General features: G+C 45.1%; 95 protein-coding genes and 2 tRNA genes (1 of these 97 cut by a window edge). 45 read left to right on the plus strand and 52 right to left on the minus strand.

Going from position 1 to position 115,343, the window contains the following annotated elements; all coding sequences use genetic code 11:
* The first annotated feature begins 28 nt into the window (after nucleotides 1-28).
* Entirely contained in the window at nucleotides 29-247 is a 219-nt protein-coding gene (locus CLV31_RS07075) for a PspC family transcriptional regulator (protein WP_111392180.1), read from the plus strand.
* Here the strand turns inward: CLV31_RS07075 and CLV31_RS07080 are convergent.
* Both CLV31_RS07080 and CLV31_RS07085 read right to left on the minus strand, forming a co-directional pair.
* Nucleotides 244-1,245, minus strand: a complete 1,002-nt coding sequence (locus tag CLV31_RS07080) for a glycosyltransferase family 2 protein (RefSeq protein WP_111392181.1) — start codon at nucleotides 1,243-1,245, stop codon at nucleotides 244-246. The two genes, CLV31_RS07075 and CLV31_RS07080, sit on opposite strands and share 4 nt — an antisense overlap.
* A gap of 242 nt (nucleotides 1,246-1,487) precedes the next feature.
* Nucleotides 1,488-1,823 (minus strand): YbaB/EbfC family nucleoid-associated protein, encoded by a 336-nt coding sequence (locus CLV31_RS07085; protein WP_111392182.1) that lies wholly within the window; start codon nucleotides 1,821-1,823, stop codon nucleotides 1,488-1,490.
* Between the two features lie 200 nt (nucleotides 1,824-2,023).
* On the opposite strand from CLV31_RS07085, the gene CLV31_RS07090 reads away from it, so the two are divergent.
* Nucleotides 2,024-2,305 carry a hypothetical protein gene (locus tag CLV31_RS07090; RefSeq protein ID WP_111392183.1) on the plus strand — a complete coding sequence of 94 codons (282 nt, stop codon included), beginning with the start codon at nucleotides 2,024-2,026 and terminating at the stop codon, nucleotides 2,303-2,305.
* On the opposite strand, the gene hisS is transcribed toward CLV31_RS07090, so the two are convergent.
* Entirely contained in the window at nucleotides 2,302-3,663 is a 1,362-nt protein-coding gene (hisS, locus tag CLV31_RS07095) for a histidine--tRNA ligase (RefSeq protein ID WP_111392184.1), read from the minus strand. The genes CLV31_RS07090 and hisS overlap by 4 nt on opposite strands.
* A 165-nt stretch (nucleotides 3,664-3,828) precedes the next feature.
* Between hisS and CLV31_RS21810 the strand changes: the two genes are divergently transcribed.
* Nucleotides 3,829-3,972, plus strand: a complete 144-nt coding sequence (locus CLV31_RS21810) for a hypothetical protein (RefSeq protein ID WP_181452588.1) — start codon at nucleotides 3,829-3,831, stop codon at nucleotides 3,970-3,972.
* A 60-nt stretch (nucleotides 3,973-4,032) separates the two neighbouring features.
* On the opposite strand, the gene CLV31_RS07100 is transcribed toward CLV31_RS21810, so the two are convergent.
* Entirely contained in the window at nucleotides 4,033-4,539 is a 507-nt protein-coding gene (locus CLV31_RS07100) for a metallophosphoesterase family protein (protein WP_111392185.1), read from the minus strand.
* Nucleotides 4,540-4,606: 67 nt separating this feature from the next.
* On the opposite strand from CLV31_RS07100, the gene CLV31_RS07105 reads away from it, so the two are divergent.
* The 3 genes from CLV31_RS07105 (at nucleotide 4,607) to CLV31_RS07115 (ending at nucleotide 7,436) form a co-directional block, all read left to right on the plus strand.
* Nucleotides 4,607-5,002, plus strand: coding sequence for a rhodanese-like domain-containing protein (locus CLV31_RS07105; protein WP_111392186.1), 396 nt, complete (start codon nucleotides 4,607-4,609; stop codon nucleotides 5,000-5,002).
* A complete protein-coding gene (locus CLV31_RS07110) occupies nucleotides 4,999-6,369 on the plus strand; it encodes an NAD-dependent succinate-semialdehyde dehydrogenase (RefSeq protein WP_111392187.1) in 1,371 nt (456 codons plus the stop codon). The genes CLV31_RS07105 and CLV31_RS07110 overlap by 4 nt, the downstream gene beginning before the upstream one ends.
* 86 nt (nucleotides 6,370-6,455) lie before the next feature.
* Nucleotides 6,456-7,436: a pyruvate dehydrogenase complex E1 component subunit beta gene (locus tag CLV31_RS07115; protein WP_111392188.1), complete on the plus strand. Its 981-nt coding sequence runs from the start codon at nucleotides 6,456-6,458 to the stop codon at nucleotides 7,434-7,436.
* Between the two features lie 343 nt (nucleotides 7,437-7,779).
* Here CLV31_RS07115 and CLV31_RS07120 read toward each other — a convergent pair whose 3' ends face one another.
* On the minus strand, nucleotides 7,780-10,311 hold the full coding sequence (locus CLV31_RS07120) for an outer membrane beta-barrel family protein (protein ID WP_111392189.1): 2,532 nt from the start codon (nucleotides 10,309-10,311) through the stop codon (nucleotides 7,780-7,782).
* 259 nt (nucleotides 10,312-10,570) lie between these two features.
* On the opposite strand from CLV31_RS07120, the gene CLV31_RS07125 reads away from it, so the two are divergent.
* The 3 genes from CLV31_RS07125 to CLV31_RS07135 all read left to right on the plus strand — a co-directional run bounded on the left by CLV31_RS07125 (nucleotide 10,571) and on the right by CLV31_RS07135 (nucleotide 13,441).
* Entirely contained in the window at nucleotides 10,571-11,653 is a 1,083-nt protein-coding gene (locus tag CLV31_RS07125) for a sensor histidine kinase (RefSeq protein ID WP_245943343.1), read from the plus strand.
* The gene (locus CLV31_RS07130; RefSeq protein WP_111392190.1) at nucleotides 11,650-12,396 is read left to right on the plus strand and encodes a LytR/AlgR family response regulator transcription factor; all 747 of its coding nucleotides are present in this window, start codon (nucleotides 11,650-11,652) and stop codon (nucleotides 12,394-12,396) included. Before CLV31_RS07125 ends, CLV31_RS07130 begins: the two co-directional genes overlap by 4 nt.
* A 568-nt stretch (nucleotides 12,397-12,964) precedes the next feature.
* Nucleotides 12,965-13,441, plus strand: coding sequence for a nucleoside deaminase (locus CLV31_RS07135; protein WP_111392191.1), 477 nt, complete (start codon nucleotides 12,965-12,967; stop codon nucleotides 13,439-13,441).
* 171 nt (nucleotides 13,442-13,612) lie between these two features.
* Here CLV31_RS07135 and CLV31_RS07140 read toward each other — a convergent pair whose 3' ends face one another.
* Together CLV31_RS07140 and ffh are read right to left on the minus strand one after the other, a co-directional pair.
* On the minus strand, nucleotides 13,613-14,740 hold the full coding sequence (locus CLV31_RS07140; protein WP_111392192.1) for a 6-bladed beta-propeller: 1,128 nt from the start codon (nucleotides 14,738-14,740) through the stop codon (nucleotides 13,613-13,615).
* A gap of 141 nt (nucleotides 14,741-14,881) precedes the next feature.
* Nucleotides 14,882-16,222 (minus strand): signal recognition particle protein, encoded by a 1,341-nt coding sequence (gene ffh, locus CLV31_RS07145; protein ID WP_111392193.1) that lies wholly within the window; start codon nucleotides 16,220-16,222, stop codon nucleotides 14,882-14,884.
* Between the two features lie 284 nt (nucleotides 16,223-16,506).
* Here ffh and CLV31_RS07150 point away from each other — a divergent pair, with 284 nt between their 5' ends.
* The 3 genes from CLV31_RS07150 to CLV31_RS07160 are packed head-to-tail and all read left to right on the plus strand — an operon-like array spanning nucleotide 16,507 to nucleotide 20,172.
* A complete protein-coding gene (locus CLV31_RS07150) occupies nucleotides 16,507-18,921 on the plus strand; it encodes a YfhO family protein (RefSeq protein WP_111392194.1) in 2,415 nt (804 codons plus the stop codon).
* Nucleotides 18,908-19,633 (plus strand): class I SAM-dependent methyltransferase, encoded by a 726-nt coding sequence (locus tag CLV31_RS07155; protein ID WP_111392195.1) that lies wholly within the window; start codon nucleotides 18,908-18,910, stop codon nucleotides 19,631-19,633. Before CLV31_RS07150 ends, CLV31_RS07155 begins: the two co-directional genes overlap by 14 nt.
* Nucleotides 19,634-19,647: 14 nt before the next feature.
* Nucleotides 19,648-20,172: an FKBP-type peptidyl-prolyl cis-trans isomerase gene (locus CLV31_RS07160; protein ID WP_111392196.1), complete on the plus strand. Its 525-nt coding sequence runs from the start codon at nucleotides 19,648-19,650 to the stop codon at nucleotides 20,170-20,172.
* Nucleotides 20,173-20,460: 288 nt separating this feature from the next.
* Here CLV31_RS07160 and CLV31_RS07165 read toward each other — a convergent pair whose 3' ends face one another.
* Nucleotides 20,461-21,420, minus strand: coding sequence for an ABC transporter ATP-binding protein (locus tag CLV31_RS07165; protein ID WP_111392197.1), 960 nt, complete (start codon nucleotides 21,418-21,420; stop codon nucleotides 20,461-20,463).
* A 133-nt stretch (nucleotides 21,421-21,553) separates the two neighbouring features.
* Here CLV31_RS07165 and parS point away from each other — a divergent pair, with 133 nt between their 5' ends.
* Both parS and CLV31_RS07175 read left to right on the plus strand, forming a co-directional pair.
* Nucleotides 21,554-22,033, plus strand: coding sequence for a type II RES/Xre toxin-antitoxin system antitoxin (parS, locus tag CLV31_RS07170; RefSeq protein ID WP_111392198.1), 480 nt, complete (start codon nucleotides 21,554-21,556; stop codon nucleotides 22,031-22,033).
* Nucleotides 22,033-22,500: an RES family NAD+ phosphorylase gene (locus tag CLV31_RS07175; RefSeq protein WP_111392199.1), complete on the plus strand. Its 468-nt coding sequence runs from the start codon at nucleotides 22,033-22,035 to the stop codon at nucleotides 22,498-22,500. The genes parS and CLV31_RS07175 overlap by 1 nt, the downstream gene beginning before the upstream one ends.
* 8 nt (nucleotides 22,501-22,508) lie before the next feature.
* On the opposite strand, the gene CLV31_RS07180 is transcribed toward CLV31_RS07175, so the two are convergent.
* The 3 genes from CLV31_RS07180 to ppsA all read right to left on the minus strand — a co-directional run bounded on the left by CLV31_RS07180 (nucleotide 22,509) and on the right by ppsA (nucleotide 26,161).
* On the minus strand, nucleotides 22,509-22,859 hold the full coding sequence (locus tag CLV31_RS07180; RefSeq protein WP_111392200.1) for an MmcQ/YjbR family DNA-binding protein: 351 nt from the start codon (nucleotides 22,857-22,859) through the stop codon (nucleotides 22,509-22,511).
* A gap of 54 nt (nucleotides 22,860-22,913) precedes the next feature.
* Nucleotides 22,914-23,672 (minus strand): glucose 1-dehydrogenase, encoded by a 759-nt coding sequence (locus CLV31_RS07185; protein ID WP_111392201.1) that lies wholly within the window; start codon nucleotides 23,670-23,672, stop codon nucleotides 22,914-22,916.
* Nucleotides 23,673-23,773: 101 nt separating this feature from the next.
* Nucleotides 23,774-26,161, minus strand: a complete 2,388-nt coding sequence (ppsA, locus tag CLV31_RS07190) for a phosphoenolpyruvate synthase (protein WP_245943344.1) — start codon at nucleotides 26,159-26,161, stop codon at nucleotides 23,774-23,776.
* Between the two features lie 124 nt (nucleotides 26,162-26,285).
* On the opposite strand from ppsA, the gene CLV31_RS07195 reads away from it, so the two are divergent.
* The 3 genes from CLV31_RS07195 (at nucleotide 26,286) to CLV31_RS07205 (ending at nucleotide 28,874) form a co-directional block, all read left to right on the plus strand.
* The gene (locus tag CLV31_RS07195) at nucleotides 26,286-26,882 is read left to right on the plus strand and encodes a DUF2911 domain-containing protein (protein ID WP_111392385.1); all 597 of its coding nucleotides are present in this window, start codon (nucleotides 26,286-26,288) and stop codon (nucleotides 26,880-26,882) included.
* Between the two features lie 103 nt (nucleotides 26,883-26,985).
* On the plus strand, nucleotides 26,986-27,642 hold the full coding sequence (gene trhA / locus CLV31_RS07200; RefSeq protein ID WP_111392202.1) for a PAQR family membrane homeostasis protein TrhA: 657 nt from the start codon (nucleotides 26,986-26,988) through the stop codon (nucleotides 27,640-27,642).
* 128 nt (nucleotides 27,643-27,770) lie between these two features.
* Nucleotides 27,771-28,874 (plus strand): acyltransferase family protein, encoded by a 1,104-nt coding sequence (locus CLV31_RS07205; RefSeq protein ID WP_111392203.1) that lies wholly within the window; start codon nucleotides 27,771-27,773, stop codon nucleotides 28,872-28,874.
* Here the strand turns inward: CLV31_RS07205 and CLV31_RS07210 are convergent.
* The 12 genes from CLV31_RS07210 to CLV31_RS07265 all read right to left on the minus strand — a co-directional run bounded on the left by CLV31_RS07210 (nucleotide 28,864) and on the right by CLV31_RS07265 (nucleotide 45,778).
* Nucleotides 28,864-30,183 carry an ATP-binding protein gene (locus CLV31_RS07210; RefSeq protein WP_111392204.1) on the minus strand — a complete coding sequence of 440 codons (1,320 nt, stop codon included), beginning with the start codon at nucleotides 30,181-30,183 and terminating at the stop codon, nucleotides 28,864-28,866. The genes CLV31_RS07205 and CLV31_RS07210 overlap by 11 nt on opposite strands.
* 169 nt (nucleotides 30,184-30,352) lie before the next feature.
* Nucleotides 30,353-31,384: a proline iminopeptidase-family hydrolase gene (locus CLV31_RS07215; protein WP_111392205.1), complete on the minus strand. Its 1,032-nt coding sequence runs from the start codon at nucleotides 31,382-31,384 to the stop codon at nucleotides 30,353-30,355.
* Nucleotides 31,385-31,545: 161 nt separating this feature from the next.
* Nucleotides 31,546-31,665, minus strand: a complete 120-nt coding sequence (locus CLV31_RS22035) for a type II toxin-antitoxin system YoeB family toxin (RefSeq protein WP_245943345.1) — start codon at nucleotides 31,663-31,665, stop codon at nucleotides 31,546-31,548.
* Between the two features lie 146 nt (nucleotides 31,666-31,811).
* Nucleotides 31,812-32,072 (minus strand): hypothetical protein, encoded by a 261-nt coding sequence (locus CLV31_RS07225; protein WP_111392206.1) that lies wholly within the window; start codon nucleotides 32,070-32,072, stop codon nucleotides 31,812-31,814.
* Nucleotides 32,073-32,298: 226 nt separating this feature from the next.
* Nucleotides 32,299-33,465: a Gfo/Idh/MocA family protein gene (locus CLV31_RS07230; RefSeq protein ID WP_111392386.1), complete on the minus strand. Its 1,167-nt coding sequence runs from the start codon at nucleotides 33,463-33,465 to the stop codon at nucleotides 32,299-32,301.
* 171 nt (nucleotides 33,466-33,636) lie between these two features.
* Complete coding sequence (locus tag CLV31_RS07235; RefSeq protein ID WP_111392207.1) at nucleotides 33,637-34,659, minus strand: sugar phosphate isomerase/epimerase family protein; 1,023 nt, start codon at nucleotides 34,657-34,659, stop codon at nucleotides 33,637-33,639.
* A 185-nt stretch (nucleotides 34,660-34,844) separates the two neighbouring features.
* Nucleotides 34,845-36,053, minus strand: coding sequence for a cupin domain-containing protein (locus CLV31_RS07240; RefSeq protein ID WP_111392208.1), 1,209 nt, complete (start codon nucleotides 36,051-36,053; stop codon nucleotides 34,845-34,847).
* A 162-nt stretch (nucleotides 36,054-36,215) separates the two neighbouring features.
* Nucleotides 36,216-37,277: an aldose 1-epimerase family protein gene (locus CLV31_RS07245; protein WP_111392209.1), complete on the minus strand. Its 1,062-nt coding sequence runs from the start codon at nucleotides 37,275-37,277 to the stop codon at nucleotides 36,216-36,218.
* 207 nt (nucleotides 37,278-37,484) lie between these two features.
* Nucleotides 37,485-38,276 (minus strand): 3-keto-disaccharide hydrolase, encoded by a 792-nt coding sequence (locus CLV31_RS07250; RefSeq protein WP_111392210.1) that lies wholly within the window; start codon nucleotides 38,274-38,276, stop codon nucleotides 37,485-37,487.
* A complete protein-coding gene (locus CLV31_RS07255) occupies nucleotides 38,273-40,954 on the minus strand; it encodes a c-type cytochrome (protein WP_111392211.1) in 2,682 nt (893 codons plus the stop codon). Before CLV31_RS07255 ends, CLV31_RS07250 begins: the two co-directional genes overlap by 4 nt.
* 233 nt (nucleotides 40,955-41,187) lie before the next feature.
* Nucleotides 41,188-42,699, minus strand: a complete 1,512-nt coding sequence (locus CLV31_RS07260; protein ID WP_111392212.1) for a RagB/SusD family nutrient uptake outer membrane protein — start codon at nucleotides 42,697-42,699, stop codon at nucleotides 41,188-41,190.
* 43 nt (nucleotides 42,700-42,742) lie between these two features.
* Nucleotides 42,743-45,778: a SusC/RagA family TonB-linked outer membrane protein gene (locus CLV31_RS07265; RefSeq protein ID WP_245943356.1), complete on the minus strand. Its 3,036-nt coding sequence runs from the start codon at nucleotides 45,776-45,778 to the stop codon at nucleotides 42,743-42,745.
* A 400-nt stretch (nucleotides 45,779-46,178) separates the two neighbouring features.
* Between CLV31_RS07265 and CLV31_RS07270 the strand changes: the two genes are divergently transcribed.
* Both CLV31_RS07270 and CLV31_RS07275 read left to right on the plus strand, forming a co-directional pair.
* A complete protein-coding gene (locus CLV31_RS07270; protein WP_111392214.1) occupies nucleotides 46,179-49,358 on the plus strand; it encodes a PVC-type heme-binding CxxCH protein in 3,180 nt (1,059 codons plus the stop codon).
* A 189-nt stretch (nucleotides 49,359-49,547) separates the two neighbouring features.
* Nucleotides 49,548-50,666, plus strand: coding sequence for an FG-GAP repeat domain-containing protein (locus CLV31_RS07275; protein WP_317048777.1), 1,119 nt, complete (start codon nucleotides 49,548-49,550; stop codon nucleotides 50,664-50,666).
* 60 nt (nucleotides 50,667-50,726) lie between these two features.
* Here CLV31_RS07275 and CLV31_RS07280 read toward each other — a convergent pair whose 3' ends face one another.
* Nucleotides 50,727-51,941 (minus strand): ATP-binding protein, encoded by a 1,215-nt coding sequence (locus CLV31_RS07280; RefSeq protein WP_111392216.1) that lies wholly within the window; start codon nucleotides 51,939-51,941, stop codon nucleotides 50,727-50,729.
* Between the two features lie 214 nt (nucleotides 51,942-52,155).
* Here CLV31_RS07280 and CLV31_RS07285 point away from each other — a divergent pair, with 214 nt between their 5' ends.
* The 5 genes from CLV31_RS07285 (at nucleotide 52,156) to CLV31_RS07305 (ending at nucleotide 55,069) form a co-directional block, all read left to right on the plus strand.
* Nucleotides 52,156-52,719, plus strand: coding sequence for a DUF2975 domain-containing protein (locus CLV31_RS07285; protein WP_111392217.1), 564 nt, complete (start codon nucleotides 52,156-52,158; stop codon nucleotides 52,717-52,719).
* Nucleotides 52,720-52,731: 12 nt separating this feature from the next.
* On the plus strand, nucleotides 52,732-53,268 hold the full coding sequence (locus CLV31_RS07290) for a DUF2975 domain-containing protein (RefSeq protein WP_111392218.1): 537 nt from the start codon (nucleotides 52,732-52,734) through the stop codon (nucleotides 53,266-53,268).
* Between the two features lie 28 nt (nucleotides 53,269-53,296).
* The gene (locus tag CLV31_RS07295; protein ID WP_111392219.1) at nucleotides 53,297-54,052 is read left to right on the plus strand and encodes a DUF2975 domain-containing protein; all 756 of its coding nucleotides are present in this window, start codon (nucleotides 53,297-53,299) and stop codon (nucleotides 54,050-54,052) included.
* 3 nt (nucleotides 54,053-54,055) lie between these two features.
* On the plus strand, nucleotides 54,056-54,262 hold the full coding sequence (locus CLV31_RS07300; protein ID WP_111392220.1) for a helix-turn-helix domain-containing protein: 207 nt from the start codon (nucleotides 54,056-54,058) through the stop codon (nucleotides 54,260-54,262).
* Between the two features lie 162 nt (nucleotides 54,263-54,424).
* Nucleotides 54,425-55,069, plus strand: a complete 645-nt coding sequence (locus CLV31_RS07305) for a YdeI/OmpD-associated family protein (protein WP_317048778.1) — start codon at nucleotides 54,425-54,427, stop codon at nucleotides 55,067-55,069.
* A gap of 168 nt (nucleotides 55,070-55,237) precedes the next feature.
* Here the strand turns inward: CLV31_RS07305 and CLV31_RS07310 are convergent, their stop codons facing one another.
* Nucleotides 55,238-56,752, minus strand: coding sequence for a DUF1593 domain-containing protein (locus tag CLV31_RS07310; protein ID WP_111392221.1), 1,515 nt, complete (start codon nucleotides 56,750-56,752; stop codon nucleotides 55,238-55,240).
* A gap of 319 nt (nucleotides 56,753-57,071) precedes the next feature.
* Here CLV31_RS07310 and CLV31_RS07315 point away from each other — a divergent pair, with 319 nt between their 5' ends.
* From CLV31_RS07315 to CLV31_RS07370, 10 genes are all read left to right on the plus strand, one after another.
* On the plus strand, nucleotides 57,072-61,919 hold the full coding sequence (locus CLV31_RS07315) for a RecQ family ATP-dependent DNA helicase (RefSeq protein ID WP_245943346.1): 4,848 nt from the start codon (nucleotides 57,072-57,074) through the stop codon (nucleotides 61,917-61,919).
* 363 nt (nucleotides 61,920-62,282) lie between these two features.
* A complete protein-coding gene (locus tag CLV31_RS07325) occupies nucleotides 62,283-62,618 on the plus strand; it encodes a type II toxin-antitoxin system RelE/ParE family toxin (protein WP_111392224.1) in 336 nt (111 codons plus the stop codon).
* A 4-nt stretch (nucleotides 62,619-62,622) separates the two neighbouring features.
* A complete protein-coding gene (locus CLV31_RS07330) occupies nucleotides 62,623-62,922 on the plus strand; it encodes a helix-turn-helix domain-containing protein (protein WP_009033879.1) in 300 nt (99 codons plus the stop codon).
* Between the two features lie 700 nt (nucleotides 62,923-63,622).
* Nucleotides 63,623-65,032 carry a Gfo/Idh/MocA family protein gene (locus CLV31_RS07340; protein WP_111392226.1) on the plus strand — a complete coding sequence of 470 codons (1,410 nt, stop codon included), beginning with the start codon at nucleotides 63,623-63,625 and terminating at the stop codon, nucleotides 65,030-65,032.
* Nucleotides 65,033-65,239: 207 nt separating this feature from the next.
* Nucleotides 65,240-66,082 (plus strand): helix-turn-helix transcriptional regulator, encoded by an 843-nt coding sequence (locus CLV31_RS07345; protein ID WP_111392227.1) that lies wholly within the window; start codon nucleotides 65,240-65,242, stop codon nucleotides 66,080-66,082.
* A gap of 282 nt (nucleotides 66,083-66,364) precedes the next feature.
* Nucleotides 66,365-67,147, plus strand: a complete 783-nt coding sequence (locus tag CLV31_RS07350; protein WP_111392228.1) for a glucose 1-dehydrogenase — start codon at nucleotides 66,365-66,367, stop codon at nucleotides 67,145-67,147.
* 136 nt (nucleotides 67,148-67,283) lie between these two features.
* Nucleotides 67,284-68,204, plus strand: a complete 921-nt coding sequence (locus CLV31_RS07355) for a DsbA family protein (RefSeq protein ID WP_111392229.1) — start codon at nucleotides 67,284-67,286, stop codon at nucleotides 68,202-68,204.
* A gap of 75 nt (nucleotides 68,205-68,279) precedes the next feature.
* The gene (gene ygiD, locus CLV31_RS07360; protein WP_245943347.1) at nucleotides 68,280-69,104 is read left to right on the plus strand and encodes a 4,5-DOPA-extradiol-dioxygenase; all 825 of its coding nucleotides are present in this window, start codon (nucleotides 68,280-68,282) and stop codon (nucleotides 69,102-69,104) included.
* A 278-nt stretch (nucleotides 69,105-69,382) separates the two neighbouring features.
* Nucleotides 69,383-69,793: an SET domain-containing protein gene (locus tag CLV31_RS07365; RefSeq protein ID WP_111392231.1), complete on the plus strand. Its 411-nt coding sequence runs from the start codon at nucleotides 69,383-69,385 to the stop codon at nucleotides 69,791-69,793.
* Nucleotides 69,794-69,798: 5 nt separating this feature from the next.
* Nucleotides 69,799-70,092: a hypothetical protein gene (locus tag CLV31_RS07370; protein ID WP_111392232.1), complete on the plus strand. Its 294-nt coding sequence runs from the start codon at nucleotides 69,799-69,801 to the stop codon at nucleotides 70,090-70,092.
* 33 nt (nucleotides 70,093-70,125) lie between these two features.
* On the opposite strand, the gene CLV31_RS07375 is transcribed toward CLV31_RS07370, so the two are convergent.
* Complete coding sequence (locus CLV31_RS07375) at nucleotides 70,126-71,508, minus strand: sulfatase family protein (RefSeq protein WP_111392233.1); 1,383 nt, start codon at nucleotides 71,506-71,508, stop codon at nucleotides 70,126-70,128.
* A 135-nt stretch (nucleotides 71,509-71,643) separates the two neighbouring features.
* On the opposite strand from CLV31_RS07375, the gene CLV31_RS07380 reads away from it, so the two are divergent.
* Both CLV31_RS07380 and CLV31_RS07385 read left to right on the plus strand, forming a co-directional pair.
* Nucleotides 71,644-72,843, plus strand: coding sequence for an MFS transporter (locus CLV31_RS07380; protein ID WP_111392234.1), 1,200 nt, complete (start codon nucleotides 71,644-71,646; stop codon nucleotides 72,841-72,843).
* Nucleotides 72,844-72,870: 27 nt separating this feature from the next.
* Nucleotides 72,871-73,320, plus strand: coding sequence for a nuclear transport factor 2 family protein (locus CLV31_RS07385; protein WP_111392235.1), 450 nt, complete (start codon nucleotides 72,871-72,873; stop codon nucleotides 73,318-73,320).
* Between the two features lie 51 nt (nucleotides 73,321-73,371).
* Here the strand turns inward: CLV31_RS07385 and CLV31_RS07390 are convergent, their stop codons facing one another.
* The 5 genes from CLV31_RS07390 to CLV31_RS07410 form a co-directional block, all read right to left on the minus strand.
* Nucleotides 73,372-74,205 (minus strand): PAS domain-containing protein, encoded by an 834-nt coding sequence (locus CLV31_RS07390; protein ID WP_111392236.1) that lies wholly within the window; start codon nucleotides 74,203-74,205, stop codon nucleotides 73,372-73,374.
* Between the two features lie 303 nt (nucleotides 74,206-74,508).
* Nucleotides 74,509-75,360 (minus strand): sugar phosphate isomerase/epimerase family protein, encoded by an 852-nt coding sequence (locus CLV31_RS07395; RefSeq protein WP_111392237.1) that lies wholly within the window; start codon nucleotides 75,358-75,360, stop codon nucleotides 74,509-74,511.
* Between the two features lie 122 nt (nucleotides 75,361-75,482).
* Nucleotides 75,483-76,505: a ThuA domain-containing protein gene (locus tag CLV31_RS07400; RefSeq protein ID WP_111392238.1), complete on the minus strand. Its 1,023-nt coding sequence runs from the start codon at nucleotides 76,503-76,505 to the stop codon at nucleotides 75,483-75,485.
* Nucleotides 76,506-76,529: 24 nt separating this feature from the next.
* Entirely contained in the window at nucleotides 76,530-77,411 is an 882-nt protein-coding gene (locus CLV31_RS07405; RefSeq protein WP_111392239.1) for a DUF808 domain-containing protein, read from the minus strand.
* A 218-nt stretch (nucleotides 77,412-77,629) separates the two neighbouring features.
* Nucleotides 77,630-78,514 carry a phytanoyl-CoA dioxygenase family protein gene (locus tag CLV31_RS07410; protein ID WP_111392240.1) on the minus strand — a complete coding sequence of 295 codons (885 nt, stop codon included), beginning with the start codon at nucleotides 78,512-78,514 and terminating at the stop codon, nucleotides 77,630-77,632.
* Between the two features lie 189 nt (nucleotides 78,515-78,703).
* Here CLV31_RS07410 and CLV31_RS07415 point away from each other — a divergent pair, with 189 nt between their 5' ends.
* Nucleotides 78,704-80,128 carry a Gfo/Idh/MocA family oxidoreductase gene (locus CLV31_RS07415; RefSeq protein WP_111392241.1) on the plus strand — a complete coding sequence of 475 codons (1,425 nt, stop codon included), beginning with the start codon at nucleotides 78,704-78,706 and terminating at the stop codon, nucleotides 80,126-80,128.
* Between the two features lie 184 nt (nucleotides 80,129-80,312).
* Here the strand turns inward: CLV31_RS07415 and CLV31_RS07420 are convergent, their stop codons facing one another.
* Nucleotides 80,313-81,545 carry a M48 family metallopeptidase gene (locus CLV31_RS07420; RefSeq protein ID WP_111392242.1) on the minus strand — a complete coding sequence of 411 codons (1,233 nt, stop codon included), beginning with the start codon at nucleotides 81,543-81,545 and terminating at the stop codon, nucleotides 80,313-80,315.
* A gap of 9 nt (nucleotides 81,546-81,554) precedes the next feature.
* Nucleotides 81,555-82,601, minus strand: a complete 1,047-nt coding sequence (locus CLV31_RS07425) for a PorP/SprF family type IX secretion system membrane protein (RefSeq protein ID WP_111392243.1) — start codon at nucleotides 82,599-82,601, stop codon at nucleotides 81,555-81,557.
* 154 nt (nucleotides 82,602-82,755) lie between these two features.
* On the opposite strand from CLV31_RS07425, the gene CLV31_RS07430 reads away from it, so the two are divergent.
* From CLV31_RS07430 to CLV31_RS07450, 5 genes are all read left to right on the plus strand, one after another.
* Nucleotides 82,756-88,200 (plus strand): gliding motility-associated C-terminal domain-containing protein, encoded by a 5,445-nt coding sequence (locus tag CLV31_RS07430; RefSeq protein WP_245943348.1) that lies wholly within the window; start codon nucleotides 82,756-82,758, stop codon nucleotides 88,198-88,200.
* 2 nt (nucleotides 88,201-88,202) lie between these two features.
* Nucleotides 88,203-88,955 (plus strand): peroxide stress protein YaaA, encoded by a 753-nt coding sequence (yaaA, locus tag CLV31_RS07435; protein ID WP_111392245.1) that lies wholly within the window; start codon nucleotides 88,203-88,205, stop codon nucleotides 88,953-88,955.
* 120 nt (nucleotides 88,956-89,075) lie between these two features.
* Entirely contained in the window at nucleotides 89,076-92,528 is a 3,453-nt protein-coding gene (locus CLV31_RS07440; protein ID WP_146250878.1) for a T9SS type B sorting domain-containing protein, read from the plus strand.
* A 239-nt stretch (nucleotides 92,529-92,767) separates the two neighbouring features.
* Nucleotides 92,768-93,994, plus strand: a complete 1,227-nt coding sequence (locus CLV31_RS07445; protein WP_111392247.1) for an MFS transporter — start codon at nucleotides 92,768-92,770, stop codon at nucleotides 93,992-93,994.
* Nucleotides 93,995-94,178: 184 nt separating this feature from the next.
* Nucleotides 94,179-95,414 carry a glycoside hydrolase family 140 protein gene (locus CLV31_RS07450; protein ID WP_245943349.1) on the plus strand — a complete coding sequence of 412 codons (1,236 nt, stop codon included), beginning with the start codon at nucleotides 94,179-94,181 and terminating at the stop codon, nucleotides 95,412-95,414.
* A gap of 612 nt (nucleotides 95,415-96,026) precedes the next feature.
* Here the strand turns inward: CLV31_RS07450 and CLV31_RS07460 are convergent.
* Nucleotides 96,027-96,100: transfer RNA gene (locus tag CLV31_RS07460), tRNA-Arg, on the minus strand.
* A 179-nt stretch (nucleotides 96,101-96,279) separates the two neighbouring features.
* Here CLV31_RS07460 and CLV31_RS07465 point away from each other — a divergent pair.
* Nucleotides 96,280-97,023, plus strand: a complete 744-nt coding sequence (locus CLV31_RS07465; RefSeq protein ID WP_111392249.1) for an outer membrane beta-barrel protein — start codon at nucleotides 96,280-96,282, stop codon at nucleotides 97,021-97,023.
* 284 nt (nucleotides 97,024-97,307) lie between these two features.
* On the opposite strand, the gene CLV31_RS07470 is transcribed toward CLV31_RS07465, so the two are convergent.
* Nucleotides 97,308-97,877 carry a phosphatase PAP2 family protein gene (locus CLV31_RS07470; RefSeq protein ID WP_245943350.1) on the minus strand — a complete coding sequence of 190 codons (570 nt, stop codon included), beginning with the start codon at nucleotides 97,875-97,877 and terminating at the stop codon, nucleotides 97,308-97,310.
* Between the two features lie 50 nt (nucleotides 97,878-97,927).
* On the minus strand, nucleotides 97,928-99,385 hold the full coding sequence (gene rpoN / locus CLV31_RS07475; RefSeq protein ID WP_111392251.1) for an RNA polymerase factor sigma-54: 1,458 nt from the start codon (nucleotides 99,383-99,385) through the stop codon (nucleotides 97,928-97,930).
* A 174-nt stretch (nucleotides 99,386-99,559) separates the two neighbouring features.
* On the opposite strand from rpoN, the gene asnS reads away from it, so the two are divergent.
* Entirely contained in the window at nucleotides 99,560-101,011 is a 1,452-nt protein-coding gene (gene asnS / locus CLV31_RS07480; protein ID WP_111392252.1) for an asparagine--tRNA ligase, read from the plus strand.
* An 83-nt stretch (nucleotides 101,012-101,094) separates the two neighbouring features.
* Here the strand turns inward: asnS and CLV31_RS07485 are convergent, their stop codons facing one another.
* From CLV31_RS07485 to CLV31_RS07560, 16 genes are all read right to left on the minus strand, one after another.
* A complete protein-coding gene (locus CLV31_RS07485; protein WP_111392253.1) occupies nucleotides 101,095-101,421 on the minus strand; it encodes a DMT family transporter in 327 nt (108 codons plus the stop codon).
* Nucleotides 101,422-101,447: 26 nt separating this feature from the next.
* On the minus strand, nucleotides 101,448-102,635 hold the full coding sequence (locus tag CLV31_RS07490; RefSeq protein WP_111392254.1) for an MFS transporter: 1,188 nt from the start codon (nucleotides 102,633-102,635) through the stop codon (nucleotides 101,448-101,450).
* Between the two features lie 67 nt (nucleotides 102,636-102,702).
* The gene (locus CLV31_RS07495; RefSeq protein WP_111392255.1) at nucleotides 102,703-104,169 is read right to left on the minus strand and encodes an NAD(P)H-hydrate dehydratase; all 1,467 of its coding nucleotides are present in this window, start codon (nucleotides 104,167-104,169) and stop codon (nucleotides 102,703-102,705) included.
* A 2-nt stretch (nucleotides 104,170-104,171) separates the two neighbouring features.
* Nucleotides 104,172-105,485, minus strand: a complete 1,314-nt coding sequence (locus CLV31_RS07500) for an MFS transporter (protein WP_111392389.1) — start codon at nucleotides 105,483-105,485, stop codon at nucleotides 104,172-104,174.
* A 60-nt stretch (nucleotides 105,486-105,545) separates the two neighbouring features.
* A complete protein-coding gene (locus CLV31_RS07505) occupies nucleotides 105,546-106,010 on the minus strand; it encodes an ExbD/TolR family protein (protein ID WP_111392256.1) in 465 nt (154 codons plus the stop codon).
* A gap of 1 nt (nucleotide 106,011) precedes the next feature.
* Nucleotides 106,012-106,647, minus strand: coding sequence for an ExbD/TolR family protein (locus tag CLV31_RS07510; protein ID WP_111392257.1), 636 nt, complete (start codon nucleotides 106,645-106,647; stop codon nucleotides 106,012-106,014).
* A 1-nt stretch (nucleotide 106,648) separates the two neighbouring features.
* The gene (locus tag CLV31_RS07515) at nucleotides 106,649-106,978 is read right to left on the minus strand and encodes a hypothetical protein (RefSeq protein ID WP_111392258.1); all 330 of its coding nucleotides are present in this window, start codon (nucleotides 106,976-106,978) and stop codon (nucleotides 106,649-106,651) included.
* A 53-nt stretch (nucleotides 106,979-107,031) separates the two neighbouring features.
* On the minus strand, nucleotides 107,032-107,802 hold the full coding sequence (locus CLV31_RS07520) for a MotA/TolQ/ExbB proton channel family protein (protein ID WP_111392259.1): 771 nt from the start codon (nucleotides 107,800-107,802) through the stop codon (nucleotides 107,032-107,034).
* Nucleotides 107,803-108,408: 606 nt separating this feature from the next.
* Nucleotides 108,409-108,496, minus strand: a tRNA-Ser gene (locus CLV31_RS07525).
* A 94-nt stretch (nucleotides 108,497-108,590) separates the two neighbouring features.
* Entirely contained in the window at nucleotides 108,591-109,658 is a 1,068-nt protein-coding gene (locus CLV31_RS07530) for an asparaginase (protein ID WP_111392260.1), read from the minus strand.
* A complete protein-coding gene (locus CLV31_RS07535) occupies nucleotides 109,655-110,452 on the minus strand; it encodes a TatD family hydrolase (protein WP_245943351.1) in 798 nt (265 codons plus the stop codon). The genes CLV31_RS07530 and CLV31_RS07535 overlap by 4 nt, the downstream gene beginning before the upstream one ends.
* The gene (locus CLV31_RS07540) at nucleotides 110,428-111,534 is read right to left on the minus strand and encodes a glycosyltransferase family 2 protein (RefSeq protein ID WP_111392261.1); all 1,107 of its coding nucleotides are present in this window, start codon (nucleotides 111,532-111,534) and stop codon (nucleotides 110,428-110,430) included. Before CLV31_RS07540 ends, CLV31_RS07535 begins: the two co-directional genes overlap by 25 nt.
* Complete coding sequence (locus CLV31_RS07545) at nucleotides 111,531-112,160, minus strand: polysaccharide deacetylase family protein (RefSeq protein ID WP_317048779.1); 630 nt, start codon at nucleotides 112,158-112,160, stop codon at nucleotides 111,531-111,533. Before CLV31_RS07545 ends, CLV31_RS07540 begins: the two co-directional genes overlap by 4 nt.
* On the minus strand, nucleotides 112,161-113,372 hold the full coding sequence (locus CLV31_RS07550) for a PP2C family protein-serine/threonine phosphatase (RefSeq protein ID WP_111392262.1): 1,212 nt from the start codon (nucleotides 113,370-113,372) through the stop codon (nucleotides 112,161-112,163). It lies immediately after the preceding gene.
* 3 nt (nucleotides 113,373-113,375) lie between these two features.
* A complete protein-coding gene (locus tag CLV31_RS07555) occupies nucleotides 113,376-113,627 on the minus strand; it encodes a hypothetical protein (protein ID WP_111392263.1) in 252 nt (83 codons plus the stop codon).
* Between the two features lie 17 nt (nucleotides 113,628-113,644).
* Nucleotides 113,645-114,763, minus strand: a complete 1,119-nt coding sequence (locus CLV31_RS07560; protein ID WP_111392264.1) for a glycosyltransferase — start codon at nucleotides 114,761-114,763, stop codon at nucleotides 113,645-113,647.
* Nucleotides 114,764-114,784: 21 nt separating this feature from the next.
* On the opposite strand from CLV31_RS07560, the gene ruvC reads away from it, so the two are divergent.
* Nucleotides 114,785-115,343, plus strand: the 5' portion of a protein-coding gene (gene ruvC, locus CLV31_RS07565) for a crossover junction endodeoxyribonuclease RuvC (protein WP_111392265.1). The gene runs 17 nt beyond the window's last position; the window shows 559 of its 576 coding nt (coding positions 1-559); its start codon is at nucleotides 114,785-114,787; its stop codon lies beyond the right edge, outside the window.

The following is a 115,343-nucleotide window of genomic DNA, read 5'->3' on the forward strand; positions in this document are numbered from 1 at the left end:
TTTTGATTCACCTTAACCACCACAAACCATGGAAAAACTTAAGCTGTTTTTTGAAGAAAGGGCTTTTGGAGTATGTTCTCGACTTGGCGAAAAGCTCAACTTTCCCATAGACAGTATCCGATTATTCTTCATTTACACGTCTTTTATTACGCTTGGATCCCCTGTGATCGTGTATGTCTCGATGGCTATGATGATGAAAATTCGAAAATATTTCCGAAAAATGAACAATCCCGTCCTTTTTGATTAAAGGTCTGAAAACCTACGTACCCCCAAGAGCCATACGTTCCCCAAAAGAAAATTCACTGGACCTGATCTGGGAATCTCCCGGACGGGTTCTTTTTTTTGTTTTTGAATCAAGGATTTTCTTCTCCAAAAATCAGCATATCCTTTCATTATCGCTTGAGCATTTTCTCTTTTTCCGCTTAATAAAAATCCCAAAGCGCCCAGGGCTTCTAAAAATCCTTTGGCCATAAAAATCCACATGAACCGATACCCCGGTTCATTTTTATAGAGCATACTGAGACTATTCCGGATATTCAGATAAAGTTTTTGGGGACTGGCACGATCCAAGGTGGCTCCTCCCTGATGAAAAACCGGAACAGCACCCAAGTACCCTATTTTTCTACCCGCCTTTCTTAACCTCCAACACAGGTCTATCTCCTCCATGTGAGCAAAAAAATGGGCGTCAAATCCCTCCATGGCGAAAAAGTCCTTTCCACGAATGGCCAAACAGGCACCTGAAGCCCAATCTACCACAATGGTATCATCATACTGACCCAGGTCCTTTTCCAGATGATTCCACAACCTACCCCGACAATAGGGGTACCCCAAGGCATCCAGAAATCCTCCTCCCGCGCCTGCATAATCAAATACTCCTCTTTCTTTCCAGGATAAGATTTTGGGCTGAACAGCCGCATAATCTGGATTGCCTTCCAAAAACCCAACTAATCCCGCATCCCATCCAGAGGTCACCTCCACATCGGAATTAAGCAGAATCAGGAATTCGTACTCTCCTTTGATCGATTCAAGGCCCCAATTGTAGCCTCCGGCATAGCCGAAGTTGGCCTGGAGTCGGATCAGGGATATCTGGGGAAAAGTTTGTTCCAAAAAAACCAAAGACCCGTCTGTACTTGCATTGTCAATAACCCAAATATCATGGGTACTGAATTGCACCACCGAAGGAAGAAAAGTCTTTAGCACTTCTTCCCCATTATAATTCAGGATAACTATGGCGCAGGTTTTCAAGTATGGTCAGAGTCTAGTAGGGAGAAAGATGTACTGTGCCGAATTCAGTGAAGTACTTCCAGTTCTCAAAAGAGAATTTGTCAAGAATCTTCTCCCCTCATTTTTTTAGTTTGAGGGAACCCAAAAATCCGTACCGCAATATTCGGAATTGAACGAAGAAACGCTCTGAAGCGATGGATTCAATCAATTCGGAACCAGAAATAAAGCCTCAGGATGACAATCATTTTCTTTTGAAGACAGTTTTAGCCAAAAAGGTTGCCAATATCCATCCCCGGGATATTTGGGATCATGCCTTCTGTGGCAGACTTCATTTCTGCTTTGATCTTTAGCTCGATAGCTTCCATGGCTTTGTTGGTGGCAGCCACGATCAAGTCGGTCAGCATTTCTTTGTCTTGAGGGGTGATCAGGGTATCATCCAATTGAATTTTCAAAACTTTTCGCTCCCCATTTACCAAAACTTTCACCAAACCGGCCCCCGACTCTCCTTCGGCTGATAAATGAACCAACCTCGCCTGCACTTCCTTAATTTTCGCCTGGGCTTCTTTCACTTTGCCCATCATTCCCATTATATCAAACATCTTTTCAACCGGTTTTTATCTTTCAAATATATCAGTATTTACATTGTAATTTCCCCTCATTGACAGAACATTATTTCGATGAAAGCAGAATTAAAATCTTTTGATTTTTCAAAAAGTCCATTTATCAAAAACATTGAAATATTTTAGGTAACTTTTTGTAAGCTTATTCTGTATAAAAAACTAACCAAACCAAATTACCCGTGAAAACAATAACCCTAATCGAAAAAGAGCAGATTTCACAGTTAAATTTCGGAAAGAAGGAAGTCTTGAATAATCCCGAAGACCGAAAAAAGAGACTGGCTGATCTCTATCGATCCCAGACCTTGGGAAACCTACTACAAACCAAGGTAAAGATAATCTTCGAAACAGCCGACGAACAAGTATATCAGGTGAATACCACTGTTTGGGCCGTTGGATCTGATTTTATCTCCCTTAAAGGTGGGGTATATATCCCAATCAATGCAATTCTTGAAGTGAATTAGGACAATTTGGAAACGGCCGCTTCCAAACTCAAATTCTCCTGAATTCCGGTGATCAAGTTTTTGATCGAAATCGTACCTGTAGCAATTTCATCATCTCCACAAATCCCCACAAAGGGGATTTCTTTTTTGGTCGCAAACTCAAACTGCTTTTTGATTTTTGCTTGATCCGGATAGATCTCCACTTTTATCCCAGCTTTTCTAAAATGATTCAAGATGGAAAGCGCATACTCGAATCCTTTTGAATCAAAATAAGCCAACAGCAGCCTGGTACCATTGAGGCTATCGGAAGGGAAGAGCTGCAGCTCCTCCAGGACATCGTACAATCGATCCACCCCAAAAGAAAAACCTACACCAGAAACCCCCGGAAGGCCGAAAACCCCTGTCAGGTTATCATATCGACCTCCCCCACTCACTGAACCGATGGATACCCCATACACCTTCACTTCAAAAATCGCCCCGGTGTAATAGGACAATCCTCGGGCAAGCATGATGTCGAAATCCACGTGATCGAGGTTTTCACCCATCTTTTCGAGGATGCCAAAGACTTCCTCCAACTCTTCCACTCCTTTGAGCCCCGTAGGAGAATCCTTCAGAAAGGTTTTCAAAAATTCAACCTTTCCCTTCAAATCACTTTCCAAACTGACCAAAGGAGAAAGTTTTTGAATCGACTGCAGCCCAAAACCACGCTGAATCAACTCCTCCTGCACTTTTTCCCAGCCGATCTTATCCAACTTATCGATGGCCACACAAAGCGGCCCCTCTTTTCCGGCTTCTCCGATTGCTTCGGCTATTCCTGTCAGAATCTTTCGGTTGTTGATTTTGATCCCGTAATCAGCGAGACCAAGTCTGACAAATACTCTTCTGATCATCAGAACTATTTCCGCCTCACACACCAAGCTGTCGGTCCCCACGACATCGGCATCACATTGATAAAACTCTCTGTAACGGCCTTTTTGAGGCCTATCGGCTCTCCATACGGGCTGTATCTGATATCTTTTGAAAGGAAAAACCAGCTCATTTCGGTTCATGACCACATACCGGGCAAAGGGGACGGTGAGATCGTAGCGAAGCCCCTTTTCGGCCACTTTTGTCAAAACCCCTCCTGAACCTTTTTCCAAATCCGCGAAAGTAACGTCTTTTAAAAAGTCTCCGCTGTTTAAGATTTTGAATAAAAGCTGATCTCCTTCATCTCCGTACTTTCCGGTCAGGGTACTCAGATTTTCCATAGCCGGAGTCTCGATCTGCTGATATCCAAACAACTGGAACGTATCCTTGATGGTATCGAGGATAAAATTTCTTCGGGCCATCTGAATCGGGCCAAAATCTCGGGTTCCCTTGGGAAGACTTGGTTTTTGCATGGGGAATTAATCAATCAGAGGCCAAATTTATCCAAAAATCCCAAAACCATGGGATCCCGACTGGAATAGAACCAGAATAAAATCGAAAGATTAGTAGGCGAAAAAGAATTGTTTACTTACTTTTGCGACTCGTTTCGAATTTAAAAACTTTAAACATATAAGGCCATGGGCGTAACTACTCTTAAAAGAAAGCTGAAAAGAAAAAGACAAGGTCAAACTGAGCGCGTGATCAAAATCAAGCAGTTGAGCGCTAAGCCTGTGATCAAAAATGTAGATGTGGAAGCAATCAAAGCTTCTTTCGCAAAATAATCTGAGGTATCATTACCTGAAAATAGCGGCCCAACAGCCGCTATTTTTTTTGTCTTTTCACTAGACCAGACCTCTCCTTCCCAATTCGATTACTCTTAAATTTTGGATCTTCCCCAACTCCAGATCAAACATCAGCATGGTTCTCATAGGATGAAATCCCTGCTGACCGATTGCACCGGGATTCATGTAGAGACAGTTTGACTCTTGATCAAACTCGACCTTGCAGATATGAGAATGTCCGCAGATGAATACCTGAGGTTTGAATTTTTTGATCCGATCCTTCACTCCTTTTGCATATCGGGGCGGCTTGCCACCGATATGGGTCATCAAGACCTTGACCCCCTCCACTTCAAACTCCAACCATTCCGGAAATTTATCCTGCACAGCCTGATCGTCAATATTTCCAAATACGCCCCGGATCACTTTCCCGCCGGGCAAAGCCTCCATTACGCTCAAATCTCCAATATCTCCTGCATGCCAAATTTCATCCACTTCTTGAAGGTATTTGAGCACTGTGTGATCCATGTAGCTGTGAGAATCCGAAATCAATCCAATCTTTTGGGGCATTTTGAAACGAAACCTTGTAAATTTTCGGTTCAATTAGGCGGTACTTCAACCAATTTCCAAACATCTTATGAAAATCAAATTCCCGTTCCTGCTCGCCTTATTACTGTTCAGCATGAGCGCCTTCGCCCAAACTGTTGAAAAAGACTCCATTCAGGTAATTACCATAGCCCAGTTTGAAAAAATGGCTCAAAAGAAAAAAGCCATGGTCCTGGATGTAAGAACTCCCGAAGAGGTGGCCGAAGGGCACCTGGCCGGTTCTGTTAACATCAATTTTCTGGGAGACAATTTCGCCAACGAGATCCAAACCTTGGACAAAAAGAAAACATACCTGCTCTATTGCCGCTCCGGCAGCCGGACCAGACGTGCCGCAGATCTGATGCAAAAATCCGGCTTCAAACACGTTTATATGCTCGAAGGCGGAATTACAGCCTGGAATGCCGCAGGAAAACCAACCGAAAAATGAGTTTAATCCAATCGATCAATCCTTGGAATGGGGAGATCCTCAAAGAATTTTTACCCACCGGGCCGGAAGAAATTGAAGAAAGGACCGCACTAGCTCAAAAGGTATTTCAATCTTGGAAGAATTTCCCCTTAAAGGACAAATCCACTTTGTTGAAATCCGCTGCACGGGTACTTCGGGAAAGAAAAGAAGAATTTGCCCAAATTATTTCTTTGGAAATGGGAAAAGTCATCAAGGAATCCAGAGCAGAAGTCGAAAAATGCGCTTGGGCTTGTGATTTTTACGCAGAGAAATCTGCGGATTTCCTGACTCCCGAGCTGATTTCCCTGCCTGATGGAAAAAAAGCAAAAGTTATCTTCCAGCCTTTGGGGGTCATTTTAGCTGTAATGCCTTGGAACTTTCCTTTTTGGCAGGTCTTCCGATTTGCAGCTCCTACGCTCATGGCAGGCAATGTCGGAATTCTCAAACATGCCTCCAACGTTCCTCAGTGCGCTTTGGCAATTCAGTCCGTATTTGAAGAAGCCGGATTTCCACCCGGTGTATTTCAAAGTTTTTTAATGGATTCCAAAGCAACGCTAAGTCTTTTGGAAGATTCGAGAATCAAGGCTGTCTCGCTGACAGGCAGTGAAAAAGCCGGAGCAGCCGTGGCTTCTACAGCCGGAAAGCATATCAAAAAATCCCTCTTGGAGCTTGGAGGTAGTGATCCATTTGTCGTATTGAAAGATGCAGACATTGAACTGGCGGCTGAGACTGCAGCCAAGGCCCGAATGATCAATTTTGGACAAAGTTGTATAGCTGCCAAGCGGTTTATCGTAGAAGAATCCGTTTATGAAGAGTTTTTAGAAGTTTTTATCCAAAAAATAAAAGGACTGAAACAGGGGAATCCTTTGGACGAATCATCCGATTTTGCCTGCATGGCAAGACCTGATTTGGCCCAAGAGCTCTACGTGCAGGTAAAAAAATCAGTCGACCTGGGCGCGAAATTAATTTTGGGAGGAAGTGCTCCGATCAAGGAATCTGCAGCGTTTTCACCGACCATTTTAACGGACATTCCCAAGGATTCCCCCGCTTTTTCGGAGGAGTTGTTTGGGCCTGTTGCTACAATTTTCAAGGTAAAATCGGCAGAAGAAGCTATCCAAATCGCGAATTCCACCGAATTTGGGTTGGGTGCATCTCTCTGGACCAAAGATCTTGAACGAGGAGAACTGCTTGCCTCAAAAATTGAAAGCGGCGCAGTATTTCTCAACGCGATGGTGGCATCCCACCCTTGGCTGCCTTTCGGAGGAGTCAAAAAATCGGGGTATGGAAGAGAATTGAGCCGACAGGGAATCCTGGAGTTTGTCAATCAGAAAACCGTCTACCTAGGTTAAACACCACCTGGGACAAAGAACCGGGTAATCTTTGCAAATGCCCGATTCCTTTCTATTTTTACGAGCCAAAATTTTGTCGTTAAGCAATGAGAGAAATACAATTTCGGGAAGCCTTGAGAGAGGCCATGTCCGAGGAAATGAGACGAGATAAAAACGTCTTTTTGATGGGTGAGGAAGTGGCCGAATACAACGGTGCTTACAAGGTATCCCAAGGAATGTTGGATGAATTCGGTCCAGACCGCATTTATGACACTCCAATTGCAGAACTGGGTTTTGCAGGCTTGGGAGTAGGCGCGGCAATGAACGGGTTGAAACCCATCATTGAATTCATGACTTTCAATTTCTCATTGGTGGCTATAGATCAAATCATCAACTCCGCTGCCAAGATGTATGCCATGTCCGGTGGCGCGTATTCTGTTCCGATCGTTTTCAGAGGTCCTACAGGCAATGCCGGTCAACTAGGTGCTACTCACTCTTCCAACTTTGAGAATTGGTTTGCCAATACTCCAGGATTGAAAGTAATCGTTCCCTCCAATCCCTACGATGCAAAGGGCCTGCTTAAAGCAGCTATCCGCGACCCAGACCCGGTGATCTTCATGGAATCCGAACTGATGTATTCGGATAAAGGACCCGTGCCAGAAGGGGAATACCTGTTGCCTATCGGCGTAGCTGATGTGAAGCGTAAAGGTGCTGATGTCACCGTGATTTCTTTTGGGAAAATGATGAAAGTAGCACTTGAGGCAGCAGAAGAAATGGCTAAGCAAGGTGTGGAGTGCGAGGTAATCGATTTGAGAACTGTTCGTCCCATCGACTATGCGACCTGCGTGGAATCTGTGAAGAAAACCAACCGGGTTGTTGTGGTGGAAGAAGCAAATCCGGTGGCAGCTATTTCTTCAGAGCTAGCTTACCACTTCCAGCGGCATGCTTTTGATTATCTGGATGCACCGGTAATCCGGGTCAATTCCATGGATATTCCATTGAGCTATGCGCCGTCCTACATTGATGTGACCATTCCAAATGTGAAGCGTACCGTAGAGGCTATCAATAAAGTGATGTATAAATCCTGATTCAGTCTCTTTAATTCCATAATAAGCCGAGATAGTGTCAACTTATTTCAGGATGAGACAATGAAATAAAAAAAGCCCGACCAAAAGTCGGGCTTTTCCGATATAAATAACCCCTAAATTTTCCTTTTGACTGGTTTGACAGGCTAAAGTTTAATTGATCCGCCTGTGTTTTTTGTATTTTTAACTTTGGCCGGTAAGAATCTATTCCGCAGTGAAAAACCAATTTCAAACGCTATCATTATGGTAACAAAAAGCCCGGATTTAAAAAACCCGGGATTTTTGTTACCCAATCTATCTATCTGATTTTTTCAATGGATGGGCTCAAGTTTGAGGCAACCGAATCTTATCGGTTTCTCATAGGAGCTGCCCCTCCACCTTGTTGATTTTCCATTTGGCCTCCACCGCCTTCACCGTCTTTCAGATCATCGTTGTTGATCGATCTTCTTCTTCTCGGCTTTTGATCCATACTCATTTTTCCTATTCTGTAGGTGAAGTTGACCTTGAAATTCATATTCTGAATTCGGTTGGTGCTGTTTTGAAGAATGGTTGGCGTGATGATTTCGTTTCGGATCACAAATTCTTTCATCAGGAAGTTTTCGGCTCCAAAACCAACCGAACCTCTTTTCTCTTTCAACTGCTTATTGAAATTCAATCCATAGGCAGCAAAACCTCCCGAAGTTCCCTGAAGCTGTACCTGACGGCCTCTTGCAAAAGAGAATACCTGAACCTGCCAATCTTTAGGAAGCGTGTAGTTACCAAACATTCTTCCACTGACCACAAAACCTTCATTTTGAGCTGCAAATTGTGGATTGGTCAAGCCATTGTCCAGCATGGAATAATAAAGATCCATTCCACCGTTCAATGAAAGCTTGTTGTTGATGTTCACATTGAAGAACAAATTGGTTCCTATAGCCTGCTCACGACCGATATTTTCAAATGTGGTAAAGATCACACCATTGTCCTGAATCGTACGGATGGGCTGTATTGACCCGGTGGTATTCCGATAGAATCCGGTAAAATTCAAGGTAGTCCCTTTGATGAATGTACTGTATCCCAATTCGTAATTGTCTGTCAACTCAGGATCCAATTCAGGATTTCCCTGAGAAAGCTGTTGTGGGTTTGCCGCCTCCAAGTTTGGATTCAGGAATCTCAAAGAAGGACGCTGGATTCGACGGTTATAAGCCGCTTTGATCATATTTCCATTGGCCAATCTTCGACTTGCATTGAAGCTGGGAACCAAGGTTCCATAGGATGGGATTTCAGCCACAAACTCATTTTTAAAATCGGCATTGATGGTCGTGTACTCATATCTCAATCCCGGCTTCAGGGTATAGTTTTTCAAAAACTGCAAGGTGTAGGAAAGGTAACCTGCCGTTACATTTTGATCATAGCTAAACTCATTGCTCAAGGTAGGATCTTCCAATTGCTGATATTCTCCTGTAGGTCCTTCTGCCAAAAAGTAGGAGAAGTCAGAATAAGCCTTTCTTAAAATATTCTTGGCGCCGTATTCAATGATTTGAGTACCCTTCTCATCCATCGGAGTCACATAATCCACCTGAACCGTAAACTCTTCATTTCGGCTGGGGTTGTCGTTTCTCAAGCGGGACAAAATATCCTCTACATCTTCATCAAACAAAGTATTGGTAAAGGAGTTTTCCCGGTTATTTCGGGAGTAAAGGGTCAGAAAGCTCAACTCTTTCCCTCTCTTTTCATAAGTTTTGGTATAGTTTAGACTGACGTCCACCGAGTTGGAATTATCCAAGGTATTGGTTTCCCTGTTTTGGCTGCTTCTCAGCACATCATCAAGGAAATTCTGGGTCAAAAAATCATATTGCCAGTTTCTGGAATTTCGAATTCCAAAATTGACTGCGCCTGTAATGAAATTGAATTTATCGATCTCGTAGTCTACTCCGAAGTTGTATCGGCCAAACACATCTCTTCGCTCAGTATCCGCGGATTGAACGGACTTAGATATGCTTCCATTGGGATTATTGGTGATCTGCTGATTTTCAAAACTTCCCAGGATGTTGTATCCCGCTCTGCCAAATCCACCCAGCGTAAAACCCATTTTACCTTTTCGGGCACTTCCCTGAAGGCCCAGATTGGAACCTCTCAGACCTGCACCTGAATTGATATTCAAAGTCATTCCCTGAAGGTTGTTTTTCTTGGTCACGATATTGATCACACCTGAAGTTCCTTCCGCATCAAATCGCGCTGAAGGAGAAGTGATTACTTCCACTGCTTTGATTTCATCAGCAGGTATTTGTCTCAAAGCATCCGCAATGGAAGATGCCGCGATGGCAGAGGGTCTGTTGTCTATCAAAACCAAAATATTGGCACTTCCTCTCATCGACACATTTCCATCCAAATCCACGGAGAGCATAGGTACTCTTCTCAATACATCTGTAGCATCACCACCTGCGGTAGTTTTATCGTTTTCTGCTTTATAGATCGTACGATCTACTCGCTCCTCAATCAATTCTCTTTGTCCCTGAACTGTCACCTCCTGAAGCGCCACTCCTTCGTCAGACATGGCAATCTCTCCCAAATTGATATCACTATCCAAGGAATTGATATTGACTGTTCTTTTCACAGTCTCATATCCCAGGAAAGTCACATGCAATTCATAAGTACCAGTCGAAAATCCTGTAATGTAAAAGGCACCGTTCCCATCTGCCACAGCACCGGCAGTAGACACCTCACTACCGGTCTTATAGAGCGCAGCAGTAGCATATCCTACCGGTTCACCGGTTTTGAGGTCTTTGGCTATCCCGATGATTCGGGCAGGTTCTTTTTTGTCTGAGGCTTGCTGTGCCATCAACTGGCCGGAGGCAATCAATATCAGAAGTAATGCTAGATTGAGTAATTTTTTCATGGTTTCGTTTTCAAATAAGGGCACTCGCCTAATTGATACCCCAAAGTTGTGGGCATAGTTTCCGCATAAAAAATGTAATAGACCAGCCCTAGGCATTCATCGACAAATACCCCCAAAATGAAGACAAATCCAGCAAGATGTCCGTTATCCCTCTTGATGGAGTAATTCCCCCCTTTGGTGGGTATAATCCATCTATTGGTAGATTAGATTTGAGAGGAAAAGGGAAAATGCCTTAGTTTGGAGATTGAATATCAAGCGTATGCTTTCACTCACCCCCAAAAAAAATCTTTCTATCCTCGTGCATATCCTGGGATGGATCATGCTCTGCGTGGTATTATTGATTCTTTCTCCTCTTTCCTGGAGAATGGGAGAGGTTTCCTTACCTGTTCAGTTTTGGTGGAAACAGATCTTTCTTGTTTCCCTTTTGATCCTGATTTTTTATTCCAATTCAGGAATCATTGTACCCAAAATTCTACTACGAGGAAAAAACTACCTGTACTTGTTGATCATTGTGGTGGGAGCACTCTTGTTCTATGGTCTCATCATTTACTTCGAGCAGTTTTCCCTTTACAGTGAAAAAATGCACCAGGTATTCAATCCAGACCGGCCCTTCAATCCCAAAAAGCGTTGGCTTCCGGGGGATGTATTTCAATTGCTCCTTTACCTGATTTCCATCGGCTTGAGTACCTCGGTCTCTTTGGTCCAAAAGTGGCAAAAGGACGAAGCCATCCGGAGAGAACTTGATCGGCAGCGCATCAACACCGAACTATCCTATTTAAAAGCCCAAATCAATCCCCACTTTTTCTTCAATACACTCAATAACATCTACGCCCTTACCAATCTGGATGTAAGCAAAGCTCAGGAGGCCTTGCTCAAACTCTCCAGAATGATGCGCTATGTCCTGTATGAAAATCAGAAAAATGAAACCCTGCTAAGCAAAGAGGTGCGGTTTATCGAAGACTATATCGAACTGATGAAAATGAGGCTTTCCAGCAGGGTCAAACTGGACATTCAAATCGATGAGCCCAAAGAAGATTTGGTCATTGCTCCGATGCTGTTTTTGCCTTTTCTGGAAAATTGTTTCAAGCACGGGATCAGCTCCCAAAAAGACAGCGAGATCAAAATCAAGATGGAAATCATGGGAGAAACGGTCTTCTTTGAAACCAGAAATCACATCTTCCCTATCAATCCGGATAGTCCCGAAGCCAAAGAAAACGGGATCGGATTGGTCAATACCCAACGTAGGTTGAGCTTGCTCTATCCTGAAAAACACCGGCTTAAATTTGGTAAAGACGAAGCCAATGACCAGTATTGGGTAAATCTTACGATAAATCTGGCATGAAAATCAAATGCGTAGCCATCGATGATGAGCCCCTCGCGCTCGAATTGTTGACCAAATTTATTCAGCAAACCGCCTTTTTAGATTTGGTCGGCAAATTCTCCAATGCCATCGAGGCCTTGGGGTTTATCAATCAAAATGAAGTCCAGCTGGTCTTTATGGACATCCAAATGCCTGATCTCTCAGGGATGGAATTGGCAAGAATCCTAGACGGAAAAAAGAACTCGGATAAAACCCGAATCATCTTCTGCACGGCCTACCATCAATTTGCCATCGAAGGATACAAGGTGGACGCACTCGATTACCTGCTCAAGCCCTATAGCTATGAGGATTTTCTCAATGCAGCCACCAAAGCCTACCAGTACTTTGACCGGATTCTCAATCAGGAAAGCACCAAACCGGCACTCGAATCCAGCACCCAGCCGGAATATATTTTCCTAAAAGTCGAATACCAACTCGTCAAAGTGATGCTGCGGGATATCACCCACGTGGAAGCATATAAGGATTATGTAAAGGTTCACTTGAAATCCAAACCCAATCCGGTTTTGTCTTTGACCAGCATGAAAAACATGGAGGAATTGCTTCCTTCGGACAAATTTATGCGGGTACATCGCTCCTTTATCGTGGCGCTCGACCATATTGACTCCGTAACCAAAAACGTGATCCAAATCGGCAACCAGCAAATCGCCGTGGGAGACAACTACAAAGATCAGTTTTTGGAGTTTTTGAGTCGGTGGATAAGTTAGGAGATGGAGAGAATAGGAGATTGGGAGATAAGAGATTAGATACAAGACCCTAGACACAAGACAACCTTCCTTCACTTTTATTATTCTTGGTAAATTTTTCCTTCGAAAAAGTGGGGCTGAGTTCGTTTTAATGTCGTAAATCGTAATTCTTAAACTTGTATTGAGCTTTGTCGAAATATCGCAAAATGTATATCCGCAATCACACCATTCATAGAATTTAAACCATGCATTTGGAAAGGAGATATATTTTAGTTTGATCAAGATCCGAAGGATTTAAACAATTAATGACCCCCGGTGTAGCCGGGGGTTAAAGTAAAAAACTGTAAAGGGAAGCCCTGAAAGGGCGGAACTTTGATGTTTCACCCTTCCAGGGCTCAAGGACAATCAAGGCCTTTTTTCCCTGCACTTCGTACAGGGTCATGAATTGTTTGGCTCCTTTAGAGCCATTTCATAGGAATTACAAATTTTATATTGCTTTGAACTTCGGACAGGCGGGAAAGCGGATAATCATATATCGCAAAATCCACGATTTATAATCAAAAACAAGAGCTTATCACTTACTTTGACGATGACAGATACTCAGAAAAACTTCATGCGCCAAGCCATCGAATTGGCAAAAAATGGAATGGAAGCGGGAAATGGTGGACCTTTTGGCTGCGTGATCGTCAAAGACGAAGCGATCATCGGTCAAGGCTCCAACATGGTCCTAAAAACCAACGATCCCACTGCCCACGCCGAAGTTGTAGCCATCCGTGAGGCCTGTAAAAACCTGAATAACTTCCAACTTGAAGGCTGCGAAGTCTACACCTCTTGCGAACCTTGCCCCATGTGTTTGGGAGCAATTTTTTGGGCAAGACCTGCCAAAGTCTTCTACGCCTGCACCAAAGAGGACGCTGCTGATGCGGGATTTGACGATGAGTTTATCTATCAGGAAATTGAAATCACTCCTGAAAAGCGGCAGATTCCGATGATTGCTATGATGCGGGATGAAAGTTTAAAAGCTTTCGAGCTGTGGAAAGAAAAGGGGGATAAGACGCTGTATTGAAGTTGGGGAATTAGGAAGTTGGGGAGTGGATAAAAAAGTCAGAAGTCAGAAAGCTAAAATGCCAAAGGAGTCCTGCCAAAAGCCTTACACTTTGACTGCTTCGATGATAATAGAGAAACCCCAGCTATTTCTGACTGGTTTTTTTAGACAGGAACCCACAGCAAAATAGTCTTACTTCAGCGTGCAAAAAAGCAACAAAGGCGAATTTTGATCTATTGGGGTTTTAAGTTTTTTAGACAGGGCCTGGATTTGAGAATCCGACATCCGCTCCAGTTTTTCTTGGTTTATAGTGAAAATCAATTCATCTCCTCGCCCCTTTCCAATAAGAAAAAGATCTACCTCCACATCTCCGATTTTTACGATACGGAAGGTCTTGGTTTCCCCTGTGCTTTTTTCAATAATGGATTTCAAAAAATCCCCATTCCGAAATGAACCCAAAAAGTACGATAAAACATAGTGTTTAGTTGTTTCCTCCAAAAGGAAGGAATGAACCTTTTTATTCTCGTCATTCTGGATCAAATCAAACATTCGATTTTGATCGTTTGCAATTTGTTTTAACTCCGACTCGGTAATCGAAAACCCCTGAAAATCAACAAATAAATCCTCTTTTCTGGTTAAAAATCTGTCATATCGTTCTATTTTATTACCAAGAGGGTAAACCACAGAAATCTGCTCGTTCAAAACAGACATGGATCGATCATTCCCAAATCCAAGACCCTCAAACTCTTTTTCAATTGGGACTTTAAATTCAAATTCATTAGATAAAATATCATAGGTTAAAAACTTATACCCCGAGCTCCCACTAGTTTGAAAAAGTATTTCATTCCCATTTAAAAACGAAAAGGAAAGCAACGTAAACGCAACTTCTTTTTTAATTGGAATCTCCCTCGAAAAGGCAAAAGATTCGGAATACACGATCATCTTCCTTGATTTCCTATCCAAAATAAAAATCTCATTGCTTTCAGGGTTTACCTTGAAGTCCCAGATTTCCAGATACTCACCCGGACCTTCTCCCAGCGAATGAATTACAGGCTTAAAAACTCCTTTGGAACTTACCAATCCAACCTGCTGTCTTTTGCCATCCAAGATTAAGTAACCTTCTTCATATGGGATGACTCTGTAGACTGCCAATGGTAATTCTTCTCCGGAAAGATTCAAGGGCTTTGCCTTTGAAAAGACATCTTCAAATCTGATTGTTTGAGATTTGGGCAAAACTGTTATCGTATTGGCCTTTATGCTTGGGTCGATTGATTTGCATCCCAAAGAAAAAAGGAGGACAAAAAAGACTAAGTTTCTCATTTACGATCTAAAATAATTTCTTGCCAAAAACCATCACCTAAAGACTTCTCAAAATGTACAATTTATGGCAAAAAAACAACCCAGTCATTTCTGACTGGGCCCTTTAAATCCGAAATCGAAAATCCAAAATCGAAAATCGACTTACCTTCTTCCCATTCCCGGAGGCACCATACGGCCCAAAGCCTGCTTGGCGCCACCCATCTTGTTCATCTGTTTCATCAGCTTGCGCATGTCGTCAAACTGCTTCATGAGGTTGTTGACTTCGGTGATCGTCCTGCCCGAACCGTCGGCGATGCGCTTTCTTCGGCGGCCATCGATGATGTCCGGATTCTGACGCTCTTTAGGGGTCATGCTGCGGATAATCGCTTCGATCGGCTTGAAGGAATCGTCATCGATATCCAAGCCTTTCATCGCCTTACCCATTCCAGGAATCATCCCGATCAGGTCCTTGATGTTACCCATCTTTTTCACCTGCTCGAGCTGGGAAAGGAAATCGTCAAAGTTGAAATTGTTTTGACGGATTTTGGCATTGATCCGCTTCGCTTCGTCCTCATCAAAAGACTGCTGGGCACGCTCCACGAGGGAGATTACGTCACCCATGCCGAGGATTCGCTGTGCCATACGATCGGGATGGAAGACGTCCAGGTTTTCCATCTTTTCACCCGTGGAGATGAATTTGATCGGCTTGTTGACTACGTGACGGATCGAAATTGCCGCACCACCACGCGTATCACCGTCCAATTTGGTCAGGACCACTCCGTCAAAATCCAATCGCTCGTCAAAGGTCTTAGCCGTATTCACCGCATCCTGACCTGTCATCGAGTCTACGACGAAAAGTGTCTCTGAAGGATTGAGTGCTTTTTTCAACTCCTCAATCTCCTTCATCATCTGCTCATCCACCGCCAAACGACCCGCAGTATCGACTACAACGGTCTTTTTGCCGGTCTTCTTCGCATAGGCTATCGCATTGTTGGCGATCTGAAGCGCGTTTTTATTTTCCGGCTCGGCATAAACCTCCACACCAATCTGCTCCCCGAGCACTTTCAGCTGATCAATCGCCGCAGGTCGGTAGATATCACAGGCTACCAATAGCACCTGTCTGCCCTGTCTTTTCAAAAAGCTACCGAGCTTTCCGGTAAAAGTCGTCTTACCCGAACCCTGCAAACCCGAGATTAGAATCACGGAAGGATCGCCACTGAGTTTGATGTCGACTTTGGAACCGCCCATGAGTTTGGTCAGCTCCTCTTGGGTGATTTTTACCAGGAGTTGACCCGGGGAAACAGAGATCAAGACGTCCCGGCCCATGGCCTCGTCTTTGATCTTGTCGGTGACTTCCTTGGCTACTTTATAGTTGACGTCGGCATCGATCAGGGCTCTTCTGATCTCCTTTACGGTAGATGCGACGTTGATTTCGGTGATTTTTCCGGTTCCTTTCAGGGTTTTGAAAGCCCGGTCCAGCTTCAAACTTAAATTATCAAACATGCTGCTTTTCGGCTATTTGGTGCAAAAGTAATCAATTTGGGCGTTTGGGAAGGAAAATATATGGGAAATAAGAAAGGAAGACGGGAGACCCCACCACGGCGGGCAGGCGAAGACGGAAGTGATTGTCCGATGTCGGTTGACCGATGACCGATGCGGTAAAGCGGGAAGACGGGAGACCGAAGACCGAAGGAATGAAAAATCTGTGAGAACATCTTGAAATCTTATCTTCTCGCTCTTTCCCCCGAAATCCCTAATTTGCACCCTGAACGTATCTCACGGCCTGCATGAAACTCCAATTTCAGAAAGACATTCTTCCCCATCTGCTCGGGGTCATCCTCTTTTACCTCATCGTTGTCCTGTACTTTTCACCGATGGTATTCGATGGGAAAATCATCTTCCAAAGCGATATCCTCCAATGGGAAGGTTCGGCCAAAGAGGTCCTCGACTACCGGGCTGCCACCGGCGAACAAGCCCTCTGGACCAATCGCATGTTTGGCGGAATGCCTACCTACTTCATTTCTTTGGAGTTTGCAGGAGACATCACCAACCTGCTGATTTCAGTCCTGACTCTGGGCCTTCCCCACCCGATCAACGGACTCTTTTTCGGAATGCTAGGCATGTATGTGTTGCTTTTGAGCTTCCAGGTCAGACCCACTTTCTCTATCGCGGGGGCGATCGCATTTTCCTTCAATACTTACAACCTACTTTCTCTAGAGGCAGGTCACAACGCTAAAATCTGGGCAGTTTGCCTGATTCCTTTGATTCTGGCAGGTATCCATCTGGCTTTTGAGCGTAAACGGATCCTTGGAGCAGCCCTTCTGGCACTCGGACTTTTGCTCCAACTCAAATTCAACCACCTCCAAATCACCTACTACACGCTGATCATATCGGTGATTTATGTGCTAGTCCGATTGGTGTTTGACTGGAAAAAAGAAGGAATTGGCAGCCTGTCCAAGACCATTGGGTTTTTGGTTATTGGAGCTGTTTTGGCAGTGGGAGGAAATCTCGGAAGACTGGCCACAGCTCTTGAATACAGTCCCTACTCTACCCGGGGAAAAGCGACTTTGGAAAGCACCTCTTCCGGCTTGGACAAGGACTACGCATTTGGCTGGTCAAACGGAATTTTGGAAACCCTAACCTTGGTCGTACCAGACTTCTATGGAGGAGGAAGCAACACGCCTCTTCCCAAAGATTCCGCTTCCGAAAAGGCGCTCCGGGCTCAAGGACTCGACCCCGCCCAAATCAATGGATTTATCCAAGGTGCTCCGACCTATTGGGGGGATCAGCCTTTTACGGGCGGACCGATCTATGGCAGCGTGATCTTGGTTTTCTTGGCGGTTTTGGGGATTTGGGCTGCTCCAAAAGAAAGCCTGATCACCTTCGGCACCATCATCGTGCTCTCCCTGATGCTGAGTTGGGGAAAAAACCTGGCTTGGTTTAACTACCTGTTATTTGACATTTTGCCGGGATACAACAAGTTTCGGGCAGTATCCATGGCACTTGGTATGACGTTGTTTGCCGTGCCGGTATTGGGAATGATCGCTTTGGAAAGACTGACCCAAACCAAAGAACTCAAGCCTTTACTGATTTCCGGAGGAATTGTGGCCGGATTGACCTTGATTTTGGCGGTCGCGGCAGGTGCATTTTTCCGATTTGAAGGGGCAGCCGATGCTAATTTCCCGGATTGGTTGGTGACAGCTATGAAGGCTGACCGAAAGAGTATGCTTTCTTCCTCGGCTTGGAAAAGTTTTGCTTTTGTAGCACTCGCTATCGGATTGATTTATTTTTACCTGAAAGGCAAAATTTCAGAGCTGATTCTGGGTGCCGGCCTGATTGCCCTGATCACCATGGATGTGTGGACGATCAACCGTCGTTATTTGAATGCGGAGTCTTTCCAGGGAAATCCTTCGAGACAGTTTTTCGCAGAAACTCCTGCCGAGCAATCCCTTGCCCAAGATCAGGGCTATTTTCGAGTGTTGCCGCTCACGGAAGGACTGACCCAAGGCGCCCGAACCAGCTACCGATTCAATAGTTTGGGAGGCTATCATGGTGCAAAGCTTCGCCGCTACCAAGACTTAGTCGATAATCGCCTTCAATTTGAATTGCAGGAGTTTGTGAAAAAAGCTCAGGAAGGAAATTTTGACTGGGAATCCATTGGCACCATCAACATGCTCAATACCAAATACCTGATTGCCGGAAATGAGGCCAACGGGATATTTGAAAATCCTGAAGCCAATGGCCCGGCTTGGGTTCCGACAGTGATTGTTCCGGTCACTAGTAACCAAGCCGAAATGGATCAACTGGGACAGATCCATACCAAAACCCAAGCCACCCTGAATACCCAAGAATTTGGCGAAGTGAAGGCAGGTTCGGGAGTGGTCAATCTCACCAGCCACAGCCCTAACGAACTGAAATACCAAGCCGAAATGGCTCAGGGAGGATTGGTGGTATTTTCCGAAATCCACTATCCAGAGGGCTGGACGGCCACCATCGACGGGCAGGAAGCCAAGATCCTTCGGGTCAATTACCTGCTGAGAGGATTGGAAATTCCTCAGGGTTCCCATGAAATTGTCTTTACCTTTGCCCCATCTAGTTACTATGCGACCAAGACTCCCATGGTCATTTTCCAGTATTTGATCGTGTTGACTTTGATTGCAGGCGTTTTCTTCACTTACAAAAAATCCGATGCAGCAGCCTGAGGAAAAAGACAAAGTCGTCAGCTTTTATGATCAATTTGCCGAAAAGCAGGCAAAGACGGGCATCAATTCCCGGCATTTGAGCATTTTGGATAAAGTGAAGCAAGCCGGGCTTCAAAATAATCACCGGATTTTGGAGGTAGGCTGCGGGATCGGTACCGTTTCCCATCTGTTGGCTACGCAAGTTCCCCAAGGGAAGGTTTTGGCGGTAGACATTTCTCCTGAAAGCATCGAGAAAGCAAAAGTCCTCTGGAAAGATCAAAAAAACCTCAATTTTGAGGTTTCGGACATGTCGGACTTTGACAAAAAAGGAGAAACCTTCGACTTCTTCGTGTTTCCCGACGTGTTGGAGCACATTCCGGTCGACCAGCACCTCCGTCTTTTCCAGAATATCCAGAAGCATTCTCATACAGACTCTGTGATTTTCATTCACATTCCTGCCCCAAGATATTTGCAATGGATGATCGAAAACGAACCGGAAAAACTCCAAGTCATCGATCAGCCTTTGGACTCGGGGGACTTGATCAAAAGCATCACGTCAAACGGCTTTTTCCTGGAGAAAATGGAAACCTATAGTCTTTTCTTCGAAGAAAAAGACTATCAATATTTTGTCTTCCGATCAGCCAAACCTTTGCGCAGCTCCACTCCAAAAAGCAAATGGGCAGTGCTCAAAGAACGAATTCGAATCCGCCTGAAATACGGCCTCACCAAGTAATAAAATCGAAAAATATGAAAATCAACACTAATACGGTGGTCGGCTTGACCTACGAACTCAAGGTCAGCAAAGAAGAGGACGGCATCGAATCGGCACCTTTCAGCGTGGAAATCCGCGATGAAGAAGATCCTTTTTACTTTCTATTTGGCATGAGTGGCCTGCCTGAAAAGTTTGAAGAGCTTTTGGAAGGAAAAGAAGAAGGAGAAGACTTTTCATTTACCCTGACCATGGCAGATGCCTATGGAGAGCCCGATGAAGAATTGGTCATCACCCTGCCCAAAGAGCAGTTTTCAGGTGAAAGAGGATTTTCTCCGGAAATGCTGGAAGAAGGAAACTTCCTACCCTTGATGGATGAAAACGGCTACAGCATGCAGGCTAAAATCCTAAAAGATTTGGGAGAGCAGTTGCTCCTAGACTTCAATCATCCTTTGGTAGGTTTCGACCTACATTTTGAGGGGAATATCATGGAAGTGCGTGAAGCCACCAAAGAAGAAATCAAGCACGGTCATGTGCACGGAGAGCATGGAGCGCATGATTGATAACTTAGAAACAAGAGATTAGAGACAAGAAACCAGACCGTCGGGCAATCCCTGACGGTTTTTTTTCACCGCAGAGCCGCAGTGGCCGCAGAGAATTTGGAAAAGTATTCAGTCAAAGTGATCAGTTTCAAGCTTTACCACCTGGTTATTTTTAACCGAGGTCGAAAATGGAGATTTAGTCAAAACGATCAGTATCGAAATAAAGTGACTTCCTTAGTAATCACTTCCGACTAAGAGACTCTCGGAAAACTTAAAACCTCTGCGTTTTCTGCGTCTCAGCGGTGAATTTTAAGACTTCAACACCAATACTTTTTCCTCATCGAAGTGCAGGTACACCCGATCGCCTACTTGGTATTTACGGATCGGATCATCTACTTCCCAGATATGCCCCCCTTCCCGAAGCCGGATCAACAGCGAATTGTAATGCACCAAGTACCTCAAATCCACCACATGCCCCATTAATTCTCCTCGGGTACGAAGTCGTACATCAGCGGGACGCAGGTAGCTGTTGAATCGGTCGGGAATGAGGTTGATGGGAGAAAAAAGCCTCGCTACGTAGCGGGATTTGGGGTGCTCGCATAGGTCTTTGGAATTGCCTTTTTGCACTACTTTTCCCTTTTGCAAAATCAAAAGTGAGTCGGTCAGACGCAGGGCATCGTCCAAGTCATGCGTCACAAAGATGACCGTGGTGCCCATTTCTTTCAGCAATTCCTTCAGCTCAAAAATCAATTTCCGCTTTTGGATAGCATCCAAGTGACTGAAGGGCTCGTCCAAGAGCAAAACCTCGGGTTCCACGGCCAAAGCCTGCGCAATGGCTACCTTTTGCTGTTGACCTCCGCTGAGTTGCCTGGGTAAGCGATCCTTGTAATTTTCCAACCCAAACTGAATCAGCAAACGATTGACCCGCTGTTCCCGGTACTTGGTATCGAACTGAAGCAAGGGTCGGTTGATGTTTTCCTCCACCGTCGAGTTGGGAAAAAGCTGGTAATCCTGATGGATAAGTTTGATCTCGTCATAGCCCGGCACTAATTTTTGAGCAGGATTTTCGATGAGGTTTTCCCCTAAAAAGACTTCTCCTCCACTTTGTACCATCAAGCCTGCAATCATCCTCAGGAGGGTGCTTTTTCCCGATCCACTTTCTCCTACGATGGACAAAAACTCCCCTCGAGCCAATTCCAGTGAAAAGTCATGCAAAGCCACATGAAAATCATAGGATTTGGAAAGGTGGCGGATGGAGAGGAAGGTCATCGGAAAATCGAAATTGCGTGCATCCAAAAATGGTCAAAAAGAAGGGGAATTCTAGATACATTCTTTTTTCTTGCGTAAAAAATGAACTTCAACAGATTTGTTATATATTAATAGCATAATTGCTTCAAACAGTATGAGTTTAGCCAGAAAAAAATTCAATCCCAGCTCCCCGTCTGAAAAGAATAAAGCCTCCAAAAGTTGGATTCTGGAAACAGAGGGGAGAAATTATTCTTGGAAATCTAAACTGGAAAGGGTAGCGATAAGCCGTGAAGGGGTTCCTTTCAGTGCTTTAGAAGTGATCGGAAAAAAAATCAATTTACCGATCCGCGATGTGTTAACCCTTTTTGACATTCCTCAGACCACTTACAACAAAAAGCGCCGTGAAAATGCCCTTCTTGGGGGAAAGGAAACAGAGGCAGTTTTGATGATTACCGAAATTCTGGATTTTGGGATAGAGGTTTTTAATGGAGAAACTGAAAAATTCCTTCGCTGGCTTAAAAAGCCAAACCAGTCCTTGGGAGGGATGAGCCCTGAGAGTTTTTTTGATTCGATCACTGGAATTCAGGAGGTGAAAAACTGTCTGAATAGGCTGGAATACGGGAATTTAGCCTAATGTTCGTATTTAGAATCGAGCGGGAAAAATACCTCAATTCTACATTGAGCGGAATTGGGGCTTCACTTTCAGAAGGATTTCGATGGAACAGTCTTTCTACCCGCATGGTCTATACAGCCGAATCTCGGGCCTTGGCTATTCTGGAAGTTTCGGTTCATTTGGATATTCAAGAAGACTTACCTACTGATAGAAATCTTATCACCTTAGAAATCCCTGATGATGTGGAAATTCTAGAACTCGACCCACTGGATCTCCCCTTGAATTGGGATTCCAAACCGCCCATTCTTGAAACCCAGCTGATCGGAGATGAATTTGTCCAGCAACAAGAGGCTGCAGTTCTAAGAGTTCCGAGTGCGATTGTCCCCGAAGAATTTAATTACTTGATCAATCCCCTACATCCAGATGCTCAGAGGATCAGAATGACAGCTTCAAAGAGCCTGATTTTTGATTCACGTTTGAGAAAATAACCAATCCATTACTGAGCCAAATCATCTTTTATTTTCTTCGGTAAAGATGAAAAAATCAAGTCATAACTGTGTTTGGCCAACTCCAAAATCAACCGATCAGGCACATCTCCTCGAACGCTGACCGAGTTCCACCATTTTTTATTCATGTGGTACCCTGGAGTAATTCCGGGGTATTGCTCCCGAAGCTCGATGGAGCGCTCGGGATCGCATTTCAGATTGACATAATCAAAGGTTTCCATATCAAGGATGGCAAAGATTTTCCCACCAACCCGAAAACACAGCGTATTGACATCAAAGGGCGTATCCTCGGTCACATGGGGCAAGGCCAAGCAAAAATCACGAAAATATTCAAGCGTCATTGATCTTTAAGTTTGGAACCATTTTAATGGCTCCAAATTACCAAAATAAGCCCGTCAATACGCCAACCAACCTCCATCTGCTACTAAAACCTCTCCATTGACAAAGGAGGAATCATCAGAGGCTAGAAAGAGCGCCACTTTTGCGATTTCTTCAGGTTCACCCATACGGGACATGGAACCTGCCCCACTGCTGCAAAGGACGGCTCCATCCGGATCGGGCTGGGCATCTTTCATGATATTGGTATTCACTCCGCCGGGCGCAATAACATTACATCGGATACCTTTTTTAGCGTACATAAATCCGATGTTTTTGCTCATCCCTACCAAGGCATGCTTGGAAGTGGTGTAAGCCAAGCCCGCTCTTGCTCCTGAAACTCCACCCACCGAGGCAATATTGATGATCACTCCTTTGCCCTGTTTTAGCATTTGGGTGATGGCCAAACGGCTGGCGTAGAATGGGCCATTGACATTTACTGCCATGACCTTTTCCCAAAGCTTATCCGTGACTTTTTCCAATGGAGTAAAATTATCCATGATGCCGGCATTGTTGACCAAGATGTCGAGACCTCCAAACTCATGAATAGCTGCATGAACCATCCGTTTGACCTGTTCTTCATCGGACACATCACATTTAAGACCTAAGGCATGGCCGCCCGAATGACGAATCTGATCCGCCACTTCTTCCGCATCTGCCCCGGTTAAATCAGACACAATTACTTTTGCTCCTTCCTGAGCAAATAGCAAGGAAATGGCTTTTCCCATACCTGAAGCGGCTCCGGTGACAATGGCGACTTTATTTTCTAGCTTTTTCATTATTAGACTTTTAACCATTGATTTACAACAACTTATTTCAATCCAAGCTTACTTTTTACCATTTACCAATCACACTACTACAAACTGAGGCTGCCAACAAATCACTTCTTCTCCGCCTCCACCATATTCTCAATCCCTTTCAACAAGGCATCGGCATTAAAGGAAATGCTATCAATACCTTGAGCAATCAGAAACTTGGCAAACTCCGGTCGATCACTCGGCGCCTGACCGCAAAGTCCGATTTTTTTACCCCTTGCCTTTGCGACACGAATTACCTCAGTGATCATCCACTTGACAGAGGCATTATTTTCATCAAACAACTCTCCGAGCACTTCCGAATCCCGGTCCACTCCAAGGGTGAGTTGAGTCAAGTCATTGGAACCAATGGAGAAACCATCGAACAGCTCGGCGAATTCTTCTGCCTGAATCACATTGGAAGGAATCTCGGCCATGACGTAGATTTCGAGGCCATTTTCCTCTTTCATCAAACCCAGCGAAGCCATCAAATCAAGGACTTTTTTGCCTTCCTCGGGTGTGCGACAAAATGGAATCATCACTTTCAGATTTTCCAATCCCATTTCATCCCTCACCCGCTTCACCGCGGCACATTCCAACCCAAATCCTTCCCGATACCGCTCGTGGTAATAGCGCGAGGCGCCCCTGAAACCCAGCATGGGATTTTCTTCTTTTTCCTCAAACTGCCTTCCTCCGATCAGATTGGCGTATTCGTTGGACTTGAAATCACTCATCCGGAGGATGACATCTTTGGGATAAAATGCTGCCGCAATGGTCGCCACCGACTGAGCCAACTTGTCCACGAAATACTCCTTCTTGTCCGAATAATCCTGGCACAGCGACTCGATCAGCGCTTTTTCCTCCTGATTTTCCAACTGATCAAAATCGACCAAAGCCATGGGATGAATCCGAATTACTTTGTTGATCACAAACTCCATTCGCATCAGGCCGACACCCTGATTGGGGAAAAAGGAAAGGTCGAATGCCTTCTCGGGATCGGCCAAGATGAACATGGGTTTCGTTTTGGGAAGCTGCATTCCCCTGAAATTATGTTTGGTTTCTTTCCAGTTGAGTTTGCCTGAATAGACTTTCCCCATTTTGCCCGAAGCATTGTCTATCGTGACCAAATCACCTGTTTTAAGAGTTTCGAGCGCATTTTCTGCTCCCACGATCGCCAAGGCACCTACTTCCCTAGCTACTATGGCGGCGTGGCTGGTTCGACCACCTTTGGCGGTGATGATAGCCGCAGCCTTCTTCATGATCGGATCCCAATCGGGATTGGTGATTTCGGTCAGAAGAATTTCTCCTTGCTCCAAAAGGTCAGATTCGGCGGGAGAATGAAGAATTTTGATACGTCCTGAGGTAATTCCATTTCCGATGGCATAGCCTGAAGTGAGCAAATGACCGGACTCTACCAGGGTAAATTCTTTAAGTAAAAAAGGATCTTTTTCAGAGTGAATCGTCTCTGGTCGGGCTTGAACGATGTAAAGTTGGCCGTCAATACCATCCTTCGCCCACTCAATATCCATGGGCATTTGGTAATGTTTTTCAATTTCCACAGCCCATTGGCCCAAGGTTTCAATTTCCGAATCATTCAAAACCAATTCCCGCTGCTTAGCAGGATCTGTATCCAAATTGATCACGCCGCCTGATTCGGAGTAGACCATGGTCTTAGTCTTTGAGCCAGCCTTTTTGGAGAGGATGGCACTTTTTCCTTTTTCGAGGGAAGGCTTAAAAACCAAAAACTCATCGGGAATGACGGCTCCTTGGACGATATTTTCACCCAACCCCCAGCAACCGGTAATCAAAACGGCGTTTTCAAAACCGGTCTCAGGCTCGATGGTAAAAATCACTCCGCTACTCGCCAAGTCTGCCCTGACCATGGCCTGCACTCCCACTGAAAGCGCTATTTCGTGCTTATCAAATCCTTTGTCGTGTCGATATTTGATTGCCCGTGCATTGTAAAGCGAGGCAAAACAGAACTTGACCTTATCCAAAAGTGCCTTTTCCCCACGGATATTCAAAAAAGAATCATGCTGTCCCGCAAAACTCGCTCCCGGCAAATCCTCCGCTGTGGCGCTGCTTCGTACGGCCACATCAAGTTCTCTACCGGCCTCTAGACAAAGACTTCGATAAGCAGATCGGATCTCAAGTTCAAGCGACTCGGGAATTTTCCCCAATAGTATTCTTTCTTTGATGGTCTGGGACACTTCCCGGAGGTTGGAAAAATGCGCCCGATCCAATTCTCTTAAGCAATCCAAGATAAAATCCTCAAGCCCGTTTTCGAAAAGAAACAGTCGATATGCCTCTGCTGTCACCGCAAAGCCATTGGGAATATGAATTCCAAGGGGATTGAGTTGCTGGTACATCTCGCCGAGGGAGGCGTTTTTTCCGCCGACTTTCCCCACATCTTGGATTCTTAATCGGTCAAAGGAAATAATCAAGTCATGCATGGCCTTGGTATTGGTAGACATAAACCTAATCACAAGCCTTTTGAATAACGATGATAAAAGTCAGCTGCAAGCCTTATTTTAAACGGCAAACAACCATCTGTTTTTTTTGTTAGCTTCACAAACCGAAACCCAAATCCAACAAATCATGAAAAACACCAAACTCTTTTTAATGGCCTTCGCGCTGTTTATTACCTCCTCATTTGCCGCTTTTGCCCAGCTTCAGCAGCCTGCCTTGAGTCCTGCTGCGCATGTCTCTCAAACGGTAGGCTTCACCCAAATCAGCATTGACTACTCCTCTCCTGCGGTAAAGGGCCGCAAAATTTTCGGTGAAATCGAAAAATATGGAGTGACGTGGAGAGCAGGAGCCAACGCACAAACCGTGATCGAATTCAGCACAGGTGTAAGTGTTGGCGGAAAAAACCTAAGAGCCGGAAAATACTCCATCTTCATGACTCCAACCGAGTCGGGTGACTGGACTGTACATTTGAACAGCAAAGCAGCTTCCGTTTTTGCCTATATGAAAGACGGTAAAATCGACGAAGAAGCCGTAGCCAAAGACGATGCGGTATCCTTCAAAGCAACCACTGAAAGAGGCGGAAAAACCGAACGCTTGCAGTATCACATCTCTGCCAACGACAATAAGGTGGCTCACATCACCATGGCCTGGGAAGGCGTAAAGGTGACTTTCCCGGTAGACACGCAGGTCGACCAGAAAATGGAACAGTTTAAGACTCAGTTCTAAACTCCCTATTTAAGGAATTAAGGCCTATTCTGAAGAGGATAGGCCTTTTTCTTTGCATAACATTTAAATTTACTTCATAAAAAATCCTGCATTCTATCTGAAAATGCCTCCTAAAAACCCTACAAAACCTCCAAAAAGAGCTCAAACAACTGCAGAGGAATGGGCAAACTCGTGGTCGCATGGTGTTGGATTGATTTTGGGGGCGATAGGGATCCCCTTTCTTTTGGTCCATGCCTTGGAATCTCAAAATCCGGGAACTTGGGTAGGAGCAGCGACTTTCAGTTTAGGAATACTCATGGTGTATGGTTTTTCAACAGCCTATCACGCCTCAAAAAATCCCAAGAAAAAAGCGAGACTCCAAGTCATGGATCATGTGTCCATTTATTTCCTGATCGCCGGTTCGTACACGCCGATGATCTTGGCGATTTTGAAAATGGACACAGCCCTTATCTTTCTCAGCATCATTTGGGGCTCTGTGTTGGTTGGGACGTTTTTCAAACTCTTTTTCACCGGAAAATTCAAAACGCTATCGGTCATCATCTACCTGACTATGGGCTGGTTGGCGGTGTTTTTTATCCAGGATTTAGTGGAAAAAATCTCCTGGGAAACGCTGACTTGGATAGGTATTGGCGGCTTGAGTTACACCATTGGAGTGTACTTTTATGTGAAAAGTGAAAAGCTCTACTACCATACTATTTGGCACCTCTTTGTGATGGGAGGCACAGCGGCTCATTTTGTGGCAGTGTATCAATTGGCATAACTTGAGCTATCTAAAACCAACATTTCAAAATATTCTTTTGCAAAAAGGAATTTCACCATTCCGTTTATCACAATTTCGTCGAGGTTAGCGATCCATCTTTTATCTTCAAATCAACCAATAACCTCACTATGACTGCACTTTCACCCAACCCAACCCAGCGGCTGGTTTCGCTGGATGTCTATCGTGGACTGACCATGTTTTTGCTGGTGGCCGAAGCTGCCTTGGTTTATGATGCTTTTTTGGAGCTTTTTCCTGAGGGGCACAGCCTGCATCCGCTTTTCCTCCAATTCACCCATCACGAGTGGAATGGGCTGCGGTTTTGGGATTTGATCCAACCTTTTTTCATGTTTATCGTGGGTGTGGCGATGCCTTTTTCGCTCAATAAAAGGCTGACACTCTCGGAAGATCGAAGCAAAGTGACCCTGCATATTTTAAAGCGCTGTTTGATTTTGTTCCTGTTTGGAACAGGTCTCCATTGTGTCTATTCGGGGAAAATGGTCTTTGAACTTTGGAATGTACTGACCCAGCTTTCCTTCACCATTTTGGTCACTTACTTCCTACTGACCAAAGGGTGGAAAGTCCAGCTTGGGGTTTCATTGGGACTTTTGGCTTTGACCGAAATACTCTACCGGGCCTACAATCCCGAGGTTCCCTTTGAGCACGGCACCAACTTTGGCAACTATACGGATCAACTCCTGATGGGCAAAATCAATCGGGGCGGCTGGGTGGCCATCAATGCGATTCCGACAGCTGCCCATACGATCTGGGGAGCCATTTGCGGAAATCTGCTGCTTTCGGCCAAGCCCGCTTCTGAAAAAATCAAAACCATCGCCTTGGCCGGAGTTGCCGGATTGGTGATTGGATACGGGTTGGATTTGGCTGGAATCACCCCCATTATCAAGCGAATCAGCACGGTTTCCTTTGTATTTACCTCTGGGGGATGGGCCTTGGTGGCCTTGGCCTTTTTCTACTGGTGGGTGGATGTCAAGAATCGCAGAAAAGGCATTTTCGCGTTTTTGATCGTGGGCATGAACTCGATTTTCATCTACCTATTCGCAGAAATGCTGGGAAGATGGATGAATAAAACGGTCGGAATTTTCACCGGAGGAGTCTTTGGCTGGATGGGATTAGGCGAACACGGACTGTTCCTGATTGCTTCCTTGGGTGCCTTGACAGCCATGTGGGGACTATGCTATTTTCTGTACAGAAAAGGGATTTTCTTTAGGATTTAGGTCTTTCCAAATCAAGGTACTTGGCCAAATATGAAACCGCATACAGCGGGAAATTGGTCATCCAAGACTCTTTTCTGAAATCAGACATCGATGTTCGGACTGGAAAAGTATCCGGATAATTTTCTGCGACTACCTTTAAGCTTTTGGCCTTTAGATTTTCTTCTGCCTTCACCTCCAAAGGAACCACAGTCCCTTGATCCTGAAGGATAAAATCGAGCTCAGCCACACCTCGTTCTGCTGACCAATAATACAGGGTATGCCCCGCGGTGATTAATTCCTGTAGAACAAATTGCTCAGTCAGCGAGCCCTTGAATTCCGTAAAAAGTCGATTGCCCTCCAAAATGGATCGGGCATCCAAATCTACCATGGCTCCCAAAATCCCAACATCCAATAGGTAAACCTTAAAAGCTGAAAAATCCTCATACGCTTTCAAGGGCATTCCAGGCTTGCTTACTCGGGAAATTTTATGAATCAGTCCGCAGTCGCGAAGCCATTCCATGGCCAGTTCAAATTCTTTAGCACGGGCACCTTGCCTTAACTGACCAAAAATGAACTTCTTATTTTCCTTAGCCAACTGACTAGGAATTGAATTCCAAATCATTCGAATCCTGTGAACCACCTCAGCAGGAGCATATTTGGAAAAATCCTGTTCATATGCCTCCAAAATGCGCCTTTGAATAACCCTTACTTCAAAAAAATCCTGTTTTTCGGCATAGGTTTTAACTGCCTCAGGCATTCCTCCGATGAAATAGTAGGTCCTAAGGTGATAAATCAGTTTTTCACGAAATGGAGACAAAAGACTCCAATCCAAACTGGAAACCAGGCTTGCCAAGGATTTTTCACCTATCGCTTCCAAAAACTCGGAAAATGAAAGAGGATAAAGATCCAAGAACTCAACTTTTCCAACCGGAAATGAAGTGTTCTGGTGCAAAGCTACTCCGAGTAAAGAACCCGCTGCAATGATGTAATACTCTGGCAACTGCTCCTGAAAATACTTCAAAGAGGTCAAGGCATCCGGACATTCCTGAATCTCATCAAATATCAACAAGCAGTTTTTGGCATCGATAGATTTTCCGAGTTGAATCTCTAAACCCTGAATAATCCGGGCCAAATCCAATCCCTGTTCAAACAGAAGCTTGGCCGTACGATTCATCTCAAAGTTGATGTAGACCAAATCTGAAAAGTAAGTGGAGCCAAACTCTTTCATTAGCCAAGTTTTGCCCACTTGTCTAGCGCCTCGGATGATGAGTGGTTTTCTGCCCTCAGTATCCTTCCAAGTCAGTAGCTTATGTAAAAGTTTCCGTTCCATTTTCTTGATTTACAACACAAAGAAAGGGAGTATTTACATTTTTTCAAACGAATAAATGTGAGATATCACACTTTTTCAAATGAAAAAATGTAAATCACAACAATTTTTCAAACGAATAAATGCAATTACAAACCCTCCAAAGGATCAAATCCCTTAGAGGGTGGAAGACTTACTTTCCAAAACTGCCCGAATCCACATCTTTGATAAACTGGATCACACCGGGGAAAAAGTGCTCCGGATCATCGTATTGGCTAAAATGGCTGCCATTGGGACAGAGTAAAAATCGCCCATTGGCTACTTGGGTTGACATCCATTCCATGTGTTTGGGATCCATGGTGTCGTGGGTAGCACCAACGACCAAGGTAGGAACCGTGATATTTTTCAGTTGATTTTTGACGTCCCAGCCTTTCAGACTCGCTCCGGGTGTGATTCCAAATTCACTGTAGCCCTGCATAAAGACATACACATTGGGATTGACCTGCTCCATAGTTTGGTTGATTTCGGCAGGCCATTGATCCAAAGGCATTCGCAGCACATGCTGAGGATAGTGATGCTTCATCAGCAACTCCATGTAGCGGGGATTTTCAAAATCCATTTTTTTCTCGATTTCCATCACTTCAGCAAAGACTTCTCTGGGCATTTGTGGCCCGAGAACTTCCTTGGCATATTTCTCATATTCATCCAGGCTGGACATCATATTGCAGATGATCAGGCCTTTGAGTTTGTCCTGATGCTTCAGCGCATACTCCATGCTCAGCATCCCTCCCCATGACTGCCCCAAGAGGTAGAAGTTGTCTTTATTCAAACCTAAAGCGGTTCTTACCTGCTCTACTTCATCCACAAATCGCTCGATCGTCCAAAGCGTGGAATCCTCCGGCTGATCGGAATGAGCCGAGCCCAACTGATCATACCAAATAAATTCGATCCCTTGCTGAGGAAAGTGGTCCTTGAAATTGGCGTACTGCAAATGCGACATCCCCGGACCTCCGTGCAGAAGCAAGACCTTCATCGTCTGATTGTCTCCAACCTTCTTGGTAAACACCTTGAATTCACCTTTCGGAGTTTGGATCGGAATCATCTGCACACCTTCCTTCAGAACCACAGCTGTGGAGTCGGACTGAACCTCTTCCGTTTGGGTTTGGGATTGGCAGGAAAAAAGCATTCCAGCCGCTGCGATAAACAAGTAATACAGTTTGTTCATGGTCTCTTCGTTTTTAGGATCAGGTCAAATTAGGGGAAAGAAAGATGGGGTTCAAGCTTCTTTTTTTGAGTTGCCTTTTGCAAAATGAAAAAACCCAAACCTTTCGATTTGGGTCCATAAAGATTGGATGTTTGATGACGCTATCACTATCATTGAAGTACCTAATAATGCCCAAAAGCTGAAACCACAGTGACTATCACTCTATGTCCATCAATAGAATAAACCAGGCGATGCTCTTGATTTATCCTTCTAGACCATAGTCCCGAAAGATTGTTTTTCAAACGCTCTGGCTTACCTGTACCTATTTCTGGATGCTCTTAAAGTTTTTCGAGAAGTTTTTTCAACTTCCTTAATAAGGGTTTATTGCCGGATTGAATGATCTTCTCTATATCCTTAATAGCATCCGGCAAATAAACAATTGTGAACCTCATGTAGCACCAAAAAGCTTCTTGATGGCTTCTTGCGATAACTTTACCGATTCAACGGACCCAATTTCTATCTCCTTTTTTCTTCGAAGTATCTCCTTTACATTTTCAGGATTGTCAAAAAAAGGATCCCCACTCGGAGAAGGATTTTCACTTTTCGCCAATTTCCATTCCCGGTAGCTCAACTGATACTTGCGAGCCAGCTCCCTAAATTCATCCAATATCTCAGGACTATCAATCTCTATTTCAAACAGTTGCTTCATTTTATAAATTTACAATTTAAGTTTTCAACGATTTAAGTCCGGAGAATGGTTCGATAAATCTGAGATAGAAAGCTATAAAAACTACACTCAAGTTCCCCTAAAATGGAGGTTGATTTTTCCTGTATCACGAAAAGATGTCTCCTCATGAAACACAAAAGTCAATTTAGAAAAAGACCCAAACCTTTCGATTTGGGCCTTTAGCTTTCTTATTTCAAACTTTATCCTTTCACACCTTTTCTACCCACTCCACGCCGGTATCTTTCCAAGCCCGGTCTCGGGCTGAATCCAACACCGCTTCGCACACTTTTTGGGTTTCAAAAGCATCTCGGAACGTCGGATGGCAGGGTTCTCCGGATTGAAGGCTGTAGAAGAAGTCAGCTACCTGATGGATAAAGGAATGTTCATATCCGATCGAAGTTCCAGGAATCCACCAACGGTTCATATACGGATGATCTCCGTCGGTGATGTGAATCGATCTCCAGCCTCTTACTTTGCCTTCGTCGCTATGATCAAAGTATTCCAATCGGTTCATGTCATGCAAATCCCAACGGATCGAAGCATGCTCCCCGTTGATTTCTAAGGTATAAAGTGCCTTATGACCACGGGCATAGCGGGTGGCTTCGAAAAGTCCCAAAGAACCGTTGTCAAAATGGCAATGGAAAATACACGCATCGTCAATTCCGACTGCCTGCTTTTGTCCTGTACCTTGATGAACACGCTCCTTCACAAAGGTTTCGGTCACCGCCGACACATCTTTGATACCTCCATTGATCCACATCGCCGTATCCACGCAATGTGCCAGCAAATCACCGGTAACCCCCGAACCTGCCGCATCTACGTCCAACCTCCAAAGGGCATCTCCTCCTTGAGGAAGATCCGGATTGATGGTCCAGTCCTGAAGGAAATTGGCTCGGTAGTGAAAAATCTTACCCAACTTTCCGGAAGCCACAATGTTTTTAGCCAAAGTCACCGCCGGAATCCTTCTGTAGTTGTACCAAACGGTATTTTTCACGCCAGCTTCTTCGACGGCTTTGAGCATGCCTTCTGCCTCAGCTACCGTTCTAGCCAAAGGCTTTTCGCAGAGAATCATTTTACCTGCTTTCGCAGCTGCGATGGCGATTTCGGCATGGGTATCATTGGGTGTGCAGATGTCTACTGCATCGATATCGTCCCGCTCAATGATTCTTCTCCAGTCAGTTTCGTAAGAAGCGTAGCCCCAACGCTCTGCAAAAGCTTTTGCATTAGCCTCTCTTCTGGAGCAACAAGCCTGAAGTACAGGGACATATTCGTATTCCGGGAAAAAGTCTGCCAGACGCTTGTAGCCATTGGTATGAATTCGGCCCATCAGTCCCGTACCGATTAAGCCTACTCGGATTTGTTTTTTATTACTCATGATTGAATGATTTAAAGATTGGAAAATTGAAAGATTTGAAGATTGAAAGATCTTTAAGGTGGGAAAATTGGAAGGTTTTGAAGTTTCCGTTCCAAAAACGTCGATCTCCAAAACAAACCTCAACACTTTCCTGAAGCCCGTAAATCTTACTTCGTAACTCGTATATCAGCCTTACCATCCATGTGCTTCCCGCACCTTGACCATGGCGGCGAGGATGTCATTCCAAGTTTGTTGCTTTTCCATCACCGCATTGGGGAACATACAGCCATCCCAGCAGATGTGAGTCATAGCTTTGGTCAGGTTGCCATCACCATCTCTCAGCCAGTAGCCTGCATCATGGGCGATATCCAATAATCCATTTGGATCGGTTGCTTGGCAGTGACGGCCGGTCTTATCGTGTGAACCTGAACCAAAAACAGAACCATCATTCTGAGCCACATGGAAATCGATCGTCCAAGGCCGAAGGGCGTCGGTTACCGTTTTTAGGGCAGCTTTGATCACTTCACGATCTTTCAAATCTGCATCTGCAGGAAGAATACGATGCTCGGGAGCATTGTAGCCCATGGTGTAAAGGAAGGTATGGGACATATCTGCCTGGAAACCCACATTTTTCCGGTCAGTCATTTCCAAAAGCTCCACCATGTGCTTCCAGCTGTGCATCCCACCCCAGCAGATTTCTCCTTCGGCGGCAAGTCTTTCACCAAATCCTGCAGCCACATCAGCAGCTTCCTGGAAAGTCCGGGCAATCAGCTTGGAGTTTGCCAAAGGATCTTTGGCCCAGTCGGATACTCCGGCAGCGGAATCGATTCGAACTATCCCGTAGTCCCGCACACCCAATTCCTTCAGTTTTTGTCCGAATTCGCAGGATTTGCGAACCATCTCGACAAAGGTCTTGCGCTGATCGGCTGTACCCATAGCCGAACCTGCCCAGATTGGAGCCACCAGAGACCCTACTTTCAAATTGTGCTTGGCAACTTTATCGGCAAGTCTTTTGGGCTCGTCCGGATCATCCAGATTGAAGTGTGGCTCAAGTAAACCTACATCGATTCCATCAAATTTGACTCCGTTGACTTCGGCAGCGGCAGTCATGGAAAGAAGCGTATCAAAAGGAATGACCGGCTCAGAATCCGGCCCTTTTCCTACTAAGCCAGGCCAAGTGGCATTGTGGAGTTTCGGGAAATTGTTCATGGTTATGTTGAGTTTATTGTTGATTAGTTGAGTTAAAGTTTGTCCGATGTCCGTTGTCGGAGACCGATGATTTTAAGAAGGGAGACAGAAGATGGAAGACCGAAGCATCACAAAATGAACCATTCTATCTAAATCTTAGGTCTAGCGTCTTGTGTCTTACGTCTTATGTCTTATGTCTTATATTCTTCTTCTCATCCAACCACCAAATCCGGATTTCTCGGACCGAAGTGCTTCAGCATCACAATCGGGTCAGTTTTGGACAGATTGGTGATCTTCACACCGGCTTTGGCAGCATCTTCAGACACAAAATATTCGTCATGAGTCAATTGACCAAAGCGGATCAAAGCAGGGGTCTCGATATCCCACACGCCCATTTTGCCATAGCCCTGCATCATGATCATGCCATAAGCAGCCGCATCTTTGATGACCAGGGTTTGACCAGGAAATACAGTCAGCTCCTTGGCGCTGTAGTCATGTGAACGGTAGCAAATCCAGTTTTCATGATAGCCGGCAGCATTCATTTCTGCGACAGCATGGACTGGTTTTGGCTCCATGTAGTGATTATCCATTAAGTTCGGATTCACATTCAGATCCCAATCGATCATTTCTACCAGCAATTCATAGTCACCCCAGCGGTTTTTTGGTGTGGCATTCCAAAGCAATTCTTCCGGGATAATCGCTTCGTTGACCAATGACTGATACATCGCGAAAATATCAGAGGCCTTTTGAGGCTCGTAAGTACAAAGCGATCCCGGAGCATGAAGCATTCCCGGAGGCACATCCCAACCTGTACCCGGCTGAAGTCGGAAGGCTTGGGAGTAATTGGTGATTTTGTTATCGCCTTTGGTGAAGTTTTTAAGACAATCCAGGATCGTATCCTTGCTGGTGCCTGGAGCGATTCCAAAGAAGGTGTAAGGAAAGTCTCCTCCATGATTATTCACTTGAGGAGGAAAATAGTAGGCCTCTGGTTTTCCGTTTTGGTTGGTCAACTTGCCAAATTCATCCGATGGGTGAATGTGGTGAGGCAATGGGCCCATGTTGTCAAAAAACTTGGAATACATCGGCCAGGACTTGTACTGATCCCAAAGTCTGCTCCCGATAATGGAGGCGCCTAACTCATCGATGGCGTCCTTTAGCAGGAAAAGCTCCGTTTTGCTTCCATCCTGATAGGCAATATGGCTCAATCCTTCGTTTTTGGAAGTCAAAGGGCCGTTTTCAGCCGGAGTAGTAGACGAGAACCAACGCTCGTCGATTCCTCCACGCATACCCCCAAAGGAATAGTAATCATCGGGATGAAGCTTGATCCGTCTTCCGGGCACACAGAATGAGCGTGGAACCCAAGTTGGGGTCAATCTTAAAATACCTTCGCCCTGTTCCAGGGCCTTTTTTGCTAAACTCATGGTATAGGTTATTGGGTTATTGAGTTATTTTTTATTGTTCAGTGTTCATTATTCAGCGTTTTACATTCGATGTTCAGAAAGTTCAAAGTTCGAAGTTCGAAGTTCTTGGTTCAAGGTTTCCATTCTAGGAAGAGGTCGTAAATCGTAAATCTCCCCCGATAGCTATCGGGGCGTAAATCCCTTCGCTTTTTCTCCTGTCAGCACTTCCAAAAGCAAATCGTAGGTTCTGCTTTCTCCGGGTTCCAAAAGGATTAGGGTTCCATTTTCCCTTGCTGCTGCCTGACCAATCGGCGGATGTGTGGCCGGTTCAAGAGCCGTCACGTATTCATTTTTCCCCCAATGCTGCCAGTTGATCAGCCAAGGCATTTGGGTTTTGGAAAAGGTAATCTTGAGCGCCAGTCCAAGTTGGTCATTGGCATAGCCACAAACCACTTGATTATTCGCATCGGCTTTTGGATCGATAAAAGCCACATCCTCTCCAAAACCGGCATGCTCATCCATTGGAGGTGCGCATCGGGTAAACTCATATTCCTGATTGAACTCGGTATTGTTGGCGTCAGTTGGCTTTGGCTTTTTATCACCCTTCCAAACAATCCTCGTTCCGTCATCGATCAAAGGCCAGCCACAATTGATATGATACAGGATCATGTGAGGTGCGGGGGCATTTCCACAGTTTGTCACGGTGTCTTTGATTCGGATCTCGGGCGAACCGATGGTACCCGAAATGAATCTGAGCATCTCTAAGCTTGGTCCAAACGTAGTGGTTTCTCTTACTTTAGCCACAATCTCAAAGCTTAGATCTCCTGTAAAAATATCAGGCTGCTTGATCGAGATCAGTTCCGCTGGAGTATTGGAAAAGTTGCCATGCAGCCCTCTGGAACCACTTGCATCAGTATTTGGCGGACCTGCATTGGAAAGCCCACAGGTCGTCAGGAGCCCTCCGCCAAAGGTTCTCAGCCAGTCAATTCCCTGATTGGAAAAAGGCTGTGGAGCGGTAAGACCAGCATGAGAAATCCAAGCCAGGCTGCTTTCATTAAAGAAGGCATCCAAAATATCCATGCCTCTGTCCAGCACCAGTTTGTAGCGGAGACCAGTTCCTGTATTGACCCAAGCGATGCGAACTCCCCGACCGGGACCATTATCCACGATGGAGGTTTCGATTCCGCCGAGTTGATGGGAATTGGAGAGTTTATGTTTCCAGTTTGAAGGATTTGCTAGGGTCATTTGGGGTTGATCAAAGAATGGGTAACCTATAAAAAAGCCATTCGGAGACTATCCTGCCCTATGTGGGTGCTCCGACAAAGCTTGGGTTTAAATTAAAGAAAAGGGGAAACAGAATTTTGCCATTGGTAAAAAAGAGAAGAAAAAAGTGCCCTAAAAAAGAAAAGACGCCAAACTGAATCGGCGTCTTTATTCCTTTTTACCCAATTACTATAATTTCTTGAGTTGAATGTTTTTAAACATGACTTTCATCGGAGGCCCAACGTGCACTTGGAATCCCATCAAGCCTTTCAGCATCCGGTTTTTGGAGTCTTCGTCATGGACTTCGCTCATCAGGGTACCGTTGACATAATGCTTCATGACATTTCCTTTAGCCACAATGTGGATGGTATTCCAATCCCCTTTTTTGATCAGATTTCCCAACTCTGCACGATCTCCAAGTTCCTCCACGAGGTTCAGCCCTTTCCAGGCATTTCGTTCCACAAATCCACGAACTTCAGAAATCGAATCAGGCTGCGAAGTAATTTTTGTTTTCTGTCCTCGATAAGCCAATGTAGTGCGCTTTCGCTCTTCATAATTCTGCCCGGTATAGCGATTTCCCCCATCAATGTCTGCCTGATAGCCACGAAGGGCATAAGGAACCTCCGTAAATCGGTCACTGCGGTACTGAACCCCTGAATTTCCAGCTTCGGATATCCAATAATCCACTTTCAGTTCAAAATCTCCGAGTTCTCCACCTTTCCAGATGATGAAGGTATTGTTTTTTAAGACCGTCTCAGGTGTAATTTCTCCCACCATCGCTCCGTCTTTTACCGACCAATAGACAGGATCGTACTCCCAGCCTTCCAGACTTTTTCCGTCGAAAATTGATTTAAAATCGGCTTGGAGGCCCGAATTTTCCTCAACCTTTTCTGTCGGAGTCTGACAAGTCCAGTTGACCCAGGCAACCGTAGCCAAAGCAGCTACGGTTACCCAGGTTTTATTTGAAAAGAGCCCAATCATTTTTGTGCAGTAGGTTGTTTGTAAACCGCATGATCTGGATTTCCACCGGAGATCAAGTAAGCCATCAGGTCTTTGAGTTCTTCCTCATTCAGTCGATTAATCAAACCAGGCATCATGATGGATACATCCGCATTTTTCTTCAGTACCACGGTGTTTTTAGGCACTGTTTTGATATCATTTGGCGCAAAAGGATTCTGAGAGATGTAGTAGTTCTGCGCATCTTCATCATTGATTTTACCGACAATGGAGCCTCCGGCTTTAAGCTCCAAAACCGTAGCATGATACTGATCCGAGATGGTTTCGCTTGGATTGATCGTAGCCACCAAGATGTCTTTTGGAGAGAATCGGGTGCCCAATTGGGTCAAATCCGGACCGATAGCGCCGCCTTCACCCTGCATGGTATGGCAGGACTGACAAAGGACCGCGGCATACATGGCCTTACCTTTTACCAAATCACGACCAACCAAATTGGCCATCAAAGGTTCCGCTTCTTCTACAGTCCAGCGACGGCCTGGACCTTCTGGCTGCACTCCGGTATTTGCAATATCATTCCCACTGGCAGTAAGCAATTTACCACCGGACATTTCATCATATTTCTCGAAATCGGCTTTGTCTACAGATGCTAAAGCCATTTTTCGGGCACGATCCAGGAAGCCCACATAGCTTCTTCCTCCTTTGTAGGCGGTGAGCGCATGATTGATCCATTTGAAGTATTCCTCACGCTGAGCCGCAGTCCAGCCTTTGTCCGCTCCACCCAACACGGTAGCATAGAAAGTCGCCTGTGCAGGGGGTACATTGGCCAGCATATTGGCGATGTCCAATCCGTATTGTGGATTTCTGAAAATCAAATCTGAAGAAGAAGTAAAGGTCTTCTGGTAATCAGGATCATCTTTGGCATTTTTTAGAAGGGCCAAAGTTTTCTCAACCGCACTTGGCGCATCCAAATGAACCATCAAAATCGAAAGCGAGCGATCCAGCATGTTGTCATTAGCCGGATAATTTGGATCCAAATAGGCAATCAATTGCTGCTTAACCGGCTCCGCACCCTTATCATAGCGATACAAAATCACCTCCATGGTTCGTAGCAAATCCTGCTTGTCTTTGGCAGAAAGCGCCTTATAATCGATTTGCATCAAACTGTTGAGCATAGCTGCGGCATCAGCATCCGTGGCATGATGTGCCAAAGCCAAAATAGCGTGAATCTTTTTTGCAGGATCTGCCTCAGCAATAGCCTTGTCTTTCCAAGTTGCCACGGGCTGATGCTCCAATACGATTCGTGCGGCATATTGCACATAACGATCCGCATGCCCCAGCTGGGCCCAAGCTTTCTCCAAGCCATCTGCGGGCGCTCCTGCTTTGTGATATTGCTCAAGCTCTCTTCTTAGTTTGGCTTCCTGAGGAAGATCGGCCTCTGTCAAAGGCACATGGGTATCCAATTCGCCTTTGTAATAAACTCTATAGAGATCAGACTCCAATCTACGTCCACCGGTAGCAAAATACATGGCACCGTCAGGCCCGATGATTCCGTCCGTCAGGGGAAGTGGTGAGCCGGAAATAAACTCTTCCGCGGTGGCATCATATGTAGCACCGTTTGGAGTCAGGTGAATGGCATAAATAATCCCAAAACTCCAGTCAAATGCGTAGAGCGCTTTTTTGTATTTGCTTGGGAAATTGGCATTGAAAGCAAACATGGCGTTGGTCGGAGAACCTTGGCCGATATTGAGTACCGCGGGCAAATTGTCCGGATAGTTGGGTGCCCACTTGGAATTGCCTGTTCTCCAGCCAAATTCCGATCCGCTGGTAGCGTGATTGATACGGGTTGGGCGATACCAAGGCATCCCGAAGTCCCATTCCATATCGGCATCATAGGCGAAAATATCCCCCACTTCATTGTAATCGAAGTCAAACGCATTTCGGAAACCTGCTGAGATCAATTCCCACTCTTTTCCTTCCGGATCGATTCGTGCTATCCACCCCCCCGGTGCCATCCGATCATTGGCATGACCTCTTGGATCTTTGATCAGCGGAAAGAGATTATCCTCTTGCCATACTTTTGGAAGTCGATAATGGTTCATTTCCGGCACATCCACGTGGTTGCCCGCGATCAGGTAGATGCCTTTTCCGTCTGGAGTCACTTTCATGGAGTGTGGTCCATGCTCGCCCTGCTGCCCTTTGAGTTCACGAATCTGAGTAATGCTTTCAAACTGATCATCCCCGTCCAGATCCTGGATTCTATACAAGCCGGTTGGCTGGCTAAACCGTGCATTGGGATTGTGATTGACCATCACATACAGGGAATTGAATGCATAAAGCAAGCCTTGGGCATAGCCCATCCCAACGAGTGAATCAGGAACATTACCTACGATGAGTTTTTCCACTTTGGGCTTCACGGTGGAATCAGAGCCGATCGGAGGCAATTCCAATCGGTACAAAAATCCATATTGATCCGAGGTGATCATTCGGCCTTTGTCATCAAAGGTCATGGCTACCCAGGATCCTTGGTCATTTTCTCCAGGGCTGTAAAGCAATTCTGCGACAAAGCCATCGGGAAGCTTGAGTTTGTCAATTTTGGGGTTTCCGGTAAGCTGCCGGCCTTCTTCCTTTTTGCCGCAGGCGAAAACAAGCAACGCAGCTGCTCCGAGAAAAAGGAGATTTTTTAAAGTGCTTTTGAGGAACATATTATTTTGGATTTAAAGCTTTTCGAGTAATTCTATTGCATCGGATTCAAATTGGGAAATATTTTGAGGGATCAAAAGCCACTCACGAAGGCTATTTACTTTTTGTCAAGAAATTAACTGTCCTGCTATTTCGGGGTAGCGCTACTTTTTCCACCAATGGTAAAAAATAACCCAGCATCAGGGGCTTTTCGGGGAAAAGCAGATGCCGGGCTATTTGAATTTAGAAAACCAACTTAGAAAAACGGACTCAAATCAGATTCAGCTGCAGGATATGGATAAAACTTATCCAAGTTTGTAAACACGTTGTTTCTTGGTACTGCACCTGGGATTGGAGGGAAATAGTAATCGAGTGGATTCGCCACAATTCTTTGTCCGTAAGGGACGATGATTTCCTGGATACGGTCAGTTCTGATGATATCAAACCACCTTTTATTTTCAAAAGCAAGTTCTACCCGTCTTTCTTTGAAAATGGCTTCTCTCACTTGGGTTTGGCCAGCTGCTGTAGAGGCAGCCAATCCCGCACGGGATCTTACCTGGTTCAAAAGCCCCAAAGCTTCACCGGTTTTTCCCTGTTCATTTTGTGCCTCTGCCAAAAGGAGTAAAACCTCCGCATACCGATAGACTGGCCAGTTGACACCATGATTATTGTGCTGGGCATGATTATCCTGGAACTTCTTAATGATCGGAGTAGTCTTGTTCGGGCCTGGTCTGCCTGAGACCGTGATAAACATGATCGAAGCATCTTTTCTCAAATCCCCGGGTTCATAAGCGGCAATGATATCCGGCGTAGGAATATTATTTCCCTGACCATCGAGAGGCTGAGGATTGGATGTATTAAATAAGGACCTCACCTCGGCCACTGTCAGAGGATAAGGCAAATGCTGATATAAGAAATTGCCCTGAAGACCATCCGGTCCTTCTCGAAACTGAATTTCAAATACCGACTCTGCATTATTCTTATTGGTGGTATTTTTTGGAAAAGCCATGGCGTAGGAAGACATCAGCGAATATTGCCCAGAGGAAACTACCGGGGCTAATACTTGCTCGGCATCAGCCCATCTTTTCCGATAGATAAATACATCTCCGAGCAAGGTTCTAGCGGCTCCTTGGGTGACTCTTCCTGGAAGCTGAGCAGACTTCTGAGGAAGCAAAGGAATGGCATCTGTCAAGTCTTTGATAATCTGATCAAAAACCGCAGCTTCCTCTGACAAAGGAAGAGCCGCCCCTTCTCTACCCGGAACTGGGGTAAGGTGCAAAGGAACTTTTCCAAAATATCTAACCAAATGGAAGTAAGCAAAGGCCCGAAGGAACAGGGCTTGACCCTTTACATTATTCTTGGAATCCTGATTAAAATTCACCGCATCGATGGGTGCCAAAACCTGATTGGCTCTGGCAATGATCAGATAGAGCCCTCTCCAAGCGCCAAGCACGTTGGTATTTGGTGTGGTCCCATTGCTCACCGGAACTGAGAAATCAGCCAAATTTTCAGCGTTTTCAACCGCGCCAAAAAGGACATTTCGCATGTAGAAGGTATTATCCGAATGCAGCTCTCCCAAAAGCCAAGCTGGCCCATTGTAATAGGCTCGCAAAGGAGCATATGCCCCATTGACAGCCTGGACAAAATCATTTTCTGTTTTGAAGAAAGTTGCCGAACTCAGCTGAGTCTCGGGTACAATCGTCAGGAAATCGTCACAACTGGTGAAGGTCATCAGCAGGACAAGAAGTAGGATGCTATATTTTTTCATTTTTAGTTCAGTTTAGGAAGTAATCAACAACAAGATTGGTCGATTAGAAATTGATGTTAGCTCCAAAAGTGATGGTGCGTGGCACCGGATAAGGACCCAAATCAACTCCAGGACTTAGATTTCCTCCGTCTCCCTGACCATTACCCTGCATACTCACCTCTGGATTTTGCCCTCCCCAATAGTTGGTGAAAACGAGCACGTTCTGAGCAGATGCATACAAACGCGCCGAACGAATCGCTTTAGGAAGTTTGGTAAAAGTGTATCCTAAGGTGATGTTTCTTATGGTAAAGAAGGATGCATCCCAAACGAAGTTACTGTTGGGCCAGTCACGCTCGATACCGGTTACGTTCCCTCCACCTACAGTGGTTCCGAAAATTCCTTCCCCCGGATTATCAGGAGATCTAAACCGGTCCTTTGCTTTTCTGACCATATTGAATACCCCGTCAAGGTTAGCCAAAGAATATAAATGTCTCATGTAAAGGTCCTGTCCATGCGAACCAGAGCCCACAATACTCATATCCCAATTTTTCCAGTTGAAATTATTGGTGATACCATAGGTGAAATCAGGGAAAGGATTACCGATGATTTGACGGTCATCACGATCTCCACCGAAAGTGATCACACCATCTCCGTTAAAATCTTCCAGCTTAATACTGCCGACAGTAGATCTTCCGGGAATTTTTGGGGAATTGGCCAAATCCTCTGCATTCGCGTAATTTCCAAGTTTTTTAAGCCCATAAAACTGTGCGAAAGGCTTTCCCACCTGAGTAATGTGGAAGGAGCCATACACTCGATCAATCCCATCTGCTAATTCCAGAACTCTATTTCGGTTGAAAGAAAGGTTGGCATTGACCGTCCAACGGAAGGCACCGGTGGTAGGAACTGCATTGATTTGGAATTCATGACCCCAAAATTTGATCTCACCGATATTGTCATTGAAATTGGTGAAGCCTGACTCCTGTGGGATCTGAACTGCGTATAGGAGGTTGGTGGTGTTTTTGACGAAATAGTCATAGCCAAAAGAAATTCGATCATCTAAGAATCCAAGGTCAAAACCTACGTCCATCTGTGCCGTAGTTTCCCAACCCAAGTTTGGATTATCCAAGGAGGTAACCGCGGCTCCAGGGGTCAGGGTGTTCCCAAATGCCACGTTTACGGTATTGTTGACCAAGGCATATTGAGTATAGTTACCGATGTTGTTGTTACCGGTGATTCCGTAGCTGGATCTGATTTTTGCAAATGAAATGGTGCTATTGCCTTTCAAAAACTCCTCATCAGACAATACCCAACCTACTGAGGTGGAGGGGAAAATACCCCAACGATTGTTTGAACCAAAACGGGACGAACCATCTCCTCTGGCTGATGCGGTAAAGAGGTATTTACCTTTGTAGCTGTATGTAAATCTGGAGAATACCGAAGTAAGGCTCCACTCCTGCACGTTATTGAATGTGCCCCCTCGATTAATATTCACCGCCGCTTGGGTGGTTAAGATACGATCATCTGCATAGGTATCAGACTGAACTCGGTATATATCAAGTCTGAATCGCTGATTGGAGAAACCTGCCAACATTTCAAAATTATGATCACCTATTGTGTTCCTGTAGGTAGCGATATTTTCATTTAGCCAAGACATGTTGTTATTAGTCTCCCGGATAGAAGAAGCTACTGTTGGAATAGCCACGTTTATCGCAGAGGTGGCCGTCGAAGGATTGGAGAAGAAGAACCTTGAGTTATTCAACTCCACATTGAATGTGGACCGAAATGACAAATTCTTAATTGGCTTCCATTCCACATAGGAAGTGGTCAAAAGATTTAATCTGGTGGTTTCGTTGGTAAGTTCTTGAGCTGATCTTACCCAGTTTGGATAGGCGAAGATATTTCCTGTCTCTGCAGGAAAACGATTAAACAAAGTCAATTCTCCATTCTCATCTCGGATGGGCATCACAGGCCAAGTGTGCAGCGCATTGAAAATAATACCTGTTCCACGGTCACCATCAGATCTAGGCGTATTGTCAAACACATAGTTTGGTGCCACATTGACCCCAATGTTCACTTTATCAGAAAGCTGATAATCCGTATTTAATCTCAAGGAAAACCTTTTGAAATCAGTATTAACGACAACTCCTTTTTGATCAAAAACACCCACAACAGCGGAAGTATTTACCCGCTCCTTATTTGAGGTCAAAGTCAGATTGTAGCTTGAAATCGGAGCGGTCTGAAGCAAAGCATCATACCAATCGTTATTTTGTCCTCGGTAGATCGACGGATCACTGAAAACTTGTGGCACGGTCTGCCCCGCATCTTCATAATATTCCTTCTTGAACTGTGCAAATTCTTCTGCATTCATCATTTCAAGACGTCCTCTCATCGGTACTTTTTGGAAACCGGTAAATACGTTCAGGTTTACGTTGGTTTGCCCGGCTTTTCCCTTTTTGGTAGTGATCAATACTACCCCATTGGCTGCTCTTGAGCCATACAATGAAGTGGATGCCGCATCCTTCAAGACAGAAATATCGTCGATTTCGTCCGGGTTGATGGAGTTGATGTCCCCCGTGATCGGGAAACCATCCACCACATAAAGCGGCTCGCTACCACCTGAAACAGAAAGTTGCCCTCTGATTCTCACCTGCATGCCACGCCCGGGCTGTCCGGTTGTTTGGTTGATTTGAACCCCGGCTAGTCTTCCCTGGAGTTTTTGGGCGATCGTGGAGACAGGCATATCTCGAAGCTGTGCCCCGCCAATGGACTGGATCGCCCCGGTTACTTCTTTTTTGATTTGACTACCATAGCCCACTACCACTACTTCAGAAAGATCAGAAGTAGAAAGCGATAGAGAGATGTTGTAGGTAGTCTGCCCCCCTACTACTGGAACTTCTTTAGTGGTGTAGCCTACAAAACTTACTACCAGGACATTTCCCGCAGTAGCATCGATGGAGAAAGTACCATCGATGTCAGTCACAGTACCTTTTTGGGTGCCTTTGATAAGCACAAGAGCACCAGGAACAGGCTCTCCCTCGGAGGTGACTACCCCTGTTACTGTTTGGGCCTGTCCAAAACTCAGCAAGCTTGTGCAAAACATAAATAATAAAAACCCGACAAGCCGGATTTTTACCTTAGATAGATAGTGGTTATTCATATAGGTGGGTTTAAAGTATTGAACAATTACCGACTCAATTTCTTTATTCCCCACCCATACTCTATCCTGTCGAATCCTGCATAAAACACAGAAAATCAAGACATAATAAGCAGGACACTACAGGACACTACCACTTATCGGAGGCAAATATGGAATAACAAAATCCAAAAGGCCATTTGGATAATATCAAAATATATTCAGGATAGAGCAGGACACTTCTTGCTCTTATTTAGCATACAAATGATTTGTTTTCAATTCTTAAATAATCAAATAAGAATTAATCCAAATCATTGAATATTGCTCTCAAAGTATCTATTATTATTGCTGATTGTAACCTTTCACTATGAAACATATCCTAAAGGCAAAATGGCAATTTATTATTGTCCTTTTTCTATTCCTTTCCTTGGGATGCACCCCTGAAAAAACCTTAGACCTACAGAAAAATGCCAGCATCGCTCTTGTCGGAAACAACCTGGGTTCCCGTATGATGGAGTTTGGCCTATTCGAAACCGAAATACATCTCCGATATCCGGACAGCACGCTGTTTATCCGGAATCTTTGTGATCCCGGAGATACACCTGGCTTCCGCCCCCGATCAGCATCCAAGGATCCTTGGGCATTTCCGGGTGCAGAAGATTTTCAAGACGAATATGCCACCTATTCCGATTCCCAAGGCTTTTTGGAAAAGCCCGACCAATGGCTGACACGGCTCAAGGCAGACATCGTGGTGGGATTTTTTGGATTCAATGAATCCTTTCAGGGAAAAGATAAACTTCAAAACTTCAAAGAAGAGCTCGAAGCTTGGGTCATTCACTCCAAAGCCCAACAGTACAATGGCAAATCTGCCCCACAATTGGCTTTGGTTTCCCCGATTGCTTTCGAAGATCTGAGCGCAGTCAAAGACGTACCGGATGGAAAAAAGGAAAACGAAATCCTGAAACTCTACACCGAAGCTATGGCTGAAGTGGCCAAAAAGCATGAGTTGGTTTTTGTCAATGCTTTTGAACCGAGCCAAAAATGGTATTCAGGCAGGGAGGAACCGCTGACGATTGATGGCACACAGCTGAATGAAGCGGGCTACGCCAAACTTGCCGAACTCTTGGCTGACAAGCTTTTTGGTAAGTCCGAACGAAAAGCCGAAGCAAACCGTGAGCTGATTCATCAGGCCGTAATGGAGAAAAACTGGCTTTGGCACAATGACTATAAAATCCCCAATGGAGTCCACGTGTACGGACGGCGATATGACCCATTTGGACCCGATAATTACCCTTTTGAGATTGAGAAAATTCGTCAGATGACTGCTATCCGGGATACGGCCATCTGGGAAGCCAACCTTGGAAAAGTAAAAGATCTAACCGCTGCAGATGCCAAGACAAGATCATTGCCTGAGGTAAAAACGAACTACAACCCTCAAGCAAACGGAAGCCTGGAATACAAATACGGAGAGGAGGCCTTAAAAACTATCAAAGTACCTGAAGGATATAAATTGGAGCTTTTTGCTTCCGAAAAGGAATTTCCCGACCTGGCTAATCCGGTTCAACTCTCCTTTGATAATAAGGGACGCCTCTGGGTAGCCACCATGCCAAGCTATCCGCATTACAAGCCCGGTGATCCCAGACCTTCCGACAAACTCATCATTCTCGAAGATACCGATGGTGATGGCAAAGCCGATAAGCAAACCACTTTTGCTGACAACCTTCACCTTCCAGTTGGGTTCGAAATCGGTGCTGAAGGCGTCTATGTCTCCCAAAGCCCTAATCTGATCCTCTTGGAGGACACCAATGGAGATGATAAGGCTGACAAAAAAACGATCCTCCTTTCCGGGTTTGACGATCATGACACCCACCATGCCATTTCGGCTTTTACCACTGATGAAAGTGGGGCTATTTATATGGCCGAAGGAGTCTTTTTGCATACCAACGTAGAAACTTCTTATGGTCCGGTGAGAGGAACCAACGGAGGATTTTACCGCTACGAACCCAAACGCCACAAGCTGGAGCGGGTCAATCAGGTAAGTATTCCCAATCCTTGGGGGATCGCTTTTGATGACTGGGGGCAAAACTTCTATGCGGAAACCTCCGGGCCCAATGTCAACTGGATGCTTCCGGGTTCTACGTTGCCCCGCTATGGCAATTCCAACTTCAAAGGACCGAATCTGATCGAAAAAGACCACATGGTAAGACCGACATCAGGATTGGAATTTATTTCGAGCAGACATTTCCCGGATGATATCCAGGGAGATTTGATCATCAACAATACCATCGGCTTCCTGGGGACTAAGCAGCACCGTATGATCGAGGATACGGTTGGTTTTACATCCAAATGGAGACAGGATTTGATCGTTTCTTCCGACCGAAATTTCCGCCCCGTAGATATGGAGATCGCTCCGGATGGATCGCTCTACATCGTGGACTGGCACAATATCCTGATCGGCCACATGCAACACAATGCCCGCGATCCACTGAGAGACCATGTGCATGGCCGAATTTACCGATTGACCTATCCTTCCCGACCTTTGGTCACTCCGGCAAAAATCGACGGAGCCAGCATCCCCGAATTGTTGGAGAATTTGAAACTTCCTGAATACCGATCCAGATACCGTACCCGCCGCGAACTGAGAGGCAGAGATGCTGCCGAGGTAAGCACTGCGGTAGAAAAGTGGGTGGCTGGACTGGACAAAAACGATCCGAGATACGAGCATCACCGACTCGAAGCCCTTTGGGTGACCTGGGGTGCCAATAAGGTGAACCAAACCTTGCTGAAAGACTTGTTGAAATCAAGCGATTACCGAGTGCGGGCAGCTGCCACTCGGGTAGTCCGATATACGGGGCACCAAGTCAAGGATCAAACAGCATTACTGATGGCAGCGGCCAAAGATCAACATGGAAGAGTACGTATGGAAGCCATCGCAGCCGCATCTTGGCTGCCTAGAGAAATCGGCACGCCTATCTTGGCAGAGGCTGATAAGCAGGCTAAGGATGCTATTTGGATTCCTCGAACCCTGGAAACTGCCGTCGCACACATCAATGGGCTGTCCGTACAGCAGAAAAAAGAGGAAGATATCAAATCTTCATTGACGGGTTCGGATCGAGAACTGTTTGTATTGGGTAAAGAAATCTATGCCAGGGAAGGCTTCTGCGGCACCTGTCATCAGATGGACGGGGGTGGCTTGACTGCTTCCCAATTCCCTCCACTGCGCGGGACTCCTTGGGTGACCGGAAGTCCTGAGCGTTTGATCAAGATTGTGTTGAAGGGCGTTATGGGCCCAATGGAGGTTGCCGGAAGAGAATATCCCGGACAGGTTCCGATGACTCCCTACGAAGGCATGCTCAACGATACCGAAATAGCCGCCGTCTTGACCTATGTCAGGAATTCCTTTGGCAACCAAGCCTCACCTATTTCACCGGATCTGGTGAAAAAAGTAAGGGATGAGGTCAAAGACAAGGAAGGCTTCTGGAACCCGGCGGAACTGCTGAAGATGCATCCGATGGAACTGCTGAAGATGCATCCGATGGAGAAATAGTTGGAAGTCGGATGTCAGATGACCGATGTCCGATGAATGTTCGACGTTCGTTATTCGATATTCGTCTTTATTGAGTGATTGGTGGCATGGTTTTTTAGATCATTCCACCAATACTTGTTTAAGGAACCCATTATAAATTCAGATTTGAGGTTCCTATTTCGGTCGTATATCCAAAATCATAAATCGTAAATGATGAAACCCCTTCTAATTCTAGCCATATTCTCCATATCCTCGGTTTCATACGCTCAATCCAAAAACCTCCGTTTCGAAAAGCAGCAAATCGCTTACGAAAGCTATGAGTCTGTTGGGATCATGGATGTAGACAAGGATGGGCATCTGGATTTGGTATCGGGAAGCTACTGGTACAAAGGTCCAAAATTCCTGGAGCGGCAGCTGATTGGTCAAGTGAAGCGATTTGGGGAATATTATGAGGATTTTTCGACCATCCCAATGGATGTGAATGGGGACGGAAACATGGACTTCATCACTGGGGGCTGGTTTGAGGGGAAACTGATCTGGAAAGAAAATCCCGGAAAAGCTTCAGAATGGAAAGAGCACCTCATCGCCGAAACAGGAAACATTGAGACTGTCCGTGCTTGGGATTTGGATGGAGATGGCACTCTGGAGATCGTGCCCAATACCCCGAGAAAACCCTTAGCCTTTTACAAATGGGTCGGTCCAAACCAATTCGAAAAATACGAGGTCTTCGAAACCCAAGGCCATGGACTGGGTTTTGGTGATATCAATGGTGATGGTTGGGGGGATTTGGTCAGCAGCTATGGCTGGTATGAAGCACCCGCAGATTTGAGGTATGGGGAGTGGACTTTTCACCCGACCTTTGAACTCGGAGATGTGAGTGTTCCCATCATCGTGACTGACTTGAACGGGGACGGAATGAATGACCTGATCCTAGGAAATGGGCATAACTACGGACTCTTTTGGATGGAGCAAAAGCGGGATGCAGAGGGGAAAATCAGCTTTGTCAAACACGACATCGATCCCTACCACGCCCAATACCACGTGATGGAATGGATCGATCTGGACGGAGATGGACAAAACGAACTGATCACGGGCAAGCGCTACCGGGCACACAATGGAAAAGACCCGGGCGAATTGGATGATATCGGATTGTACTATTTCAAATGGAACGGAAAGACTTTCTCCAAAAATGTAATCAGCTATGGCCCGTTTGGTGAGGGAAAAGGCACCGGGCTCTACTTTTCCACCGGAGACTTAAACCGCGATGGGAAAATAGACATCGCCGTGGCTGGGAAAGATGGCTTGGCGGTGTTTTATCAGAAGGATTGAATTGGATAAAAGTAGAGTTGGGATTCTGGCTCTGCTTTTTAGATAGGGCGAGACCCTGCCCTAAAGTTCCATCGTGATAAACTCAAATGCGGGAATGAGTTCCACTGTCTTACCACTTTCTTCAAATCGATCTCGCTGATTAGCCGTTACGATCCAACCTATTTCCAAATTGAAAAAATCAAGGGCTTGTAACAATCCTTTGTATTCTCTCGAAAAATTTTCATCAGAAATCTGGTAACACACCTGAATGGCATGAGTTATTTTCCCTTTTTCGGAAACCACAAAATCGCATTCCCCTTTCTCAATGAAGTAATGAATAGAATTATACTTACGACGAAGGTGTAGATAGATTAAGTTTTCCAACTTCCTTCCATTGTTTTCAGAAAATGAAGTTGAAACAGCTGTAGCTAATCCCAAATCAAGAGCGTACACTTTTTTGGGATTGCGATTTTGAGCTTTGAGCGAATAGCTGAATTGAGGCACAAAATCCATCAGGTAAGAATTTTGGAAATAGGAGAAAAAATCCAAAATCGTCACTGCCGATTTGATCCCAAACATCCCGACCAACTTATTGGCAGAGGTTGGCACTCCCAGATTACTCAGCAAATATAAAGCAAGCTGTTTGAGTGAAGCTATATCCCTTATCCCATGGCGAACAGCAATATCCTTTACCAAGATATCATCCAACAAAGCAGCAATGATTAACTCATTTTTACTTTTCACAAACTCTGGAATGCCTCCAATTTTTAAATATGCTTCAAGAGATTCGTAAGAAACAGCACTGCTGGTGAAAGAGATAAACTCCTGATATGAAAATGGAAACAACTCCATAGACAGATGCCTTCCTGTCAAATGAGTGCCCAATTCCCCACTGAGCAATGAGGCATTAGAACCCGTGACGAATACAAAAAAGCCTTCACGCAAGAGCTGATTTACGAAAATCTCCCACTTTTCTATCAACTGAACTTCATCAAAAAAAATAACCTGAACAGCCCTTTGTTTGATTTCCGAATAAAGCCGGGGAAAATCTGACGGCTCAAACGCTATCAATCGTATATCCTCAAAATTCAGGTAAATGGCATTTTGATTCTTCTGGTTCATCAGCTGAAGCAATAATGTGCTCTTGCCACATCTTCTGAGTCCAGTAATGATGGTAGCAAAACTCTCCACGATAGGAATCTTGGAGAGAGATTCCCTAATAAGACCTTGATCTTTCCCTTGGAAATATTCTTGTTGAGAATCTATTACGAGAGCGATTTCTTCTTGTCTTAACATTTCCTTTTTCCAATATCTTACATTACAAATGTAAGACTTTTTATATTATTAATAAAAAACCTCTTCCATTACCAATAAAAGACTTTACTAAAACTCTTTTTCCCATTTCAGGGATAGGATGAGAATTTACTTTCAGAAATATTTTTTTTCAATACTTATTTATTGTTTTTCAATAAATTTTTACTGACTTTTGAAAAGTCAAATCCATACCACTATGAACTCAATCAAAACTCAATGGAAAGAAAAGTGGGTGAACCAGCCTTCTTTGATGCTCATCACCGTAGTCATCTGGTCCATCTTTATCGGGCTGTGCATTCAGGCAGGAGCCTTGCTTTTCACCTTTGCCTACAGTCTGTTTAATCCCATCGTTTCCCAAAATCTCTATGAGGGGCTCAATCTTTCGGCTTTGCGTGAGCAAAATATCTGGTATTACGGGGGAGTACTTTCCATCGTCCTCTTTATCGCAGGCCAAAAAGCTTACTTGTTTTTCCTGATGATTAGGATTTTTCTGAAGATCAATCTGATCCAGCCTTTCAGCCGTGAAGTGTCTAAGTTGATCTCCTCGATCAGCTACGTGGCCCTTGAGATCGGGGCGGGGATCATTATTGCCTCAGGTATATTCAAATGGATGCAGGTACGAGGCTATGAATTGGATCGAGTCCCGCAAATATTGGGTGGTGGCTTTGAGTTTTTGCTGATGGCTGCCTTACTGATTGCCATCGGGATGGTCTTCAAGCGAGGCGTGGAGATTCAGGAAGAAAATGAATTGACTGTCTAAGCTTACTCCACCATGTCACCGAAAACCGACCTCGTCATCAAGTTTCTCCATGTGATCTCCTGGATCATTTTCATCGCGCTGTGCTATCAGACAGGCGCCTTGATGTTCAACTATGCCTTCATGCAATTCCGGGTTTTTCCCCCGGAAAATCAATACCTCATTTTGGATCTCACCGAACTCTTTACCCAAAGTGAACTTTATTTTGGTTTGCTTTTCGGCTTGGCGATTGGAGTAAATGGATTAAAGGCTTATACCTTTTATCTGATCACCCTGATTTTCCAATACCTGAATATTCACAAGCCCTTTAGCCATGAAATGTCCCGTCTGATTTCCAAGATCAGCTATTACATTTTTGCGGTGGGCATCTTGGGCGTAGTCGCTCAGGGAGTCACTGATGAACTGGCCAAACAGGGCTTTCGGGTTGCCAAGGCCTATGTTCATTGGGACGATTATTCAGCCTTTCTGATGATGGCTGCGGTAGTATTCGTGATCGCCCAGATTTTCAAAAAAGGGCTGGAACTGCAGGATGAAAGTGAATTGACTGTCTAAGGCTTACTAAATCGAAAGATAAATTCTTATGAAAATAACTAAATTATTACTCTGGTTTTCTTACATCAGTTTTGCAGGAAGTCTCTGTATAATCTTATTTCTTGGTAATTTCTTCCTAGAAAGAGATTTCAATAATCAAGAAGGCGAAAAAGAAAGTTTGGCAGGAGTAGTTTCTAAGAGTATAACCTCAAAATTTGAGCTACCTATGAACTTAAACGTGGAGTACTATTTCCGCATCAAAAACGGAAAGCTTTTGGTGGATAGCTATTTCTTGAAAATTCAAAAGAAATTCCTAACCAATGTAGCCCAAGTTCAAAATGTAAAAAAGAGTGAGGATTACCCAATGCCTCTGCAAGAGAACCTTTACACAATGCCTGACACAGATACCTATTTGTACATTCCAATTCCTTATTCAAGTATCAAGGCGGCGATTATAATTTTTAAATTTTACTTCTTTTTGGCCTCAATATTTTTATTAGCTGCAATTTTTCTAACCATCAGATTCCTACAGAACTGTGAAAAAGGACATTTCTTTATTCAAAGCAACATCACATTTATCCGAGTGATTTCTTATCTCGGAATTGGATACAGTTTAATGGACTATGGAATCCAATGGATCACATTCAAAATATTAAACAATAGCTTTAGTGAATTCCCATTAAATATAAATTCCGCATTGGATTTTAACTGGGCTTACGTCATCGCTTCACTTTTTTTGCTGTTAATCATCCAGGCCTTTTCTGAAGGAATAAAACTAAAAGAGGAACAATCCCTAACCATCTAAGCCATGGCAATTATCGTGAATCTAGACGTGATGATGGCCAAACGGAAAATGTCCCTCAATGAGCTTTCGGAAAAGGTGGACATCACGCTCTCTAACTTATCGATCCTGAAAACCGGCAAGGCCAAAGCCATCCGCTTCAGCACACTGGAGTCCATTTGCAAGGCGCTGGACTGTCAGCCGGGAGATATTTTGGAGTTTCGAGAGGAGTAATGGAGAGTAGCAAGTATCTGGTATCAAGTATCAAGATTAGAGACAAGAAACGAGAGACAAGAAGCTAGACTCAAACAGATCGAATTTCGAAATTTATCATTCGATGTTCAAAATTTATAAATTTCGAAGGTCGAACACTGAATTTCGAATGTCGAATATCGAATGATGAAGATCCCTATGCATCAGCCCAACCCCCAAGTCGACCAATTTCTCCTCGAAGGGTGCATGCGCTGCCCAAAAGGAGCAACGCCCGCCTGTAAAGTTCATCGTTGGACTGACATTCTCGAATTTCTGCGGCAACTATTACTGGAAACCGAACTGACGGAAGAGCGGAAATGGGGAGTACCAACCTACACGCTGAATGGAAAAAATGTAATCATGCTGGGTGTGTTTAATGATTCCTGTGTCATGAGTTTCCTGAAGGGAAGTTTGATGCAGGATCCAAAGGGAATTTTAGACTTGCCAGGCCCTAATTCCCACGAGGGAAGGATCATCCGATTTACGGAATTGGATCAGGCAGAAAAACTGGAAAAAGAACTCAAAGCCTATATCTCCCAAGCCATCGAAATCGAGAAGTCCGGAAAAAAACTCGAAAAACCGGAGCCATCTACCCAGGAAATCCCCGAGGAACTCATTCAGAAATTTGAAGAACACGAAGGCTTGGAAAAGGCTTTTTTTGCACTTACTCCCGGACGTCAACGGGGCTACTTGATCCACTTCACTGGAGCCAAGCAATCCGCTACAAGATTAAGTCGCATCGAAAAATGTATCCCGAAGATTTTTGAAGGAAAAGGGATGATGGATTAATACCACAAAGAGCTCCAAGGATTACTGAGAGGACACAAAGAAAAAGTGATCAGTTGGCACTTGCAGTTTTCAGTTCTGGCAATGAGACCGTTTTAATCTTTCTGAACCTTTTGCGAGACGGTAAGTCCTCCTTTGAGCCCTCTCATCTACCCTTTGTGGTCTTGGCGGTTAAACCTCAATCACAAATCGCACATACCTCGTCATCGGATGCACTCCATTGTCTTTGACCTCAGCAATCACATGCAGCTGACCGATAGCCTTGGCATCCAAACCCACCTCCACTTGATTCCCATTGGCGCTTAGTTCAACTTCCCCGGTATAGGTTCCTACTTCTTTATAAATCCAAAACTTTGTCTCTACCTGATCTCCGTCCGGATCGGAGGTCTGAACCTCCAAGCTCAGTTTTTTTCCGAGTTTGGCAGAAAGTCGGGTTCCGCCCACTGCCTTCACCACCGGAGGATGATTGGCATCGGCATAGTCCATCACACACCAATCTGCCCGTGCGGCAAAGTCCTGCTGAATCGCCTCAATCCAGCGAATTTGGGGATAAGTCGCATCAAGGGTGTCGGTAAACGGATTGTAATCCAGTACAGCTTTACCATCTTCCCAACGATTGGGTTGCTCGGCAGACTGGACCAATCGACCTCCCCAACCACCCCATTGCGGCTGATTGAGATTATCCAGACCAACATCGATCAGGTGCAAGTAAGCCGGAGAATCGCCTTCCGAGATAAAGTCATACACCCCAAAGGTTCCCCATTGAGCATTGACCAACTTGGTGGGATCGCCGTGGATATGCTCGTCATCCCCTGCCTGCACCTGACCATCCCCGTAGCTGTAGTATTGCTTAAGCAGGGGACCGTGGTTATTGATGATTTCATCTCCCATAAACTTCCCTTCGAAAAGGTACTGTTGGGATTCAGGCACTGCTCTCTTCCAAGGATAGGCAAAGCACCAAAACTGACTGGCATTGTAGTAAATCTTCAAATCCGGCCAGTTGGGAGCGATGTTCTTCCGATAGGTCGCATCTTGGTCAAGAATCGCATAAATGATGGCCTTATCGATCACCTTTTTGTAAATGCTTTCCCACTCTGCTGTGCCTTTGTACTGATCTTCGATGGACTTCAATGCACGGGCGATGGTGTTGGTTCCACCCCAAACCTGGAGATAAATCGGCTCCATATCCTCATCCAGCAACTTGGCTTTGATAAAGTCTGAACCTTCCGTATCCACTTCCATTTCTCCCTCGAAGTCAATATTTCCTACTCTTACCACAGACCTCAGATAAACCGCTGTAGGAAAACCCTCTGCATGCTGACTCAGCTTGGGATAGACTACCTCATAAGCATCGAGAAGGGGATTCATCCACTCTACTCCCGGCCAGCGCAAGTCCGTCTTGGCCCCGTACATGGTTTTAGTCATTTCCATCTCCGAGGTAAAAAGCGTCCCCTTTCCATCCCCCTTGTAATGCCACATCGAAGAAGAATAGATCAAGCCTTCAATTCGGAATTCATTCGCATAAAGCAGCATCCGAATAAAAGAATCCACATCATCAATCTCCCCGTCGGTGGTGACGATGGTTCGGGGCTTTTTCACTTCAGGAGTAGCTTCCTCCACCGATTCGATCTTGGATTGGCAGGAGAAAAAGGAAAACAGCAAAGTGATCAGGAAAAGGTAGCGCATGGGTTAAGGGGTTTGAGAAAGGGAAAATAGGGAAAGGGCGGGAATTACCCATTACCTCCTACTAAAGCACGAGGTAATTCATTGCCAATAATCCAAATCTTTGAGAGGAAAGCTGCCTTAGCCCATTCTAGAAAATACTATGCTTTCAATACGGCTTTAGCCCAAATAAAAGACAGAAAAGCCTACAAACCATTTTATCCCCTCAATCTAAAAAACCAAATAGAAACCACCATTCCTGTTTTACGCTTGGACAATACTAAAATCAGGATATATTCACGAAGGAAACGGAGGGTAAAGTCAACTAAAAGCTCATCATCATTTGCATCGATCCACTTTGGACACCATTGTCTTTTTCGATACAGAAATCGATCCCCACAACCAAAAAATCCTAGATATCGGGGCCGTAACGGATGGAGGCAATACATTTCATCAGCCGAACGTCCATTCATTTCTGGAATTTTTCAAAGGAAACCACTATGCCTGTGGGCACAATATCTTCCTTCACGACCTGAAATACATCGGAAAAGTCATCTCCAAAGCAGGAATCCCTCCACATCACTGCATAGACACGCTTTTCCTTTCCCCCCTCCTTTTCCCAGCCAAACCCTACCACCGCCTCGTCAAGGACGACAAACTCCAGACCGATGAAATAAACAACCCCCTCAACGATTCCATCAAAGCTCGGGATCTGTTTTTCGACGAAGTGGAAGCATTCAGGAGATTGCCGGATGGCCTGAAATTCATTTACAGTGGTCTTTTGGCCGACAAACGGGGGTTTACGGGCTTTTTCAACTTCAATTCCCAGTCAACATTCGATGGAGATCTGAAGTCTTTAATTCATCGGCAGTTTGATCGGGCCATTTGCCATCATGCAAGCCTGGATTCCATCATTGCCCAGCACCCGGTCGAACTCGCCTACAGCCTCGCCTTGATTTATTCCTTCACCGTTTCTGAACGAGACTTTTCCATCACTCCTCCTTGGGTGATGCGGAATTTTCCAGACGTGGAGCGGATTACTTTTCTGCTGCGAAATACTCCATGCATTCCAGGTTGCCCCTATTGCCGGCAGGCCTTAGATATTCATCGCGGTCTGAAGCGGTTCTTTGGATTTGACTCCTATCGTACCTATGGTGGTGAGCCTCTCCAGGAAAAAGCGGTGCAGGCGGCCGTTCAGCACCAATCCATTTTGGCCATTTTCCCCACTGGAGGGGGCAAATCGATCACCTTTCAGGTGCCTGCCCTTATGAGCGGGGAAAATTCCCGGGGCCTGACCATAGTCATTTCGCCGCTCCAGTCCCTGATGAAAGATCAGGTGGACAATCTGGAGAAAATCGGCATTACCCAGGCTGTGACGATCAACGGCCTTCTGGATCCGATCGAGCGCGCCAAATCCTTCGAGCGGGTGGAAGACGGGTCTGCCTCTATTCTCTATATTTCTCCGGAGTCTCTTCGCTCCAAGTCCATCGAGCGATTGATTCTAGGCAGAAAAATCAGCCGGTTTGTGATCGATGAAGCACACTGTTTTTCGGCTTGGGGACAGGACTTTCGCGTCGATTACCTGTACATCGGAGATTTTATCCGGTCTATTCAGGATCGAAAACATCTGAGCTCCCCCATCCCGATTTCCTGCTTTACCGCCACAGCAAAGCAAAAAGTCATCGAAGACATTTTGGGCTATTTCAAGGAAAAGCTGAACCTTGACCTGAAACTGTTTACCTCCACGGCCTCACGCACCAACTTACAATATCGGGTTTTTGAAAAGCAGGATGAAGAGTCCAAATACCTGGCACTTCGGGATCTGATCGATGAAAAAGGCTGTCCCACCATCGTCTATGTCTCCCGAACCCGAAAAGCCAAAAAACTCACAGATCGACTAGTGGCTGACGGCTATTTGGCCAAGGCTTACCATGGGAAAATGGACAAGCAGGAAAAATCCGAAAACCAGGATTCTTTCATGGAAGGCCACACCCAAATCATGGTGGCCACCTCGGCTTTTGGGATGGGTGTGGACAAAAAAGACGTCGGTCTAGTCGTCCATTTTGAGATTTCGGATTCTTTGGAAAATTACGTTCAGGAAGCAGGAAGGGCCGGAAGAGACGAGAAAATACAGGCAGACTGCTATGTCCTGTTTAATGAGGAAGACCTCAGCAAGCATTTTCTGCTGCTGAACCAAACGAAACTTTCGATCAAGGAAATTCAGCAGGTGTGGAAAGCCATCAAAGACATCACCAAGCTTCGCCACAAAGTTTCCAATTCGGCACTGGAAATCGCCCGAAAGGCCGGTTGGGATGATGATGTGGCTGAAATAGAAACCCGAATCACCACCGCCATCGCTGCCTTGGAAGATGCCGGCTACCTGAAGCGAGGGCAAAACATGCCGAGAATCTTTGCCAACAGCATTTTGTCCCACACAGCCCAAGAGGCCATCGATAAAATTAATAGCTCGGATCGCTTTCAGCCCAAGCAAAAAGAACAAGGCGTTCGGATCATCAAAAAGCTATTTTCCAGCAAAAGCCGAAAACACGCAAACGAAGAAGTCGCGGAAACCCGTATCGACTACATCAGCGATCACCTGGGGATTGTCAAACAGGAAGTGATCAATATCATTCACCTCCTTCGGGAGGAAAAAGTCCTCGCTGACGCAAAAGACCTCACCGCGTTTATCAAATCGGGTGAAACTGTCAACCATGCACTCCTCGGAGCTGAAATCTATGGCAAAATCGAAAACCAATTGGTTCAGCTTATTGAGCAGGAAGAAAAGAAATTTCACCTGAAAGAACTGAACGAGCAGCTAGAAACAGACGGACTGGAGGGAGTCAATCCAACCCGAATCAAAACCGTCCTCAATTTCTGGTCGATCAAAAACTGGATCCAACGCAAAACAGACTCCTTTTCCAAAAATCACTTTTCAGTGCTCAGTCTTCACCCAAGGGAAATCCTCAAAGACAAACTGCAAAAGCGTCACGTCCTTGCGCGGTTTATCCTCGAGTACCTTCACAGGAAAAGTCACTCACCGAGTCAGGAACTCACCCTTTGGAAAGAGGAACTGCTGGTGGAATTTTCAGTGTTGGAGCTCTTACATGCCTATGAGACGAGCAACGACCTGTTCAAACTTTCGGTAGATTCGGATGATATCGAGGATACACTTTTTTACCTCTCCAAAATTGAGGCTCTGAAGATTGAAGGAGGTTTTCTCGTAGTGTATAACCAACTCACAATCGAACGATTGGAGCGGGACAATCGAAAAAAATACACCCTGGAGGACTACCAAAAACTAAGTCAGTTTTACGATAACAAAGTCCAGCAAATCCACATAGTCGGCGAATACGCCAAAAAAATGATTGGCAACTACCGCGAAGCCTTGCAGTTTGTCGAGGACTATTTCCATCTCAACTATGGCTCCTTTCTCCGAAGATATTTTCCCGGCAGCAAGGCTGAGGAGCTCAAACTGAAAATGACTCCGAGGAAGTTTCACCAACTTTTTGGAGAACTTTCACCTGCGCAACTTGCGATCGTGAAGGACTCCAAATCCAAATACATCGGAGTCGCAGCCGGTCCCGGAAGTGGGAAGACCCGGATTTTGGTGCATAAGCTGGCCTCACTCCTGCTGATGGAAGATGTCAAGCACGAGCAGTTGCTCATGCTGACTTTTTCCAGGGCAGCCACCACAGAATTTAAGCATCGGCTGCTAGGACTGATAGGCAACGCTGCCAACTTTGTCGAGATCAAGACCTTTCACTCCTATTGCTTTGACTTGTTGGGCAGAGTGGGGAGTTTGGAAAAATCGGGAGAAATTCTGAAAACGGCCATCGAAAGGATTAAAGAGGGAGAAGTGGAGATGAATCGGATCACCAAGACCGTATTGGTCATCGATGAGGCACAGGATATGGATGCCGACGAATTTGAGCTGATCCGAACACTCATGCAAAGCAATGAAGACCTGAGAGTCATCGCAGTGGGAGATGATGACCAAAACATCTATGAGTTTAGAGGTTCGAGTTCGTCTTATTTTGAAAAGTTGATCAAGGCCAAAGGCTCCACCAAGTACGAGTTGGTCGAAAACTACCGAAGTCTCCCCAACCTGGTGGAGTTCAACAATCAATGGGCACAAAAAATCAATCATCGCCTCAAGGAGTTTCCTATCATAGCCAAGCAGACCGAGCCGGGTACAATCCGGATATTCAGGTATCAAAGCTCCAATCTCATCCTTCCTGTGGCAAATCAGATTGCTGAAAGCCCCTTGAAAGGAAGCGCTTGCGTACTGGCCAAAACCAATGAGGAAGCACTTCAACTCTGCGGTATGCTTTTGAAAAACGGACTAAAAGCCAAGCTCATCCAATCCAATGAGGACTTCATCTTGGCTAGCCTTACGGAAGTAAGGTACTTTTCCAATCAGCTTTTCACCCATTCAGACACTTATCTGATTCCGGAAGATCTCTGGGATTCTGCCAAGGGTGATCTCAAAAGAAGGCATCACCGCAGCACCAAGCTGGATAGTTGCCTGGCTTTGATCCGGGATTTTGAGCGGAGTCATCCACTCAAAAAATACAAGTCCGATTGGGAGGTTTTTCTGCGGGAATCCAAGCTGGAGGATTTTCACCTGGCAGATCAAGAAACCATCCTCGTATCCACCATGCACAAGGTGAAAGGGAGGGAATTTGATCAGGTATTTCTCATGCTGGACAACTACCGAATCGACTCTGACTCGGACAAAAGATTGCTGTATGTGGCAATGACACGCGCAAAGAAAAACCTCACAATCCACCTCAATTCTGGGTTTCTGGATGATTTGGAAACTCAAAACTTGAAGAGAATAGAAGACCAAAACCCGTATCTGCCCTCCACCTGCCTGACCAAACAGCTTACCTTTAAGGACGTTTGGCTGGATTACTTCACCAGTCGTCAGTATTTGGTAAACAACTTGACCTCTGGTGATCAACTGACCCTGAATGAGAGCGGTTGTGAAAATTCAAAAGGGAAAAGCGTTTTAAAGTTTTCCCAGAAATTTCTTCAAGAAATGAATGAGTTGAAAAGAAAAGGATTCATGCCTAAATCATCCAAAGTAAATTTTATCCTTTATTGGAGAAAAGAGGAAGATCAGCAGGAATATCAGGTGATTCTGCCAGAGATTGAATTTGAAAGAAAGGAACCGATTCAGCTGTCGTGACCCTCCAATTTATCCCTCCTAGGTGTAGACTACTTCCCACAAGCATTGAGGTTCAGGAAAGAGCCGGGCGGGATTTGCAATTCCGCCCTTCTATTTTCAGGAATTTGCAATTCCATTTCCTCCTATTAAGCAAAATGAATTGGGCTAAAGCCCACCAGTTCTACACCTTTCCTTTTCCCCTCCAGCTAAAGCAGGAGGCAATTCAAAGACTGCGATCCCAATTCTTGAATAGGAATACGGCTTTAGCCCATTTTCAGAAAATCCTGATCTACCCCACTGCGCCAAGCGCCAAACCGTTAGAGTGCATTAAAGGAAACCGCTGCATTTTTGGAAAATGTTATCTTTTGAGATAACTTTGTGGATATGGTAAGGAAGATCATTTTTTATGAAAACCACTTTATTGAATTTTACCAAAGCCAGAATGATAAGGTAAAAAGTAAGATCCAATATGTATTTGAACTGATCAAGCAAGTAGAAAGGGTACCAGAAAAGTTTCTCAAGCATCTTGAAGGAACTGAGGGGTTATATGAAATAAGAGTTGAGTTTCAATCAAATATTTTCAGGATCTTTTGCTGCTTTGATGAAGAAAGGCTGGTGGTTCTGTTCAACGGTTTTCAAAAAAAGACCCAAAAGACTCCGAAGAATGAATTGGAGAAAGCAGAAAGGTTAATGAAGGAATATTTTCAAACAAAGAAATAAAATCATGAAGGATTATAGCAAAGTCAAAACATTCGATGAACTGATCGAATTGGAACATGGAAAAATCGGAAGTGAAAGCAGAAATAAGTATGAAGAAAATGCCCAGATGTTCATCATCAGCGAAATGCTAAAAGAAGCGAGGAAGGAAGCAAATCTGACTCAAGAACAATTGGCAGAAAAAGCAGGTACAAAGAAAAGTTATATTTCCAAGCTTGAAAATGGAAAAGGAAATATTCAGTTGTCAACTTTGATCCGGATTTTCGAACAAGGACTGAATAAAAGAATTGGCTTAACATTCCTGTGAGCATTCGAAAGGAATAACGCACGCTAACATCACCTTGGAAGACAGCGGGCAATTCCGAGTAAATTGAAAGTTTAGTATCTTCAAGGAGTTAGGAGTAGGTTGGAAGAGAACGGCTCCGAAAGTCCGCCGTCTCCTAGATGAATCCCCTTAGTCAGAATTAAACAACGACATGCGAGACAATTTTGCACCTCAAATTATTGAAGCTTTAAAAAAAGAGCGGCATTCATCAGCTCAATTCCAGACTGTAAAAAAATGACGATAGGCCCCTTCTGAGTGTAGAATTTGAGATTGAATAATCGGAATTCCCCCCCTCCTAGGTGTAGACTACTTCCCACAAGCATTGAGGTTCAGTAAGGAGCTGGGCGGGATTTGTAATTCCGCCCTTCTATTTTTTGGAATTTGTAATTCCATTTCCTCCAATTCAGCAAAATGATTTGGGCTAAAGCCCAGCTAATACTGATTCCTTTTCCCCTCCAGCTAAAGCAGGAGGCAATTCAAAGACTGCGATCCCAATTCTTGAATAGGAATGCGGCTTCAGCCCATTCCCAGAAAATCCTGATCTACCCCACGCGGGCTTTAGCCCAAAAAATCACCTATTTTTCACCTTCAATTATTCCTCAAAGGGCCATATCATCCCCCGAATGGTTGGGTTCGAAGGACCAAATCCAATAAATTTAAACCGATCGAACCCTTACTAACCATGAACAACGATAAAGCACCCTTTTCCCGGAGAGATTTTGTGAAAGCCGCTGCACTCAGCGGTGCAGGAATGATGATTGTACCCCGACATGTGATCGGAGGACCGGGCTACACCGCCCCCAGTGATCAGGTCAACTTGGGCATCATCGGTGCAGGGGGAAAAGGAAAGCAAAACGCCGCGGAGTTTTTGAAACTGGAAAATGTCAATATCAGCGCCGTAGCAGATCCGGCTTACTACTGGAATCTGGCGGATTTTTACTACCGCTCCGAGGCCGGAAGAGGTCCTGTGACAGAAATGATCGAGACGCAGCAAGCAGCAAAAGGCAACACCAAGCGGGTGGCTCAATACAACAATTTCCGCAAAATGATGGAAAATACCACCGAACTGGACGGCATCGTGATCTCCACGCCTGACCATACCCATGCTTACATCGCCCTGATGGCCCTGAAAATGGGCAAGCACGTATTCTGCGAAAAACCCCTCACCCACAATATCTGGGAAGCCCGCGAGGTAGCCAAAGTAACCCAGGAAACCGGCCTGATGACCCAAATGGGCAATATGGGACACTCCACGGATGGCATCCGTGAGACGGTCGAATACCTGCGTGCCGGTGTGATCGGGGAAGTCAAAGAATGCCATGCTTGGGTTCCTGCGGGCCGATGGATCCCCAGCCTGAGAGGATTGCCAGAAGGAAAAAGTACCATGCCTGTCGGTTTTGACTGGGATCAATGGATCGGCCCACGGGAAATGGTGCCTTTCCACGAGAATTATGTTCCGGTCACTTGGAGGGATTTTTGGGATTATGGTTGCGGGGCTTTGGGCGATTTTGGTTGCCATGATTTGGATGCCGTGACTTGGGCCTTTAATCTGAAAAGTCCGGATACGGTTCAGGTATTCCCTGCCGGCTATTCCGACAGCAAAATCGCTCCTTATGGGGAAATTGGCTATTTCAATTTCTCTTCGAAAGGAGATCAAAAAGCCATGAAAATCAACTGGTATTCCGGCGGCTTAAAGCCTGACCTGCATCCTGCCTTGCCGACAGGCTATGCCTATCCGGCCAGAGCTTCCATGTTTGTTGGCAGCAAAGGCATCATCATCAATGACGGAAGCCAGCGCAAGCCTCAGGTTTTCCCGGAGTCTCTCCGAAACAGCATCAAACCGCCCAAGCAAACGATCGCCCGATCTGCAGGCCATTTCCAGGACTGGGTCAATGCCATCCGAAACAAGGAGCAATCTTCAGCCAATTTTGAGTATGGTTCCCGATTGACTGAGATCACCTTGCTGGGTGTATTGTCCCTGCGAATGGGAGGAAAATTGATCCAATGGGATTATGAAAATATGAAGGCAAAAGGCATCCCGGAAGCCGATCAGTACATCAAGGAGCCTGTCAGATCGGGTTGGGAAATGTAAGTCCTATCCACCATTCTAAAGGGAGCGATTTGGCTCCCTTTTTTGTCTACCCTTGGTACTTTCGGACAAGAACCACCTATTTCAAGTATCCCAATATCCTCGAATACAAAGGTTGCTTTAGCCCAAAACCCCTCCACATTTTCCAGATCCCACCTCCCCTTCCCTCCTTAGATAGCCTTATATTTATCCATATCAGCGATCATTTCAATGCAGCAACTTTTCCAAATCTTCCGGGTGGACAGTGCCGAAGCCCAGCGAATCAGCGCTTCGCCGGCTGAACCCCACCTTCATACCTACGAGGAACTCATCATCGGTATGGAGGGGCAGCTCGAGCATTTTATCGACTTTCAGACGACCGTACTTGAGGCTCCTTTCGTGAGTTTTGTGACCAAAGGAAAGGTTCACCGGGTGATTCCCCAGCTGAAAAACGGCGCCTGCGACCTGTGGGTAATCCGTTTTCAAAGTGAATTTATCCCCGAAATCACCTTCCAACTTTACGCCAGCTACCACAATCGGGCGATGTTGAAGCTGCCCGATGATTACTGTTTCAGGCGGCTGACTACTCTTTGTCAACTTCTGAACGAGGAGATGCATCAGGAAACGCCCGATCTGAGCGTGGTGAGGCATTTGCTCACGGCCCTGTTTATCATGATCGAATCGGAAAAAAACAAAACCCACCCAAAGGAATTCCAGCTTTCTCCTACACAAAACACCACCCTTCAAAACTTCCTGAAGATCCTTGAGGAAAACTTCCGAAGGCCTGTCGGAGTGGATTTTTATGCGGAAAAACTGTTTATGTCTGCACGAAATCTCAACTTGATCTGCAAAAACATCCTCCAGCAGACTGTCTCCGAAATCATCGAAACCCGCAAACTCATTGAAGCAAAAAACCAGTTGACCTACTCGGACAAAAACATTTCTGAAATCGGCTATGACTTGGGCTTCAACGAAAAGGCCTACTTCACCAACGTGTTTAAAAAGCGGACCGGGCAGACGCCCTCAGAGTTTCGGGAAGAGATGCGAAAGCTGCTTTCTAGGAAGGTCGTTTGATTTTCTAAAAAATCATTTTTACTTCTGAACCTTAATGCCCTCAAATACCTCAATGGTTTAAATAAAAGCCTCTTAAGAGCCAAGTTACCTCCAGTTTTTAGGAATAAATAGATGGTATCCAATCTTAGTCAATTTCAAAGTTGTTTTTTCGGTAGGTCAAATTCCAAACTCCTCGTTTTCCATTTTTTACAACTCTTCTTCCTGAAACTGTTACCCCCTGCAGACTGATTCTAAGGAACTTTGTCATATAGGTTTTATTGACCACTATAAAAGCAAACTGCCATGAAAAATAAAGTAATGATCATCACCGGTGCCGCAATGGGACTGGGATATGCCGCAGCCAAAGAATTAGCCTCCAAAGGAGCTCATCTTGTGCTCGTGGATTACAACCAAAAATCGCTCGAAGATGCCAAATCCGAGATAATCAAGGAATTTCCTCAGGCCAAAATCATCACCGTCATTGCGGATGTCTCCAAAGAGGATGCCGTCAAAAACTACGTGGATGAAGCCGTGAAAGCCTTTGGCCGAATCGACGGATTTTACAACAACGCCGGCATCGAAGGCCGTCAAGCCCCCATCACCGAATACGATGTAGATGTGTTCAAAAAGGTAATCGACATCAACCTGATGGGCGTGTACTACGGCATGCGCTATGTGATTCCTGTGATGCAAAAGCAGCAATTTGGTCGGATCGTCAACGTGGCTTCCGTGGGAGGTATCCGAGGTGTGCTCAACCAAACTCCCTACGTGGCGAGCAAGCACGCAGTCTCCGGTATGACCAAAAACGCCGCCCTGGAATATGGCAGAGATGGAATTCTGACCAACGCAATTGCACCGGGGGCGATTTTGACTCCGATGGTGGCCGAAGCGTTCAAGCAGGTCAATCCGGCTGATCCCAAAGCTGCCGAAAGTGAATACGCTCAACGCAACCCGACCAAGCGACTCGGAAAGCCCGAGGAAGTGGCCAAGTTGGTAGCATTCCTTCTCAGTGAAGACAACGGCTATGTCAGCGGACAGACCATTGCCATCGATGGTGGTGAGTCCAACATCTACGGCAACTCTTAATTACCATTCAATTTGAAAGGGGCTTTCTCAAGTAAGTCAGCTTTACCCTTCGACTCCGCTCGGGGTGACACTGAATTTTCATAGGGACATGCCTCTTTCCCCTTTTCTAAACCACTATTTACTATCCCAACAACCCATGGACACCCAACTCAATCCACTACTCTGCGATATAGAGACCGGCATGTGCGAGATTCCTGACATGCAGGAAAACGAACACGCCAAAGCAGGTGTAGAACCTACCCAAAAGCCACTTAAAGTCATTTACTACACCGATCCGATTTGTTCCTCCTGCTGGGGAATCGAGCCTCAGTTGAGAAAACTCAAGCTGGAGTATGGCAAAATCCTCGAAATGGACTACCGCATGGGCGGGCTTTTGCCTGACTGGAGTTACAACAGCGGAGGAATCAGCAAACCTTCCGATGTGGCCCATCATTGGGATGAGGTCAGTAGGTATTACGACATGCCCATCGATGGGGACGTATGGCTGGAAGACCCCATGAACTCTTCCTATCCTCCTTCGATCGCCTTCAAAGCAGCACAACTTCAGGACAAGTACAAAGCCATCGAGTTCCTTCGAGAACTTAGAGAATTGCTTTTCCTCCACAAGAAAAACATCAACAAATGGGAGCCTATGGCAAAAGCCGCAGAGGCAGCAGGACTGAATGTGGATCAACTCAAAGCCGACTACGAAAGCACCGCAAAGGCACTTTTCCAAGAGGACTTGCAGCTGGCTCGGGAGCTCGGAGTACGGGGATTTCCGTCTATTTTCTTTGTGGATGAGTCCGGCAACCGAGAATTTGTCTACGGTTCCAAACCCTACTCAGCTTACGAAAACGCAATTCAGAAACTCCTTCCGACTGCAAAAAAATCAGCTTACGACACGACTTGGAGAGGTTTGTTTTCCAAATTTAAAACCTTGACAGCCAAGGAATTTTCAGTCCTTTCCGAAATGGATCGACAGGAAAGCGAGCAGTTTTTGGATAACTTAACCGAAGAAGGCAGATTGGAAAAGTACACCACCAAAAATGGGGCAATCTGGAAATTGATCTCCAAATGACAGGTGATGGACCGAAAATCCTTTCTCAAAACCCTGGTCCCGCTCTTGGCAGCGGGACCGCTAACTTTCGCAGGAATGAAACTTCAAGACTTATCAAAAATGACCGCACCTTTGGGTAAAACACCCAAGATGCCGGTACTTTTTCTCGGACACGGCAGCCCGATGAATGCCATCGAGGAAAATGAATTTGTGAGCGGATTCCGAAATGTGGCCAAAACCATTCCCAAACCCAACGCCATTCTTTGTGTTTCGGCCCATTGGGAAACCAGAGGCACCTATGTCACGGCCATGGCCCATCCGCCTACGATCCATGACTTTGGAGGATTTCCCAAAGCCCTCTTTGATGTGCAATATCCCGCACCCGGGAGTCCAGATTTGGCCAAGGAAACCCAATCCCTGATCACCAAAACCGAAGTCGGTCTGGATGACAAATGGGGTCTGGATCACGGCGCCTGGAGTGTGATCAAACACCTGTATCCTGCTGCTGACATTCCGGTGATTCAGCTCAGCCTCGACTACAGCAAGACGCCACAGTACCATTACGAACTTGCTCAGGAGATCAAATCCCTGCGGGAAAAAGGAGTACTGATCATCGGCAGCGGCAATATGGTGCACAACCTGAGAATGGTAGAGTGGAGACGGCTCAATGACACTTATGGCTTTGACTGGGCAATCGAGGCCAATGAACAAATGAAATCCCATATCCTCAGCGGAGATCACCAACCCTTGATCCATTTCCGCTCTCAGGGCCGGGCATGGGATTTGGCGATTCCTACGCCGGAGCACTATTTGCCTTTGCTGTATTCTATGGCATTGCGTGAAGAAAGTGACTCAGTCAGTCTGTTCAACGACCAACCCGTGGCGGGTTCGCTGACGATGACTTCGGTGAAAATCGGGTAGATCGAGGGATATTGGAAATAACCCCCTATTTCCCCACAAACAATTCCATTCAAAGCATAAGGGAGTGTTTTTCAACGTATTTTTCTAACTTATAATGAATATACGGAATCTTGCCAGTAGCATTTCTAAAGGTCAGAAGACCAAGTTAACGCCATATTTTTGGGAATCTTCGGTCTTCGGTCATCGGTCTTCCAGCCCAAAATCAGTGGAATATTCGTCAACTGGCAGAATAGCGTATAATCAGTTATCTTATTTCTAATTTTTGACCCTAAACTTTTATGAATACATCCTCATCAAATCCAATTTACCCGTCTCTGACCGGTCATTCCGATCTTTACATCGCACCGGCTGGGGAAAAAGGAAGAGGAGTCTTTGCTGCCCGGAATTTTCGAAAAGGAGAGCTGATTGAGCGCTGTTGCATCATTGAATTTGACCAAAAAGACCACTATCGTTATGCAGGAAATATTCTTGAGCACTACGTGTTTCTTTGGGACAAGCGCAAAAAATCATTGGCTTTGGCTTTAGGTTTTGGTTCACTCTACAATCATTCTTCAGAACCCAACTGCAGCTATTCTCGCGAGATCAATCGAAAAACATTACTCTTCCGTGCCAGGCAGGACATCTTTCCCAATCAGGAAATCACAATCCACTATGGCCCAGCAGGAGAATCTTTTAACCCTAAAACCTAAATCCCATGGCAAACCGCAAACCCTCTCCCGACAAAACTGAAATTCCGAAAACCATTACTCCTATAGGTCAAGAAGTACCAAAAGGCGGAATCCCCATAGACCTTAAAATCGATCAGAAACTCAAAACTGAAGCAGAAGAAAAGGCCTATCATGTAAAAATCCAGACCTTCCACAAGGACGATGGACTTGGAGGAAAAATAGGTCCCAAGCAAATCAGTCATAAAATAGATTTAACCCCAAATCCAGATTTGAATGAAAAGATTGCTGCAAAGATGGCCACCGGAAAATGGAAAAAATAGCAAATCAACCTTCTTCTAGAGTAGTGTAATCTCCTACTTATTTCCTGTGAAAGTCAGCTTATCCTTGAGATATTGACTCACTTTTTTGTCCAATCGGTTTCGTAATTGAATCAAATCCTTCCGGTATGCAGGATTCCCGGCCAGATTATTTTTCTCCATGGGATCTACACTCAGATCATACAATTCCTCGTGGTCAGGATCATTGAGGTAGCGGAAATATTTCCAACGCTCGGTCCGGATGGCTTCACTCGGAGGAATGATCGGAGTCTGCCAAAGATGCTCCGTGAGGAATTCCTTTCGCTTTTCAAGCTGGGAGGATCTCAGCGAAATCCCTTGCCAGGTCTTGGGTTGGGGAATTCCTGCCAGATCAAAGATGGTGGACGGCACATCAATATTCAGTGCAAATGCGCTTTCACGCTTTCCTCCCTTTTCTCTCGGGTCAAAGACGATCAAAGGAACCCTTAGAGAAGGTTCATACATCAGCCATTTTCCGGCGAGCTGCCTTTCCCCCAAGAAGTACCCGTTGTCGCCCATGAGGATAATTACCGTATTTTTTGCCAAGCCTTTTTCTTCCAAGGCTTTTCGGATTTTACCGATCTCCGCATCTACCTCGGAGATCATGCGGTAATAGCCCTTGACACTGTGCTGGTATTTTTCCGGCGTATCAAACCTCCAATGCCAGCGGGTACGGTTTTCACCTTTTCGCACGTAGTCCGGCTGTGCGGTAAACTCCGCTCCTGAAGCCATAATCGGGTCAGGAATCGTGACATTTTGATACAAAGTATCGTACTCAGAAGACCAGAAATACTGAAGCGGGGCCGGGTCATGGGCATGGGGAGCGCTGAAGCTGAGCGAAAGCATAAAGGGCTTTTTGCTTGGTGCTTTCTGGATAAAATCAATTGCCTGCTGCCCCGTATATCGGGTCAGGTGAAAGGTGTCTTTTCCGATGGTTTTGAAAAAATACCCCCTTTGGTCATCGAATTTGCCATTGCGGTCATAATCTTCTCCCTCATCAAAAAGGGCGGAAAAGCCCGGATAATTCACCCCAAACTTCCCGAAAAATCCTGTATGATAACCTGCTTTTCGTAGCTCAACAGGATAGGATTGCGCCATCAATGGCTCTTTGATATCTCCCTGGCCAAAGGTATAGCCATGCGTGCGCTCATAGAGTCCCGTGAGAATACTTGCTCGACTTGCTGCGCAAATGGGGGTAGTGACAAAGGCATTCTCAAAGTAAATTCCCTCCAAGGCTAGCCGGTCCATTTCCGGGGTCTGAATGATGGAATTTCCTGCAAAACCCAGTGCGTCCCAGCGTTGATCATCAGTGAGGATAAAAATGATGTTGGGTCTATTTTCCTGGGCAAAAGTGACCATCCCAAGCAGGAAGTAAAAGGTCAGAAACAGGCATTTTTTCATTACTGTCAGGTTGCGTATGGGTCAAGAAAATACGTTTGGGCCAAAAAACTGTCCTGCTTGCCCCTTTTCCTCCTGAATCGTCAAAAACCTTGTAATACTGGCATACTTTAATAATTTTAGTCAAGTCCCCATGCTATGAAAATCATTTCCTCTGCCTCACCTACCCAAAAAAGTGTATTGCTTATCGTCATTTACCTTGCTTTCATCAGTCTGGGGCTTCCCGATTCCCTTTTGGGGGCGGCTTGGCCAGCCATGTTTGAAGGATTAGGGGTTCCGGTGGATTATGCCGGGATTATCTCTATGATCGTGGCAGCAGGCACTGTAGTTTCCAGTCTCTTCAGTGGCAGGGTGATTCAATGCTTTGGAGTGGCGGCAGTTACTACTTTCAGTGTATTGATGACCGCTTTGGCTTTGATGGGGTTTTCTCTCACCGGAGAATTTCTATACCTCTGTCTTTTGGCAATCCCCCTGGGTTTGGGCGCAGGAAGCGTAGATTCGGCCTTGAATAATTATGTGGCGCTACACTATCAAGCACGGCACATGAACTGGCTGCATAGCTTTTGGGGGGTAGGTGCTGCCATCGGGCCGATGATTATGGCCGGCTATTTGGCCCAAGGAAATTCATGGTCCAGCGGTTATAGTACGGTGGCTTGGATTCAGCTGGGACTGGTGTTGATTTTGATCTTTTCACTTCCACTTTGGCACAAAAATCATTCCTCGCAAGAAAGTCACGTTGAAGAATCCTCTCCCGGTCTTTTCACCCTATTACTTACCCTTCCCGGGCTGAAACAGGCCTTGGTTGTGTTCTTTTGCTATTGCACGATTGAGGCCACCTTTGGACTTTGGGGAGCCAGTTATTTGGTTTTTGAAAAAGGATACCCAGCCGATCAGGCTGCCCGACTTACTTCGCTCTATTTCTTGGGTATTACGATCGGAAGGTTTTTTTCCGGCTTTTTGACAGCCCATTTCATCAATCGGCAGTTGGTTTATCTGGGACAGGGAGTTATTGGTCTGGGCATAGGTTTGCTATTCCTGCCATTCTCTTTCACCACCATTCCCGGCTTTTTATTGGTAGGCTTGGGTTGTGCTCCCATTTTCCCAAGCTTGCTTCATGATACTCCGGTCAATTTTGGAGAGAAAAACTCCCAAAGCATTATGGGATTTCAAATGGCAAGTGCCTATGTGGGCATCACGCTGATGCCGTTCCTTTTCGGAAAAGTGGCCATTTTCACTGGGTATGGATTTCTTTTAGGATTCTTGGGATTCTTTTTGGCTTTGATCTTTGCCATGACCAGAATGATGAACAGAAAAGTTTCCAACCGAAAAATCGTCTAATTTCCACCTCCTTACTTCATTGTGAATATGTTAAAATCTCTTCTCTTCATCTTAGTCATGCTGACTGGACTTTCTTCCGGCAGCCTAGCCCAAACTTCCAAAGAGGACCTTCTCCATTTGGATAAAGGCTGGGAAAATGCCCTCTTGCGCTCTGATGTGGAGTTTTTGGAAAATTTGGTGGCAGATGACTTTATCTGGGTCCACAATCATGCCGGCCTGATTGACGGTAAAGAAGCGGTCCTCAGCAGAGCCAAGCGAATCCAAAATGGTCAGCAGGATGATACCCGCAACAGAATTTCAAGAGATCAGCAAGTAGTCATTTTGGGTTCTACCGGAGTGGTCAGCGGATACACGGTTGTGGATCGTGGACCAAGCCCGACGACCTATCATTTTATGAGAACTTATACTTGGACAGCGAGCGGATGGAAACTCTTGGGCAACCATACCATGGCCATTCCGGAGGAGGAATTGAAATAAGATTGAACTTCAGAGATTTAAAGAAAAAAAGGACACCTTGGTAAACTCCATTCATACCCTCATTTTCTGAGAAATAGTTCGAACATGAAAATCCAGTTCCTCAGAGGATTCCTTCAATTTCTTAATCTGTTCGGCTTTTTCATTCTCATTTAACAACCCTTCTTCTTGGAGGAGGTAGGTGATGGCCATGATTCTTGCCAAAGGAGCTCTTACCAAATGAGATTGGTCAAAGGCCAACTCCATGATTTGTTTGTTTTTCGCCTCTAGATTTTGATGTGACCTAAGCTGCTCAGTCACATTTTCCACAGCCACAATATAGGATTTCACTTTTCTTTGCTTGGTCAATATCCCCATTCCAAAAAGGTTGAAAATGATTTCCTCCCCATTTTTGCATCGAACACAAAACTGAAACTGAAAACCTTCTTTATGACCTGATTGAATAATTTGCCTGAAGACTTCCAAATTATCTTCACCAGGTAAGGGATGGATTAGATCAAAAATCGTTTTCCCCATCAACTCCTGCTTTGAATAGCCAGTCATGGTCTCCATGTTAGCACTTAGTTCTGTCATAACGCCTTTCGAATCAAGTTTGAGCATCCCTAAGTCAGGATTGGTAAATACCAATTCCAGCTCTTGATTTCGATTGGAGATTTGATCGTACAGTCTCCTGATCAAAAAATACAGCAGCAGGGAAGTCAACAAAACGTAAAAAAAGCCCTTAAACAACTGAAAACGGGATATTTGCCTGATATCCTCACTAAACATCCATTCCACCATCCGATCACTGAGTGTGATCCATACCAGTCCAAAAATCATATAGACTCCAGCAACAGACTCGGGTTTTTGAAGACTTAGGAATTTGGATCTAAAAATTGACCCTTTCATATCTTAATTGGTCTTAGTTTTCCAACAATTTAGGATATTATTATCCGAATTTCGGGGATAATTTTAAAAAGCCTTCTGGTATAAACAAATTGAATCGCAGGGCTCCAACGTAAATCTAAAATCCCCTCCCTTAACCATACTTAAACTCGGTCACCGAGCGCCCCGGCTTCCAGAGGTCCGGAACTCGGGATGAGCATTAATGAAATTTGGTTATGGGTAAGCAAGCGGAAAGGCAAAATCTAAAAATAGAGAGGCAGTGCTCCTCCACTTTTCCATGCAAGGACCTTCCACATCAGGAATGAATCACATTCCGTACTTCTCCCCCATCTCCCGGATCAGCTTGTAGCCATTTTCCGCCATATCCCAAGGCGCCGAATACTCTCGCCAAACCCCGATGGAATTGGCAAAAGCAGGATCGTTTCGGGTAAAGCCTTCGATGGTCAACCAGCCTGAATAATTGACCTTCTTCAAGGCTGCAAAAGTCTCGTCAAAATTCACATGACCCGAACCGGGGGTGCCACGGTCGTTTTCAGAAATATGGAAATGGCCCAAGCGTGGCGCAATTTTTTCAATCGCCAATCCTAGCTTTTTCTCCTCCATATTGGCATGATGGGTATCAAACATCGCCTGCACGTTGGGATGATTTACCTTCGCCAGCAAATAATCCAATTGCTCCATGGTATTGGCGAGGTAGCATTCGAAGCGGTTGAGCGCCTCAGGAGTCATCAAAACCCCGAGCTTTTGAGCGTGATCGGCTACCGAATAAAGCACCTCCGCAGACCAATTGTATTCGTCCTCGATCGGAGCACGGCTGGCAAAAGTCGCAAAAGCGGAATGATAGGGACCACAGAGTACCTGGGAGTTTAGATCCGCAGCTCGATCGAGAATCCAGAGCAACTTTTCCCTGGCCTTTTCACGGACCTTAGGATCGGGAGAAATGGGGTTTTCATCAGGTCCCATCACGGTTACGGTAGTCACTTCCAGACCGATATTTTTGCAGTGCTCGCCTACGGCGCGACAGGCTTTTTCATCTGTGCCTCCGATAAAAAACTCAGCACCATCGTATCCGATGGCTTTGAGGCGATCCAAAATCGGGAAAAGGTTTTCCGAAATTTCCGCTGACCAAGCCAGCACATTAAATCCTATTTTGTTCATTTCCCAAACTAATCGATTGACATAAATCTTGAAAACTTCAGCGTTCGACAATCAGCGTTCGATATTCTAAATTCAAAAAGTTCGAATATTGAACTCTGAATATCGAATAATGAAGACTACGATCACTTAAAATCCCCCACTTTCATTCCTTTTCTAAAGGTATCAAAGCCAAACATGGTCGGCTTAAAGTCACCAACGATATCCATGGAAAGCGCTGGCGTGATGCCTTCGCCCATGCCCAAAAGATAAAAAGAAGCATTGACCACCAACCTACGCATATCCTCACTCTGGAATCCCATCGAAGAACCCATGGTCGAGGCAAAGGCCATTCCCGGTTTTCCGCCATCCAGTTGGTACGGCTTAGTCCAGGCGATAGGCATCACGGACTTTTCCCACATCACCGGAGCTTTATCGTTCATTCCGGCTGTGGATTGGCCATGGATTAGTACGGTTGCATTTTCGGGAAGGGACTGAATTCCATAGACGTCTTCGGGCACCCAAATGTCCCTGACTCCACGAAGAATAGGGTGATCGTTCAATTCCTGCACTCCGTCCATGAGTGCTCGACAACCTTCTTTTGCGTGAATGCCATGATGGTTGACCCAGGTTTCTCCGAAAATCCGCTTTCCGAATCCTTTTTCCCAGCCTGGCTCTTTTCCATTCCAAGTCCATTTTGCAAAAGGAGAAGTCTTGTTCTTCTGGTAGGCAAAAGCATGGGTCGATGTTCGCAAACCGATGATAGGTTTACCCGACATAAGGAAATTTTCGATATGCTTGGTTTGGTCATCTGGAAGTTCACGGAATCGAATCAGCATAATCATCAAATCTGCTGTCTCCAAATGCTCCAGTCCGGGAATATTATTTTGGTAGTTGGGAACGACGTTACCTGTCGAAGGCTCAATAGGAAACAGCACAGTAGTCTTAAAACCATGGTGCTCGGAGAGCAGCTTGGCAAGCATAGGCATGGACTCTTCCGAGCGGTATTCGTCGTCACCGGCCACGAGGACGATGTGCTTTCCTTTGCCCAGTCCTTCCTTTCCTTCAAACTGAAGAAAAGTCACCCCATGCTGCGCGCAGGCGGCAAGATGAAGGCCCAAAAAAAGCAAGGGTAAAAACAATCGGAAAGGTGTTTTTGAAAATTTCATAAGCGGAAGGTCTGGAAATGATGATCAGGATTGGCCTGACTTGGATTTGATTTTCTTAAAAATAAGAATCGGAATGAGAATCACTATCCCGACTCCCAATCCAATCAGAAATTCTTTGATAATTCCAGGCCAGCTCTCCATCAAATGATGGAAAAACTCAATGTTATGCGCAAAAATCCCTCCGGCGACCAAGAGCAGTGCTATCGTACCGACAAAGGAAATAATCCGAATTAAAACCGGTAAAGCTTTTACCAAAAGTCTCCCGATCTTATCCGAAAGGGTATCGTCCTCGGGATTGAGCGCAATCAACTTGTAGCCAAATTCATCCATTCGGACAATCAGCGCTACCAATCCATAGACCCCCACCGTGGCGAGCAAGGCAATGATGGATACTACCGCGACCTGTGTGGAAAGTGGCTTATCCACCACCGTACTCATCGCTATGATGACAATCTCAACCGAAAGGATGAAATCCGTGGTAATGGCTGATTTGATTTTCTTGTTTTCGTGGTTTACTACTTGTTCGGGCGTGATCTCTTCATCCAGATTGATTTTTTCGTGAGCAGGTGCATGAGGAATGATCCATTCCAAAATCTTCTCCGCCCCTTCATACGCCAGGTAAAGACCTCCCAAAACCAACACTACCGTCACTGCTACCGGAGCAAATGCACTAAGTAAAAAAGCCACCGGCAAAATGATCAGCTTATTGACAAAGGAACCTTTGGAGATGGCCCACAGCACCGGTAATTCCCTGTCGGGAACAAATCCGGAAGCTTTTTCGGCATTCACCGCCAAGTCATCCCCCAAAATCCCCGAGGTTTTCTTTGCGGCAATTTTGGTCATGGCAGCCACATCATCCATGACCGTGGCAATATCATCTAATAGGGCAAATAGTCCGGAAGCCATTTTTATAATTCAGAGATTTGAGGTTTGAAATTTGAAATAAAGAGAATCTTAATCCCTTTGGAAAATACGAAGTACGCGAAAGTAGCAAAAAGTACCTGCCACGAAGTAGTAGAAAGAATTTGGAAGATTATCGAACATTGAATTAGGAGTATAGAATTAGGAGGATTCTTGGGACATGGAACATTGAAATTATTCCAATTTTCAAATCTTCAAATTTTTCAATCTTCCAATCTCCCCGGGTCAAAAATCAACGGAAAGAATTTGCCGCCCATTTTTTCGCCTTTGGGAATCACCGGAACACCTTCCAATAGCGGTTCATTGGTATCAGAAACGGTCCCATCTGCAAAGACATTCAGGACAAATGCTTTTCTTGATCTGGGAGAAAAATTCGCAAAGCTACCATGCACCAAAAGTGGATGATGAAATGCTGCATGCCCGGCTTTCAATGGAATGGCCACCGGTTTGAAATTGGCTTTTTGCTCCTCCGTCATCATGGCCATCAATCCGTCCATTTCGCCTGCCAGGGCAGGTTTCTCCAACAAGCCCCATCGATGCGAACCCGGCACATATTGCAGACAGCCATTTTCCTCCGTCGCATCATCCAAGCCACACCAGCAGGTCAGATGCTGCATCTCGATCGTGCGGGTCCAATAGCTGTAATCCTGGTGCCAGGCTACATTTCCTCCATGATGCGCCGGCTTGCAGAAAAGCTGATCATGCCAAAATCTTACGGGTCGATCTCCCAAAAGCTGTGAGGCAACCATCCTAAAGGCAGGATTCCAGATCACATCGTGAAAGGCTTCTGCAATCCGCCAATGTCCTAAGGAATGGAAAAGGACTTTATTCGGGTCTCCGGATTCATTGCTGTGAAACTCATGAAAGAGGTGATGCAGTGGATGCTTCGGGTCCATCACTTCATCCAAGGCATTCTTCAATGCTTCGATTTGGCGCTCGTCCAACAGCTTAATATCCGCCAAGTATCCATTTTCCTGAAAAAACTCCACCTGCTCCTTGCTGATGCGGTATGGTTCCCAGTCAGAGGCTGTTTTGGGTTGGTCAAATAGATCAGTAATCGGGCGATGGAAATCGGCGAGGTCTTTCATAGTATGATGAATTTGGGGGAAAAGCGAAGAAAAGATAGATAAAAATGAAATGGAAAAATCAGACTGATTCCGAAAATTGGTTCCGCAATGGTTTCCGTTGATTTTTAGCAGCTCAACCGAAATTCTGACGGGAGTTGGGTAGATTAGAAAACCAAAAAGAAGAATTCCCTCCCAAAATCAACCCAATCTATGTCAACCAATAGAAGAGACTTTCTGAAAACCGGAGCCACAGCTGCCTTGGGGCTATCGGGATTCACCCTGATTTCCCCATCAGTCCTTGGAAAATCCATGGGCTATGTGGCCCCCTCGGACAAAGTAAACCTGGCCTGTGTCGGCATCGGCAACCGGGGCAATGAAATCATCAAAGCCCTGGACAAAACCGGCCTGTGTAACATTGTCGCTCTTTGCGATGTGGACATGGGGGCCCCACAGACTGTTGAGGTTATGAATATGTTTCCGAAAGCCAAAAAGTATCAGGACTTCCGGAAGATGTTTGCCGAAATCGGAAAAGAATTTGACGCCGTGAGCATCGCCACACCGGATTTTTCGCACTTCCCGGTTACGATGATGGCGATGGCAGAGGGAAAGCATGTCTATGTAGAAAAGCCCATGGCCCGAACCTTTCAGGAAGTGGACCTCATGATGGCTGCCGCCAAAAAATATCCCAAACTGGCTACCCAAATGGGAAACCAAGGCCATTCCGAAGGAAATTATTTCCAATTTAAAACCTGGAAAGATGCCGGAATCATCAAAGATGTGACCGCCATCACTGCCCACATGAACAGTCGAAGACGTTGGCATGGTTGGGACACGAATATTTCCAAATTCCCCTCTCCAGAACCTGTTCCCTCCACTTTGGATTGGGATGTATGGTTGAGTCAAGCCCAGCCTCATGGCTTCCACAAAGACTTTCACAATGGACAGTGGCGCTGCTGGTATGATTTCGGCATGGGTGCCTTGGGCGATTGGGGCGCGCACATTATCGACACGGCACATGAGTTTTTGGATTTGGGGCTTCCTAGTGAGATCAACCCGGTAAAGCTCAGCGGACACAATATGTTTTTCTTCCCTACTTCTACCACCTTGGAGTTCAAATTCCCTGCGCGTGGCGCCATGCCCCCTCTGACCATTACCTGGTATGATGGCATGGACAATATCCCTGCTGTACCCGATGGGTATGGAGTGTCCGAATTGGACCCCAATATTCCGCCACCAAGCAACGGACAGATTCAGCCTGCAAGATTGAATCCCGGAAAGATCATTTACAGCAAAGACTTGACATTCAAAGGCGGGTCGCACGGAAGCACCCTTTCGATCATTCCTCCGGATAAGGCAAAAGAATGGGAATCCAAACTTCCTGAAGTACCTCAAAGTCCCTCCAATCACTTTGCCAACTTCCTAAAAGCCTGCAAAGGAGAGGAAAAAACCCGATCACCCTTTGAAATTGCAGGACCACTCAGTCAGGTATTCTGTCTTGGGGTAATGGCTCAGCAAATGGGAGTAAAGTTGGAATTTGATCGGGAAACCAGACAGATCACCAACAATCCTCTTGCAAATCAAGTCTTAGCAGGCATGCCCCCGAGAAAAGGCTGGGAGGAGTTTTATAGAGTCTAACTGCCGGCGTCGAGAAACAAGGGACAAGCCATCAGACACAAGACTTTAGATTCAAGGTCTGAGGGACAAAATATCGATACTTAGAAAATTGACTGAAAAGACCGCCGAGGATACTTGGCGGTCTTTTGGCTTTTGGGCAAAAATCTTCCAATATTCCAATCTTTGAATTTTCCAATCCATCCACTTACCTCTCCAATCGATCAAGCCTTTCCAAAAGCGGTGGATGGGAGTAATTCACAAAGACATACCACGGATGCGGATTGATATTGCTCAGTGTTTTGACTGAAAGGGTTTTCAACGCTTCGGCTAATGGTCTGCCTTCGAAGGTTTCCTTGGCAAAGGCATCGGCTTCAAATTCATTCTTTCGACTGAGCCAATTCATCCCGATTCCCAAAATCATGGAAATGGGGGCAAAAAGCATGGTGAAGCCGATGATATTCAATTCGGCGGACCAAGCTTGACCTCCCAAAGCCAGACTCATTTTTTCTGAAAAAATAAATTGTGCCAGCAAAAACAACATCAAGCCTACCTGAAATACAGCGGCCACCATCCCCCAAACGATGTGTTTTTTCTTGTAGTGTCCTACTTCATGGGCCAATACCGCCACCAATTCGTCGGGCGGGTGTTGCTCCAGCAAGGTGTCGTAGAGCACTACTTTTTTCCGCTTCCCAAATCCGGAAAAAAATGCATTTGCCTTGGAAGACCGCTTACTGCCATCCATGACAAAAATATTATCCAAAGGGAAATTCACTGACTGTGCGTAGTGTATGATTTTTTGCTTCAGCTCTCCATCTGCCAGAGGTGTGAGTTTGTTGAAAAGCGGTAGGATCCAAGCAGTATAAAACAAATTGACCAGTACCATAAAAACTACTGCAACCAGCCAAAATTGCCACCAGAAATCTTTACCCATCTGGTGGATCAGCCAAAGGAACACCATCAGCAGTCCTCCCCCGACCAGAATAGAAAGGATATAGCCTTTGATTTTGTCCGAGAAAAAAGTTTGGACAGAGGTCTTATTGAACCCGTATTTTTCCTCAATAACAAAGGTGGCGTAGTAATCAAATGGAAGACTGAGGATATCAGAACCTACAAACACAAGCCCGAAAAACACCAAGGATTTGATCAAAGGCTGAAATCCAAAACCTCCAACCCAAGTATCAATCGCTCCAAACCACCCTTGGGTAATAAAAAGGAAGGTAACCAGAAAGGAGAATGTTCCTGCCAGAAATTTAAATCTGAAATTTTCCCGCTGATAGTCCTTTGATTCCTGAAGCTTGGATTGACTAAGATATTCAGAGAGTGTATCGGGTACGTCTGGGATGGGATTTGTGACATTGAGGTATCCCAGTATCTTTCTTACTGAATATCCAAAAACCAATACCCCGACTAGCAGGTATTTCAGTGATTCTACACTCATACCGAAAAATTAGAATTTGGGACAGGGAAGAATGGTATCCCTCCGGGAAGGTTTTCCCTGATAGGCATTGGGAAGCGTCCAGGAAAGGCTGAGTTCGTGTGCACCACCGGATTGAATCCCCAATTGGGAAACCGTGTAGTCAAAGCTGTAGCCAATGTTCAGGCCACTCAGCAGATTGACTCCTACCATCATGACAATAGCGTCTCTGTTGCTTTGGTTCTCAACAGGCTTGTAGGGTAGACCTCGATACCACAGACCAAAAACAATGGGCTCCACATAGAAATATGCTCCCAAATCCAATTGCTCAAAAGGGCCTTGTCTTTTGTAATTGACAGTAGGGGTGAAATAGCGTTGCTTTCTAATGTGTGTAAAATCTCCTCTCATTCCTCCTTCTCCCAAAGAAATCCGATAACCGGCATGGAAAGAAAGCTTCATGGGGAGAGGACTTACCCCATCAATAAAGGATTGATTGGGTTGATTGACATGATGGGCTGAAAAACCGGCCCAGGCATTTTCAGTAAAAAACAATCCACCGACGGATAATGAAAGCATCCCCACAGGATCTCCCAATCCCGGGATATCTGTGCCCGGAAACAAGGGACCGAAGGGATCATTGGGATTGATTTGATTAGCAAAAACCAAATTTTCATAAAACCCTATTTCCCTACGGATATAACTTGCCTGAAATCCCGGTCGGAAATAGACATTGTCTGCCAATTTGAGTTCATAGGAATACAAGGCAGAAATAGAAGTGGATCTCAATTTGGCAGCACCTTCTGTGTCCTGCATGACATGGATCCCGATTCCGCTGTTATAGTCCGGCAGATAGGTGTCATAATAGGCTGAGAAAGTGGTGAATTGCGCATCAATCGAGGGCCATTGGTTCCGATAGTTGAAGCCCACTCTTCCGGTAAGCTCACCTCCTGCCATCGCAGGGTTGAGATAAAGGGGCGCGGCATAGTACTGGCTATATTGCGGATCCTGGGCAAACCCAGATGTCATTGTGGAAAACCACACTGCCGCAAAAAAAACCAAAACCAGTAGAGACCGTAACAAGGATTTGTTCGTTTATTTGAATATTCAGTCAGCTTCTAAACGAATCCTCTTGAAGGTTGTTTTAGTAAGCAGTGCGAAAAATATGAAAAGCAGCCCTAATTCCATAAGGTTCATTTTAATTTTTACCAGTTCCCTTTTAATTACTATTTGTGGAATGGTCGATCCCGCTTGGGGCCAGGGCTTCAATGATAACGAATGGATTTTTGGTAATTGTGGGTCAGGGGATAACAGCTATTTATCTTTTGGAAAAGGTAGCACCGCCAATGTGCAGACATTACCGGGTTCGGTGATTATCGGAAAAGACAATAATGCCATAGCTATTGACCCGATCACCGGACAGCCATTATTCTACACCAATGGCGTACTGGTCTATGATTTTAGCGGAAGTCCAATCGAAGGCAACGCACCCGGGCTGAATGGAAATATCGATGGAAGGCAAACCGTAGCAACCGGTTTTCTGGAATATGATCCAAATGGAGACAAGCTTTTCTATATCTTTTATCTCACACCGGGTGGACAACTGAACTACGCAGTAGTGGATATGAATGCTCCCGGACAGGCAACAGGAAATGAGAGACCGCTTGGGCAGATTATTTCCAAAAATCAGCCAATTGGACCCGGACAAGGAGCTCTTTTAGTGGTCAAGACTTCTGCATCTCCTTCGTATTTAATCAGCTTTGCAGGTGGTAATTTGATTTCCCGGAGATTTGGAACTGCTGCCGGTGATTTCTCCGAAACTGATACCCAAGGCATCCCTTTTACCCCAAAAGGGATTGTTTTTGATGAAGCAAACGGAAGACTTATCCTGATCCCAGAAAATCCCGGAGACGATTTGTTAGTGGTCACTTTTGATACGGGCTCGGGTAATTTCGGAAGCCCTCAACCGATTGCCAATTCGGGAGGAACTGCGCCAATCAACGGAGCGGAGTTTTCTCCCGATGGAGATTTTATTTACTTCTCCCGAGGAAATCAGCTGTTTCGTGTCCCGACTTCTAATCTAACTGCCACTCCGGAAGAAATCCCGCTCAGTGCTGGATTACATCAGGTTTACGATGTAAAAGCCGGTCCCGACGGACAGCTGTATTACATTTACGAAGAAGTACCCGGAGGACCCCAGTTGATCGGGAGAGTGACCAATCCGGATGAAAGCAATCTAACCGATGTCGTATTAGAAGAGGATCCTTTTGCCGGTACAGATTTCTGTGGCACTGTATTTCCGGTCTTTGCTCCAAATGCCGACATTGATCCTTCCGTTGATTTCACTTGGGATCCCGAAGAGCCCTGTGCCAATAATCCCGTCCAACTAAGCAGTGAAATTACGCCTCAAAACTATCGTCCGGTTTCATTCAACTGGGAATTCAGTCCTCCACTGACCGACTCTGACGGTAACCCGCTTCCCGCAGATTACAAGCAAGAGCACTTTTTGGTGCCTCAGGATGCTGCTCAGGGCACGAGCATTTCGGTGACACTAACTGTAGAGTTTGCAGACGGTACCACCCGGGAAGTGAGCAAAGACATCCCGTTGACAGAGAATAATCTCGAAGCAAATTTTTCTCCATCGGATACCACAGTCTGCGAGTCTTGTATTGACATTGAAGCTTTTCTACAGGCTCAATCTCAAAGTGGCCAACAAGGAGGAGAAGCTCCCGGTGGTGGCGGAAACAACTATGAATATTTTTGGTCAAATAAACGGGACCAAGGATGGATAGGAAAGGAACCGAATGAGGTCTGCCGCCCCGGATTGTATTGGGTATTGGTCAGAGAGCCGGGTTCCTCCTGCTATGCCTATGCTGAAGTACGGGTGAAAATGTGGGATGTACCAGACCAAACCAACAACATCTGGTATTTCGGAGATGGTGCCGGACTGGATTTCAATCCCGATCCGGATGACGAAAACGCGCCTGTCCCAAGACCAATAGCGGAGCGACATCCACAAAATATACCTGCGGGTACGACTACCATTTCTGACCAAGCCGGACAGGTTTTGTTTTTCACTGACGGACAATCTGTTTGGGACCTCAACGGAGACTTGATGGAAAATGGCAGTGATATAGGAGGAGACAATTCCGCCAGCCAATCCGTCATTGCAGTGGGGGTACCTACCCAACCCACCTTGTTCTATCTCTTTACCACCCAAGCATCTGCGGGTGGTTCCAATACGGTTAGCTATTCTTTGGTCGATATCAAATCCGAAAACCAGACGGGGGTTGGGAATGTAGTTACCAAAAATAATTTCCTGTTCAGCCCATCCACAGAGCAAAGCGCTGCACTGACTTCGGGTGATACTACTTGGGTGATGTTTCATGAGCTAGGAAACAATTCCTTCAGGGCCTACCCCGTGACGAGTAACGGCATCGGGCAGCCAGTGATCAGTTCGGTGGGCAGCAACCATGGCTTCAACTCAGGAGTCGGAGCTATGAAATTCAGTCCGGACGGCACCAAGTTGGCAGTGACCATTTCGGAGGGAGGGTGTAATCGAACTGAGATTTTTGAGTTTGATCAGCAGACCGGTCAGTTGACCGAGTATGCCCGATTGAATTTGGGATGCAGCGGAAGTGTCTATGGTTTGGAATTTTCTCAGGATTCGGACCGAGTGTTGGTTTCTTACCGCAACGGAGGCCCAGGAATAGAGGAATTTATCATCAAACCGGTGGACAACAATGATCCGAATGCAGCGTCCTGTCCGGCATGTTTCGATGGAGCAAGTACCCGGGCACAACGCGAAGCCTGTATTCTTAGCACCAAAAAGCAAGTAGGCGGTACAGCCGGCCTTAATTTAGGAGCGCTACAGATCGCCTCAGATGGTCAAATCTATGTAGCCGTCGTCGGAGATAATCGAATCGGTCAGATTCAGGTGGGTACCGGATGTACTGCGAGCAGTACGTTTAATCAAAATGCCGTTCAGCCCATGCCCGGAACATCCAATCTTGGGTTGCCTTCCTTCGTTCAAAACTCCGGAAGTTCTATTCCTGAACCTGCCTTAGCCTTACCTCCTAGACTTTGCCTTGATCCTGCTTTGGGAGCGGAGGCTTTATTGGAAGGCGGTGGTGAGCCAGATATCGATTCCTATTTCTGGACGATTACCCATGAGGATGGGACAGTGATCCGAAATGAATTTGGTGGTCCCGGAGAGGAATTTCAAACCTTGGAACAAACCTTTAACCGACCTGGCATTTACACCGTCGAACTGAGAGTAGACCGATGTGATGAAATCAACTATGCCAGCTTTACCGGAGAAATTGAAGTGGTAGCGCCTCCGGTTTTGACCTTGGCTTCTGATGTAACCCTATGTGTGGGTAACCCTGTCACCCTAACAGCGATTGACGGGTATGATCCGGCTGACGGTTTGTATGACTTCCAATGGACCAATGCCGCAGGACAGATTTTTGGAGATGAAAATTCCAATTCCATCACTGTGGATGAGGAAAGTATCTACACCGTCCAAGTGAGTTATAGACTTCCCGCAGGATTGTCTGAAGATGAAGCAGCCTTATTTGAAACTTGTCCATCCACCGCAGAGGTATTTGTTGGACCTGCTTTCGAATTTGATCTAACTCAAACCGCTGAGGAAGTATGTTTTGAAGAAACCTCAGTGATTTTTGCTCCTGACACTCCTATAGTAGGCGAATGGTTTTATGAGCGCAATCAGGATGGAAACCGCGTCTCCTTAGGAGAGTTTTTTGAATTGGAACTCTTCATCAACAATCTTCCCGGGCCTGGCCAATATGAAATCATCTTTATCACAGAAGACCCGATTTTGGAAGGTTGTGTGGTTGAGAAAAAAGTGAATTTACTGGTCAATGAGCTTCCGCTATTTGTCCCGACAGCTACCAATCCTGCTACCGATTGTGCCACAGCCGATGGTGCATTTGAAATCGCAATGCAGGCCAATGCCTCGGAAGTACGGATTCCTGAATTGAGTCTCAGTTTTACCAATGTCTCAGCAGGGGACGTTATTCCGGTCAATGGGGTACTTCCGGGATTATTTACCATTGAAGCGGAAAGTGCAGCGGGCTGTCTTTATCTGGCTTCGGTGACTATCCAAAATCTCAATCCTCCGTCACTTTATGAATTTACCGTAAGTACCACAGATGAAACTTGTGGTACCAACGGTGTCGATCCCGGAAAAATCACCATTACTTTCAGCAGTGGAACAGCTCAAATAGGAACCTACCGGATCGTGAGGCAAGGTGATGGGCTGGAATTTACCGGACCGCTTCCTAATCAAGCCAGTTTTGATGTTGAGGTTCCTTATGGGGAATATTTGGTAGAAATTCAGGACCCTTCCGGTTGCGCCATCCCTGATGAAACTGTGTACACCATTGCCCAAAAATTTGAGGTAATATTTTCAGTACCTACCAATGTGACGGCCTGTGAAGAATTTTCTTTCACCCCAACAGGTCCCAATCCTTTAACGTACACACTTCGAAATTCGTCAGGAGGCATCATCAATCCGGATGCTTCAGGGGTATTTACGCTCAACCAATCCGGGACCTACACGATGCGGGGTGAAGATCCATCCAATGTAGATTGTCCCAAGGAAATCGTGATGGTGGTCAATCTCAGCCAGCCTATCGATTTTGATGTATCCGCACCAATTGTGGATTGCCAGACCGGAGTGAGATTTGAGGCTATCCTACGAAACGCCAATCCGGCAGACGTGATCTTCTTGTGGCGGGATGATTTGGGAGTGATTGTGGGAAGAAGAGATACATTTACCCCAAGTCGGGATGGAAGCTATTCCCTGGAAGTGCAGCCTGCAGCAGGGGGGTTATGCCCGACACAACGTGTGGATTTTACGGCTACTATCCTTTCCGAGCCAATTTTGGTGAATTTGGACGTTGTGCCTTTCTGCATCGATCAAACCAGCACGACGATAAATGTGGTCACAGACCTAAGTCGGGTGGCCGAACTGGAATGGTTTTCGGTGGTCAACGGAACCCGAAGCCGTTTGCCATTACTGGACAATCTCTCCTCAATTGTAGTGACTCAAGAAGGAACTTATGAAGTCATCATTCGAAGCGAATTTGGCTGCGAGTTGGGAAGAGCAATTGGGGAGGTAAGAAAATCCACCATAATTCCACCTGTGGTTCCAGCTGAGATCGTCACCATTTGTGCCATTGAAGGAAATACGAGCAGTATCAATCCGGGTGTCTATGACAATTATTCATGGATTTTGAATGGAGAAGAAGTTTCACAAGATGCTATCTTCACTCCTACCTTACCCGGAAACTATGAACTGAGGGTATCTGATAATTTAGGGTGTGAATATGTGGCTGCTTTCACCGTAGAGGAGGACTGCAGACTGAAAATAACCTACCCTAATGGAGTGGTTTTGGGAGATCCCAACCGAAATTTCATCCTATATGCCAATGAGTACATTGATGAGGTTGAGGTTTTCATCTTCAACCGTTGGGGAGAGCTTATTTTTTATTGTGAACATGAAAACCTTGAACCTCGACAACCCTTCTGTCCTTGGGATGGAATTGTAAACGGAAAATTTGTGCCCAACGGAACATATGCCGTGGTCGTGAGGTTTACTTCCCGAGAGCAAAATCTCACCCAATCCGAAACCAAAGCGATTACGATTATCCAATAAGTATGTTGATTGTTATTTCTCCTGCAAAAACGCTGGATTATAGTACCCCAAACTTCAAAGATTTCTCCCTTCCTGACTTTGGCTCAGACATCAAAAATCTGGTTCAAGTCATGAAAAAAAAATCAGCAAATGAAATTGCTGAGCTGATGCACATCAGCGACAACCTGGCTCAGCTAAACGAAGAGCGATACAAGACTTTTCAAAAGGAATTTCACCACGACAATTCCAAACAGGCTCTTCTCGCATTCAAAGGGGATGTGTACACCAAAATTGAAGTGGACACCTATTCACCTGAAGATTTTGAATTTGCACAGAATCATCTACGAATTTTGTCAGGACTCTACGGCCTGTTGAAGCCCCTGGATTTGATTCAGCCCTATCGACTGGAAATGGGTACAAGGCTGGAGACCAAAAAGGGAACAAATCTCTATGAGTATTGGGGAAGCAAAATTGCCAAGGCGATCAATGAAGCGGCCCAAGGCGAGCCATTGATCAACCTGGCCTCTCAGGAATATTTCAAAGCGGTGGATAGGAAGGCACTCAAAATCCCCGTGGTAAACATTCATTTCAAGGAATATAAAAACGGTTCATACCAAGTAATCGGACTTTTCGCCAAACAAGCGAGAGGAATGATGACTAATTTTGCCATCAAAAACAAGCTGAGAAATCCTGAGGAATTAAAGACGTTCAACCAGTCTGGATACGAGTTCGCTGAAGGAATGAGTTCCACTTCGGACTGGTATTTTGTAAGATAAACATATTTGGGCAGGGATAGGCCTCAGTTCCGATTTTTTGAACGGAGGTTTTTTAGTAGCTTTAAGGCTCATTTTCAATATTTTCAAGTGCGGTTTTACCTGTTTAAAAACTTCTCTGGATTGTTTTTTTTCCTATTGGCCTTAGGAGTGTTTGGGGGTACCTATTCGATTATAAAAGAAAAAAATCAGTTTGAAAATGAGGCTTTCCATCAAGCTTCTACCACACCGGCAATCTCTGGTCCGGATCGGCTGTGTAATGTATTTGGAAGTGTGATCGGAACTTTTTCAGGAGGGGGAAATCCTCTCACGGATCTTTACCAATGGACCATCATCGGACCCGGAGGAGAAATCCTCAGGGAAACCCAGTATCGAAGCACACCTGATATCAGCTACACCTTTGGATTGTTGGGCCCCCATCGGGTTATTTTGAAAGTTACCAGAGCCGGTCTTCCTTTTTTTGAACAAGAAAAAACAGTCTTGTTGATCAAAGGTCCGGATATTGCGCTGCAGCCTACCTATCAATTGTGCCAAGGGCAATCATTAAACATAAGTGCCTTAGATCCGGGATCTGCAAACTTTGGTTCTTATGCATTCGAATGGAAAAACCAATCCGGTGCCACCGTCGGGACCAGCAATACCCTGGCTGTGGATACCCCTGGGGATTATGTGGTCACTTTTTATTTTTTGAATTCTTCGGGAGTCCCAGAATGTGAAACCACTCTTTCTACAAGGATTGGCGAAATAAGTCCTTTTGTCATCACTTCCACCTCCAGTGTCCTTTGCCCGGCGGGTAACATTACTTTTGAAACCAACCCCATCACTTCAGGAGAATGGTATTATCAAAAAATAGGCACACCTGCTCCTATCCGAATTGCCAGTGGAAATTCCCTGGTTTTGGAGGCTTCCTCCTTACCTGAACCGGGAGATTATGAAATCATCGTTCGAGTGGATAACCCTCAAAATCCTGCATGTAGCCCAGAAGTTAGAACCACCATCCAATACAATATCCTTCCTCAGATCAAAATTGAAGAGGCCATTGGTGCCACGGGTTGCTTTGAGCCGGACGGGATTTTGAAGGTAAGGGCACTCACCAATCTGGATGGAGTATCGATCAACGGATTAGGAATGAGTCAGGGGCCTTTCCTTGCAGGAGATCTCATCCAATTCAACGGTTTGAAATCCGGAGCCTATAGTATTATCGCCAATCTGAACGGTTGCTCTGAAATTTTTGGATCAGTAGTCCCACTTCAAAATCCCCCATCCAATCTGGAATTTGCCATCGATGATATTCAACCGGAGATTTGTACAGAAACAGGAAAGGATCTTGGGTCATTTTTGCTACGAATGATCAATGCCCCATTGGAGGGTTCGTATCGAATTCTTAATCTCAAAGGCGAAGTAGTCGCCAATGAAGCCGGAAATGGGCTAGAAGAGTTAAGGGTAAGTATAAGCGGGGGAAAATACTTCTTTCAGGTATTTGATACTGACAGCTGCACCTTGCCAAAAAGTGAAGAATTCGAAGTACCTGGCTTAGCCCAAGTTTCTTATTCCATACCTGGAGATCTTTTTGTCTGTCAAAGTTACGACTTGACTCCTGAGAGCAGTTTTGATCTGGAATATACCTTGACCTATCCTGACGGTTCTAAGAAGACACTTGGTCAAGGTGCTCCATTTACCATCACAGAAGGGGGAGATTATACGATAGTCGGCAGGTTGGCAGGTCCCGGTGACCTTTGTCCATTTTTACAGGAGTTTAGCATCACCATGGTGAATCCGGTGGATTTTGAGCCGGTGCTTATTCAGGAAGATTGTGATGGAAACCGAACCTATGAAGCGGATATCAGGGGGAGAGATCCCTCCACGGTCAAATTTCTTTGGTTTAATGAAAATGATGAACTGGTAGGAAATGGACAATTTCTATTCCCGACCTCCACGGGTGAATTCAAACTCGATGTCCAACCGGCAAATAGTACGGCATGCCCCAGTCCTCCGGTTCCCTTTTTAATACCAGAACCTATACTAGAAGTCGAGGTTGAACTGGTATCCACCAAACTTTGTGAGTATGGTCCTCGGGCAGTTTTGGATTTGAATACCACCTTTCCGGAAGCAGTGACTGACATCGAGTGGAGACGATATGATGAAGATGGCACGATCACCACGCTAGATAACTACGCCAATCAGAAACAGGTCCTTATAGAATTGCCGGGAATCTATGAAGCCGCTGTTTTCAGCAGAATTCCCAGCATAGGCAAAGACTGTGAATTGGGCAGATCCAGCCTCGAAATTGACCTGATTTTGGACAAGGTCAACTTTGAAATCCCGGGGGATCTCTCGATTTGTGATCCTTTTGAACTCATACCTGAATCCTCCCGACCTTTGATATTTACCTTGACCTATCCGGATGGAAAAGAAGAAACCAAAAATCTAAATGAACCTTTTACGCTTAACCAAGAGGGCAGCTATACAATTTTAGGCTTTGATCCGGATCCAAAGGGCCCGGAATGTCCGGAACAAAAAACATTTGAGGTAAAAATCAACCCACCCGTACAGTTTTCTCTGGAATTAGTCAATTTAGACTGTAATGGGATTTATGAATATGAAGCAGAGGTGACTAATTACCTGCCGTCTGAAGTGGACTTCTTTTGGTTTGACCCTAGTGGCACTTTGGTGTCTAACACCTCAAGCTTAAGTACTTCCACTTATGGGGAGTTTCGGGTGGAAATTCAGCCCTCCGGTTCTATCCCCTGTGAAAACCAATTCAAAACCCTTTTTGTACCCGATCCCATTCTTCAGGTAAGTACAAAGATTATTGCTGAGGCGCTTTGTCCAGACCAACCCAATGCCGCATTGAAGGTGGATGCAAACCTAGAACCTGTCCAAACGATCCACTGGTGGTTTACCGATTTGAGCAATAATCGAAGACCACTATCCAACCTTACCAATCAGCAGGAGATTTTGGCTTTTGAGGAAGGCACCTATGAAGTCCAACTTTTGAATAGGTTCAATTGTCTTTTGGGTCAAGATCAAACTTTGGTTATCCGAAGCACAGATCAAGTCAGACCGGAGCTGGACGAGGCGTATCAGATTTGCCCCAAATATGACATCGCGCCCACCCTGAGCCCCGGAAATTTTGCCTCGTACGAATGGATTTTTGAGGGCAACTTGGTATCTACTTCTTCTACCTTTAAGCCTCTTCAGATTGGCAGTTATGAAGTCATAGTTACCAGTGCTGAGGGTTGCGCCTACCAGACCAGTTTCATAACCGAGGAGGAATGCGAACTGAGGCTGAGACTTCCGAATGCCATCCAACCGGAAAATCCGGATAAACCCTTTTTGATTTACACTAACTATCTGGTAGATGAACTTGAGGTTTGGATTTATAACAAATGGGGGAATTTGATATTTCATTGCAAAAACTCCGATTTGATCGATCAAGAATCCACTTGCTTATGGGATGGATTGTACAATGGAAAAAAAGTACCCCCGGGGGCCTATGCCTTTCGAATAAATTACCAAAATTATGAGCGGGGAATCAAGCGGGAACAACTGGGTACGGTACAGGTCATCGAATAATTTTTTTCCAACTTTCTCCAAAATAAGACCCTGAATTCCTGAAATATATACAGGCTATATTCGGCAACACCTCAGAAGAGTACCTGCATGCCAACTCAATATTGGACGGATAATCATTTGTGACTTTTTCCTTTCAAGGAAAATTTTCTTTGGCGGGCAAGCTAAATCCGATTTTTTTCATATTTTGAGCTGTTTCAATCGTTTGTTTCACTCAACCCAAAATCCAAAAGCACGCTTCTATGACTCAAACCATCAACCGAGGTGCCCTCTTCAATGCAAGTTGTCTGGCACTAATCACCACAGCTTTCTCTTTTTCCATCCGAGCTGGTATTCTCCCTCAACTGGGGGCTGAATTTGGACTCACGGCAGAGCAGTTAGGCTTTATCAATTCCATGTGGTTTTTGGGATTCCCGATTTCCATGATCTTGGGAGGTCTTTTCTACCACATCGTTGGCCCTGCCAACATCATGAGAATCGCCTTTATCACCCACACCCTTGGGATTTTGCTGACCATTTATGCAGGAGGATATACCACGCTGCTTATTTCAACCCTCTTTATTGGGTTTGGAAATGGCTGTACCGAAGCGGCCTGTAATCCACTGATTGCTGATATGTATTCAGGCACTACCCTAAATAAAATGCTCAACAGATTCCACATGTGGTTCCCAGGTGGTATTGTGTTGGGTAGCTTGATTTCCAAATTTATGACCGATGGGGGCATGGTTTGGCAGACTCAAGTATGGGTAATGATGGTTCCTACCATTGCTTATGCGGTGTTGTTCTTTGGTAAGACTTTCCCAAAACCCACCGTGGAAGGAGTTACTTCCGTGGGTTCAAACATCAAAGCTATGTTCAGCCCAGTTTTTATCTTCTTATTCTTTGCCATGGCCTTGACCGCAATATCCGAATTCGGCCCTCAGCAGTGGGTAGGCTTGATCATGAGTAAGAGTGGTGCTAGTCCTATGTTAATCTTGGCCTTGACTACCGGGGTAATGGCTGTTGGCAGGTTCTTCGCAGGTCCTGTAGTGAAATCATTGGGGCAAACAGGTGTATTGCTCGGTGGAGCCATCTTCGCTTCTATCGGGATATTTATGTTTAGCACAGTGACTGGTCCTATGGCCTATGTTGCGGCTTTGGTTTTCGCCATCGGCGTATGCTATTTCTGGCCGGTAATGGTCGGAGCTGTGGCTCAGCGAGTGCCGCTATCCGGTGCACTCGGCATGTCCATCATTGGTGGGGTAGGAATGTTTTCCACTGCGATTTTTCAGCCGATCATAGGCGGATGGATTGATACTGCAAGAGCTGAACAAGGTGCTGCTGGCTTGGCAGGAGATGCTTTAGAGCTCGCTGCAGGTCAGGAAACGTTACAAAAAATGGTCATGTTCCCCGGAATCTTGATCGTACTCTTTATTATCTTCTTCATTTGGCAAAGAGGTGTGAAAACCTCCGGTGAAGGAGCTCATTAATTCAACCAAAAAGCAGCCTTCGGGCTGCTTTTTTTCTTTAAAACCTATGCAAAAGCCCTGCTCTATATTCCTGCTACTTTTTATTATCTGTCACTCGCTTTTTGCTCAGCAAATCAGCGGTCCCATTAAAATTCATCCAGAAAAAAGATTCCTGATGACATCCGATGGAAAACCTTTCTTTTGGATGGCTGATACTGCTTGGGAACTTTTTCATCGCTTAAGTGAGGATGATGCTAAAATGTATCTCGACAAACGCCAGGAACAAGGATTCAACGTGATTCAGGCAGTAGTTTTGGCCGAGCTGGATGGTCTTCATACTCCCAATGCAAATGGGGATCGGCCATTTACGGATCTGGAAAAGTGGAAATACAATGAAGCTTATTTCAAACACGTAGACCGAATTCTTGAATTGGCAATGGAGCGAAATTTGCATGTTGCACTTTTGCCCACTTGGGGAGACAAATTGTTCAGAAACACCTGGGGAATCGGACCTGAGATTTTCACCCCTGCAAAAGCCTATGCCTATGGCAAATGGATAGGCAATCGATACAGGAATCAAAAAAACTTAATTTGGGTTCTCGGCGGAGATCGGAATCCTAGAGAAGATTCTCAAGATATCGAGGTATGGAATCAAATGGCCAAAGGAATCAGAGAATCTGAAAACCCAGAAAATCGGATATTGATCACTTTTCATCCTCAGCCTATGGCACCGGGAGGAAGCTCGGTGTGGTTTCACCAAGCGGCATGGCTGGACTTCAACATGCACCAAACCGGACACTGCCCTAATTATCCCAATTATTCGAGAATTTCCTACGATTACGAGTTGAATCCAACCAAACCCACCCTTGACGGTGAGCCTATGTATGAGGAACATCCCAAATGTTTTAATGCCAAGGAATTGGGCTATAGTGAAGCCACTGATATCCGAAAGATGATGTATTGGAATGTCTTTGCTGGGGCAGCAGGCCAAACCTACGGCTGCCATGCCGTTTGGCAGATGTATGACTTTGACAAAGAACCCATCAATGCCCCACTAAAACCCTGGCATAAATCACTCGATCTCGAAGTGGCCAATCAAGTCAAACACCTCAAAAACTTAATGTTAAGCCTGTCTTACTTTGATCGAATTCCTGATCCTACCTTAGTAGCACTCCCACAACCCGAAGATGAACATTTTGTGATTGGTACCCGCTCCAAAGAAGGGACCTTCGCACTGATCTATTTTCCCAGCGGCAAACCCACCCAACTTAACTTAGCCTCACTGAAGGCAGGCAGATTGAAATTCACCTGGTATGACCCGAGAACTGGGGTAAGTATAGATTATCCAAAGGAGAGAAAAAATCAATCCACCTTGGAGGTCACCCCTCCTTCTTCAGGCAGAGGGAATGATTGGGTGCTCGTAATTGATGCTGACACCTAATTTCCGCAAGAATAGCCCGAATATTCGTCTGCTTTCACGGACCAAAGCTTACCATCATCATCCCGGTAAGTAATCGTGCCCGTGCTCTCTAAAATTTCAATACTAAACTGAGTGACAATGGTTCGACCATCAACCAACTCAATCGTACAGGGCCCCTCAAACCGTTGGACTTCCAAAATCTTCTCACAAGAACTAAGAAATCCAACCAAAGAAAAAAAGAAAACCAATCTCACAAGCATAGACAAAAGGCACTTACATATCGGAAACAACCTAAGAAAGAATTCCTGAAAATTCAGACTTATGAGCGAAAATATCCCGACTATTTCCAGAATTTGATATTTTCGATTTAACCCGAAATCAAATCTTTCACAAAAGTCGAAACTGCCAGATCTAGAAAGATTAAAATGCTACATGTTTTGATGTGAGCTTATGGGACTTCTTCAAAACATGACCCAATAGATAAGCGGAAATTCAAACCTGAAACCTTCCCAATGCAATCGAGATGCACTATTTCAGTTGGGTATTCGTTTTGAAAATTGCGTGAGACCCTAAACAACTACCCAAAAAAATCAGAGGGCACAAAAAAAGCCCAACTTTTTCGGTTGAGCTTTGTGACCTCGTCAAGATTCAAACTTGAAACCTCCTGAGCCGTAATCAGGTGCTCTATTCAGTTGAGCTACGAGGCCGAATGGGTTTGCAAAAGTAAATATTTAATCTCTCCCTCCAAATATTAAGTCACAAGAAAAACAGGATTTTCATTTTTTTTGCTCCATTCAGCCTTAAGAATAATTAAGAACAATAGGAGGGTAAATCTTTGGGGATTTCCTATTTTTGCCCACATCCTACTGAAAAGAAGATTCTTTTAATGAAAAAATTACTCGCACTGGCTTTACTTTCTTTCTCCTTAGTAGCACATGCCCAGGAATCGGAAAAAAAACCAAAATCGCCTATCGGCGGCCGTCCAAACATCCCAAATGATCTCAATTTCGAGTTTGGTTTCAATCAACTCAATTCAAGACCTGCGGATCTTGCACTGGATTTCTTTGGATCCCGAACGTTCAATGTTTCCTACCAGTTTCCCATCAACCTTTTTGGAGATAATTCAGGAATCACCCTGAACCCAGGATTTGGAATTGGCTCTGATAAACTGAAATTCAAGGAGGATAAAAATCTTTTTCGAAGTGCTACCCTTGGGGCAGAATCCTCCGAGCTAAGAGAGGTGACGAGTGTCTACGGTAATAATATCTCTATTCAGACGAATAACTTCGCTGCCAATTATTTTGAAATCCCTATTGATTTGAGATATCATTTCAATAAAAACAATTACAGTAAAAGTTTCCGGGTAAGCGTGGGAGGAAAAGTGGGCTTCCTTTATAATGCGCATTCCAAAATCAAGTACGACTCCCCTACCATTGGTAGTGTCAAAATCAAAAACTCCGAAAACTATGGGCTTGAAAAACTCAGATATGGCGTATCTGTAAAAGCCGGAAGTCCTGGTTTTTATGTTTGGAGCACAGTTTACCTCAATGACATGTGGCAGGCAGGAAGAGGACCCTTTGCCACCGAAGCAAGCCAAATTAATTTCGGATTAGCTATATCCGTATTTTGATCTTCTTGAATTGGTGGAAAAAGCCAAAATCCAGTCTTTAGGGGCTGGATTTTTTTTTGAATGGGCTTATGAAAAATTGAATTCAGGATATACGGAACCTGACCAATAATTCATCTTAAACATTTGAAGATCAAGATTTCGACAAGTCCTTGTGCAACTTCGGTCATCGGTCTCCTGTGTCGAGAACAGTCCAAGTATACAACCCAAAATCCGGAGAATATTCGTCTACTGTCAGGATTGCGTACAATCTAAGCGCATAAAATCAGAAATGGAATTGCACCCTGCTATGACCAAATCCAAGTAAATCCAAACCAGCAAATCGCAAATCCAGCAAAAAACCCTACGTAAACCTCCAATGGCCGATGAGCATTGAGGTAAAGTCTGGACGATGCTACCAAACCCGCCAATATCAAAGCCAATAACAAGGGGTACAGAACTTCAAAGGTGCTGAAGAATTTCCCTAAAACTAAAACCACGGCCAAAAGCCCTCCTACCCCGGTCATATGTGCCGACATCTTCCAAAAAAATGTAACCGATGAAAGCAAAATCACCGCAAAGCTGATCACCCCCATGCCTTGCCATAAAATGGGATCCAATTCGCTTTTTTGATAGAAAAACCAGGTTGTGATCAGAAAGTAAATGCAGGTAATCAAAAAAGGAATGGTTCGATCCTTCTTTTCAGGCATATGCAAACTTTTCACTTTACCACTAAGCCGAAGTCCGATAATGGAGATCATCGGAATCAATAAGGTGGACAGCACCAACAAAAAGAATAGCCTCAACTTAAATTCCTCAGGGATGGAAGTAGCCTCAGGCACGGCAAAAAACACCAGGCCAAAGACCAATGTAGGCATCAGCAAGGGCTGAAAAACAATAGATATGACGAGCGCCAGACTTCTGATCACTAGAGTTCTTTTCTTAATCTGGCCACTGGAATCTGGAGCTGTTCCCGATATTTTGCCACGGTTCTTCGGGCAATATTGTAACCTTTTTTATTGAGCATCTTGACCAGCTTATCATCAGAAAGAGGTCTTTTCTTATCTTCTGCATCTACCATGGCTTGGAGTACCGACTTCACTTCCCTGTTGCTTACATCTTCACCGCTATCTGTGGCTATTCCTTCAGAAAAAAAGTACTTCAGTGGATAAACCCCAAACTCAGTCTGAATGGCTTTGCTGTTAGCCACTCGGGACACGGTAGAAATATCCATTTCAATTTTTTCAGCGATATCCTTTAAGATCATGGGACGAAGGTTGGTCTCATCCCCGTCGATAAAGAACTCCTTTTGATACTGAAGTATCGCTTCCATGGTTCTCAACAAGGTATTTTGCCGCTGCTTGATCGCATCGATAAACCACTTTGCCGCATCCAGCTTTTGCTTGACAAATGAAACCGTTTCCTTCAGTTTTTTATCCTTCTTGTCACTCTTATCATAGGCGTCAAACATATCCGCATAGGAACGGGAAATTCTGAGTTCAGGGGCATTGCGGGAATTCAGGCTTATTTCCAGTTTCCCCCCATTGTTGGTCAGAATAAAATCAGGAATTATGTACTGAGTCCTTACCAGCCCGTCTGAAATTCCTCCCGGTTTGGGATTAAGCTTGGTGATCAGATTGACCGCATCTTTGATTTCTTCCTCATTCAGATCCAGTTTTCGTTGAATCTTGGGATAGTGCTTTTTGGTAAACTCCTCAAAACAATCATGAATGATGGCCAAAGCATGTTGGACAACAGGATCATCGGGATGCTCTTTACGTTCAAGCTGGATGATCAGGCACTCCTGTAGATTACGTGCGGCAATTCCTGCGGGATCAAAAGTTTGGATCTTCCGGAGGATTTCCTCCATTTCATCGATATCTGTTTCGATATTTTGGGAAAATGCCAAATCATTGATGATGGCCTCCAGATCTCTTCGGATATACCCATCGTTTTCGATGCTCCCAATCAATTGTTGTCCGATGATTTTTTGACGTTCATCCAGCTTGATAAAGCTTAACTGGGAAATCAACTGCTCATGGAGACTTGACTGAGAAGAAATCGGGATTTCACGGTCTTCCTCATCGGGATTGTAATTACCGTCGCCTTGCATTTTGTATCCACTATACTCATCATCCAGGTAATCATCCAGATTCAGTTCATGGTCATCCCTGCCTAAATCATCTTCATAAGAATCTTCAAAGTCCTCTTCCTGAGACTTGTCCTGCTCTTCATCCTTTCCTTCTTCCAAAGCAGGATTGATTTCGAGCTCCTCTTCAATACGTGCATCCAACTCAGCAGTAGGAACCTGCAGCAGCTTGATAAACTGGATTTGCTGAGGGGAAAGCTTCTGGGAGAGCGTCTGAGATAGATTTAACTTTTGCATTGAAATTGAGAAAACCTATATGTTGGATTCAAAAAAGGCTTTTCCAACCGAAAAAGCCATTCGGTCAAATTTAGGAAAAACGGGCAATTTTTTGATAAAAAGGTGATTTAATCGTTTTTTTGCATTCCTTCTCAAGTAGATAGGAATTCTGTTTTTTTCTAAAAAATCTCACTAATGGCATTTAACAAACGGGTCAAAATCAAAGCCGTCCTAGATCAATCTCCAATAGGACAGGAAATCACCCTTATGGGCTGGGTTCGTACCAAGCGCAGCAATAAAAATGTATCTTTTATTGCGCTCAATGACGGGTCCACCATCACCAATTACCAAGTGGTAGCTGATCCGAATGTGATTGCCGAAGACATTCTCAAAAAATGCAGCACTGGTGCCTGCATCAAAATCACGGGTACAGTGGTGGAAAGCTTAGGTTCCGGACAATCCTCCGAACTCAACGCCAAAACCATCGAAGTCCTTGGCGAAGCTGATCCGGAGAAATATCCCTTGCAGCCCAAGAAGCACTCCTTGGAATTTCTCCGGGAAATCGCTCACCTCCGTATGCGCACCAATACTTTCGGAGCGGTATTTCGAGTAAGGCATGCCTTGGCTTTTGCGGTTCATAAATATTTCAATGACCGAGGGTTTTTCTACATCCACACCCCGATTATCACAGCTTCAGACGCTGAAGGCGCCGGAGAAATGTTTCATGTCACCACCCTTCCCATAGGCAATCCTCCGCGTACCGAAGATGGAAAAGTGGATTACAAGCAGGATTTCTTTGAGCGTGAAGCCAACCTTACGGTTTCAGGTCAGCTCGAAGGGGAGTTGGCCGCGATGGCCCTTTCAGAAATCTACACGTTTGGCCCAACGTTTAGAGCCGAAAACTCCAACACCACGAGACATCTTGCCGAGTTTTGGATGATCGAGCCAGAGATGGCGTTTTACGATGCTGAGGACAATCAAAACCTGGCTGAGGACTTCCTGAAATACATTATCCAATATGCACTTGAAAATTGTGAGGAAGATCTCAAATTCTTAGCTCAGCGTGCTCAGGAGGAAGAAAACACCAAACCTGCAGATCAGCGGGCTGAACTTGGTCTAATTGAAAAACTCAAGTTTGTGGTGGAAAATGACTTTGTCCGACTCAGTTATACCGAGGCGATCGATATTCTGCGCAATAGCAACCCAAACAAGAAGAAGAAATTCCAATACCTGATCGAATCTTGGGGTGCTGACCTTCAATCAGAGCATGAGCGCTACCTAGTGGAGAAACACTTCAAAAAACCAGTGATCCTGACCGATTATCCCAAGGATATCAAGGCTTTCTACATGAGACAGAATGAGGACGGCAAGACGGTAGCCGCAATGGACATCCTATTCCCGGGAATCGGTGAAATCGTTGGTGGTTCTCAACGGGAAGAGCGACTGGACAAGCTGACTCAGCGCATGCAGGAAATGAATATTCCGGAGGAAGAACTTTGGTGGTATTTGGATACCCGTCGGTTTGGAGCAACCCCGCATGCGGGTTTTGGGCTGGGATTTGAGCGTATGGTTCTTTTCGTGACCGGTATGAGCAATATCCGGGATGTCATAGCTTTCCCAAGAACACCCGGAAATGCAGAATTCTAAACCAAAAAAATCCCCACTAAAAAGTGGGGATTTTTTCATGCTAAACTTTTTTGGATGGCAAGTTTGAAGACCAGAAATGCCATTCATTCCGAGACGGCTTTCAAACCGGCAATTGAACCGATCAAAGTCATCAGAAAAAATATCCTCCAGAGATGGGCGGGCTCTTTGAATACAAAAATTCCAACTAGCACCGTGCCTACTGCCCCAATTCCTGTCCACACCGCATATGCGGTACCGATGGGAAGTGTTTGTGTCGCTTTGATCAAAAGGGCCATGGATATAATCAATGTCACCGCAAATCCTCCATACCAGCCCCATTGAACCAATCCGGTGGTGATTTTTGCTTTTCCCAAACAAAAGGCAAAAGCCGTTTCGAACAATCCTGCAAGAATAAGTATCAGCCAGTTCATACCAATTTTTTAAATAGCTACCCGAATTAACTCACCACTTTCACTCTTCTCGCCAAAGGAATGCAAAGAATGCTAAAAAAAATCGCTAAGTACCCCACCCAATTGAAATTGGTAAGCTGACCGAGTTCATTTTGCCCGATGATCAGTCCGGCAATCAAGGAAGCAAAACCGGCTGCCAATTGCTGAACAGCTGAGTTGAAGCTTAGAAAACTTCCCCGATTTTCCGGCATGGCCGTACCGGTTATGATTGCCGCTGCAGGAACATATCGACCATTTGATGTGACAAAAAACAAGGTGGTAACCATCAAAACATAGACAATCGGAGTTACCCCCAGGTGGGTGATGATGGCAATGGGCAACAAATTGAGCACCATGAAAATGGTGAAAATCTTCAGCTTGCCGTGCTTGTCAGAGAGCTTGCCTACCCATGGAGAGGTGAAAATAGTAAAAGCCCCTCCGGCAATATAGATATAGGTCAATTGCATCTCGGTAAACCCGACGTTGGCCACATTGTAAGGGCTGAGAAAAGGAATGATCATAAACTGCCCAAACATCATCATAATTGAAAGAGTAATTGCCCGCATTTGGTTGCCATTGCTTGTCACCCGGGTGATTACTTCAAAAGGATGTGGGCGCTTGATTTCCTTACCCAAATGATCGGTTATCGAAGGAATAAACCGGAAAATCATCCCCAAACTCAACAGCGCAAGTGCTGACAGAATATAGAATGGCGTATGCCAATCAGACAAGCTCGCCAAAAACAACCCCAAAGGTACACCCATGACGGAGGCGAAAGAGAAAGCCGACATTACCAATCCCATCGCCCGCCCTCTTCGCTCATCTGGAATCACATCTCCAATTATAGCCAATATCAGTGCGGAGGTAAGTCCTCCAAAAATGCCTGAAATCACCCGAGCAGCAAGTAATATCGGATAATTGGGAGAAAGAGCGCATCCTAAGGTGCCAATGGTAAAACCGACATAGACCCAGAGCAGGATCTTCTTGCGGTCAAACCGATCCAGCACAAATGCTCCAAAAAAACTGGAGGCTCCGGCACTGAAAGTATAGGACGAGACCAACAAACTAAACTCACTTGGACCGATAGTAAATAGCCTCATCAGTTGGGGACCCAGAGGCATCAGGATCATAAAATCAACGATATGGATAAAATTAATTGCTGCCAAAGTCCATAGCAGCGCTTTTTCTTTAGTCATCTTCAAAATCTATTGGTCAGAAAACCTGAATTGTAAAAATTAAGTTTGGACTCGGGAGAATATATTTTCAGGACACACCCAATCTTTTGAATGTTTCAGGAATCATCTCTATCACATCGGAGGCAAGAGTACCCCGTCCTTTCATGTCTCCAGCCATCTCTCCTGCAAGACCATGCTGGTAAACCCCGCACACCAAAGCTTGCTCTGAGCTGTATCCCTGTCCAAGAAATGAAGTAATCATTCCTGTCAACACATCTCCCATCCCGGCAGTAGCCATGAAATGGCTCCCCGAAGAATTGAAGATTTGCCGACCATCAGCAAGGCAAATGACAGAATTAGCTCCTTTGATCAGGACATTCAGTTTGTAATTCATACAAAACCGCCTGGCTTTTTCCAACCGTTCCAAATGCGTTCGACATTTCCCAAAAAGCCGCTCAAACTCTCCCAAATGAGGAGTTAAAATGCTTTCTTTTGGAATCAGATCCAGGAATGAAGGATTTCTGGAAAGCAGCGTGAGCGCATCCGCATCCATTACAATCGGACGATCGTATTCTCTCAGCAATTTTTCCAAAAGCTCCCCTTGATCCAGGCCAATCCCAGGTCCCACTCCTATGGCATCAAAGGCCATCCAGTCTATGGAATCCTCGAAAACACACATCGCCTCTGGCACAGAGGTTTGGATTATGATTCTTTCTTCCAGTGGAACTTGGCAGGAAACAAGACCTGATCCAGTTCGAAAGGCGGCTTTTGCGGAGAGGGCTGCAGCCCCCATTTTTCCTCTGCTTCCTGCGATAAGCAATACTTTCCCAAAATCTCCCTTATGAGAAAACCGATGAAATTTTTTATGAAAAGCAGGGATATCTTTTTTCAACAAGTAATAATACGAGGAGTGAAAAACCTCCAACTCCTCTTCACTTATCCCGATATCGACCAAAACGAGCTCCCCAGTCACCTTGGCATGCTCAGGTAACAAAAGCGCTAATTTTGGGAAAGCAAAAGTTACCGTAACCTCAGCGTGGACGCAATGATCAAATCCCGAATAATCAGCAGACAAGCCACTCGGAAGATCCACCGAAACCTTAATCCCTTTGAATGAATTGATCTTATCAATGATTGATTTAGCCTCCTCACGTAAGGGGCCTTTGATTCCCACCCCCAAATAAGCATCGATAACCAAACCAAACTCCTCGGAGTCAAATTCATTCCAGGGAAATTTCCGGATGGCAGATGGAAGTAATCCTAAATTGATCCGACAATCTTCACTGAGAGAACCCTCATCAGCGAAACAGGTAAAAACCACACACTGAAAGCCATGCTTGGTCAATAAACGGGCTATGGCCAATCCATCTCCCCCATTGTTTCCTGCCCCACAAAATAGGGCAATTGGCTTACTGGAAGAAAATCGCTTTTCCAAAAACCAATCCACAAAACCCTCAGCCGCTTTTTCCATCAATTGATGACTGGATATTCCTTTTCCTTGGATGTGATGCTTATCCAGGATTGAAACTTCGGCACCGGATAAAATCTTGATCATCGTCAACTTACTTTGGTGGAAAGTGCTTTTTTAGGAATAGTAACCAATACTAAAAACCCAAGTCCAACCAAGAAAAAAATCCCCAAAGAAACAGCCGAATTGCGCATACTTCCAGTCCATTGTTCAATAGCGCCATAAGTGAAAGTACCGATGACAATCGCCATCTTTTCTGTCACATCATAAAAACTAAAAAACGAAGCATGCTCCGTAGTGTCTTCCGGAATCAATTTGGAATAGGTGGATCTAGAGAGAGATTGGATACCGCCCATGACCATTCCCACCACAAATGCCAGCGCATAAAATTCATATACCGTATAGACATAATAGGCAGCACCACAGATCCCAATCCAGATCAGAACCATCATCATCAAGCTTATCTTATTTCCAAATTTGGCAGAAAGGAAAGCAAATAGATAACTCCCGCCTATGGCTACGAACTGAATAATCAATACGGTAAGAATCAATTGATCACCAGGGAGCCCCAATTCTTTGTCTCCAAAAGAAGCCGCGAGATACATCACTGTCTGAACACCCATGGAATAAAAAAAGAAGGACGCTAAAAACCTGTTCATCATAGGCATGGCCCTTACCAGCTTGAATACAGCGCTGATTTCTTGGTACCCTTTTAGAAGCAGTCCACGATGGATACTTTTTTTGTAGGGATTTTTAGGAAGAAAGCGAAAAGGGATCTGGGAGAATCCAGCCCACCAAAGACCGGTGATCAAAAATGAAAATCGAGGAGCAAAACTACCCTCCGGAAACCCGAAAAGATCCGGAAATTGAATCGTCAATAAGTTGAAAACCAACAAAATCACACTTCCTATATATCCCAAGGCAAACCCTCTGGCACTGAGAAAGTCATATTCACTTTCCGAGGCAATTTCCGGAAGATAGGCATTGTAAAACACGATACTTCCTGCATATCCCACACTGGCCATCACACTACAGAGAATGCCAAATTCAAGATTGGATCCGTCAAAAAAGAAAAGCCCAACACAGGATATGGACCCCAAATAGGCAAAAAACTTCATAAAGGCCAATTTCCGACCCGAAGCATCTGCCATACCTGAAAGAAGCGGCGAAATCAGTGCAATAATGAAAAAAGAAAAGGAGATGGAATACGAATACAGAACAGTATTGACTACTTCCCAACCAAAAAAACTAACCCGGTCTGAACCATCCACCCCTTTGGTAACACTGTTGTAATAAACCGGGAAAATAGTGGAAGTGATGACCAAACTGTATACAGAATTGGCCCAATCATACATCGCCCAAGCATTTTGGACTTTCTTTTTATTGTTCAGCTTAAGTTTCATAGAATCCAATAAAAAAGCCATTCGCTATGCGAATGGCTTTAAATATACTGATTAAGAAAATTAATCTTGATAGATCTTTCCTGTGGAAGCGTAGAGTACCCTACGGGCATCTGCATTTCTCAATTCGGTCTGAACGTCAGAAATGGGTCCCATTTTGACGTCCTTATCCACCTTCATGGAAATGGTGATCAAACCACGGTCAGCTTCAGGAAGCATATCTCTTTCTTGGTTGACCCACTGCACGATATCAGGAGCTGTAATCAGCGCATCATTGGCTTGAAATCTAGGTTCCGAACCATAGAGTGCGGTGTTTTTCGGCTTACCAATATAGATGTAAGAAATAAGCGTCTTCTTTTGAAGCTTTTGCAGCTGAGTTGCTTGAGGAATCTTCTGCTCGACGAGGATAGTCTGCTCTCTCAACACGGTGGTTACCATGAAGAAAAACAAAAGCATGAAGATAATATCAGGCAACGCTGATGTAGGAATATTGGTCTGAGTATTCGTCTTTTTCTTAAACTTTGACATATCAATTCCCTCCTATTTTATCAGGTTCTGCAATCGAAATCGCCATAGGGATTCCTTCTTTTCCTTTGTCTTGAAGCGCTTTGGTAGCCTCATCTTCACCTGACAAGCCTCTATATTGATCGGCTGTTAGGTTTACCCGCTCAGCGTAAATATCAAAATAGGCTTTTTTGGCTAAGTCAAATACCTCGAGGAACTTTTCATAGCTCGTACCTCTATTGGTCTTGATCGAAATTACTGCCTCTTTGGGATGATCTGAAGATTCAGGTCTTCGCTGAGCTACAGCCTGAAGTGAAGCGGGGAGGGTATTGAACAGGGCTACCGCCTCTTCATTGGGTTCCCCAAAGTTCAAAATGAACTCCTTCATTTCTTTATCAAGGCCATCTGCAGTCCTTCTGTATTCACCTTCTACCAACAGGTCATCGTTGGCGTTAATCAAGATATTGAAAATGTTTCTTTCATTTTTCTTGATGTCTGGAGGTGGCACATTCGGATCCAACTTCGGAGGGAGGATATTTAAGATCCCTTTATCCGAAGCGATTGTAGTGGTCACGAGAAAGAAGATCAACAACAGGAAAGCGATATCCGCCATAGATCCTGAGTTTACCTCCTGACTCATTCTTCCTTTTTTCCTTGCCATCTTACTTTACAGCTTTAGATAATTCGGTAATCACAATACCAACAATTGCGATAATCGTTAATATGTAAGTGGTGATTAGAAACCCACCCACCATTTGAGACATCTGAGGAGTCAAATTGAAGGGTTCTCCCTCAAATTTTGGAAGAACTTCGTTGGTGGATATTGAGTAACTGATAAAAAACAGCACTACAATAGCAACGATTCCAAGCCCTGTCTTCATTAGACTTTTAGGATTGTCCAAAGATTTTAACAGCGGAAGCAGGATAGAGACAACAGCTCCCAAACCTACCAGCGCATAGCTCACATAGAGCATGATATCATATGAATCCATATTAATTACTTTAGTTTTTTGGAAATTGATTTAGAACAAAACCGAAGTAAGACTTACTTACCGGTCAATTTGTGCTTAACCAACACGTCTACCAAAGAGATAGAAGCATCTTCCATGTCATTAACCAAAGAGTCGATTTTAGCTACCAAATAGTTGTAGAACAACTGAAGGATGATCGCAACGATCAAACCCGCTACCGTAGTCAAAAGCGCGATTTTAATACCACCTGCTACGATGGATGGAGAGATATCACCTGCTGCTTCGATGGTATCGAAGGCGAAGATCATACCGATTACCGTACCCATGAAGCCCAACATTGGAGCCAAAGAGATGAAAAGAGAGATCCAAACCAATCCTTTTTCCAAACGGCCCATTTCTACGGAACCGTAAGCAATGATTGATTTTTCAACCATTTCGATACCTTCAGAATATCTCATCAAACCTTGAGTAAAGATAGAAGCAACCGGACCTTTGGTATTTCTGGTCACATCCTTAGCTGCCTCAATACCACCTGAAGAAAGTGCATCTTCGATTTTATTGATCAGCTTTTTCGTGTTGGTAGTGGAAAGGTTCAAAGTGACGATTCTTTCCAAGGCAATAGCTAGACCCAGGATCAAACAGATCAATACTGGAGTCATATATACTGGATCACCTTCGATAAATTTCTCCTTAATTACTTGGTGAAAGCTCTGCTCCTCAGCCACGATTTCATCGTCAACTACTGTAGGAGAGGAGGAGGATGCAGCTGGCGCATCTTGAGCGTTTGCGAATACAGGAACGAATAGGATACCTGCAAGCATGAACAAAGCGATTAACTTTCTCATAATGTGTTTTTTAAATAGACTTTTGATAAAGGTTAAATGGTTTCCAGATTAAATCGAGGCTTTAAAGTTATCATTTTTTAAATTCAAAAAACAAAGGGTCCATTTTACTTTTTTGAAAGAATCCCCTGTTTAAAGCGAATTTGAGGCAATTTTTACATGAGCGGACTGAACCAAACCTAGTTCTGATCATCCTGGAAGGCACGTATTCTCCCCTAATTCCAACATTCAAAACCACGACAATTTTTAAACCTATTGAATTTCAGTTAGAAATAAAAATTAAACTTTTTTAGGGCAGATTTAAATTAGAACGCACTTCCCTCATCTGTCTGGCTAAGCCATTTTTTTCTTGCAAAAAGAATCTGACTATCCCTAATTATGGAACAGCACCGCATCCATTGCTTTTTTAGAATTGACGGAACTAAAAAAATCAGCCTTAACGCTAAAGTTTACTTGCTGAGCCGAAGAGATTGCCCCTAGCCGCAGCCACACCTCACCTTGGGAATTTCCCTTCGGTCAATTTCAATCCCGAGGATTCTCGTCACTAGGTAGCTTATTTTTAAGTTTGACAGAAACAAAAAAGTCAACCTTATCGCTAAAGTTGACTTGCAGAGAGGAAGGGATTCGAACCCTCGATACCCTTTTGAGGTATACACACTTTCCAGGCGTGCTCCTTCAACCACTCGGACACCTCTCTGTTTGGTTGATATTTGATCCCTTTCTGAATCGGAGTGCAAAGAAAATTATTATTCCCCCCGATTCCAAACTGCTTTTGAAATTTCCTTGAAAAATCAAGCCGTAATCTCCCCTGCGATAGACTGAGTGAGTTTCAGGCAAATTTCCTCCCGGGAATAATTCTGCCCTAATAAAAACATCAACTTGGTCACAGCAGCCTCCGTGGTCATATCCGCACCACTGACCACTCCGACCGCCAACAATTCTTTGCTTGTTTCATACCTTCCCTGAATGACTCGGCCTCCATTACATTGGGACACGTTCAGGATGATCAACCCTTTCTTGATCGCCCGATCCAAAGACTGCATAAACCACGATTCAGATGGGCTGTTACCAGATCCATAGGTTTCCAATACTACCCCTCTCAGCCCCTCGATAGCAAAACAGGCATCCATAATCTTATCCGTAATGCCCGGGAACAGCTTTAAGATCATCACCCGATTGTCCAGACTATTGAGGTTGATCAACTTACGATTGGCTTCATAAGGCCGAATAGCATTGGTATTGTAGTCAATCACGATCCCGGCTTCTGCCAAAATGGGATAGTTCTCTGACTCGAAGGCATCAAAATGGATACTCTGAACCTTTTTGGATCGATTGCCTCGGAGGAGCATGTGATTGAAGAAAATACAAACTTCAGGAACAATCGGTCTCCCGTTGATTTTTGCAGTGGCAATTTCCAAGGAGGTCATTAGATTTTCTCTTGCGTCGGATCGCATGGCCGAGATTGGAAGTTGGGCACCTGTAAATATCACCGGCTTATTCAGTCCGTTCAGCATATAGCTGAGCATCGACGCCGAATAAGCCATCGTATCAGTTCCATGCAAGACGACAAACCCATCATAGCTGTCGTAATTTTCAAAGATAATGTAAGCCATATCCTTCCAGTGACGCATGGTCACATTGGAGGAATCAATGGGTTCGGGAAATGAGATCACCGTGATGGCAATGTTCATATTGGACAGAATGGGAATTTTTTCCAAAATCTGACCAAAATTAAAAGGCACCAATGCACCTGACTCATCATAAGCCATCCCTAAGGTACCTCCGGTATAAATGATCAAAACCGAAGCCGTTTTGCTGGTTTTCAATCCTGTATTTAATCGGACTATTTTATAGTTCATGCTTCGATCTCTTTAAAAAGATTTAATGCGTTGAAACTCGTGATTTCTGCGACTTTTTCAATGGGCTGATTTACTAAATCTCCCACTTTTTGGGCAATTTCCGGAAGGTAGGCCGGGGTATTTCGTTTTCCTCTGTAAGGGACAGGAGCCAGATAGGGGGCATCCGTTTCGAGTACCAGACTTTTCAAACCAATAGGGGGGATTACTTGATCCAATCCTCCGTTTTTATAGGTGACCACCCCTCCGATTCCCAATAAAAACCCCATTTCAATAATTCGGTTGGCTTGGTCCAAGGTTCCCGTAAAGCAGTGAAAAATCCCTCTGAGCTTGCCATCGTGCCATTTTTCGATCAATTCGATCGTCTGATCTATTGATTCCCGACAATGGAGTACTATGGGTAATTGGCGCTGCTTTGCCCATTCTACCTGGATCTCCAGCGCTTCTTTTTGGATATCAAAGGTGGTTTTATCCCAATACAGGTCAGTTCCGATTTCGCCTATGGCTGCAAATTGCCTCCGGTTGAGCCACCCTTCCATCACCCGAAGCTGCGCTTCAAAATCTTCTTTTACATCACAGGGGTGCAGTCCCATCATGGGAATGCATAAATCCCCATAGCGGCTTTCGCAGTCCAGCATCCGGTCGATCGTATCTACATCAACATTGGGCATGTAAATCCTTGATACTCCAGCGGCTTTAATTTCTTCTATAATCTGATCCCGATCAGCATCAAATTTGGTGGAATAGATATGGGCATGCGTATCGATGAGCTTCATGGGTAATTTCTCGATTTCCATTGGGTTTGGACGGGCCAAAAGTAATAAAGAATAGTCAGGGAAAGGGTCAAAATCTGGTAAAGATCAAAGATCAGAACAGATCCAAAGTTCAGGTTCTTCCCCGCTTTTCCGGCAATTTCGCTGAGGAATAATCCCTGGAAAAGGATTTTTAACAACCAAACGCCAAATCCCAAAAGTAAACTATTGAACAATAGGAAGCCCACCAGGGGGAAAAACAAAAACTGAAGCCCCAAAAGGATTTTCCAACCTGTTGAAAGAGACATCACGCCTGTCATCCAGCGTTTTCGCTGACGTAGCAAGTGCCCCCAAGTCGACTCCGCTTTGGTAGTAACCAAGAGGCGGGGATCGACCTGATGAATCAGCTTGTACCCTGCCTTTTTCACAGATCGGGAGATCTCCAAGTCCTCTGTTAAGGAATATGGTAAACCCGCGAAACCTCCGCAATTTTCATACGCTTCCCTGCTGATCATCATATTATTACCCAAGCCGGTAGTGGAAAAACCCAAATCGGTCACCACTTTGACAATCCCCAAAGTATTCCACCAATCCAGTTCCTGCATTTCTCCAAAAAGGTCCAGACTTCGAACCTGCGTTATTCCAATGACCAAACCGACGTCTTTTTTGAAGCACCCAACCCCTTCTTTTAGCCAGGTCGCAGGGACTTGGCAGTCTGCATCCGTGAAAAAAAACAACTCTCCTCTTGCCTGAAGGGCAAGAATAGCCAAGGCATTTGCCTTCCCGTTAGGGTGATAGAGGTTGGTTTGCTCGGGTAGAATGTATATCAACTTTCGATTGGAAAATCCTTCTGCCCAAGCGCTGATGCATCCGGCTGTTTTATCTTCACTTTGGTCATCCGCAAGCAGGATTTCCAACCGATCCTCGGGATAATCCAAGAAAGAAAGACAGTTCAAAAGATGAGGAATATCCTTTTCTTCATTTCGGGCTGCAATCAGAATTGACACCATCGGTAATCGTCCTGACTGGTCGTTTGCGTGGTTTTTCCAGTTTTTCTTGACCAAAACGAAAAGAATGGCATACTGGAGGATCAAAAGAAATGCAAAAAAAACCAAAACCCAGCTCATAGCAGTCCGGTGGTGAATCCATTATCCTTTATAAAACTCAGGTAATCCGGAAGTATTTTTTGGAGGTGACCATCCGTTTTCTCTTGGTCGTGGAAAACGATGATCTTACCCGGAGAAGTCATTGGCTTGACCGCTTTCAACAGCGTATTCGGAGCAATGGATCGGTCATAATCCCCCGTAAGCACACTCCACATGACCAGTTGCTTTTGTTCGGAAAGGATTTTTGCCTGCCGGGGAGTCAAGAGCCCGTAAGGAGGTCGGAATAGTGGTGTCATGAGACCTAGCTTTTGTCCCAAAATCTGATCACACAAAACCACGTTCTTCACATAGCTATCCGTACTTGTTTTAAATCCATGAAGGTGATGGTAGGTATGATTTCCCAGCTGATGGCCTTCGCTGAGCACTTCTTTCGCCAGGGCAGGATGTTTATTCACATTGTCTCCCACCACAAAAAATGTGGCTTTTTGATCTCTTTTTGCCAACTCTGTCAATACAAAATCGGTGATCCCCGGGACAGGTCCGTCATCAAAAGTCAAAAAGACTTGCCTGGGTTCATCAGGTCCTTCCCAAGTCCTTTTGGGGAATATTCGTTGAACCCACCTTGGAACTTGATGCGGCCTCATCATCTAGCGAAACCTCAAACTCAATAAGGTCAAATCATCCCTAAGCGGAATATTCTTCGAAAAATCTCCCATCAATTGGAAAAACTCCCGATGAAAATCTTCCGGATCAGTACAGCGGTTTTTCTCGATGAAGGCCCTAAACCGGTCTTCCCCAAACTCTTCCTCTTCCGGATTCATGGACTCGGTAAGTCCATCGGTATAGAGGTGAAGGGTGAATTGCTGAAGATTTTCCCGGACTCCGATTTCCAAAAAAGGAAGCTCTTCAAAAGCTCCCAGAATGGTGGTTCCTGCCTCCAACAGTTCTGTATTTCCCTCATTTTCCTTACACAGCAGCGGAGGATTGTGACCGGCATTCACATATCGCAGTTTTCTGGTTTGAAAATCAAATTCTCCCAGGAAAAACGTGATAAACCGTTCCCCTTTGGTATTGTCAAACAGGGTATAATTCAATTGACGCACGAGCGTTTCAAACTCCGCATTGCTTCGAAGCAGCGTTCTCAATGTCGCCTGAAAATTAGACATCAGCAGTGCCGCGGCGATTCCTTTTCCCGAAACATCCGCAATGCAGAAAAATACCCGGTCTTTTGTTTTTTGGATCAAATCATAATAATCCCCTCCTACCATGCTATGAGGGAAATAGGTCACTTTGGCCTTGAGCCGATCCGAATCAGGCAAATGGGCCGGAAAAAGCATGTGCTGCACCTGAGAGGCTATTTCTACTTCCCGCTTAAGCACCTCCTGCTCCAATTGTCTTCTGGCAAAACGCTTGTTTTCCAAGGCTACCACCAGGATATTGGCCAGAGCCTGGGTAAAATCCAGATCCAACTCTTGATCCATTGATTTTCTTTTTAGAAAAAGAATGGCAAGCATTTGGTCCTTGTGATAGACTGGAAGATAAGTTTCCAACTCCTCAAATGAATACCCTTCCATAAGTTGGATGGACATTTTCCCCGACTTCTTATCATCGATCACCCAGGATGCAGGTAGCACCACCGGAGTCTTTGATTTGACCCCATGTGAGATTTTCCGCTCGTAATTTCCTTCTTTGGAAACATACAACACCAAAGCCTTGATATCCAGGTGAACCAGGCAGGTAAACTTGAAAATATTGATGAGTACGGTTTCAGGCTGGTTTTCGTTGATGGCTTGAGTGATCTCGAGCAGTGCCTTAAGCTCAAGTTCTTTCCGCTCAAATTTATAAGTATCCTGAATCACGGGTTATAGCGTATTATGGGCCATTAGTCCTTTTTTGGTAGCGAGGTAATACAAATCCTTGCCCTCACTGAAAATATCCACTTGATCAAATCGCTCATTATCGGGCCCGGCCAGACATTTGATCATGCCTTGGGTGTAAAGTGTGTTCAAGGTTTCCATCAACAACTGGTCTTCCCAGCCTAAAGACTCTTTTAAATAATTATATCCTTGTACAAAATACAGCTCGTCCAATAAATCAAACTCTCGGTCGCTCATAGCAGTGATTTGGAAGGCTAAATTAAGGAATCTTCTTGGCTTCGCCCTTTCCACTTCACTTTTATGAAAAGTGTCCCCAGTCCGACACCCAAAACATAAAACGGATGAATCAAGCTCGTAAAGATATAATCCTTGACCTCAAGACGCTGTCCGAGTGAAAGCCCCACTCTTCCCAAACTTAACTTTTCTGCCAAAATTTTCACCCCCCAAATCGTCAATAAAAATAACAACCCTTGCCACCCCCCTACAAAAACCACCAAACTTCCGATCCAAACCCCTTGGCTCATGAAAGCCAACAATGCATAAGACGCATGAGAAAATGACTGATGGGATTTCCATTTACCCGCCCAGCGGATACGCTGCCTGATCAAGTCTGTCCAACTCGCCTGGGCTTGAGTAGCTACCAGCACCTCCCGTGCAGGCACATACACACAGCTTTCTGGACCATAAAAGCTGACCATCTTTTTCAACAGAAACTCATCATCTCCCGACAGTACCTGTTCATTTCCAAGATATCCGCCCACCTCTTCAAAGGCCTTTTTTCTAAAAGCCAGATTAGCTCCGCTGCACATAAGTGGCTGCTTTCGCAAAAAAGAAACTTGGGTCAACATCAGGATACTCAACCACTCGATCTGCTGAAATTTTCCAAAAACGCTATTCCCCCTCAAGCTAGCCACGACTGGCCCTGCTACCAATTGAATGGCAGAATGTTGAAAGGGCCTTGATAATTTTTCTATCCAGTTTTCCGGAAAAGAGCAATCCGCATCTGAGGTGACAATCAGGGCTCCTCTGGAATGCGAAATGCCATGGCTCAATGCTGCTTTTTTCCCAATTCCCGGGCTCTTTAAAAGTCTAACACCACGGACATCTTCCAATAATTCAGATAAAATCTCAAAGGAACCATCCTCACTTTGATCATCCACAAGGATGGTTTCCAAATCCGGAAATTGAATTTTCCTTATTTCCAAAGCTAAACGGGGAGCGTTTTGACTCTCATTTCGAAAAGGAATAATGAGGGAAGTTTTCAAAGGAAGTGGAGCTCGAGCCTTCAGCGGATGCTTTGGGGGCCACTGATAGGACAACCAGGCGTGAAGCACCAAATAACCCAAACACCAAAGGAGGTAAAAACTGAACATCTTTTCGCCTAACTTGTAGCCGTGAGTAAAGAAGTACAAAAAGACCCAAAAGAAAAAATCATTTTAGGCATCGATCCCGGCACGACTGTCATGGGATATGGCTTGATTTTGACAGAAGGAAAAAAATACAAAATCCTCCAATACGGGGTCATCCATCTGAAAAAATATGAAACCCACGAACTCAAGCTAAAGAAGATTTTTGAGCGGATCAGTGGGATTATTGAAGAGTTTGCGCCGGACTCGGTGGCCTTGGAAGCCCCGTTTTACGGGGCAAATGTGCAGTCCATGCTCAAACTTGGACGTGCACAAGGAGTGGCCATGGCTGCAGCGCTTTCCCGGGAAATTCCAATCACAGAATATTCGCCCAAAAAAGTGAAGCAATCTGTCACCGGAAATGGAAATGCCTCCAAAGAACAAGTGGCTGCGATGCTTCAGACACTTTTGGGAATCTCCGAGCTACCCAAACTACTGGATGCCACAGATGCACTGGCCGTGGCGCTTTGTCATCATTTCCACGAAGGACGAGTTCAGACTAGAGGAAGAAATGAAGGCTGGAAGTCCTTCATCGAAGAGAATCCCA

The sequence above is a fragment of the Algoriphagus aquaeductus genome (assembly GCF_003253485.1).
GTDB classification, from domain to species: domain Bacteria; phylum Bacteroidota; class Bacteroidia; order Cytophagales; family Cyclobacteriaceae; genus Algoriphagus; species Algoriphagus aquaeductus.

What these genes read in the sequence shown, in the direction of transcription:
- CLV31_RS07075 (WP_111392180.1), top strand. Translation starts at nt 29, where the DNA reads ATGGAAAAACTTAAGCTGTTTTTTGAAGAAAGGGCTTTTGGAGTATGT.
- CLV31_RS07085 (WP_111392182.1), bottom strand. Translation starts at nt 1,823, where the DNA reads ATGTTTGATATAATGGGAATGATGGGCAAAGTGAAAGAAGCCCAGGCG.
- hisS (WP_111392184.1), bottom strand. Translation starts at nt 3,663, where the DNA reads ATGCAAAAACCAAGTCTTCCCAAGGGAACCCGAGATTTTGGCCCGATT.
- CLV31_RS21810 (WP_181452588.1), top strand. Translation starts at nt 3,829, where the DNA reads ATGGGCGTAACTACTCTTAAAAGAAAGCTGAAAAGAAAAAGACAAGGT.
- CLV31_RS07100 (WP_111392185.1), bottom strand. Translation starts at nt 4,539, where the DNA reads ATGCCCCAAAAGATTGGATTGATTTCGGATTCTCACAGCTACATGGAT.
- CLV31_RS07105 (WP_111392186.1), top strand. Translation starts at nt 4,607, where the DNA reads ATGAAAATCAAATTCCCGTTCCTGCTCGCCTTATTACTGTTCAGCATG.
- CLV31_RS07110 (WP_111392187.1), top strand. Translation starts at nt 4,999, where the DNA reads ATGAGTTTAATCCAATCGATCAATCCTTGGAATGGGGAGATCCTCAAA.
- CLV31_RS07115 (WP_111392188.1), top strand. Translation starts at nt 6,456, where the DNA reads ATGAGAGAAATACAATTTCGGGAAGCCTTGAGAGAGGCCATGTCCGAG.
- CLV31_RS07120 (WP_111392189.1), bottom strand. Translation starts at nt 10,311, where the DNA reads ATGAAAAAATTACTCAATCTAGCATTACTTCTGATATTGATTGCCTCC.
- CLV31_RS07125 (WP_245943343.1), top strand. Translation starts at nt 10,571, where the DNA reads ATGCTTTCACTCACCCCCAAAAAAAATCTTTCTATCCTCGTGCATATC.
- CLV31_RS07130 (WP_111392190.1), top strand. Translation starts at nt 11,650, where the DNA reads ATGAAAATCAAATGCGTAGCCATCGATGATGAGCCCCTCGCGCTCGAA.
- CLV31_RS07135 (WP_111392191.1), top strand. Translation starts at nt 12,965, where the DNA reads ATGACAGATACTCAGAAAAACTTCATGCGCCAAGCCATCGAATTGGCA.
- CLV31_RS07140 (WP_111392192.1), bottom strand. Translation starts at nt 14,740, where the DNA reads ATGAGAAACTTAGTCTTTTTTGTCCTCCTTTTTTCTTTGGGATGCAAA.
- ffh (WP_111392193.1), bottom strand. Translation starts at nt 16,222, where the DNA reads ATGTTTGATAATTTAAGTTTGAAGCTGGACCGGGCTTTCAAAACCCTG.
- CLV31_RS07150 (WP_111392194.1), top strand. Translation starts at nt 16,507, where the DNA reads ATGAAACTCCAATTTCAGAAAGACATTCTTCCCCATCTGCTCGGGGTC.
- CLV31_RS07155 (WP_111392195.1), top strand. Translation starts at nt 18,908, where the DNA reads ATGCAGCAGCCTGAGGAAAAAGACAAAGTCGTCAGCTTTTATGATCAA.
- CLV31_RS07160 (WP_111392196.1), top strand. Translation starts at nt 19,648, where the DNA reads ATGAAAATCAACACTAATACGGTGGTCGGCTTGACCTACGAACTCAAG.
- CLV31_RS07165 (WP_111392197.1), bottom strand. Translation starts at nt 21,420, where the DNA reads ATGACCTTCCTCTCCATCCGCCACCTTTCCAAATCCTATGATTTTCAT.
- parS (WP_111392198.1), top strand. Translation starts at nt 21,554, where the DNA reads ATGAGTTTAGCCAGAAAAAAATTCAATCCCAGCTCCCCGTCTGAAAAG.
- CLV31_RS07175 (WP_111392199.1), top strand. Translation starts at nt 22,033, where the DNA reads ATGTTCGTATTTAGAATCGAGCGGGAAAAATACCTCAATTCTACATTG.
- CLV31_RS07180 (WP_111392200.1), bottom strand. Translation starts at nt 22,859, where the DNA reads ATGACGCTTGAATATTTTCGTGATTTTTGCTTGGCCTTGCCCCATGTG.
- CLV31_RS07185 (WP_111392201.1), bottom strand. Translation starts at nt 23,672, where the DNA reads ATGAAAAAGCTAGAAAATAAAGTCGCCATTGTCACCGGAGCCGCTTCA.
- ppsA (WP_245943344.1), bottom strand. Translation starts at nt 26,161, where the DNA reads ATGTCTACCAATACCAAGGCCATGCATGACTTGATTATTTCCTTTGAC.
- CLV31_RS07195 (WP_111392385.1), top strand. Translation starts at nt 26,286, where the DNA reads ATGAAAAACACCAAACTCTTTTTAATGGCCTTCGCGCTGTTTATTACC.
- trhA (WP_111392202.1), top strand. Translation starts at nt 26,986, where the DNA reads ATGCCTCCTAAAAACCCTACAAAACCTCCAAAAAGAGCTCAAACAACT.
- CLV31_RS07205 (WP_111392203.1), top strand. Translation starts at nt 27,771, where the DNA reads ATGACTGCACTTTCACCCAACCCAACCCAGCGGCTGGTTTCGCTGGAT.
- CLV31_RS07210 (WP_111392204.1), bottom strand. Translation starts at nt 30,183, where the DNA reads ATGGAACGGAAACTTTTACATAAGCTACTGACTTGGAAGGATACTGAG.
- CLV31_RS07215 (WP_111392205.1), bottom strand. Translation starts at nt 31,384, where the DNA reads ATGAACAAACTGTATTACTTGTTTATCGCAGCGGCTGGAATGCTTTTT.
- CLV31_RS07225 (WP_111392206.1), bottom strand. Translation starts at nt 32,072, where the DNA reads ATGAAGCAACTGTTTGAAATAGAGATTGATAGTCCTGAGATATTGGAT.
- CLV31_RS07230 (WP_111392386.1), bottom strand. Translation starts at nt 33,465, where the DNA reads ATGAGTAATAAAAAACAAATCCGAGTAGGCTTAATCGGTACGGGACTG.
- CLV31_RS07240 (WP_111392208.1), bottom strand. Translation starts at nt 36,053, where the DNA reads ATGAGTTTAGCAAAAAAGGCCCTGGAACAGGGCGAAGGTATTTTAAGA.
- CLV31_RS07245 (WP_111392209.1), bottom strand. Translation starts at nt 37,277, where the DNA reads ATGACCCTAGCAAATCCTTCAAACTGGAAACATAAACTCTCCAATTCC.
- CLV31_RS07250 (WP_111392210.1), bottom strand. Translation starts at nt 38,276, where the DNA reads ATGATTGGGCTCTTTTCAAATAAAACCTGGGTAACCGTAGCTGCTTTG.
- CLV31_RS07255 (WP_111392211.1), bottom strand. Translation starts at nt 40,954, where the DNA reads ATGTTCCTCAAAAGCACTTTAAAAAATCTCCTTTTTCTCGGAGCAGCT.
- CLV31_RS07260 (WP_111392212.1), bottom strand. Translation starts at nt 42,699, where the DNA reads ATGAAAAAATATAGCATCCTACTTCTTGTCCTGCTGATGACCTTCACC.
- CLV31_RS07265 (WP_245943356.1), bottom strand. Translation starts at nt 45,778, where the DNA reads ATGTTTTGCACAAGCTTGCTGAGTTTTGGACAGGCCCAAACAGTAACA.
- CLV31_RS07270 (WP_111392214.1), top strand. Translation starts at nt 46,179, where the DNA reads ATGAAACATATCCTAAAGGCAAAATGGCAATTTATTATTGTCCTTTTT.
- CLV31_RS07275 (WP_317048777.1), top strand. Translation starts at nt 49,548, where the DNA reads ATGATGAAACCCCTTCTAATTCTAGCCATATTCTCCATATCCTCGGTT.
- CLV31_RS07280 (WP_111392216.1), bottom strand. Translation starts at nt 51,941, where the DNA reads ATGTTAAGACAAGAAGAAATCGCTCTCGTAATAGATTCTCAACAAGAA.
- CLV31_RS07285 (WP_111392217.1), top strand. Translation starts at nt 52,156, where the DNA reads ATGAACTCAATCAAAACTCAATGGAAAGAAAAGTGGGTGAACCAGCCT.
- CLV31_RS07290 (WP_111392218.1), top strand. Translation starts at nt 52,732, where the DNA reads ATGTCACCGAAAACCGACCTCGTCATCAAGTTTCTCCATGTGATCTCC.
- CLV31_RS07295 (WP_111392219.1), top strand. Translation starts at nt 53,297, where the DNA reads ATGAAAATAACTAAATTATTACTCTGGTTTTCTTACATCAGTTTTGCA.
- CLV31_RS07300 (WP_111392220.1), top strand. Translation starts at nt 54,056, where the DNA reads ATGGCAATTATCGTGAATCTAGACGTGATGATGGCCAAACGGAAAATG.
- CLV31_RS07305 (WP_317048778.1), top strand. Translation starts at nt 54,425, where the DNA reads ATGATGAAGATCCCTATGCATCAGCCCAACCCCCAAGTCGACCAATTT.
- CLV31_RS07310 (WP_111392221.1), bottom strand. Translation starts at nt 56,752, where the DNA reads ATGCGCTACCTTTTCCTGATCACTTTGCTGTTTTCCTTTTTCTCCTGC.
- CLV31_RS07325 (WP_111392224.1), top strand. Translation starts at nt 62,283, where the DNA reads ATGGTAAGGAAGATCATTTTTTATGAAAACCACTTTATTGAATTTTAC.
- CLV31_RS07330 (WP_009033879.1), top strand. Translation starts at nt 62,623, where the DNA reads ATGAAGGATTATAGCAAAGTCAAAACATTCGATGAACTGATCGAATTG.
- CLV31_RS07340 (WP_111392226.1), top strand. Translation starts at nt 63,623, where the DNA reads ATGAACAACGATAAAGCACCCTTTTCCCGGAGAGATTTTGTGAAAGCC.
- CLV31_RS07345 (WP_111392227.1), top strand. Translation starts at nt 65,240, where the DNA reads ATGCAGCAACTTTTCCAAATCTTCCGGGTGGACAGTGCCGAAGCCCAG.
- CLV31_RS07350 (WP_111392228.1), top strand. Translation starts at nt 66,365, where the DNA reads ATGAAAAATAAAGTAATGATCATCACCGGTGCCGCAATGGGACTGGGA.
- CLV31_RS07355 (WP_111392229.1), top strand. Translation starts at nt 67,284, where the DNA reads ATGGACACCCAACTCAATCCACTACTCTGCGATATAGAGACCGGCATG.
- ygiD (WP_245943347.1), top strand. Translation starts at nt 68,280, where the DNA reads ATGAAACTTCAAGACTTATCAAAAATGACCGCACCTTTGGGTAAAACA.
- CLV31_RS07365 (WP_111392231.1), top strand. Translation starts at nt 69,383, where the DNA reads ATGAATACATCCTCATCAAATCCAATTTACCCGTCTCTGACCGGTCAT.
- CLV31_RS07370 (WP_111392232.1), top strand. Translation starts at nt 69,799, where the DNA reads ATGGCAAACCGCAAACCCTCTCCCGACAAAACTGAAATTCCGAAAACC.
- CLV31_RS07375 (WP_111392233.1), bottom strand. Translation starts at nt 71,508, where the DNA reads ATGAAAAAATGCCTGTTTCTGACCTTTTACTTCCTGCTTGGGATGGTC.
- CLV31_RS07380 (WP_111392234.1), top strand. Translation starts at nt 71,644, where the DNA reads ATGAAAATCATTTCCTCTGCCTCACCTACCCAAAAAAGTGTATTGCTT.
- CLV31_RS07385 (WP_111392235.1), top strand. Translation starts at nt 72,871, where the DNA reads ATGTTAAAATCTCTTCTCTTCATCTTAGTCATGCTGACTGGACTTTCT.
- CLV31_RS07390 (WP_111392236.1), bottom strand. Translation starts at nt 74,205, where the DNA reads ATGAAAGGGTCAATTTTTAGATCCAAATTCCTAAGTCTTCAAAAACCC.
- CLV31_RS07395 (WP_111392237.1), bottom strand. Translation starts at nt 75,360, where the DNA reads ATGAACAAAATAGGATTTAATGTGCTGGCTTGGTCAGCGGAAATTTCG.
- CLV31_RS07400 (WP_111392238.1), bottom strand. Translation starts at nt 76,505, where the DNA reads ATGAAATTTTCAAAAACACCTTTCCGATTGTTTTTACCCTTGCTTTTT.
- CLV31_RS07405 (WP_111392239.1), bottom strand. Translation starts at nt 77,411, where the DNA reads ATGGCTTCCGGACTATTTGCCCTATTAGATGATATTGCCACGGTCATG.
- CLV31_RS07410 (WP_111392240.1), bottom strand. Translation starts at nt 78,514, where the DNA reads ATGAAAGACCTCGCCGATTTCCATCGCCCGATTACTGATCTATTTGAC.
- CLV31_RS07415 (WP_111392241.1), top strand. Translation starts at nt 78,704, where the DNA reads ATGTCAACCAATAGAAGAGACTTTCTGAAAACCGGAGCCACAGCTGCC.
- CLV31_RS07420 (WP_111392242.1), bottom strand. Translation starts at nt 81,545, where the DNA reads ATGAGTGTAGAATCACTGAAATACCTGCTAGTCGGGGTATTGGTTTTT.
- CLV31_RS07430 (WP_245943348.1), top strand. Translation starts at nt 82,756, where the DNA reads ATGGTCGATCCCGCTTGGGGCCAGGGCTTCAATGATAACGAATGGATT.
- yaaA (WP_111392245.1), top strand. Translation starts at nt 88,203, where the DNA reads ATGTTGATTGTTATTTCTCCTGCAAAAACGCTGGATTATAGTACCCCA.
- CLV31_RS07445 (WP_111392247.1), top strand. Translation starts at nt 92,768, where the DNA reads ATGACTCAAACCATCAACCGAGGTGCCCTCTTCAATGCAAGTTGTCTG.
- CLV31_RS07450 (WP_245943349.1), top strand. Translation starts at nt 94,179, where the DNA reads ATGGCTGATACTGCTTGGGAACTTTTTCATCGCTTAAGTGAGGATGAT.
- CLV31_RS07465 (WP_111392249.1), top strand. Translation starts at nt 96,280, where the DNA reads ATGAAAAAATTACTCGCACTGGCTTTACTTTCTTTCTCCTTAGTAGCA.
- CLV31_RS07470 (WP_245943350.1), bottom strand. Translation starts at nt 97,877, where the DNA reads ATGCCTACATTGGTCTTTGGCCTGGTGTTTTTTGCCGTGCCTGAGGCT.
- rpoN (WP_111392251.1), bottom strand. Translation starts at nt 99,385, where the DNA reads ATGCAAAAGTTAAATCTATCTCAGACGCTCTCCCAGAAGCTTTCCCCT.
- asnS (WP_111392252.1), top strand. Translation starts at nt 99,560, where the DNA reads ATGGCATTTAACAAACGGGTCAAAATCAAAGCCGTCCTAGATCAATCT.
- CLV31_RS07485 (WP_111392253.1), bottom strand. Translation starts at nt 101,421, where the DNA reads ATGAACTGGCTGATACTTATTCTTGCAGGATTGTTCGAAACGGCTTTT.
- CLV31_RS07490 (WP_111392254.1), bottom strand. Translation starts at nt 102,635, where the DNA reads ATGACTAAAGAAAAAGCGCTGCTATGGACTTTGGCAGCAATTAATTTT.
- CLV31_RS07495 (WP_111392255.1), bottom strand. Translation starts at nt 104,169, where the DNA reads ATGATCAAGATTTTATCCGGTGCCGAAGTTTCAATCCTGGATAAGCAT.
- CLV31_RS07500 (WP_111392389.1), bottom strand. Translation starts at nt 105,485, where the DNA reads ATGAAACTTAAGCTGAACAATAAAAAGAAAGTCCAAAATGCTTGGGCG.
- CLV31_RS07505 (WP_111392256.1), bottom strand. Translation starts at nt 106,010, where the DNA reads ATGTCAAAGTTTAAGAAAAAGACGAATACTCAGACCAATATTCCTACA.
- CLV31_RS07510 (WP_111392257.1), bottom strand. Translation starts at nt 106,647, where the DNA reads ATGGCAAGGAAAAAAGGAAGAATGAGTCAGGAGGTAAACTCAGGATCT.
- CLV31_RS07515 (WP_111392258.1), bottom strand. Translation starts at nt 106,978, where the DNA reads ATGGATTCATATGATATCATGCTCTATGTGAGCTATGCGCTGGTAGGT.
- CLV31_RS07520 (WP_111392259.1), bottom strand. Translation starts at nt 107,802, where the DNA reads ATGAGAAAGTTAATCGCTTTGTTCATGCTTGCAGGTATCCTATTCGTT.
- CLV31_RS07530 (WP_111392260.1), bottom strand. Translation starts at nt 109,658, where the DNA reads ATGAACTATAAAATAGTCCGATTAAATACAGGATTGAAAACCAGCAAA.
- CLV31_RS07535 (WP_245943351.1), bottom strand. Translation starts at nt 110,452, where the DNA reads ATGGAAATCGAGAAATTACCCATGAAGCTCATCGATACGCATGCCCAT.
- CLV31_RS07540 (WP_111392261.1), bottom strand. Translation starts at nt 111,534, where the DNA reads ATGAGCTGGGTTTTGGTTTTTTTTGCATTTCTTTTGATCCTCCAGTAT.
- CLV31_RS07545 (WP_317048779.1), bottom strand. Translation starts at nt 112,160, where the DNA reads ATGATGAGGCCGCATCAAGTTCCAAGGTGGGTTCAACGAATATTCCCC.
- CLV31_RS07555 (WP_111392263.1), bottom strand. Translation starts at nt 113,627, where the DNA reads ATGAGCGACCGAGAGTTTGATTTATTGGACGAGCTGTATTTTGTACAA.
- CLV31_RS07560 (WP_111392264.1), bottom strand. Translation starts at nt 114,763, where the DNA reads ATGTTCAGTTTTTACCTCCTTTGGTGTTTGGGTTATTTGGTGCTTCAC.